Origin of the sequence: Streptomyces sp. NPDC048370, assembly GCF_043200825.1 — a bacterium.
Classification (GTDB): domain Bacteria; phylum Actinomycetota; class Actinomycetes; order Streptomycetales; family Streptomycetaceae; genus Streptomyces.
The window spans coordinates 121,460-232,621 of sequence record NZ_JBICYI010000004.1 but is presented as its reverse complement, the minus strand read 5'-3'; the positions used below and the strand labels follow the sequence as shown (position 1 = coordinate 232,621).

The following is a 111,162-nucleotide window of genomic DNA, read 5'->3' as shown; positions in this document are numbered from 1 at the left end:
CTGACCGGGCTTTCGGCGCACACCCTGCGCTGGTACGAGCGGATCGGGCTGACGCCGCACGTCGACCGCTCGCACACCGGGCAGCGCCGCTTCGCGCAGCGCGACCTGGACTGGCTGGCGTTCGTCGGCAAGCTCCGGCTGACGGGGATGCCGGTCGCCGTGATGGTGCGGTACGCGGAGCTGGTGCGCGAGGGCGACCACACCCGGGAGGAACGGCGCGAGCTCCTGGAGACCACCCGCCGGGACGTCCTCTCCCGGATCACCGAGCTCCAGGACGCGCTGGCCGTACTCGATTTCAAGATCGGTCACTACGTGACCAAGACCGGAGGCACCACCTCATGACCAGGATCGACACCGTACGGCTCGGCGGCCAGGACGGACCCGAGATCGGCGTCCAGGGCTTCGGCGCCATGGGCATCAGCGAGTTCTACGGCGACACGGACGCGGCCGCCGCCCGCGACACCCTCGACGCCGCCCTGGAGGCCGGCGTCACCCTGATCGACACCGCCGACATCTACGGCAGCGGCGCCAACGAGGAGTTCCTCGCGCCGTTCCTCGCCCGGCACCGCGACGAGGTCGTCCTCGCCACCAAGTTCGCCATCGAGCGGCGCGCCGACGACCCGCACTACCGGGCCGTCCGCAACGATCGCGCGTACATCCGGCAGGCCGTGGAGGCGAGCCTGCGCCGCCTCGGCATCGAGACGATCGACCTGTACTACATGCACCGGCGCGACCCGGAGATCCCCTTCGAGGAGTCGGTCGGGGCGATGGCGGAGCTCGTACGGGAGGGCAAGGTCAGGCAGCTGGGGCTGAGCGAGGTGACCGGCGCCGAGCTCCGCGAGGCGTACGCGGTGCACCCGATCGCGGCCCTGCAGTCGGAGTGGTCGCTCTTCTCGCGCGACGTCGAACGCAGCGCGGTCGGCGCGGCGGCGGAGCTGGGCGTGACGTTCGTGCCGTACTCGCCGCTGGGCCGGGGCTTCCTGACCGGCGCCTTCGCGGACGCCTCGAAGGACCTGTCGGGCGGCGACTTCCGTGCGCACCAGCCCCGGTTCACCGGCGAGAACGCGGCGCGGAACAGCGCCCTGCTCGCGCCGGTCCACAAGATCGCGGCGGACCACGGCGCGACGGCCGCGCAGGTCGCCCTCGCCTGGGTCCAGCAGCGCGCCGCCGTCCACGGCCTGACCGTCGTCCCGATCCCGGGCACCCGCAAGCGCAGCCGGCTCGCGGAGAACGCGGCGGCGACCCGTCTGACGCTGACCGCATCGGACCTCGCCGCACTGGAGCCGATCGCCGCGCAGGTCGCGGGTGACCGCTACCCGGACATGAGCTCCACCTCGGCGGCGCGCGAGTAGCCACCGCCCCGCGCTCCCGCGCGGACTCACGCGAGACCCAGCGCGAACATCGCGAAGCCCGCCGCGAGGAGTCCCGCCACCGTGCGGCGGGCGGGGCCGGTCCGGGTCCACGGGGACTCGAAGCCGCGCGCGTACCGCCCGATCAGGACGAGCACCCCCGCGAAGAGCGGCATCCACGCCAGCCGGGCGAGGATCCAGCCGACCGAGTCGGGCGCGCCCACCAGGCCCGTGACCTCACCGACGTACGAGGCGGGGATCGCGGCGGCGAGCATCGCCGTCTGGTGCCAGCACAGGATCGTCATCGCGGACAGGTTGACGACCACGACCGGCGCCCACAGCGCGGGCCGCTTCAGGAGCTTCCCGAGCCGGTCGCGGAGCAGGATCGCGGCGCCGCTCTGCGCGGCGGCCAGGGCGAGGACGAGCAGCGACGGCGGGTGGGAGTTGGTGCGGACCTCGCCCGGCACACCGACCATCGACGCCGGGTAGCCGAAGGCGAGCAGCAGCGCGGCGAAAAGCGCGGCGCCGCCGAGCAGCAGCCCCCAGGCGTGGCGCCGGGTGAGCCGCCCCTCGCCCCAGGAGACACCGAGCTGGTAGGCGAAGAGCCAGCCGGGAAGGATGTTCACCAGGCTCAGCCAGGACGGCATGACCTCCGCGTACGGCCCGTAGCGCAGGAGGTCGACGACGGCGACCGTGCCGAGCAGCGGCGCGGCGGCCCACACGCCTGCCCGGCGGGCGGCGCGCACGCACAGCGGGGTCAGGGCCGTGACGACCGTGTACACGCCGACGAACCAGAGCGGTTGGATCACCAGCGTGGACGCCGTCCGCAGCGTGTCGCCCGGCACGCCGAACCCGTAGTGCAGCAGTGGCAGAAGCGCGGCCCACACGGCCGTGACCCCGAGGACCGGCCGGCCGAGGCGGGCCAGACGGCCCTTGAGCCACTCACCGGTGGACCCCTCGTGCCGCCGGTACGACAGGACGGAGGCGTACCCGCCGACCAGGAAGAAGATCCCCAGCATCTGCAGGATCCAGCTGACCGGCGCGAGACCGCCGAAGGCGGCGAGCGGGCTGGCGTTGTGGATCGCGCCGTCGGCGGAGAGCGTGAACCCGCCGAGCAGCCAGTGCCCGGTCGGCACGGCGAGCAGGGCGAGGGCGCGCAGGCCGTCGATCGCGCGGTCGCGATGGGCGGGGGTACGGGACTCGATGCGTTCGACCAGCGTCTTCATCGGACGTCCCCCTCGGCGATGGCGGCGAAGGTACGGAGCGACTGCGTGCCGGGCGCGAAGTAGCCGTTGTGGCCGTGGGCGTCGTCGGCGGGGACACGGCGGGCGCCGAACGCGGGGTCGGTGGGGTCCGCGCCGTGCCCGAGCCCCGCGAACTCGACGTTCGGGATCCGGTCGATCCAGTCGGACGGGTCCTTGGCGGCCCAGACGCGGGCGGAGGTGTTCAGCTCGCCGACGTTCGCGGCCCGCATGCCGGGGGAGCCGAAGACGACGAGGTCCTTGGCCTTGAGCCGGTCCGCGGCGAGACCGCAGACGACGGAGCCGTAGCTGTGGCAGAACACGGACGGCGCGGGCGCCCCGACGGCGGCGAGCCCGTCGGTCAGCCGGGTCAGCCGCTCGGCCCCGACCTCGGCCAGGTCCCCGGTGGCGGCGTCGACACCGACACCGAGGGGCGTGGTGTAGCCGGCCCAGGCGATGACGGCCGTACGGCCGTGGGTGGCGCGGCGCAGTGCCTCGGCCATGTCGGTGAGGGGCCGGACGTTCCCGGCGTCGATGTCGGACCCCGGTACGACGACGGCCACGTGCTCGGCGGTGGCGAGATCGCCGTGGACGAGGGCGACCTGACCGCGACCGCGCGGGTCGGAGGCGAGGACCTGCTGACCGGCGTACTGCCCGCCGAGGGTGCGGGCGTTCGCCTCGTACCGCAGCCGCGGCGGAACGCCGTCGAGGTTGCCGACGACGGAGGGGTGCGCGCGCACCAGCTCCTGCTGCCGTGCGGGGCTCAGGCCGTCGAAGAACGCGGCGACCTCGGCGGGACTCGTCCGCTCGGGATCGGGCAGTCCGTCGGCCCGCCAGGCCTCCGCCCCGACGGGCGCCCCGGTCACGGCCTGCTGCGCACTCCCGGACGCCCATCCCGCGGTCCCGGCCACCACGGTCGTGGCGAGCGCGGCGGCGACCAGGGTCCTCGTGTAGCGACGCATGGGGCGTCCTCCCTCTTCGTGTCTCTCGTCGTTGGCGAGAGGAAGGTAGGAAGACGACGCATGACGGCACGTCACACCGGGGGGCCAAGTCGCACCTGATACCGGAGTAGGGGCGGGACGAGGCGCGAACCCCCACGAGGGGGTGGGGTTTTCCTCGGGGGGTTAACCCCCCTAGGGCCCCGTACGGCGCGCTCTACCGGCCCGCGTCCCCCGGTGTGACCAGGCCCGATTCGTACGCGAAGATAACCGCCTGCGCGCGGTCGCGCAGGTCCAGCTTGGCGAGCACACGGCCGATGTGGGTCTTCACCGTCTGCTCCGCGAGCACCAGCCGGTCCGCGATCTCCTGGTTCGACAGGCCCCGCGCGATCAGCTCGAGCACCTCGGTCTCACGCGGCGTCAGCCCGTTCAACCGCAGCGCCGCGCGGTCCGCCCGAGGCGCGGGACGGGACGCCGCGAAGTCGGCGATCAGCCGCCGCGTCACCGACGGCGCGAGCAACGCCTCGCCGGCCGCCACCACCCGTACCGCCGCGATCAGATCCGCCGGCGGCGCGTCCTTCAGGAGGAACCCCGACGCGCCCGCGCGCAGCGCCTCGTACACGTAGTCGTCCACGTCGAAGGTGGTCAGCATCAGCACCTTCGGACGGTGCACGACCCCCACCGGCGGTTCCAGGATCTCCCGCGCCGCCGCGAGCCCGTCCATCTCCGGCATCCGTACGTCCATCAGGACCACGTCCGGGTGCGCCGACCTGGCGACCTCCACGCCCTGCCGCCCGTCCGGCGCCTCGCCGACGACGTCGATGTCGGCCTGCGCCGACAACAGCGCGGCGAACCCGGCCCGCACCATGGCCTGGTCGTCGACGATGATCACCCGGATGGTCACGAGCCGTCCTCCGTACGCAGCGGTAGCCGGGCCGCGACCCGGAAGCCGCCGTCCGGCAGCGGCCCGGTGTCCAGCGTGCCGCCGGTCAACCGTACGCGTTCCCGCATGCCGACGAGCCCGTGACCCGTCCCGTCCCCGCCCTCCAGCGGCGAAGTGGGCACGGGCGCCGGCCCGTTGACGACCACGACGAGCAGCGCGCCGTCCTCGGACCGTACCGACACCCGGGTCCTCGCGCCCGGCGCGTGCCGGACGATGTTCGCGAGCGCCTCCTGCACGATCCGGTACGCCGACAGATCCACCGCCTGCGGTACGTCGCCGAGTTCGGCCGCGATCGACAGCTCCGCGGGCACCCCCGCCCGCACCGACGCCTCGATCAGCTGCTGCACCCGGTCAAGGCCCGGCTGCGGGGCCCGTTCGCCCTCCGTACCCTCGCTGCGCAGCACCACGAGCAGCCGCCGCATCTCCGCGAGCGACTCCCGCGCGCTCGCCGCGATCGAGGTGAACTCCTCGCGCGCCGCCTCCGGAAGATCCGGGATCCGGTACGGCGCCGAGTCCGCCTGCACGGTGATCACGGACATGTGGTGGGCGACGACGTCGTGCAGCTCGCGTGCGATCCGGGCCCGTTCCTCCAGGAGCGTGGTGCGGGCCCGTTCCTCCTGCGTGCGGCGCTCGGCGTCTCCGCGTTCGCGCAGCGTCGCCGTCAGGAGCAGGACGACCCCGCTCAGGACGAACAGGAGGATGTGGATCCCGTCGTCGTGCTTCGGCGCCACCGCCACGAGCACGAACCCGGCGACGCCGGTGGTCAGCCACACCCCGAGCAGCGCCTTGCGGGACTCGCGGAGCGCGAGGGCGAGCATCAGGGCGAGGTAGCCGACGACGACCATCGGCGTCCACGGCCAGGACCGCTCGTCGAGACCGTCCGCGCCGAGCAGCACGACCGCGCCGAGGACGTCGGCGACGCCGATGATCCACCAGGCCTGCAGGGGGCGGGTGACGGCGAGCAGCAGGGGCGCGGTCTGGGCGGTGGCGAGCGCTCCGGCGAGGGCGCCGTTCACGCCGTAGTCCTGGACGAGGACGGAGACGGTGACGGGGAGGAGCGAGCAGACGAAGGCGAGGGCGACGACGTACGGGAGCAGCCTCAGCCACCGGTTGCGCACATCGGCGAAGAGGGGGGCGCCGGGCCGGGTGGGGGTCGCGAGCGCGACCCCCATCGCGCGCACGGCCGCCCGCGCGGGCGCGATCCGCGTCGCGAGGCCGGGGGAGAGGGGATTCTTGTTCATGGCCCGCCCAGGTTAGGCAGCCCGCACCGCGCCGTACGTCATACCGAGGGTCCGACCCCGGGGTGATACCGGGGTATGAGGCGGGAACTCCCACGGGCGCCGGGCACAGACACCGGCAGCGGCCCCAGGCACCCCTTAAGGCCTCAGGGCCTCGCGGGTGCCCGCCCCCGTGCCTCAGAGCTCCGCGAGCAGCTCCGCCTTCTTCGCCGCGAACTCGTCGTCCGTCACCAGACCCGCCCGGTGCAGTTCCCCCAGGTGCCGGATCCGTTCCGCGATCCCCGCCGGGTCGCGCGCCTCCGGCAGGGCGTCCATCGGGGGCGGCGGCATCCGCCCCGCGCCCCGGATCGCCGCCAGGACCGCCGCGGCGAACGGCAGCGACTTGTGGACCGGGCCGTAGCCGAGGCCGAAGACCACCGCCGCCGGGTCTCGGTCCGCCTGCGCGGCCCGGGGTTCTCCCGAGCGGGGCAGCAGCCGCAGGTACCCGTCGAAGACGTCCGGCGACCGCCACTCGACCCCGCTGAGCTCCCGTACCGTGAACGTCTGGTCGCCGGCCTTCCACTTCTCCGAGGACGCGCCCGTCCAGAACCAGCGGAACGAAACCTCCGACGCGCCGTCGAAGCTCGCCGTCCCGTCGTACGCCTTGAAGGACTGCGGCCCCTGCTGCGCCGCGACCAGGAAACCGCCCACGGGCTCGTCACCCGGGCCGCCGACCAGCCGCTCGCGCAGCTCGTCCCGGTAGTACTCGGCCAGCGTCTCCCGCTCCGCGGGCAGCACCAGACGGTACGGGTCGCTCCCCTCGTGCAGCTGACCCGCGGCCGCCTCCATCAGCGGGTCGGCGCCCCGTCGCGGCTCGGCGTGCAGCACGACCGTGCCCCGCTTGCCCGGGGTGAGCGTCACCGACGCCAACGCCTCGTGCGGGACACGCCGTTCGCCCAGCGCCTGGAAGAGTTTCGGTGTGCGGATCCCCCGTTCGAACCGGATGACGACGGCGTCGCTCTCGAACTCCCAGGTGGCATGAATTCCGGCCAGCACATCACCCATGCGCCTCATCGTATGCGGCGTGCGCCCGCGCGTCGCCCCTGTGCCGGGGTCCGAAATCAGCCGCTCTACGCGCGTCAGGACCCGTCCGCGCCGGAAATCCCGTTGCGGCAGGCGCTGTCGGCGCTCGCGCAGGTCAGGTTCCGGTACGAACCGACCCCTATGGCCGCGAAGTTGTCGAGGCTCTTGGTGCCCGGCTCGAAATAGCCGGTGTGGCCCTTCGCGCCCGCCGCCGAGAGCAGCCTTGCGCCGAACTCCGGCTCCACCGGATCCGCCCCGTGCCCGACCCCGCCGACGGCCAAGTGCGGCACGTCCGCGATCCAGTCGTCCGCGTCCCGCATCGCCCACACCCGGGCCTTGGTGGACAGCTCGGCCGCGCGCTCCACCCGCATCCCGGGGCTCCCGGCCACGACGACGTCCGTCACCCGGGAGGGCAGGCCGGAGGCCGCGACCCCGCACAGCACGGAGCCGTAGCTGTGGCAGAACAGGCTCACGCGCGCGTCGCCGGGCAGTGCGTCCGTCATGGCGCGGAGCCGTACCGCGCCGACCGAGGCGAGCCGCCCCATCGCGGCGTCGATGCCGACCCCGACGGGCGAGGTGTAGTCGGCCCAGGCGATGACGGCCGTACGGGTCCCGGGCGCGGCCCTGCGCTCGGCGGCGTACAGCGACTGCGCCATCCCGACGGGGGCCGAGTAACGGCGGGCCGTCTTCTGGAAGGTGAGGAGATTGGTGTCGACGCCCGGCACGATCACCGAGACCCGCCGCGCCCGCTCCAGATCGCCCATCACCTCGGCCATGCGGCCGCCGCCGGTCGGGTCGAAGGAGAGGATCTGCCGGCCGGGCTCCATGAGCGAGGCGAACCGGTGCGCCCGTCGCACGGCCTCGCGCCGCCCGTCGGCGGTCAGCCGGGCGTTGTCGACCCTGTCCCGCTCGGAGTCCAGGGCCCGCGCGAGGGACACCCGGTTGGCGCGGTAGCGGAGTGTGACCGGAGCGCCGTCGAGGTTGCCGACGACGAGCGGGTGCGCGTCGGCGAGGAAGGCGCCCTGCGTCGGCCCGATCGAGGCGAAGAAGTCGGCGATCGTACGGGAGGGGGCGGCCGGGTCGGGCAGCGCCCGGTGACCGATCCTGCCGTGCGCCCAGGAGGCGAGTGCGGCCTGGCGGGACTCCCCTGGCCCGCGCTGATGGCTGATCGTGGTCCAGCCGGTGGTCGCCAGCATGACGAACACGACGGCGAGCGCGAGCAGCAGGCGCCAGAGGGAGAGCGTGGGGGAGGAGTCGAAGGAAGTCACTGCGCCCCACCCTAGGAGACGGGCACGACGGGCCGGGCTACCGAGTGAGGCGGATCACGCGGGGAGGTGGTTTGTGGTAACGCTCCGTACGCGCGGGCATACGGGCTGGCTCGTATACGGCGTAGGGGACGGCTCGTATGTGACGTACGGGACGGCTCGGCTACGACGTACGGACGGCTTGTGCGCACCGTACGGGCGGCTTCGAGCGGCTCGTACACGACCCAACCGGGCGTGCGGAGGCGTCAGTTCCGCCAGTCCCGCTCCAGCGCGGGTCCCAGGTGGTCCAGATAGTCCTCGGTCAGGGCGCGGATGCCCTCCAGGCTCAGGTCCGTACCCCGGCCCCAGAGCTGGCCCGTCACCCGCATGATGCCGCTGAACGCCGCGACCACGATCCGCGGGCGGGGGTCCTCGTCGATGTCGACGCCCTCGCGCGCGGCGACGAGGCGGGCGACGGCCTCCTCCATCTCCATGGAGCGGCGCAGGTGCGCGGCGAGCAGCGCCGGTGTCGACTCGATCATCTGGAAGGTCCGCAGATACAGCTCGACGGGCACGACCTCCATGATCGCCTCGCCGATGCTGTCCCAGGCGCTGAGCACCGCGTTGCGCAGCGCGTCGAGGGGGCCCTCCTCGGGGGGCCGCTCCGCCAGTGCCTGGACGAAGCGCTCCTCGACCGTCTGCTGGACGGCGAAGGCGACTTCCTCCTTGGAGGTGAAGTAGCGGAAGAAGGTGCGCTGGGAGACCTCGACCGCGTCGGCGATCTCGTCCACGGTGGTCTGCTCGTACCCCTGCGTGGTGAACAGTTCGAGGGCTTCTCGGAGCAGCGCGTTCCGTGTGCGCTGCTTCTTCCGCTCCCGCAGGCCGGAAGTCGTCACCGGCTGGCCCCCTTTCCGTCACTTTCCGTCGCTTCGTGCTGATCAGCGTACCTGTGAGCTAAGTGACAGTTACTGTCGCATGAATTGCTTTGTCAATTGTCAGTCGCTGACACTAGCCTCTTTCGCATGACTAGTCAGACCACCGTGGAAAAGGCCCCGCAGGGTCAGGGGGGTGACCGGAGTCCTTCGCCGGCTCCGGCGAAGGGCCTGCGTGGCCACCCCTGGCTGACCCTGTTCGCCGTCGCCGCCGGCGTGATGATGGTGGCGCTCGACGGCACGATCGTCGCGATCGCCAACCCGGCCATCCAGGCCGACCTCGGAGCCACGCTCGACCAGCTCCAGTGGATCACCAACGGATACCTCCTCGCGCTCGCCGTCGCCCTGATCACGGCCGGCAAGCTCGGTGACCGATTCGGCCACCGTCAGACCTTCCTCATAGGCATCGCCGGCTTCGCCGCGGCCTCCGGGGCGATCGGCCTCTCGGACTCGATCGGGCTCGTGATCGCCTTCCGTGTCCTCCAGGGCCTCTTCGGCGCCCTGCTGATGCCGGCCGCGCTCGGCCTGCTGCGCGCCACCTTCCCCGCCGAGAAGCTGAACATGGCCATCGGCATCTGGGGCATGGTCATCGGCGCCTCGACGGCCGGCGGCCCGATCCTCGGCGGCTTCCTCGTCGAGCACGTCAGCTGGCAGTCGGTCTTCTTCATCAACGTGCCGGTCGGTGTACTCGCGCTCGTGCTCGGGCTGGTGATCCTCAAGGACCACCGCGCCGAGAACGCCCCGCGCTCCTTCGACATCCTCGGCATCGTGCTGCTCTCCGGCGCGATGGGCTCCCTGGTCTGGGGGCTCATCAACGCCGGTGCCGAGTGGGGCTGGACCGGCGGCAAGACCTGGGGCTGCCTGGGCGCCTCCGTCCTGCTCTTCTTCGTCTTCGCCCTCTGGCAGACGAAGGTCAAGGAGCCGCTCATCCCGCTGGCCATGTTCCGCTCCGTCCCGCTCACGGCGGGCGTGGTGCTGATGGTCCTGATGGCCTTCGCCTTCATGGGCGGCCTCTTCTTCGTGACCTTCTACCTCCAGGGCGTCAAGGGCCTGAGCCCGATCGACAGCGGTCTGCACCTGCTGCCGCTGACCGCGATGATGATCGTCTCCTCGCCGCTGGCCGGGGCGCTGATCACCCGGTTCGGCCCGCGCATCCCGCTGGTGGGCGGCATGGTCTGCACCGCCGTCGCGATGTTCGGCATGATGTCCCTCTCCTCGGCGACCGGCACGTTCACGATGTCGCTCTGGTTCGCGCTGCTCGGCCTGGGCCTCGCCCCGGTCATGGTCGGCGCCACCGAGGTCATCGTCGGCAACGCCCCGCTGGAGCTCTCCGGCGTCGCCGGCGGTCTCCAGCAGGCCGCGATGCAGGTCGGCGGCGCGCTCGGTACGGCGGTGCTCGGCGCGGTCATGTCCTCCAAGGTCTCCAGCGCGTTCGCCGACAACTGGACGGCCGCCGGGATCCCGGGCGCGCCCGCTCCGGGTCTCGAGGAGGCCGCCGAGTTCGGCATGGTCCCGCAGGAGCTGGCCAAGGCGCCCAACATGACCCCGGACATGTTCGACCGGATCGGTGGCGTCATCCACGAGACCTTCCTCGACGGCATGGGCCTCGCCTTCACCGTCGCCGGTGTCGTGGCCGTCGTCGCGGCCCTGGTCGCCACGCTGACCAAGCGCGGCGAGAACGCGGAGGCGGGTGCGGGCGCCGCCCACATCTGACCTGGCGTTTTCTGTACGCAGGTGAAAGCCCCGCCGGACCTGTCCGGCGGGGCTTTCACCTGTCCGGGTGAATCAACCCTTGGCCTCTTCCCAACAGGTGGTGACGTCCGTCAGAGTTCTGATTACAGAGAGTGACGAAGCGGGGGGTTCGCCGATATGGAAACGAAGCACGCACGACCGAAGCACGCACGACCGAGGTGCGTAGTCCTGGCGGTACTGGCCGTCACACTGCTGACGGCGGGCACAGGCCTACCCGCCGCTGCCGCTGCCCAAGGCGCTCCCGCACCCAGGCTCGGCGCCTGCGGACCCGGTCAGCTCTGCCTCTGGCCCAAGGAGGACTTCAGGGGCCCGGCCTGGACGCATGAGCTGGCCGACACCGACATCGAGAGCTGTGTCGCCCTGCCGGCGGGCGCGAGCGCCCGGGCCCTCGCCAACCGGACGGGGCGGCCGGTCACCACGTACCAGTCGGTGGAGTGCGCGGAGACGGGGGAGTTCGAGACCTACCCGGGGCGCGGGACGTGGGTGCCGCAGACGCCGTACCAGGTCAGAGCGTTCAAGATCTGGGAGCGCTAGGGGCTGCGGGGACCTCTCCCTGCGGGGGCACGGCGCTCGTTGCGGAAGCCGGGGCGGAGAGTCGGGACACCTCGGCGCGCAGCTGCCGGACCTCCAGGGTCAGCGCCTCCAGGAGCTCGGTCTGCCGGCGCTCGACGGCGTCGTCCCGCTCGAAGCGGGAGATGAACCAGGCGGCGATGTTGGCGGTCACCACACCGAGCAGGGCGATCCCCGACAGCATCAGACCCACCGCGAGGACGCGGCCGAGTCCCGTGGTCGGGGCGTGATCGCCGTAGCCCACGGTCGTCATCGTGGTGAAGGACCACCAGACCGCGTCGCCGAGGGTCTTGATGTTGCCGTCCGGGGCGGACCGCTCGACATGGAGCACGGCCAGCGAGCCGAACATCATCAGCCCGACCACCGCGCCCGCCACATAGGTGGTGAGCCTTATCTGCGGGGCCATCCGGGCCCGCCGGCCCACGAGGAGGAGCGTCGAGACCAAGCGCAGCAGCCGAAGCGGCTGCACCAGGGGCAGCAGCACGGCCAGCAGGTCCAGCGGGTGGTGGCGGACGAAGTGCCGTTTGCTCGGAGCCAACGCCAGTCGTACGGCGTAGTCGAGCGCGAACGCACCCCACACCACCCACTCCACGGCCAGACACAGCTCGTGGATCCACGGGGTGGCATCCGGCGCCACGATCGGTACGGCGTACGCAACGCCGAACGCCACTGCCAGGATCAGCAGTGGCGTCTGGGTGCGCTTCTCCCAGCAATCCTTCATGCCGGGAATCGTATGGGGGGTGCGGGGGCGTACTGCCCACCGCACCCGCACCACACGATGCGCCGTTACGCGTCGGGGCGCGCCGTCACGCGTCGCCGCCCGCGGCCCCCGGGTCGGCGGCCGCGACATCGAGCAGCTGGTAGCGGTCGATGGCCTGCTTCAGGGCCGACCGGTCGACCTTGCCCTCGCGGGCGAGTTCGGTGAGGACCGCGAGCACGATCGACTGGGCGTCGATGTGGAAGAAGCGGCGGGCCGCACCCCGGGTGTCGGCGAAGCCGAAGCCGTCCGCGCCGAGCGAGGTGTACGTGCCCGGCACCCAGCGGGAGATCTGGTCCGGGACCGAGCGCATCCAGTCGGAGACGGCGACGAACGGGCCCTGCGCGGAGGAGAGCTTCTGCGTCACGTACGGGACGCGCTGCTCCTCCTCCGGGTGGAGCAGGTTGTGCCGGTCGACGTCCACGGCCTCGCGGCGCAGCTCGTTCCAGGACGTGGCCGACCAGACGTCGGCGCGCACGTTCCACTCCTCGGCGAGGATCCGCTGCGCCTCCAGTGCCCACGGCACGGCGACACCGGAGGCCATGATCTGCGCGGGGATCGCGCCGGCCTCGCCCGCCTTGTAGCGGTAGATGCCCTTGAGGATGCCCTCGGCGTCCACGTTCTCGGGCTCCGCCGGGTGCTGGATCGGCTCGTTGTAGACGGTCAGGTAGTAGAAGACGTCCTCGGCGTCGGGGCCGTACATCCTCTTCAGGCCGTCCTGGACGATGTGCGCGATCTCGAAGCCGAACGCCGGGTCGTACGCGACACAGCCCGGGTTGGTCGAGGCGAGCAGGTGCGAGTGGCCGTCCGCGTGCTGGAGGCCCTCACCGGTCAGCGTCGTACGGCCGGCCGTGGCGCCGAGCACGAAGCCGCGCGCGAGCTGGTCGGCCATCTGCCAGAACTGGTCGCCGGTCCGCTGGAAACCGAACATCGAGTAGAAGACGTAGACCGGGATCAGCGGCTCGCCGTGCGTGGCGTACGCCGAACCGGCCGCGATCAGCGAGGCCGTGCAGCCGGCCTCGGAGATGCCGTCGTGCAGCATCTGACCGGTCGGGGACTCCTTGTAGGCGAGGAGCAGTTCGCGGTCCACGGCCTCGTACTGCTGGCCCAGCGGGTTGTAGATCTTGGCGCTCGGGAAGAACGAGTCCATGCCGAACGTGCGGTACTCGTCGGGGGCGATCAGCACGAAGCGCTTGCCGATCTCCTTGTCCCGCATGAGGTCCTTGAGCAGCCGGACGAAGGCCATCGTGGTGGCGATCGACTGCTGGCCGGAGCCCTTCTTCACCGCGGCGTAGGTCTTCTCCTCGGGCAGGACCAGCGGCTTCGCCCGCACGACACGGGTCGGGACGTACCCGCCGAGCGCCTTGCGGCGGTCGTGCATGTACTGGATCTCCTCGGAGTTCCGGCCCGGGTGGTAGTACGGCGGCAGGCCGCCCTCCAACTGCGCGTCCGTGACCGGGATGTGCAGCCGGTCGCGGAAGCGCTTGAGGTCGTCGACCGTCAGCTTCTTCATCTGGTGGGTCGCGTTGCGGCCCTCGAAGTTCGGGCCGAGCGTCCAGCCCTTGACGGTCTGCGCGAGGACGACGGTCGGCTGGCCCTTGTGCGCCTTGGCCGCCGCGAAGGCCGCGAAGATCTTCTTGTGGTCGTGACCACCGCGGCCCAGGTGCAGGATCTGGTGGTCCGACATGGACTCGACCATCGAGCGCAGCCGCTGGTCGTCGCCGAAGAAGTGGTCGCGGATGTACGCGCCGGTCTCCGTGGCGTACGTCTGGAACTGGCCGTCGGGCGTGGTGTTCAGCTTGTTGACCAGGATGCCGTCGCGGTCCTGGGCGAGCAGCGGGTCCCAGGAGCGGTCCCAGATGAGCTTGATCACGTTCCAGCCGGCGCCGCGGAACTGCGACTCCAACTCCTGGATGATCTTGCCGTTGCCGCGCACCGGGCCGTCGAGGCGCTGGAGGTTGCAGTTGACGACGAACGTCAGGTTGTCCAGGCCCTCACGGGCGGCGATCGAGAGCTGGCCGAGCGACTCCGGCTCGTCCATCTCGCCGTCGCCGAGGAACGCCCAGACGTGCGACTTGGAGGTGTCGGCGATGCCGCGCGCCTCCATGTAGCGGTTCATCCGCGCCTGGTAGATCGCGCCGAGCGGACCGAGGCCCATCGATACGGTCGGGAACTCCCAGAAGTCCGGCATCAGCCGCGGGTGCGGGTACGAGGACAGGCCGTTCGGGAACTTCGACTTCTCCTGGCGGAACGCGTCGAGCTGGGTCTCGCCGAGCCGGTCGAGCAGATAGGCGCGGGCGTAGATTCCGGGCGAGGCGTGGCCCTGGAAGAAGATCTGGTCGCCGCCGTCGCCCTCGTCCTTGCCCCGGAAGAAGTGGTTGAAGCCGACGTCGTACAGCGAGGCGGAGGAGGCGAACGTGGCGATGTGGCCGCCGACCCCGATGCCCGGACGCTGGGCGCGCGAGACCATCACGGCCGCGTTCCAGCGGGTCGCGTTGAGGACCTTGCGCTCGATCTCCTCGTTGCCAGGGAAGAACGGCTCGTCCTTGGTCGCGATGGTGTTGACGTAGTCCGTGCTGCGCATCTCGGGCACGGCGACGCGCTTCTCGCGGGCGCGCTCGATGAGGCGGAGCATCAGATAGCGGGCCCGTTCGCGGCCTCGCTCGTCCACGGCCGCGTCGAGGGAGTCGAGCCATTCCTGGGTCTCTTCGGGATCGAAATCCGGGACCTGGCTGGGAAGGCCGCCAATGATGATCGGGTTGCGATCGGATCCGGAAGCCACGCTGTTCCTTCGCTGTTCGGTGGAGCCCACGGAGGCCGGACACCGGCCGGGACGTCCATCGTGTACCCCGTCGGTGTCAAACGTCATCTCTACCGAGGGGTAACCCCCGTCGGGCGCCTGGTCGGGTCAAATCGCAACCTTACGCCCAACCCGCGCATGCGTTTCGTCAGGACGTTCGGCAGACTGAAGGCCGTGGAAGCTCGCAAAATAGGACGAAGCGTGTGCCATATGTCACGGAGCGGAGTGGAACCGGCCCGGGAGATGCGGCGAGACGGCCCCAAACGTCACCGTTTCGGCGGTCTCGGCGGCCGGGTACTTGCGCGATTCGCCCAGCCCGTGTGGACTACGGCCAGCGCCACGCGTACGCGCGTGGCCCAGGCATTTTCCGATACATGATCAGGAGGCAAGCCGTGAGCGCGACCGCGGACCACGCGGAGGAGCGGACCAACCCGGCAGCAAGGCTGGGGTTCGAGCCCGGACAGGTGGTCCAGGAGATCGGTTACGACGACGACGTCGACTTCGATCTCCGCGAAGGCATCGAGTCCATCATCGGGTCGGACCTCGTCGACGAGGACTACGACGACGTCGCAGACGCCGTCATCATCTGGTTCCGTGACGAAGACGGAGACCTGACGGACGCCCTGGTCGATGCCATCGGCCTGCTGGAGGACGGCGGGGTCGTATGGCTGCTGACGCCGAAGACGGGCCGTGACGGCTACGTCGAGCCGAGCGACATCAACGACGCGGCCCAGACCGCCGGCTTCTCCCAGACCAAGAGCATCAGCGTGGCAAAGGACTGGGCGGGCAGCCGTCTCGTCGCACCCAAGCGCTGATCAACCGAGCAGCAGGAGCCCCCGCCGGCGAGAGCCGGCGGGGGCTCTGTGCGTCCTGACCCCCGACGGGTCCTAAGCTGGGCCTTCACCCGTCCGGTCCGGTGAGAGGAGCGCAGGCCATGGCGATCGAGGTCGGCACCAAGGCCCCGGAGTTCGAGCTCAAGGACAACCACGGCCGCACCGTGCGCCTCGCCGACTTCCGCGGCGAGAAGAACGTGGTCCTGCTCTTCTACCCGTTCGCCTTCACCGGTGTCTGCACCGGCGAGCTGGGCGAGCTGCGCGACAACCAGCCGCGGTTCGTCAACGACGACACCCAGCTCCTCGCCGTCTCCACCGACTCGATCCACACCCTGCGCGTCTTCGCCGAGCAGGAGGACCTGGAGTACCCGCTGCTCTCCGACTTCTGGAAGCACGGAGAGGCCTCCCGCGCCTACGGCGTCTTCGACGAGGACAAGGGCTGCGCCGTGCGCGGCACCTTCATCATCGACAAGGAAGGCGTCGTCCGCTGGAGCGTCGTCAACGACCTTCCGGACGCCCGTGACCTCGACGACTACGTCAAGGCGCTCGACACTCTCTGAGGATCCGGGCGAATCGTCTGTCCAGGCCGGGAACCCGTCACTAGGATCCAGTCGTTGATCCGAATGCCAACGCACGACGGGGGCGCTGCCCCTGGAAACCACATGGAGGGACTCGTGGGAGTCAGCCTCAGCAAGGGCGGCAACGTCTCGCTGACCAAGGAGGCCCCTGGCCTGACCGCCGTCACTGTCGGTCTGGGCTGGGACATCCGCACCACCACCGGCACCGACTTCGACCTCGACGCCAGCGCCATTCTGGTCAGCGCGGAGGGCAAGGTCCGCAACGACCAGGACTTCGTGTTCTTCAACAACCTGAAGAGCGCCGACGGCTCGGTCGAGCACACCGGTGACAACCTCACCGGCGAGGGCGAGGGTGACGACGAGCAGGTCAAGGTCAGCCTGGCCACGGTGCCCGCCGATGTCGCCAAGATCGTCTTCCCGGTGTCGATCTACGACGCCGAGAACCGCCAGCAGTCCTTCGGTCAGGTCCGCAACGCGTTCATCCGCGTCGTGAACCAGACCGGCGGTGCCGAGATCGCCCGGTACGACCTCTCCGAGGACGCCTCGACCGAGACCGCCATGGTCTTCGGCGAGCTGTACCGCAACGGCGACGAGTGGAAGTTCCGCGCGGTCGGCCAGGGCTACGCCTCTGGCCTGCGCGGCATCGCCGCGGACTTCGGCGTCAACGTCTGAGTCACGCAGCACAGACAGACCGTCTGATCCGTCCGGCGTCGCACGCTCCGTGCGGCGCCGGACGTGCCTCATGGGCAGGATCGACGTGCTCCATCAGCAGAACGACGTGCTCCATCAGCAGGACCGACGTGCCTCATCAGCAGGGCCATCGGCGCGAACACCGCAGTTTCACCGGGGAGGACACACACATGGGCGTCACGCTCGCCAAGGGAGGCAATGTCTCCCTCTCAAAGGCCGCACCCAACCTCACCCAGGTGCTGGTGGGTCTCGGCTGGGACGCGCGCTCCACCACCGGAGCCCCCTTCGACCTCGACGCCAGCGCCCTGCTGTGCCAGTCGGGGCGGGTGCTCGGCGACGAGTTCTTCGTCTTCTACAACAACCTCACGAGCCCCGAGGGCTCCGTCGAACACACCGGCGACAACCTCACCGGCGAGGGTGACGGCGACGACGAGTCGCTGATCGTGGACCTGGTCAAGGTCCCGGCCCACTGCGACAAGATCGTCTTCCCGGTCTCGATCCACGAGGCCGACAACCGCGGCCAGACCTTCGGCCAGGTCAGCAATGCCTTCATCCGCGTCGTGAACCGCGCGGACGGCCAGGAACTCGCACGCTACGACCTCTCCGAGGACGCCTCCACCGAGACGGCGATGATCTTCGGCGAGCTGTACCGATACGGCGGGGAATGGAAGTTCCGCGCGGTGGGGCAGGGGTACGCGTCCGGTCTTCGAGGCATCGCTCTAGACTTCGGGGTCAACGTTTCGTAAAGCCGCGTACTTAAAACGATGGGGTAGACAGTGGTACTGAAAACCTTCGGCTGGTCGTTCGCCGTCACGGCGCTCGGACTGGTCGCAGCGGTGCTCTACGGGGGGTGGGAAGCGTTCGGGATCGTCGCGATCCTGTGCATCCTCGAGATCTCGCTGTCCTTCGACAATGCGGTGGTCAACGCCGGAATCCTGAAGAAGATGAATGCCTTCTGGCAGAAGATCTTCCTCACGATCGGTGTGCTCATCGCCGTCTTCGGCATGCGGCTGGTCTTCCCCGTCGTGATCGTCGCGATCAGCGCCAAGATCGGCCCCATCGAGGCCGTCGATCTCGCCCTCAACGACGCCGAGCGCTACGAGCAGCTCGTGACCGACGCACACCCGTCGATCGCGGCCTTCGGCGGCATGTTCCTGCTGATGATCTTCCTCGACTTCATCTTCGAGGACCGTGACATCAAGTGGCTCGGCTGGCTGGAGCGCCCGCTGGCCAAGCTCGGCAAGGTCGACATGCTGTCGGTCTGCATCGCCCTGATCGTCCTGGCGATCAGCGCCATGACCTTCGCGACCCAGGCCCACCAGCACGGCGGCACGCACGTCGACAAGGCGGCGACCGTCCTGCTCTCGGGCGTCTTCGGCCTCATCACGTACCTCGTCGTCGGCGGTCTCTCCGGCTACTTCGAGAACAAGCTGGAGGAGGAAGAGGAGCGCGAGCACGAGGCCGAGGAGGAGGCCAAGCGCAGCGGCAAGAAGGTCGGTGTCGTCCAGCTGGCCGGCAAGGCCGCCTTCTTCATGTTCCTCTACCTCGAGGTCCTCGACGCGTCGTTCTCCTTCGACGGTGTCATCGGCGCCTTCGCCATCACCAACGACATCGTCCTGATGGCGCTCGGCCTCGGCGTCGGCGCCATGTACGTCCGTTCGCTGACGGTCTACCTGGTCCGCCAGGGCACCCTCGACGACTACGTCTACCTGGAGCACGGCGCCCACTACGCCATCGGCGCGCTCGCCGTGATCCTCATGATCTCCATCCGCTACCAGATCCCCGAGGTCGTCACCGGACTCATCGGTGTGGCCCTCATCGGCTGGTCGTTCTGGTCCTCCGTCCGCCGCAACAAGGCCATCGCGGCGGCCGAGGGAAAAGCTGACTCCTCGGGCAAGACCGAGGTGTCGTCCGGGGTGTGACACCCCCGGCATTGAGGAACGCTTCCTGCGGGGCGGCCGGTGCACCCGGCCGCCCCGCGGCGTACGGCCAGGTTTCGAGTGGGGGGTGGGGCGCATGGGCTTCTGGGACGGCCTGTTTCCGGGGAGGGCGTGGGCGCAGTTCGATTCGGGCAGCGCCGCGAGCAACTCCATCGATCTCACCAAACGACGCCCGACGGTCTCCCTCACCCAGCAGGGCGCCGCCACCGGCAATCTGCGCGTCAACCTCTCCTGGCGGATGCGCACCTCCGACATCGACGGCCGGTCCCGGCAGAGCGGCCAGCTGCTGCGCCACCCCTCGAAGCTCTTCAAGCCCGAGATGGTCCAGGCGCACACCCAGAGCATGGTCAACGTCGACCTGGACCTCGGCTGCCTGTACGAGCTGACCGACGGCAGCAAGGGCGTCGTCCAGCCGCTCGGCGGCTTCTTCGGCTCGCTGAACGCCCCGCCCTACGTGAACCTGAGCGGCGACGACCGGTTCGGCGGCTCGTCCGGCGAGACGATCTTCGTCAACCTCGACCACCGCGACGAGATCAAGCGCCTGCTCTTCTTCGTCTACATCTACGACCAGACCCCGGCCTTCGACCGCACCCACGCCAAGGTGACGCTCTACCCCAGCAACGGGCCGCGGATCGAGATCGAACTCGACGAGCGGGCCCCGCAGGCCCGCTCCTGCGCCGTCTTCAGCGTCGAGAAGGTCAAGGACGAGCTGGTCGTCCGCCGCGAGGTGAAGTTCGTGTACGGCTTCCAGGCGGAGCTGGACCGGCTCTACGGCTGGGGTCTGCAGTGGGGGCGCGGCTACAAGACCAAGGCCTGAGCCGGTGCGCTGCGGCCGCCTACGGGCGGACGAACTGCGGGCCCATCGGCGGCATCCGGAAGTTCGGGTCCGGGGCGGGCGCGGCGGCAGCGGCGGGCTGCGGATAGCCGTACCCGGGCCGGTCGCCCGAGACCGGCTGCGGATACCCGTAACCCGGAGCGGACGCCGGGGGAGTGGTCGGCTGCGGCGGCACGGACACCGGTACGGGGGGTACGGGACCAGGGCCTGCGCCGGGCGAGTGGACGACCGTCGCGTCGAGGTCGCGTGCCGTGGCCGGATCCTGCTCCCGCGCCGGGGAGGAGGCGGAGTCCTGCGGCGTACGGGCGTCCTCGGTGCCCTCGTCGACCGAGATCCCGAAATCGGTGGCGAGCCCGACGAGACCGGTCGGATAGCCCTGCCCGACCGCGCGGAACTTCCAGCCGTCCCCACGCCGGTACAGCTCGCCGCAGATGATCGCGGTCTCCTCGCCCGTCTCCGCCTTCACGTCGAACAGGGCCAGCGGCTCCCGGTCCGCCGCGTTCGCGTCGTACAGCAGAATCCGCAGGTCGGAGACGCGGCGGAAGGTGTCACCGTCCGAGGAGGCCCCGATCACCACCCGGTCGACCGACGGGTCGAGCCCGCCCAGATCGGCCTCCACCGTGTCGGTCAGCGCCTCGGCGACCCGCTTCTTGGGCAGCCGGCGCACCAGGCCGGAGGGGTGGCGCGGCTGGTTGTAGAAGACGAAGTCCTCGTCGGAGCGCACGCGCCCGTCGACGCCGAGCAGGAGCGCCGAGGCGTCCACGTCGGGGACCCCGGGGCCCGGGGTCCAGCGGAGCACGGCCCGTACGGCCGCGGTGTCGAGAGGGACGTTGGAGCCCTTCAGCATCGCGTGCGTCATGACCGTCATCCTGCCTTCCCGGCAGACCGCCGGACAACGCGGGGGCCATACCGATCCGCGCGTCGCGGCATTCGGCGACGTGCGCGGCATGCGCCGGATGCGGACGAGTTACCTGGATTTCATACTCGAAGGGAACTGAGTACACCCGTACCTACGTACTATTACCGGCCACATGTCGTCACGGCCACAGAGGCAGTCGGGGGAGTTACATTGCGTCATTTCGGGCACATCCCGTCCGCCACGCGGGCCGGGCTGTTCCACCAGGAGCCCGCCGAGTTCACGGCGGACTCCCCCGCGAGCACGCTCGCCGTGGCCCTGGGGGCCACCCTCTACAGCCCGGCCACCCGGCCCCGGCTCGCCGACGACGTGCGCAAACAGGCCGCACGAGGGGTCGTCTCCATGGTGCTCTGCCTGGAGGACTCCATCGCCGACGCCGACGTGGAGGCCGCCGAGAGCAACCTCGTCCACCAGTTCGCCGACCTCGCCAGGGGCGGCGCGGCGGGCGAGGCGGACCCGGACGTGCCCCTGCTCTTCATCCGTGTCCGCGAGCCCCACCAGATCACCGATCTGGTCACCCGCCTCGGAGACACCGTCCGCCTGCTGTCCGGATTCGTACTGCCCAAGTTCACCGAGACCCGCGGCCGGGCCTTCCTGGAGGCCCTCACCACCGCCGAGCGGTCGAGCGGCCGAAGACTCTTCGCCATGCCCGTCCTGGAGTCGCCCGAGCTGCTCCACCTGGAGACCCGCGCCGAGACCCTCGCCGGCATCGCCACGACCGTGGACAAGTACCGGCAGCGGGTCCTCGCCCTGCGCCTGGGCGTCACCGACTTCTGCTCCGCCTACGGACTCCGCCGCTCGCCCGACATGACGGCCTACGACGTCCGGCTCGTCGCGAACGTCATCGCCGACGTCGTCAACGTCCTCGGCCGCTCCGACGGCACCGGCTTCACCATCACCGGACCGGTCTGGGAGTACTTCCGGCTCGGCGAGCGCATGTTCAAGCCCCAGCTGCGCCGCAGCCCCTTCCTGGAGGGCCGCGCCGAGGACCTGCGCACCGCGCTCATCGAGCACGACCTCGACGGACTCCTGCGCGAGATCGAACTCGACCGGGCCAACGGCCTGCTCGGCAAGACCTGCATCCACCCCACCCATGTGGTGCCGGTGCACGCGCTCTCCGTCGTCAGCCACGAGGAGTTCAGCGACGCGCAGGACATCCTGCGGCCCGAGCGCGGCGGAGGCGGAGTGATGCGCTCCGCGTATACGAACAAGATGAACGAGGTGAAGCCGCATCGTGCGTGGGCCGAACGGACCCTCATGCGCGCCGAGGTCTTCGGCGTCGCCAAGGAGGACGTCGGCTTCGTCGATCTGCTCACCGCCGGCCTGGCCGGCTGACGGAAGGTGAATCGGAACGTGGTGTGGTCGGGAACGTGGGTCGCCGAGCGACTCGGCGTCGAACTGAACGGCGACGAGAAGCTTCCGGGCCTGTTGGGCCTCGCGCTGCGCCGTAACCCCAGACGGGCGCATCTGCTGGTCTCCAACGTGCTCGGCAAGCACGTGCCGCAGCGGCCGAGCGTCGTCTACGGCGCCGGCTTCTCGCTCGGCCTGCGGGTGCGCGAGCTGCTCGGCCCCGACGAGACCGCCCGGAGCGTCGTCGTCGGCTACGCGGAGACCGCCACCGGCCTCGGTCACTCGGTCGCCGACGGGCTCGGCTTCGCGCCCTACCTGCACTCCACCCGCAGGCCCGTCGAGGGCGTGCCCAGCGCCGGCGGCTTCGAGGAGTCCCACTCGCACGCCACCTCGCACCTCCTGCTCCCCGAGGACCCGAAGCTGCTCGCGGGCGACGGCCCGCTGGTCCTCGTCGACGACGAGTTCTCCACCGGCAACACCGTCCTCAACACCATCCGCGACCTGCACGAGCGCTTCCCGCGCGAGCGGTACGTGGTCGTGGCCCTGGTCGACATGCGCTCCGCCGCCGACCTCGGCCGTCTGGAGGGCTTCGCCGAGGAGATCGGCGCCCACGTCGACCTGGTGACCGGCGCGACCGGCACCGTGACACTGCCGGAGGGCGTACTGGAGAAGGGCCAGGCCCTGGTCGCCGCCCACGAGACGGCCACGGTCCCGGTAGCGCCGCTCCGGACGGCCCGTACGGCTCCTGTGCGGGTCGATCTCGGCTGGCCCTCCACCGTCCCCGACGGCGGCCGTCACGGCTTCCGCGCGCCGCACGCCGTCTTCCTGGACGAGGCGCTGCCGGCCATGAGCGAGCGCCTGGACACGGCCCTCGCCGACGCGGGGCGCGTGCTCGTCCTCGGCTTCGAGGAGCTGATGTACGCGCCGCTGCGGCTCGCCGTCGCCCTGGAGCGCGCCGGACGGGACGTCTCGTACTCCACGACCACCCGCTCGCCCGTCCTCGCGGTCGACGACCCGGGCTACGCGATACGCACCCGGCTGGTCTTCCCGGCCCACGACGCACCCGCCGACGGCCCCGGCGAGCGGTACGCGTACAACGTGGCCGGCGCCGGTTTCGACGCGGTCGTGGCCGTCGTCGACTCGGTCGCCGACACTCCGGAGCTGCACGCCCCGGACGGCCTGCTGGCGCAGCTGGCGGGACACATCCCGCGGGTGGTGCTCGCGGTGGTGCCGTCGTACGTGCCGGATGCGGATGCGGGGGCGAGGGCGAGTGCGGGGGCTCCGGCTCTCGCTTCCGTCACGGAAGTCACGCCAGTCACCGACGTTGTCGAAGCCACCGAAGCTCCCGAAAGGAGCTCCATGCTGCCCGAGCCCCTCCGCGGCCCCGCCTTCTCCTCGTACGCACCCGAGGAGGTCGGCTGGCTGCTCCAGGACCTCTCGGACGTCGAGCTCGAGGCCCCGACCGAGGAGCGCGAGGAGGCGATCCAGAGCGGAGGCGCCCACTACGCGGAGTCGCTGCCGGTCGAGTACCAGCCGAGCGCCCAGTACCAGGAGCTCTTCCACGCCGCCCTGGAGACCTCCGCCGCCCGGATCGCCCGCGCGGTCGGCACCGTCACCGAGACCGTCCTCGCGGAGAAGAAGGGCACGCCCGTGCTCGTCTCCCTCGCCCGGGCCGGCACCCCCGTCGGCGTCCTCATGCGCCGCTGGGCCCAGGCCCGGCACGGCATCGAGCTGCCGCACTACGCCGTCTCCATCGTCCGCGGCCGCGGCATCGACGCCAACGCTCTGCGCTGGCTCGCCGCCCACCACGACCCCGCCGACGTCGTCTTCGTCGACGGCTGGACCGGCAAGGGCGCCATCACCCGCGAACTCGCCGAGGCCCTCCGCGCGTTCCCCGGATTCGACCCGGAGATCGCGGTCCTCGCCGACCCCGGCTCCTGCGTCCGCACCTACGGCACCCGCGAGGACTTCCTCATCCCCTCCGCCTGCCTCAACTCGACCGTTTCCGGCCTGATATCGCGGACCGTCCTGCGCGCCGACCTCGTCGGCCCCGACGACTTCCACGGCGGCAAGTTCTACCGCGAACTGGCCGGCGCCGATGTCTCCAACGACTTCCTCGACGCCGTCGCCGCCCACTACGACGAGGTCGCGGAGGACGTCGACTCGGCGGTCAAGGAGCTCCTCGCCGCCGACCGCACGCCCACCTGGGAGGGCTGGGCCGCCGTCGAGCGGATCAGCGAGGAGTACGGCATCCACGACGTCAACCTGGTCAAGCCCGGCGTGGGCGAGACCACCCGGGTCCTGCTGCGCCGCGTCCCCTGGAAGATCCTCGCCAAGCGCGGCGCGGGCGCCGACCTCGCGCACGTACGCCTCCTCGCCGAGCAGCGCGGAGTCCCCGTCGAGGAGGTCGACGGACTGCCGTACACCTGCGTGGGGCTGATCCACCCCCAGTTCACGAGAGGCGCGACGGGCGCCGACGGAAAGACGGTGGTCTCCCAGTGACTTCGGTGACTTCGGTGAGCAGCACGGTGATGGTCGCGAGCGACCTCGACCGCACGCTGATCTACTCCTCGGCCGCGCTGGCCCTCGGCATGCCGGACGCGCAGGCGCCCCGGCTGCTGAGCGTCGAGGTACACGAGTCGAAGCCGCTCTCGTACCTGACCGAGGAGGCGGCCGGACTCCTCGAGCAGCTGGCCTCCGAGGCCGTCTTCGTCCCCACGACGACCCGCACCCGCAAGCAGTACCAGCGGATCCAACTCCCCGGCGCCGAGCCGACGTACGCGATCTGCGCCAACGGCGGGCACATCCTCGTCGACGGCGTCGCCGACCGCGACTGGCACGAGTCCGTGCTGCGCAGGCTCGCCGAGGAGTGCGCGCCGCTGTCCGAGATCCGCGCGTACTTCACCGCCACCACCGACCTGTCCTGGGTGCGCAAGCACCGGGTGGCCGAGGACCTCTTCGCGTACCTGGTGGTGGAGCGCGAGCGGATGCCGGAGGAGTGGCTGAGGCGGTTCGGGGAGTGGGCCGAGGAGCGCGGCTGGACGGTCTCGCTCCAGGGCCGCAAGGTGTACGCGGTGCCGAAGCCGCTCACCAAGAGCGCGGCGATGCGCGAGGTCGCCCGGCGCTGCGGCGCGGGCCTCGTCCTGGCCGCCGGCGACTCGCTGCTCGACGCGGACCTGCTGCTCGCCGCCGACCGCGCCTGGCGCCCGGGCCACGGCGAGCTGGCCGACACGTCCTGGACCGCCCCGCACCTCGACGTGCTCGCGGAGCGGGGCGTGGCGGCGGGGGAGGAGATCCTCCGCAGGTTCCGTACGGCGGTGTCGGAGCACCGGTCGCCCGGAGTCGGCGCCCTGCCGGGAGCCGCCGTACCCGTACAGCTCAACGGGTCCCCCGCCGCGCTCCCCGACCAGGCCTGAACAGCCGGACCCCGACGAAGGCCAGGACGGCGGCGGCCGCGACGAGGAGCACCGCCTTCGAGTAGACGGACACGTAGCCGGTGACCTCCTCCCAGTTGTCGCCGAGCGCGTAACCGGCAAGCACGAAGGCGGTGTTCCAGACCGCGCTGCCGAGGGTGGTGAAGACGAGGAAGGCGGGCAGCGGCATGCGCTCGACGCCCGCCGGCACGGAGATGAGGCTGCGGAAGATCGGCACCGTCCGACCGAAGAACACCGCCTTCGCCCCGTGCCGGACGAACCACGCCTCCGTCCGCTCGACAGGCTGTTGATCCATGTCTCCATGGCCGTCCACGCCAGGAAGCGGGGGCGGGGCGGCGGACTGATGGCGGCCGCACAAGGGGAGTGCGGTTATCCGCAGTGCGGAGGGTGCAGCGCTGCGGCTAGCGTGACGGATCATGACGAACGCACCTGGTCCCGCCGACGCGCTCGACGGGCCTGATGGCCTCGTCCCGGCGCAGGCGCAGGCGCAGGGCCACGGCCAGGTCCAGGGGCAGGGCCAGGGGCAGGGGCAGGAGCGGGCGCGGCTCGGGCCGTACCTGGTCCGCTGGATCCGGCGGGGGTTCGGGCTGGGTTTCGGGGCCGGGACCGCCGTCCTGGAGCTGCTCGGCTGCGTCCTCGGCGGTCTCGCGCTGCTGCCCGTACTCGCCTGGCCGCGCGGCAGACGGGCCGTCCTGCGCCCGGTGACCGCCGCCGTCCGCGCCCTCACCCGCCTCGAACGCGCCCGGCTCCACCGCTTCCTCGACGTCCGCCTCCCGCCGGTCCACGAGGACGGCGCCGCCACGCGCTACCTCGCCGCTCGCTGGCCGCTGGGCGTCCTCGGCGCGGTCGTGCTCGGCTGTGCCGCGTACGGCCTCGGTCTCGGCACGTTCGTCCTCTACGGCTGGCTGATCACCGAGATCAACCACCCCTGGCTCGTCGCGTTCAGCAGCGTCGGCGGCTTCTTCCTGCTCTTCCTCTCCGCACAGGGGGCGCTCGGCGTCGTCGCCCTGGAGGACGGTCTGGCCCGGCACTTCCTCGGGCCCAGCCACGCCGACGCGCTGGAGGCCCGGATCGCCCACCTCGCGACGAGCCGGGCGGAGGTCATGGACGTCGTGCACGACGAGCGCCGGCGGATCGAGCGCGACCTCCACGACGGCGTGCAGCAACGGCTCGTCGCCCTCGGCATGCTGCTCGGCCGGGCCCGCCGGATCCGGGCCCGGGACCCCGAGGGCGCCGATGCGCTGCTGCTCCAGGCCCACGAGGAGAGCCGGCGTGCTCTGGTCGAACTGCGCGAGGTGGCCTGGCGGGTCCACCCGGCCGTCCTCGACGAGGGGGGCCTGCGGGCGGCGCTGGAGACGGTCGCCGAGCGGAGCCCGCTGCCCGTGGGGCTCGGGTACGCCGTGGAGCGGCCGCTCCCGAGGGCGGTGGAGACGGTCGCGTACTTCCTCGTCTCGGAGGCGGTCACCAATGTGGTCAAGCACGCGGGCGCGACCCGTATCGACGTACAAGTATCCATGGAGGGCGAAGAGTTGAGCGTGCGGGTGAGGGACGACGGGGCAGGTGGCGCGGACGCGTCCGGCAGCGGCCTGAGCGGGCTCGCGAGCCGGACGGCGGCGCTGGACGGGCGGTTCGCGGTGGACAGCCCGGCGGGCGGGCCGACGGTCGTACGGGCGGTCCTTCCGTGCGCGTGATCCTGGCGGAGGACTCGACGCTGCTACGGGAGGGCCTTGTGCGACTCCTGGCGGAGGAGGGCCACGAGGTGACGGCGGCGGTCGGCACCGGGGTCGAACTGCTCGCGGCGGTACGGGCGGACCCGCCGGACGTGGTCGTCGCCGACGTCCGGATGCCCCCGACGCACACGGACGAGGGGCTGCGGGCGGCCCTGGAGATCCGGCGGGAGTGGCCGGGCGTCGGGGTCCTCGTACTGTCGCAGTACGTGGAGCGGCGGTACGCGACCGAGCTGCTGACGGGCGAGTCGGGCGCGGTCGGCTACCTGCTCAAGGACCGGGTGGCGCAGGTGGACGAGTTCCTGGACGCGCTGGAACGGGTGGGCGAGGGGCGGACGGCGTTCGACCCTGAGGTCGTCCGCAGACTGCTCGTCCGCACCACGCACACCGATCCGCTGGCGCGGCTGACGCCCCGGGAGGGCGAGGTGCTCGCGGCGATGGCGCAGGGGCACACGAACGCGGCGATCGCCGGTCGACTCCATGTGTCGCAGAGCGCGGTGGAGAAACACATCAACGCGATCTTCGACAAGCTGGAGCTGACGGGGCGGGGGGAGGGGTACAGCAGGCGGGTGCTGGCGGTGCTGCGCTACTTGGGCAGCTGAGGGGCGAGGGGAGGGCGGCCGGGGTCAGGGCGGGGTCAGGGAGGGGCGCGGCCGACGTGGCTCCTCAGCCGCAGCAGCCGCCACCGCAGCACCCACCGCCACCGCCACCGCCCTGGGAGGAACCACCTTGGGCTTGGGCTCGGCCCTGGGCGGTCCCACCGACGGCGACGGCGGAGAGCAGCTTGACGGTGTCGTCGTGCCCGGCGGGGCAGGAGGCGGGGGCGGACGACTCGGCCATGGGCCGGTTGAGTTCGAAGGTGTCTCCGCAGGAGCGGCAGCGGTACTCGTAACGAGGCATGGGACGAGGTTAACGGTGTCCGCCGCCCCGCTCCTCCCGGATCTGCTCGACGACGCGGGCGGCGGAGGCGCGGATGGCTTCCAGCTCGGTGAGGAAGTGCCAGTAGTCGGGGTGGCGGCCTTCCTCCAGGGACGCGACGGCCCGGTCGAGCCGGGCGACGGCGTCGTCCAGGGGCCGGGCGTGACGGGGGTCGGGGGTGTGGCGGCCGGCCATGGCGAGGCGCTGGGCGTCGCGGACGGCGAAGCGGGCGCGGTCGATCTCGGCCTGCGGGTCCTTGGCGACGGCGTCGAGGCGGCGGAGCCGGTCGCCGGCGGCGGAGACGGCCTCGTCGGTGGAGTTGAGGAGGGCGCGGGCGGTGGCGAGGAGGCTGGTGGCGTCGGGCCAGCGCTGCTCGTCGCGGGCCTTGGCGGCCTCGGTGAGCTTCTCCTCGGCCTGGCGGACGCCGTCGGCGGCCTGGGCGGGGACGTACTGCAGGTCCTGCCAGCAGTCGGCGGAGAAGCGGCGGCGGAGCTCGGAGAGGACGGGCTCGACGCCGCCGGCGCGGGTGGTGAGCGCCTCGGCGCGGGTACGGAGGGAGACGAGGCGTTTGCCGGTCTCGGCGGCCCGCTCCGGGAGGCGCTCGGCCTCGGTGCGGATGGCTTCGGCGTCGCGGAGGACGCGGTCGGCGCGCTGGAGGGTCTCGGCGACGCCGTGGCGGCCCGCGCCCTCGTTGAGCCGGGTGAGGTCCGGGCCGAGGCGGGCGAGGCGGGTGGCGAGGTCGTCGGCGCGGAGCCCGGCCTGGCGGGCGGTGTCGAGAGCGGTGCTCGCGTTCCGGAGCGCCTCTCGCGCCCGCTCGACGGCGGGGACGAGCCGGGCGAGCCGGGTCTCGGCGGTGTCGAGGAGCGGCCCGAGCCCTTGCTCGAACCGGTCGAGCTCGCCCTTGACCCGTACGAGCTCCTCCTTGGCGCGGGTCAGGTCGGCGCGGGCGCGGTTGGCGGTGGCCGCGTCGAGCTCGTCGCGGTCGAGGTCGTGGGCGTCGACGGCGGTGATGTAGGCGTGGCTGACCTCGTCGATCCGCCGGCCGAGGGCGGTGAACCCGTCGACGGCGCGCCGGGCGCCGGGGGAGTCGTCGACGGCGGTGATCGTCTCGATGGAGATCCGTAGATCGCGCTGGGCGGTGTCGAGCTCGTAGAAGGCGGCGGCCGCGTCGTCCTTGGCGGCCTGGGCCTCGGCCCGCTGACTCTCACCGCGCCCACCGAACCAGCGCCGGTTGCCGCCACTGGCGAAGGCGGCGGGAAGGAGGGCGAAGCCGAGCAGAGGCACGACGAGCGCAAGCCGCAGGAACGACGGGGGCGCCGCATCCGCACCCTTTCCGGGTCCCCCCACCCTCACCTCGGCCCCCGTGGTCACGGCGCTCGTGGAACTGCCCCTAGCGTGAGTCGCCGCCACGTCCCTCTCCCGTGCTGTGTCCGCCCTGCCCCGGTCCGGTTCATTCTCCCACCAGGTAAGGACGAACACACGGGCCCGTCAGTTCGCGGTACGGACGACGACTTCCCCGTTGTCGCTGCGCGCGGTCACGACATGGGCGCTGCCCTTACGGGTCGGCACGTCGACCCGGACGCTCCCGTTGTCGCTGCGACCGTCGACGTCGTACGAGGCGTCGGGCAGGGCGATGTCGATCTCCCCGTTGTCGCTGACGGCCTCCACGCGGGTGGGGACGGCGCTCAGGGCGATCCGTACGGCCCCGTTGTCGGAGCGCGCGACGACCTGCCCGGAGGTGGTGCCGCCCTCGACGACGACCTCGCCGTTGTTGCTGGTCAGGTCGAGGGCCCCGGAGGAGTTCCGGACGATGACGGCGCCGTTGTCGGACCGTACCTTCAGGTCGGTGTCGAACCCCTCGGCGGTCACCTTCCCGTTGTCGTCCTCGACGGTGACGGCGACGCCGCGTGGCACCTGGATCCGGTGGACGGAGTCGCAGTCGGAGGCGACGGCGTCGCACTCGACCCGCAGGGTGAGCCGCCCGTCCTTGAGCCCCCAGGAGGCGTCGGGCCCGTCACCCATGAAGACCCACCCGTCGACCTGCCGACTGACGCGCACGTCCTTGATGTCGGCGGGCACGATCTCCACCTCGGAGTCGTCGGAATCGACGACGAGCGTGTCCCCGGAGAAGGCGAAGCTCTTCTTCTCGACGGGCGCACCGTCCACCTCGGCACTCCCGCACCCGCCGACCCCGAGAACCCCGACGAGAACCCCACCGGAAACAAGCAGCGCACGAACGCGACGACGACCGACCATGACAAGAACCCCCAGCTGACGCGGACAGACCGCCCACGCTACGTAAGTCCCCCCACCCACCACGATCCGGCGACCCACCCTCCGATGGTGGGGCTATCCCCCGTGAAGAACCGGTTTGCGGGACACACCCATGGGCCATGTACGCTGTTGCCTCACTCCACGGGTGCGTAGCTCAGGGGTAGAGCGCTGCTCTTACAAAGCAGATGTCGGCGGTTCGAAACCGTCCGCGCCCACCAGTGCAAAGGCCCCCGCAGCTCATGCTGTGGGGGCCTTTGACGGTAGTGATTGACGGCAGTCTCACTCGGGACGGCGCCGGCGGAGCAGCCGGTCCATGTGCCCCATCGCCTCCTTCCGGTGCTCGTCGGAGACGTGGGTGTAGATGTTCATCGTGACGGCGATCTGCGAGTGCCCCAGGATCTCCATCACGACCCGCGCCGGCACCCCGGCGGCGAAGAGGAGCGTGGCGCACCCGTGCCGGGCGTCGTGCAGCCGGATCCGGGGGAGTCCGGCCGCATCCGTGATGCGCTGGAACGAACGGCTGAGGTTCATTGGCTCGACCGTGCGGCCGGTACGGGTCGTAAAGACGTAGTCACTGTCCTGCCAGTCCTGCGCCGCGGCGAGCCGCTGTGCCCCCTGCCGGAGACGCTGCCAGCGCAGCGGCGGCACGCACATGAGGGGGAGAGGGGCCACGCGGGTACGGCGGTTCTTCGTGGAGTCCGCGTACAGCTCCTTCTGCACCCGCTGGATCTGGTTCCGCACTGAGCGGCTCGCACCTCAGGAACAACGTGGTCCGAGCGGCGCTCCTGACCGACGGCGCCGCCCGGCTTGTGACCACGTTCGCCTTGGGCGGCTGGGAGGAGTGCCTTGACCTGCTTCAGAGGGAAGGGCCCGCGCACATGATTGCGCAGGTACGTGAGGCGGAGTTGGCGGACGACACCCTGAGCCGCTGGCCACGCAGCAAACCCCACGACGATGCCTCTGCGATCTACATTCGCCCCTAATAGGGGTGCCCAATCGCGAGAAATTCCTCTGAATATCAGGGGGTATCGCTGGGCGGCGTATCAGAGTCGTCTACTGTGAGTAGAAATGGCCAAGTCAGCCCGGGCTCTCGACGGCGAGGACGACGAAAGCTACGCGTCCATCGACTGAATGCCAGAATCAGCGCCGGAAGCGCTACTGCGGCCAGAAATAGCAGGTATCCGATCCATGCTCCTCGCTCTCCTCGACGAGCAAGGTCTTGGAAAGGACCTAGTGGGAGCGCCAGCAGTCCGCTAGCCTTCACTTTCTCAGCTATTTCGAGTGTGTCATTTACGGCCGGAAGCCCCAAGAAGATAGCCACCACAAGGGCGACCGCAGCAAGCAGGTTGGCCCTTCTGCCACCCCTGATCGACTCGGCAGCAACTGCCAGTTGCTGCAACTGGTCGAGGCTCTCCAGTACATGCCCATATCGCTTGTCTACTCGCCAGCCGCTCAGAAGTCGCTCCGTCAACTCCAAAGCCGTACCATAAGTGATGCCCGAGTCGCGATACTCCCGAAGACCAAAAATTACCTCCAGCTGCAAGTCGCGAACCGCCTTAAGTTTCCCCGAAGTTACCGAGATTCGACTGTCCAAGAGTCGGATTTGCCAATACTGTAGTAGGGCGCTTTCCAGGATAAGGAGAGTCCACAAGTGGTGTTCGAACTCCACTCGTCCCGTACCAGACCAGCGGATCTCAAGCGCGGATGAAGGGTCGCAGTAGAGAGACTTCCCAAGGGTCAATGACCCTTCCTCAGGAATTACCTTCGAGCGGGACTCCGGCCTCACCGTCTCAATGTCAATGGAGCGGGCGATCGCATTGTCCAGCGCAAGCGAGTGGTTCCGCTTGAAGTCTTCCTCCGTCGCACAACATGTGACCTGGTCGACGAAGGTTGCTGGATAGCAGAACCATGATCCATATGATGAGTGCCCCAAGGTTCGAGAGATTGCTACGGCGTACAGCTCAAATAGGTCCGCCACGCTCGCGGGAGATGCGTGCTCCACCATTCGCCAACGCGTCCCGCTACTCACATCATCTTCCCAGTGCCCCGCCAGCTCCTTTTCCCACCCCCTACGTCCCGAGGCCGCCTTTAGCAGAGGTTCCGGGATCGAGGAGACGGAGACAATATTAGAGCCGCCGAAAGAAAACTCGCGATACTGGTCTAGGGTAATTTCGTCCGGCAACCTTAGCGCGATGGTAAGTTGCATCGCTCCTGACCGGTGAATCAGCAGCAAGGCATTTGTGATCACGCCTTCATCCAGGTTCCCTGGAGTACGCAAGGTTCCGCCGCCAAGGCGGGTTAGCCATTGTCTGGCACCTCTAAGATGCAGGCGCAGGTAGGGCTCACTTTGAAGGTAGGACGGATTGAGTAGTTCGTTCTCCATGTAATTCTGAATAGCATTTACGGACTGCTGACGCGCAACCGATTCATAAATGAAGTTCAGGTTCTCTGAGAGGAGTTCAGACGCCGGGGTACCCTCTCGGTCCGCACCCTCCCCACCCCTTGAACCGGTCAAAGCCCGACCGAACAGCCTGGCGGCCCAGATAGGGTGTCGAATCATCCACCCAAATAGGCCACCCTCCTCGGTCACCCTGCCCAAGTCTTGTAGCGTGGCGGTATGACTCACCAGGTCCACTAGGTCTTGATACCTCTGAGCGACGCGAACCTCGCCGTTACGCGGAGAAACAACAGTCTCCGCGATGCCCGCGCGCAAGAGTCGATCTGCTGACTTTCGGATGTCGATGGGCCCGCCAGCATCGAAGGAAAATATGTAGTAATTAACCCCACTGTTGAATACGGCCTCATGTTCCTGCTGCGTTTCCATCCCGCCACCCCCACAACTGTCCGATGCCAAGCCCATGATGGCGTACGCGTGCCCGCCCGCCGCAGGCCTTGGAGCTTCCGGCCGCGGCGGGCGACCCTTGACTTTCCGCCGCCGCGGGGCCTCCTCCGTTCGCGACGCCCGTGGTGGAGTCGACTACGCAAGCTCCTTGCGGCACGAGTAGTGCTCGGGCAGCCCTTCAGGCCCTTTAAGGCTTGCGGGCTGGCCACAGCCGAAGCGGCAGAGCGGGATCGCATGGCCCAGCGCGTCAACCGGAACCTCGGCGGCTTCACTTTCCCGGTTGCGCGACTCCAGGACGATCGTGCGGCTGCCATGTCGCTGCTTCGGTTCAGTCCGCGCCTCCGAAGCAGGACGGTCCTCGGTGCACCTGTCGCGTCGGTCCCCCTGTCGTACGGATGGCTGGTGATCTTTTTCGCCTACGGCGGGCCCGTTCGCGTCGAGGTACTGCTGCCACTGCTGTGCTGGCAGCCAACCATGGTGGCCATCCCGTTGAAACGGGATCCGCTCACCGGCCGCGGCTTCCACGATGAACTGTGTGAGGGTCAGGCCGCTCTCCCCTGTGAAGGCGCTTGACTGGTGGACAGGCACGAGGACGCGGTGCCAGCCCCCGCAGTACCCGGCGTCGGTAGGGTTCTCCGGGTCGAAGGGCTTAAGCGGGCACCGGGTGAGCTTGCCGTCTTGCTTGCACCGGTCTTCCTCCAGGACGAAGTTCCCGTCCCGCACCGGGATGGGGTTCTTCTGCACGCGGATGACGGAGGCCGGAAGGTTCGGCGTGCGGACGTACGGGACAGTGCCGATGCCTGCGTGATCGGGGTCGGCGAAGTCCCACACCGACCGAATACCGCCGCGGCGCCGGAACCCCTCCCGTGCACGCATGCCGCGGGCCGTCTGGGGACTCAGTTGGGGCTCGTAGCCCAGGACAATGCCGTTGGCGCCGTGGATCCGCACATCTAGGCGCGCGTGCCCGTCGCTAGCCAGCGACTCGATGTCGGCGCGGAAGCCATGATCGTCTGAGTCCTTCGCGACACGGTCCTTGCGGGCGAGGTGCTCGTCCGACTCGTGGCTGATGGGCCTCTCCCCGGGTTTGCGGTAGTGGGAGGCGAGCCACACGCCATCCCGCTGGACGAGGTACATGGGAACGCGCCGGCTGCGGATGTCCCGGCAGTCGGGGCAGATGAGTCCGCGCTTCTCGACGGGGACACGTCCTCGCATCCCCAGGAGCACGTTCAGGAGATCTTGACCTTGCGGGACGCCGAGGTCGGGGCGGTCCAGGTCGAGGTTGCGGCCAGCCGGTTCGTAGTAGACGGGGTTACGGAAGAGGTCTTCGTCGCTGTCGATCTGGAGGTCGTTGTCCATTGATGCTCCCGCAGCGCCACGAGTAGGACCCACAACGCTACGGGGAGGGTCTGACAATCCGGGTGTTCCGGTCATGATCTCTACCTCAGCCAGCAGGCGCATGCTGCCGTCCCCCAGAGGCAGAAGACTCCCGTGATCGCACGCCGTGCTCGGAACCCTCGGGCGACGGCCCTTCCGTCGTCGGCCGCGAGGGCTGGGCGGTGTCCTACCTCCGCGTGGGGGGCCGTCCCATCGCGGACAGCTCCACATCGGCGACTGCGCCCTCGCCGGACCCCAAGAAAGCGGCCCCCCGGCCGGACCAGGCTCGCGAAGCGCTGACCGTCGGAGGAATCAGGGCCTGCGAGGTCTGCCGCCCGGACTCCCTCGGCATCCTGGACTGAGATCGCAGTCCGAGCAGGCGTGAGTCGCGCTCCGAGACGCACTGAGTCGCAAGGGGCGCCTCACCTGCACCCCTTCTGACCTGTGCTGAGACACCTTGAGTCGCTTGAGTCGCGATAAATCGGAAACTAGATGGATCATGCTCTGAAGACTGCCGGAATGACAGCCTCCGGTGAATACGCGAGAAGGGTTCAGCGGCGGCGCTCCGAAGCGTGGCGAAGCAGCAGGTCAGCGGCCAGAGGCAGCCGGTGCGGCCAAGTTTCTTCTAAACGCCGAGGTTCTGCGCTGGCTTGACGGCAGTCTGTGACGGCAACGTCGGTGCACTTGAGTGGTCGTGTGCACCGTTCGACGTCTTGGCAGCGCACGCTTTTAAGTGTCGTTGCCAGGCTGGCGACGTGGCTGGGCGAACTTACAAAGCAGATGTCGGCGGTTCGAAACCGTCCGCGCCCACCAGTGAAAAGGCCCCTCGCCGATCATGGCGAGGGGCCTTTGACATCTACTTCTGACATAAATGGGGGCGGCCGATCACGACCGGGGCCGCCTTCTGAGCAGCCGATCCATGTGGTTGACGGCCTTGCGCTGGGTGTCCTGGACGACGTGGGTGTAGACGTTCATCGCGACGCGGGTGAACGAGCGGTAGAGGTTGCGCGGCTCGATGGGCTTGCCGGTGCGGATCGTGAAGACGTCTGCGGTGTGTTCCCGAATTTCTCCTGAACGATCACGGTCAGCGGCCTGCCGCATGACCGCCCCTACTGGTACAGAAAGGGCGCCCGGCCTGAACTTCAGGCCGGGCGCCCTTTCGGCGGGGCGTGTGCGTCAGGGCGTGGAGGAGGTGTTCGTCGCGGGTGTGCCGGCCAGGATCGTTTCCTCCACCGCTTCGTACCGCATGCGCTGGTCGGCCGGGTCGCGTTCATTGAGCACCGTGCCGAGCCAGCCCGCGAGGAAGCCCAGCGGGGCCGAGAGGATGCCCGACGTGGTGAACGGGAACCAGTTGAAGTCCTGGTCCGGGAAGATCGCCTGGGGCGAGCCGGACACCAGGTTGCTGCCGGTCATGAGGATGAACGCGGAGGCGCTGCCCACGATGAGGGTGCAGAGCAGTCCCGTACGGGAGTAGCGGCGCCAGAAGAGGCTGTAGATGAGGGCCGGTGCGACCGCGGACGCGCCGATGCAGAACGACAGGGTGAGCAGTGCCTGAAGGTTCAGATGCCGTGCACCGGCGGCGATCGCGATCGCCACGAGCCCGACGCCCGCCGCGGCGGTCCGGGCGATGGCCATCTCCGCGGAGGCCTTAAGTCGCGCCTTGCGGCGCAGCCCGTGCGTGATGAGGTCGTGCGCCAGGGTGTTGGCGCAGGCGAGGGTGATCCCGGCGACCGAGGCCAGCAGGGTGAGGAAGATGGCTGTCGCCACGGCCGTGAACAGCAGTGTCTCGACGGTCGTCTGGTCCGTGCCCATGACGGCCTGGCTGACCATGAGGAACGCTGTCTTGCCCTGCGGGTCGCCGGCGACGATCCCCTTGTGGCCGACGATCGCCGCCGCGCCGAAGCCGATGACGGCGATCAGCAGACAGGTCACGACGACGGTCGACACGGCCCAGGACATCGAGCGCCGCACGGCTGCCGCGCTGCGCGCGGTGAACATGCGCATGGTGATCTGCGGCAGCACCGCGGCGCCGAGCACGACCGTCAACTGAGTGCTGATCATGTCGAGTTCGTTGCCGCCGAACTGCAGTCCGGAGGCGAGATAGGCGTCTCCCGCCCCGCTGCCGCGCTTGGCGGCGTCCAGCAGGGAGGGCAGGCTGAAGTCGAAGCGGTTGAGGATGAGCGCGGCGATCGCGAGGGACGCGCCGAGCAGGACGACGGTCTTGACGATCTGGATGAAGGCGGTGCCCTTCATGCCGCCGATCGCCGCGTACGCGATCATCAGCAGGCCCAGGAACACGATCGCGCCGGTCTTGAACGCGTCGGCGTCGAAGCCGAGGACGACGGAGAGGAGATCGCCGGCTCCCGCGAGCTGGAAGATCACCAGCGGCAGCAGTGCGGTCAGGGTGACGGCGGCCGTGGTGATCCGCACGGCGGGGCCGGGGAGGCGCCGGGTGAAGACGTCGCCGATCGTGAACCGGCCGGCGTTACGCAGCGGTTCGGCGAGCAGGAACATCATCAGGACCAGCGAGAGCACGGTGCTGAGGGCGAGCGTGATGCCGTCGTAGCCGACGAGCGCGATGATGCCGATGGTGCCGAGCACGGTGCCGGCGGAGATGTAGTCGCCGGCGATCGCGAGGCCGCTCTGCACGGGGGAGAGCGAGCGGTAGCCGGTGTAGAACTCGCCCAGGTCGTCACGGTCGGGGCCGGTCATCACGCACAGCAGCAGCGTGACGGTGATGACCGCGATGAACGCCATCAGCGACATGGTCTGGGCCCCGGAGCTGAAGCTGGTCATGCGCGCGCACCTCCGGTGGGCTGCTGCCACACGGGACGTCCGGAGCGGCTCTGGCGTTCTGGCCGGGGTGCGGCTGCCGCGGCCGCCTGCTCGGCGCGTTCGCGGATCGCCGCGGCGAGCGGGTCGACGCGCTTGCGTGCGATCCGCTCGTACAGGGCGATCGCGGCCAGTGCCACGGGCAGCTGGAGGAGCCCCAGGACCAGACCGGTGGTGAGACCACCGGTGATGTTGCTGGTCATCATCGAGGGGGCGTAGCCGGACAGGAAAAGGAAGATGACGAAGTAGCCGAGCGCGGTGAAGGTGGCGACGCGGCGGAGCCTGCGGTAGGCCGATCCGAGCCGGTGCAGATCGTCACGATCGTCGGTGGCGGCGGGCGGTTGCGGCTGCGGGGACGCGGCCCAGGGCTGTTGCGCGGAGTCCCAGCCCTGCGGCGAGGAGTCCCACGCTCGGGGGGACGAGTCCCAGGCTCGCGGGGACGAGTCCCAGGCTGCCTGTGGATCGGCGTCCCAGGACGGCGATCCACCCTCCCAGGACTGCGACGCCGCCTCCTGGCGGTGCCGCCCGGCATTCCGGTGCTGCGGTACGGGCGGTGGGCCGGGGAAAGGCTGGTGGTACGACATCGATCTTGCTCCTTGCCGCCCCGGGGACGGGTGGGTGGCGCTGATGGTCCGCGTACGTTACTCATGGGTATAGGTTCTGCGTAAGGGGTTTCCGACCGCTCGGTATGTCGGTTCGGTGACGATCCTGTGCGCGTGGCGACGGAACCCGCGGTAACCCCCGTCGTGGATCTTTCCGCAGGTCACGGGTGAGTCTCGGGCCACCCCGCGCACTGCGCCGACCCCCTGACGGCGGCGCCGTTCCGGCAGCGGTGGGTCGGCTCCAGTGGGGGGGCTTGGTGGGCTGTGCCCGGTGGGGTGTGCCCGGTGGGGTGTGGTGCGCCCCGGACGCTCGGTCGGCGAGGCGGGGGCGGGCCAGGGGGCCGGCGACTGGCTCTGTGTGGGGCCCGACTGTTGACGTCGGACTTTTCTTGCTGACTTCGCAGGAGTGTTTCTGCTGGTCGGACCGGCTTGGAGCGCTTGCTTCCTCTTAGTGGAAGACCCTCTTCCTGGTGGGTGGGTCGCTCGTCAGGAAGGCTGATCGCAAGCGATGGGCCGGGCGGTTGCTGCCGCCCGGCCCGTTCGACGGCGAGTTGCTGCTCGCTGCCGTGGTTCCCCTACTCGCCGGAATGGAGGCTCCTCGATGAGCGTAACCGAGGACCGCAGGACCTTCCCTGCCGCTTTGCGCGACTGCCGACGTACTTCGGCGCCACGTACCCGATGTGACGCGATCAGGTGCTAGTGGTGGTCGAGTTGGCCGCCACCCGGCCGGGTGGCGGGCTTCGTCCTTCCCGGATGCCCCTGGTCGGTGGCGTTGTTGACTGTGTGGGGGTGGTGGGGATGTACTCGCGGGATGGTTGACGTGGGGGATGCGCCCGAGGCTGAGGTGGGCGGCGTGATGACGGCAGAGCGGTATGTCGACAGTCGGTTGACGCAGTATCAGGAGTGGTACGACCTCAAGGCCACCAAGATGAAGGCCATGCATCTGCGCATGCGCACGCTGTCCGTCGTCGGTGGTGCGCTCGTGCCCGTGCTCGTCAATCTGGATCTCGGGTTTGCCAAGATCACCGCCACCGTGCTCAGCCTCGTCGTCGTCGCCTCCGTGTCGTTGGAGAGCGTCTATCGGTATCGCGAGCAGTGGAAGAACTACCGGTCCACCGAGCAGCTCCTCGGGCACGAGCGGGTGTACTTCGCCGCCCGTGTGGGGCCTTATCACGGGCTCTCCGAGCGGGACTGTTTCACCCTTCTTGTCGCCCGTGTCGAGAAGGCCATCGCCAGTGAGAACTCCGCGACCCTGAACGTCATGACCCTTGGTGGGCAGGTCAATGCCGATGTCCAGCAGGGTGGTGTGCCTGCCGCTCGGTCGGGCGGGCAGGGCTAGGGAGTGTCCGGAAAGTATGGTCGTCCGCCCGAAGGGCGGGGCTCGCGGCGTCCGGTGCCAGGGCCCGCGAGCCCGGCGTGATCCAAACGAGAGGCCCTAGGCGTCGAAGTCGTACTCCAGTACGTACGACGCCGAGTCCAGCGTCATCTCGTTGAGCTCCACCGCGACCCCCTTGTCCGTGAACGCCGTACGGCCGATCAGGATCACCGGCGTCCCGAACTCCAGGCCCAACCGCTCCGATTCGTCCGACGTCGGCATGCGGCAGCGGATCTCCTCGCGGAAGTGGACCGGCTGGTGGCCGAGTTCGGCCAGTCGGGCGTAGGTGCCGCCCGGGCCCGTGTCCGGGGTCGCGATCGGAGTGTCCTGGGCCAGGGTCGCCGGGAGGTACGAGACCGAGAGCAGCACCGGCTTGTCGTCCAGGACGAAGCGGCGGCTGCGGACGCAGACCGGGGCTCCGGCCGGCAGCCCGAGCGCCCCCGCCACCCGCGCGTCCGCCGTCGCCCCGCCGACCTCGATCTGGTCCACCACCAGGGCCCGGTCCTCGATGTCCGCCGACCAGACCGAGCGGCCCGTGCCCCAGTGGTCCTGCGCGAGTCGGGGGATGCCCCGCCGGCGCAGCGGGCGGAACGTACGGACGAAGACGCCCGCGCCCTTGCGGGCCTCCGCCAGGCCCTCGTTGCGCAGGACCGAGAGCGCCTGGCGGGCCGTCATCCTCGCCACCTCGTATGTGGTCATCAGATCGTTCTCACCGGGGAGCCGGTCGCCGGGGGCGAAGACGCCTGACTGGATGGCGGTTCTCAACTCGTCGGCGATGCGCTGGTACTTGGGCCGACGGCCGCTGTCCTGGTCAGTCATGGGTGGACCACTCCCTTCGTCTGCGGGACACCCTACGGCGCACTCCGGCGAGGTGGTGCACGCGTCTGCGCCGACGTGTGCGAGTGATCCATCCATCGGGGGACATCTCTAGAGATACGTTGACAGTGAGGGGTCAGCGGGCTTCTCTGGGTGTATCTCTAGAGATCTGGAGCTCCGGGACGGAGGGGAATCGTGCAGCCACTGCCCGAGGTCGGCGACCTCGTACGCGACACGGCCACCGGGCTTGTCGGCTTCTACGTCGACAGCGTCGCCGGCCGCTATCTGATCCGGCCCGTCAGCGGCGGCCGCGAGTGGGAGGCCGACCCCCGGGACGTCCAGCTCGCCACGCCCATGCGCGAGCTCCGGGCCCGCGCCGCCGAGATCAACGCGCGGAGTCGGCGCGGTCTTACTTCGTAGCCGGCGGTCTGCTGGTGCGCCGGCGCCTTGTGCCCCGCATGCCCGCGCCCTGCTTCCTCGCGTCTCGCGCCCCGCGTCCTCGTGCCCGTCGTCCTCGCGCCTCGCATTGTCAGTGGTGCGCGCGACACTGGAGGCATGTGCCGCAGCATCAAGACCCTCCGGCCCCCGGTCCTCCCCGAAGAGGCGACCGAGGACGACATCCACGCCGCCGCCCTGCAGTACGTCCGCAAGGTGTCCGGCTTCCACAGACCCGCCGCGCACAACCGCGAGGTGTTCGACCAGGCCGTCGACGAGATCGCCGCCGCGACCGCCCGGCTCCTCGACGGGCTCGAAGTGCGCGGGCTCAAGAAGCAGGAGCCGGTGCGGGAGCCGCAGCCGGACGCCGTATGACGTAGGCCGCGAGCGCCCCCGCCAGGAACAGGGCGAGGACGGACACGCCCGCGCTCACCCAGGTCGCCCCGAGCCACAGCCCGCCGAACCAGCCCAGCGCCACGCTGTAGCTCGCCCAGGCCACCCCCGCCAGGGCCGACCAGGGCAGGAAGTCCACGATCCGGCGCTTCGCCGCGCCCGCGCCCAGGGAGACCACCGAGCGGCCCGCCGGGGCGAAGCGCGCGATCACCACCAGCAGGCCGCCGCCACGCGCGAGGGCCGTGCCGAGACGTTCCTGCGCGCGCGTCAGCCTGCGGGAGCGGGCGATCGCCCGGTCAAGACGGGCCCCGCCGCGCCACGCCAGCCGGTACGCGACGAAGTCGCCGAGCACCGAGGCCGTGGCCGCGACGAGGAGGAGCGGTACGACGGACGGTACGTCCGGGGAGGCCGCGGTGGCGGTCGCCGCCGCTGTCGCGGCCGTGATCACCAGGATTCCGCTCGGCAGCACCGGCAGGAAGACGTCGAGCAGTACCGACGTGGCCACCGCCGCGTAGATCCAAGGGCCCGCGGTGAGCGACCGCAGTGACCCGATGCTGTCGAGCACGTTCACAGCGCTAGAGCGTACGCGGCGGTGGGGGGCGGAAACCGGCAGGGGCCGGAATCCGCCCACGTATGTACGGATGGCGCCCGGCCTCGCCGTTGTGACGGACGATCGCCCGCCGTTGTGACGGACGTTCGCCCGCCGTCTTGACGGATGTTCGTCCGTCGTCGTGACGGCGGGCGTCCGCCGTCGTGGTTACGCCGTGACCGGCTCGCGCCGCTCCTCGCGGGTGCCGCCGAAGACGCGGTCGAGCGCGAGGGCGCCGGGGCCGGTGAAGACGATCAGCAGGAACGCCCAGCAGAAGAGCGCCGAGGCCTCGCCGTTGTTCTCGAGCGGGAAGAGGCCCTCGGACTGGTGGACCGAGAAGTACGCGTACGCCATCGAGCCGGAGGCGAGGAAGGCGGCGCTACGGGTGCCCAGGCCGAGGAGCACCAGTGCGCCGGCGCCCAGCTGGATCACCGCCGCGTACCAGCCCGGCCAGGTGCCGGCCGTGGCGGTGGGCCCGTCACCGAGCACGCCGAAGAGCGAGGCGGCGCCGTGGCAGGCGAAGAGCAGGCCTATGACGATGCGGAACAGGCCGAGCGCGTACGGCTGGGCCTGCTGCAGTCGGTTGGCAAGGGGATTCATGGGGGGTGGGACTCCTTCGGTCGAGTCGGTCCCGGGGAGCCGGGACGCGGGGGGACGGAACCGATGAGGTCGACAGGTTAGGCATCCCTCACATGTACTTGCAACTTCAAACATTCGATGTATCGGTCATCTGTGGCCAGGGTCACGCCCTCGCGCTCTGATCCCGCTCCACTCCCGCTCCACTCCCGCTCCGATCCCGCTCAATTCCCGCTGAGGCTGCGCTCGTCGACCGTCACCAACCGCCCCTTCCCGCGGGCCTGGGTGAGGGTCAGGTGGGCCGAACGGCCGTGCAGGGTGAGCGTCATGAGCTGGTTGCCGAACCACGGGCCGCCCGTCCGGCGCCAGTCGATCAGGGGGCGGCCCGCACGGCCGTGACGGGCCAGCGCGTGGCCCAGGCGGCGGCCCGCGCGGCTCCACCCGAAGCGGAAGCCCAGGCGTACCGAGCGCGGGATCGCGTTGTGCAGCGGCGAGCAGGTCAGCTGCACCACCCGCGCCTCGGGCGCCCCGACCGGACTGGCCGCGCCCTCGGCGCCCTCGGCTCTCGGTTCGCCATCGGGCCGCCACTCGGGCTCCGCCACGTACGCGTGGTGGACGTCCCCGGACAGAACGCACACCGTCGCCGGTGCCTCCGGGCCGCTGCCCGCCTCCGCGAGCAGCCGGGTCAGGGCCTCGAACGACGACGGGAACGCCGCCCAGTGCTCCAGGTCCGCCCGCTGCCGCAGATCCTCCGCGAACCGCGCCCACCGGCCCCCGGGACCCCCGCGCTCGCCGCGGCACAGCGCCGCGTTCCAGGCCTCCGCGTCGTGGATCAGCGGCGGCAGCAGCCACGGCAGCGAGGTGCCGACGAGGAGATGGTCGTACGAGCCCCGGTCGGCGAGCGCCTGTTCGCGTACCCAGGTCGCCTCGGCCGGGTCCAGCATCGCCCGCGCGTTCTCCGTCAGGAGGCGGGCCGCCCGGGTGTCGATCATCAGCAGCCGGGTCCGGCCGAGGTCTTTGCGGTAACTCCAGCGCACGCGGGCCGGATCGGCGTCCGCCTCCGCGGCGAACCGCCGCAGCCGGTCCGTGCCGTCGGGTACGGAGCGGATCTCCGCGTACAGCGGGTCGGCGGCCAGCTCGGCGGGGGAGAGGTTGCCCAGGTGCTGGTACACCCAGTACGACATCAGTCCGCTCAGCACCCGCTCGCCCCACCAGTGGGTGGCCCGCATCCGCGCGAGCCAGGCGGCGCTGGTGTTCCAGTCGTCGATGACGTCGTGGTCGTCGAAGATCATGCAGCTGGGGACGGTGGAGAGCAGCCAGCGGACCTCGGGGTCGCCCCAGGACTCGTCGTAGAGCCGGGTGTACTCCTCGTACTCCCCGACCTCCGACCCCGGCGGGTCGCGCGGGTCCCGCCGGGCGGCGAGCCAGCGGCGGGTGGCGGCCGAGGTCTCGTCCGCGTACACCTGGTCGCCCAACAGGACCAGCAGGTCCGGTCGTTCGGCCGCCTCCGGGTCGGCGGCGAGGTGCGTCGCGAGCGTGTCGAGCGCGTCAGGGCCGACCGGGTCCCTGCCCTCGGCCGGCTTGGCCGCCCAGCGGCACGAGCCGAACGCCACCTTGACGTCGCCGTCGGACCTGGAGGGGGAGGGGGTGCGGATGGTGCTCGGGGGGAAGCGGGAGTCGGGCAGCGGCCAGACCGTGCGGCCGTCGAGCCGTACCTCGTACTCCGTCGTCGTACCGGGAGTCAGACCCGTCACCGTTATCAGGGCGTAGTGGTGGCCCGCTATCTGGAAGGTGCGGGTGGAGCCGCCGACGCCCGAGGTACCGGAGGTGCCGGAGGTGCCGCGTACCTCCGCCGTGCACGGGCGGTCGGTCTCGACCCAGATCGTCGCGGAGTCGCCCGTGACCCCGTCGACGTAGCGCAGCAGTGGTCCCAGCCTCAGTCCGGCCGCCATCGTTCTCCCCGTCCCCCTCTGTCGGTCCAGCCCGTACCGTACGGAACGACAGAGGGGTGGCGGAAGCGATCTCGGCAGCCGACTCGGCAGCCGACTCGGCAGCCGACTCGGCGGCCGTCTCAGGAGCTGGCTCAGCAGCCGTTCAGGATCGACTGCAGGGCGCTCTTCTCGGCGGAGTCGACGCTCAGGCCCCAGTAGTACTTCACGTGCACCCACGCGCGGGCGTACGTGCAGCGGTACGAGGTGCGCGACGGCAGCCACTCGGCCGGGTCCTGGTCGCCCTTGGCCTGGTTGACGTTGTCCGTCACGGCGATGAGCTGCGGGCGGGTCAGGTCGTTCGCGAACTGCTGGCGCTTGGCGGTGGTCCACGAGTTCGCGCCCGAGCGCCAGGCCTCGGCCAGCGCCACCATGTGGTCGATGTCGAGGTCGGAGGCGGCCGTCCAGGTCGCGCCGTCGTACTCGGAGTACCAACTGCCGCTGACGGCCGCGCAGCTGGAGTCCTGGACGACACCCGAGCCGTCGCGCTTGAGGACGACCTCGCGGGTGTTGCAGGCGCCGGACTGGGTGATCCAGTGCGGGAAGAGGTCCCGGCTGTAGCCGGTGGAGGAACCTTCCGCCTTGACCGTGAGCGAGGCGAGGTACGTACGGGCGGTGGCCGCGCTGACGGGCGTGGGCATGGCCGCCTGGGCGGTCGGCGCGGTGGCGAGGAGGCCGGTGACGGAGAGGGCGGCGGTGGCGGCGAGAACGGTCAGGCGGCGGGCTATTCGACGCGTTCGACGCGCGTAGACGTTGGTCATGGGGGTGTTCGGTGCGCTGGCGGCGAGCATGCGGACTCCCTGGGGGGTGGGGGTGGGGCTTGGTCGTGTTTGGCCGTGTGTGGGGGGTGGCTGGGGTGGTGCTTGGGGCGGTGTCTGGCGGGCCCGGCGCCCGTCATCGTGGCGGCGCCAGGTTTCGGTGGGGGGTGCGCCAGGTAACAGAGTGGCGACATGGGCACGTCACATCAAGGGGTGTGACGGAACGACAGTTCCGTTTCCCGGCCCTAGGGTTGGTGTGTGCTTCTGGAAGTGAACGTCACCTTTGGGGTGGTTCTCGCCGTTCTGCTGCTCGTGGCCGCGGGCGTCGTCGCGTACGCCCGGCTCGGCCGCGCCCGCGACTCACTGGTCGCGGGCGGGCGCGCGGCGGTCCAACTGGTCGCGGTCTCGCTCGTGATCGGCTGGGTGATGCGGTATCTGCCGCTGCTGCTGGGGTTCCTGCTGGTGATGTACGGGGTGGCAGTCTGGACCGCCGGACGGCGCGTGGTCCCCGGCGCGGGGCGCGCCTGGTGGTGGGCCGCCGTACCGATCGCCGCGGGCGTCGGGCCGGTCGTCGCGGTGCTGCTGCTCACCGGGCTCGTACCGGTACGGGGCGTGGCGCTGATCCCCGTCACCGGCATCCTCATCGGCGGCGCGCTGACCGCGACGGTCCTGGGCGGGCGGCGGGCGCTGGACGAGCTGGAGACGCGGTGGGGTGAGGTGGAGGCGGGGCTCGCGCTCGGTCTTCCGGAGCGGGAGGCGCGGCTGGAGGTGGCGCGGAAGGCGGCGTCGGACGCGCTGCTGCCGGGGCTCGACCAGACGCGGACGGTGGGTCTCGTGACCCTTCCGGGCGCGTTCGTGGGGATGCTGCTGGGCGGGGCCTCGCCGTGGGAGGCGGGCGCGGTGCAGCTGTTCGTGCTGGTGGCGCTGATGGTGGTGCAGGCCGTGGCGGTGGCGGCGGTGCTGGAGTTGGTGGCCCGGGGCGCGTTCGTGCGGGAGGGCGGCCGGGTGGTGGGTGGCCGGTGAGCTTTGAGGCCGGGGGCTGGGCTGGGCTGGGGGCGGGGGTCCCTGAGGGACGCTTCGGGCCGGCCCGGCCCTACGCCCAGCCGCTCACTCCGCGAACGTCAGGCGGATGCCGTCCTCGGTGGCTTCCACGGTGATCTCCGTGAGGTCCATGACGTGGACGTCCGGGGCGAAGGCCGCAGCCCTCGGGCCCACGCCCACCACGCGCATACCCGCAGCGCGGCCCGCCTGGATGCCGGCCTCGGAGTCCTCGAAGACCATGCAGTCGGCCGGGTCGAAGCCCAGCTCCGCCGCGCCCTTGAGGAAGCCCTCCGGGTCCGGCTTGCTCGCGCCGACGCGCTCGGCCGTCACCCGGGTCTCCGGCATCCGCAGCTCCGCCGCGCCCATCCGGGCCTGCGCGAGAGCCTCGTCCGCCGAGGTCACGAGGGCGTGCGGGAGGGAGGCGATCGCGGCCATGAAGGCGGGGGCGCCGGGGACGGGTATCACGCCGTCGAGGTCCGCGGTCTCCTCCGCGAGCATCACCCGGTTGTCCGCGTAGTTCTGCTCCATGGGCCGGTCCGGCAGGAGGACGGCCATCGTCGCGTACCCCTGGCGGCCGTGGACCACCTTGAGCGCCTCCTCCGGGTCGAGCCCGTGGCGCTCCGCCCAGCGCCGCCAGCAGCGCTCGACGACGGCGTCCGAGTTGACGAGGGTGCCGTCCATGTCGAGGAGGAGGGCGTTGGTCGTGAGCGCGGGCATCAAGGGTCTCCAGAGGGGTGGGAGGAGAACAGAGCGGTCCCGCCCGCCGGTCAGGGGTTGCGGGCGGGGCCACTTTGTTCCTCGACGATACAAAACGAAGGGGCCTCTCCGCCAGTCCGTCCCGTATCGCGGACCTCGGCCGTGGATGACCTCGGCCCGCGGGCGCACGAAGGCGGGGGCGCGAAACGCGGCCCCCTCGGGCCGCGTCCCGCCAGCCTCAGCCGGTGGTCTCCGCCTCCAGTGCGCGACGCGTCTCCGGCCCGTACACGCCCTCCTCGTCGTCCTCGATGTACTGGTACGACTGGTACCACTCCACCGCGCGCCGCACCTGCCGGGAGTACCGGCCGTCGATGTTGCCCTGGTAGGCGTACACCTGTGTGAGCCGCCGCTGGAGTTCCTCGACCTCGGGCCCCGAGTCGCCGTAGCGCAGGGTCGGGCCCGGTGCGGCCTCGGTGGGCGTCCGGGTGGGCGTGGGTGCGGTCGTCGTACGGGTCGCCGAGGGTTGCCGCGGTCCCGTCGGCGTGGTGCTGGGGGTGGCCTGCGCGGGCCGGGTGGAGGCGGACGGCGAGGCCGAGGGTGACGCCGAGCGCGAGGCGGAGGCCGTGGGGGAGGTAGGGGGCGACGACGAGGGGGAGGACGGGGCCTCCGACACCACGACGTTCTCCGAAGCGCTCGCCGTGGGCGTGGGTACGGCCGCCCGGTCGTCCGTCCCGCCGTCGTCGAGCAGGCCCGTCGCGATCGCCGCCGTGGCGACCACGGCGACCGCGACCGCCGCCGCCAGCGCCACCAGGGCGCCGCGACGCCGCGTGGCGGGCCGCTCGGGTTCGTACCACTCCTGCCCGTACGACTCCTGCCCGTACGGCTCCGCTCCGTGCGGCTCCTCGCCGTACGGCTCTTCCTCGTACGGGGCCCCGTGCGGCGATCCGTACGACACCTCCCCCTGAGGCGTCTCCGTGTCCGGGTCGGCGTCCCCGCCCGGCGTCGCGATCCCGGGCAGGAACAGTGGCGCCGTCTCGGCCGGGTCCTGACCCGCCACCGGCGCCGGCGCGGGCGGCAGCGGCGCGCCCGCCTCGGGGCCCGCCCCAGCACCCGCCTCAGCACCCGCCTCAGCGCCCGCCCCAGCGCTCGCGCCAGGGCCCGCCCCAGCACCCGCCTCAGCGCCCGCCCCCGCATCCGCCCCAGCGCCCACGTCAGCGCCCGGCTCGACACCCGGCTCGACACCCAGCTCGAGTCCCGGCCCTCCGACCCCCGCCTCCCCCGAGGCGTCCAGCACCACGTACGGACGGATCCGCAGCGGGTCGAAGTCCTCCGCCGCCGCGACCTCGGCCTGGTAGCAGGCGCAGCCCGGTCTGTGTCCACCGCATTCAGGACATGCGTGTCCGGTCATGGTGGGTTCCCTCCCCAGTTCAACTGGCAGCGATTATGCAGGCCGCCCGCCGGAGCCAGGAGAACAGCTGTGCCCTTCCGCAGGCCGTAACCGGACATTCCGCTCAGGATGGAGGGAATGGCGGGACGGAAGCGAGGAGACGCCCATGGCCCAGGACGAACGCACGGCGGACCTCGGCGGTGGCGGCCCGATGCCAGGGGAGGGCGGGAGTCACCGCTCGGTGATGGTGGCGATCGGTGCCCTGCTCCTCGGCATGCTGCTCGCCGCGCTCGACCAGACCATCGTCTCCACGGCCCTCCCGACGATCGTCAGCGAACTCGGCGGCATGGAGCACCTCTCCTGGGTGGTCACGGCCTACATGCTCGCGTCGACCGCCGCGACCCCGCTCTGGGGCAAGCTCGGTGACCAGTACGGCCGTAAGAAGCTCTTCCAGGCGGCCATCGTCATCTTCCTCGTCGGCTCCGCCCTCTGCGGCATCGCGCAGAACATGCCGCAGCTCATCGCCTTCCGCGCCGTCCAGGGCCTGGGCGGCGGCGGGCTCATGGTCCTGTCCATGGCGATCGTCGGCGACCTCGTGTCGCCCCGGGAACGCGGCAAGTACCAGGGGCTGTTCGGCGCCGTCTTCGGCGCCACGAGCGTCCTCGGTCCGCTGCTCGGCGGGCTGTTCACCGAACACCTCTCCTGGCGCTGGGTCTTCTACATCAACCTGCCCATCGGCGTCGTCGCCCTCTTCGTCATCGCCGCCGTCCTGCACATCCCCGTGCACCGCACCCGGCACCGGATCGACTACCTCGGTACGTTCCTCATCGCCTCGGTCGCCACCTGCCTGGTGCTCGTCGCCTCCCTCGGCGGCACCACCTGGGCGTGGGGCTCGCCGCAGATCATCGGGCTCGCGGTACTCGGAGCCGTACTCCTGGTGTGGTTCGTGTACGTCGAGGGGCGCGCGGCCGAGCCCGTGCTGCCGCTGAAGCTCTTCCGGATCCGGACGTTCACCCTCGTCTCGGTCATCAGCTTCGTCGTGGGCTTCGCGATGTTCGGCGCGATGACCTATCTGCCGACCTTCCTCCAGGTCGTCCAGGGCGTCACCCCGACCATGTCCGGCGTGCACATGCTGCCGATGGTCCTCGGTCTGCTCATCACCTCCACCGCATCCGGCCAGATCGTCTCGCGCACCGGGCGCTGGAAGGTCTTCCCGATCGCCGGCACCGGCATCACGGCCCTCGGCCTCCTGCTGCTCAACGAGCTGACGGAGACCAGCTCCACCTGGGAGATGAGCGTCTACTTCTTCGTCTTCGGCGCCGGACTCGGCCTCGTCATGCAGGTCCTCGTCCTCGTCGTGCAGAACGCCGTCTCGTACCAGGACCTCGGCGTCGCCACCTCCGGCGCGACCTTCTTCCGGTCCATCGGAGCCTCCTTCGGCGTCGCCGTCTTCGGCACGATCTTCACCAACCGGCTCCGCACCAAACTCGACGACGCCCTCGCCGGACAGACGCTCCCGCCGGGGACCGGACCCGAGCAGATCGCCGCCGACCCGCGCGCCATCGCCGAACTACCGGCCGACCTCCAGCCGTCGGTCGTGCACGCCTACTCGACCTCCATCACCGACGTCTTCCTCTACGCGGCGCCGGTCGTCCTCGTCGCCTTCGTCGTCGCCTGGTTCCTCAAGGAGGACAAGCTGCGCGGCTCCGTCACCGCCCCCGACACCAGCCAGACCCTGGCCTCCAACCCCGTGGAGCGTTCCTCGTACGAGGAGTGCGCGCGGGCCCTGTCCGTGCTCGGATCGCGCGAGGGCCGCAAGGAGATCTACGAGAAGATCACCGCGAAGGCGGGGCTCGACCTGCTGCCCGCCGCGAGCTGGCTGGTGCTGCGGATCCGCCGCCACGGCACCGTGGAACCGGCTCGGCTCGCCGAGACCACCCCCGTACCGCTGCGCGCCATCACGGAGGCGTCCCGGCAGGTGGAGGAGCGCCATCTGGCGCGTCGGGAGGGGCTGCAGCTGATCCTCACCGAGGAGGGGCTCGCGACCGCGACCCGCCTGGCGAAGGCGCGCGAGGAGTCGCTCGCCGAGCTGCTCGGCGACTGGTGGGGGCCGGACCGGCCCACGGACCTCGTGCAGTTGGTGGAGGAGCTGACGGCGGAGCTGAGCGGCTCGGACGCGGAGCGTCCGCACGCACCGGAACCGCCCCGCGACCACCACGCGTGACCTGTCAGGCCTGCGGCGCCTGGAGATCCTTCCCGTACCAGATGTCCATGTACGGACCCTCGCAGTACGCCGGGATCTCCCCGTACCCGTGGCGGGTGTACAGGGCGCGGGCCTCGACGAGGTCGAGGCGCGTGTTGAGGACCATCCGCCGCGCGCCCAGCTCACGGGCCGCGTCCTCCAGCCGGCCGAGCAGGGCCCCGGCGCCACCCGCGCCCCGGAACGCGTGGCGCAGGAACACGCGGGTCAGCTCGGCGCGTTCCGCGTCGAGGAGCAGCACACCACCGCAGGCGGCCGCCTTGCCTTCGTACCGGCCCACGAGGAACTGGCCCGTCGGCGGGGTCAGCAACTCCACCCCGTCGTTCGCGAGCCCGTCGTCGACCTCCGCGACGGTGGCGGGCCGCTTCCAGTAGCGGCTCGCGACGTCGTCGTAGTAGTCACGCCGCAGCGCGGTCGCCTCGGGGGTGTGGACGTGCTCGGGCACGAAGGACCAGGTCATGTGCGCCATTGTGTGCTGACGACGGCCCGCGGGCCGCCCCAATTCATCTCCGGCCCGCGACGCGTGGTGTCCGTGCGCGGTGACGCATCCGCACCCCCTAGGTCACTCGCCCTTGGGCGCCGCCTGCTGCACGACCTCGAAGGACCACACCGACGAACCGGTCGCGGCGGGCTTCGGACGCTCGCCGCCACCCTGGTGGGCGGCCTTCATCGGGCCCTCCATCCACGCCTGGAACGAAGCCTCGTCGCGCCACCGGGTGTACACGAGGTACTGGTCGGTGCCCTCCACGGGCCGCAGCAGCTCGAACCACTCGAATCCGTCGGCCCCCTCCACGGCCCCCGCGCGCGAGGCGAATCGCTGCTCCAGGACCTCACGCTGCTCGGCCGGGACGGTCAGGACGTTGATCTTTACGACGCTGGGCACAGGACACCTCTCAGGAAACACAGGCCGGGCGCTGCGCCGAGCCTTGATCACGTACCTGCAGTCTCTTACAACGGCCGGTCAAGGCGGCGTGAGGAGGACTCGAAGGCTTCGCCCGTGGCGCGGCGCGCGGGTCACGTGCGTCACGTGTGTCCCACGTGGTGGCGCCGCTACGCCCGCGACCCGGTACGCCCGCGACCCGGTACGCCTCACGCCTCTACGCCACCACGCGGGCCACGAGCAGTCCGTCGTAGCCCTTCACGCCGACCGTCTGGAACGCGGTCGCGTCCAGGCGGGGCTCGCGTGAGACCAGTTCGAACATGGCGCGGGTGCCGGTGATCGCCGGTTCCGTCGACGCCGCGTCGACGACCGCGCCGCCGCGTACGACGTTGTCGACGACGATGATCGTGCCGGGGCGGGAGAGGCGCAGCGCCCACTCGACGTAGTGCGGGTTGTTCACCTTGTCGGCGTCGATGAAGAAGAAGTCGAACGGGCCGGCACCCTCCGCCTCCAGCTCGGGCAGGATGTCGAGGGCCGCGCCCGTCCGGACCTCGACGGTCTTGTCGAGGCCGGCCCGGGCGATGTTGGCGCGGGCCACGTCCGCGTGGGTCGGGTTGTGCTCCAGGGAGATCATCCGGCCGTCGGCGGGCAGCGCCCTGGCCATCCAGATCGAGCTGTAGCCGCCGAGCGTGCCGATCTCCAGGACCGAGCGCGCGCCCGCCATGGCGACGAGCAGGTTGAGGAGCTTGCCCTGGTTGGGCGCGACGGCGATCTCAGGGAGCCCGGCCGCGTGCGAGTCGGCGAGAGCGGCGGCGAGCGCCTCGTCGGCCGGGGCGAGCAGATCGGTGAAGTAACGGTCGACGGTGGACCATTGATCCTGATTCATGCCGCCGAACGTACCGCAGCCCGCTCCCGCGCACGGCGGATCGCCACGGTGGCGACGGCAGCCCCCGCAGCCGCGAGCAGGACCCCGGAGACCGTCAGGAACCAGACCGGGATCCCGTCGCCGACGGTGAGCAGCCGGTCCCTGTAGATCACTTCCCTGTACGGGGTGTCGGCGACCGCCCGCAGTTCGTGGTCGCCGTCGATCCGCGACGGCTCGGGGAACTCCTGGTCGACGGCGGTCAGGAAGGCCGGGCGGCCGCCGGTGAGCGCGGCGAGCGCGTCGTCCTCCGTCCCCTCGATCCCGCCCGCGAACCTCACCTCGGGGCGCGAGCCGCCGATGTCGTCGCGCGGTTCCATACGGTGGTCGGCGAGGACGTACAGGCCGAGGGACTGCGGGGTCTTCGCCAGTCGGGAGAGCCGCATGGGGTAGACGAGTTCGGTGCTGGCGAAGGTGATCCGGAGCGGGGTGAGTTCGCCGCCGAGGGTGGGGGCGGTGCTCATGCCGGTGGAACCGGTGGAACCGGTGGTGCCAGTGGAACCGGTGGTGCCGGTGGAGCCAGTGGTGTCGGTGGTGTCAGGGGCGAGGCGTACCGCGACGTACTCCCACTTCCGCTCGACGTACGGCGTGAGTTCGGCCGCCAGCCGGTCGGAGAGCTCGAAGCCGTTCTTCTTCAGCCAGCCGCTCAGCGCCGTCGGGTCGGTCGCGGTCAGCCGTGCCACGTCGAAAGGGCCGAGCCGCTCGCGCCCGACGACACCGACGTCCGGCGCGCCCGGCATGGGTGCCCCGGCCGACAGTCCGTCCGAGTCGCTGAGGTCGAAGGGCCAGTCCTTGCTACGCGGCCAGAAGTAGTGCCGCTTCCTGTACTCGGGCCGGGTCAGGTCGTCCAGCGTGTCGAAGAGCTCCGGGTCACCGAGCGTCACGTCCGCGCGGCCTGGTACGGGCATGATCCAGGCGGCCCGTCGGGCGTCGCCGCGCACGGTGAAGCGCATGACGATCTGTTCCGTACGGCCGTCCCAGCGCACCACCGAGGTCTCCCGGTCGACGCCGATCCGCTGGTTCCGGTCCGGGATCATCGCCCCGCAGCCGCAGGCGTACGCCGGCGCGATCAGCGAGCCGAGCTGGAGCGCGAGCAGCGCGACGATCATGGCCAGAATTCGGTGTGTGCTTCGTGGGCTTCGTGTGCCCCGTGTCATCCGTGTCCCCCGCATGCCGGGTCAGACGTGGTGGGGGAGGTTCCGGTTCCGGCGAGCAGATACGGCGGGCGGCGACGGCGGGCGTCAGGTGGCGACAGCAGGCGGCGGGGGCCCCGGCGTAGGGGGGAAGGCCCCCGCCTCCCGGTCTGTCAGGAGCCGGCCCGGACCCGCAACTCCTTGATCCCGTTGAGCCAGGCCGCGCGCAGCCGCCGCGGTTCGCTCACGAGCGTCAGATCGGGCAGCTCGTCCGCGAGCGCGTTGAAGATCAGTTCGATCTCGTTGATGGCGAGCGACTTGCCGAGGCAGAAGTGCGGGCCACCGCCGCCGAATCCGAGGTGCGGGTTCGGGTCGCGCGTGATGTCGAAGGTCTCCGGGTTCTCGAAGACCTCGGGGTCGTTGTTGGCGGAGGAGTAGAAGAGTCCGACCCGGTCCCCCTGGCGGATCTTCTGGCCGCCGATCTCGGTGTCCTGCGTGGCCGTCCGCTGGAAGGACACCACCGGGGTCGCCCAGCGCACGATCTCCTCGGCGGCGGTCGCCGGCCGCTCCCGCTTGAAGAGGTCCCACTGGTCGGGGTGGGTGAGGAAGGCGTGCATGCCGTGGCTGATGGCGTTGCGCGTGGTCTCGTTCCCGGCCACGGCGAGCAGCAGCACGAAGAAGCCGAACTCGTCGGAGGAGAGGTTGCCCTGGCCCTCGGCGGCGACGAGCTGGGTCACGATGTCCTTGGCGGGGCACTCCTTGCGCGCGGCGGCGAGGTTCATCGAGTAGCCGATGAGTTCCATGGCGGCCTCGGCGCCGATCTCCTCCGTGATGGCGTACTCGGGGTCGTCGTACGCGATCATCTTGTTGGACCACTCGAAGATCCGGGAGCGGTCCTCCTGCGGTACGCCGATGAGTTCGGCGATCGCCTGCAGCGGCAGCTCGACGGCGACCTGGGTGACGAAGTCGAAGGTGCCGTCGGTGGCGGCGTTGCGCCGCGCCTCCTCCACGATCGTCCGTGCGCGGTCGCGCAGGGCCGTTTCCAGGGTCCGGATCGCGCGGGGCGTGAAGCCGCGCTGGACGATCTGGCGGACCCGGGTGTGCTCGGGCGGGTCCATGTTGAGCATGATCAGCCTCTGGACCTCGATCTGGTCCCGGGTGATGTGCTCGTTGAAGCGGATGACGGCCGTGTTCTCGGTGGAGGAGAACAACTCGGGGTGCGTGGAGACGTACTTGACGTCCGCGTGGCGGGTGACGGCCCAGTAACCCTCGTCGTCGAAGCCGGTGATGCCGCGCGGCTGGGGACACCACCAGACGGGGGCGGTCTGCCGCAGCTGGGCGAACTCCGGGAAGGGTATGCGGCTCTGGAGCAGATCGGGGTCGGTGGCGTCGAACCCTTCGGGGAGGTGAGGGCAGGGCATCGGCAACACACTCCTGACGGTCCATCAGATGGTGACCGCAAGGTAGTAACGGGTTCTACAAGTCGCAAGGGATGCGGCCGGAACTGTTGCCGGAACCGTTGCGCGTGCTCCGGACGCGCGCGGGTGCGTGCACAACCCTTGCGTACCGGCGGTAGCAGTCATAAGACTTCACTCAGAACTAGAACGCGTACTAGTTCCCCGTACCGCCCCCGTCGCGGAGTGCCGGGACACCCCGCCCGGGCGAGGAGAGGACGAGCTCATGGCCGCGGAACCCGTCATCGTCGAAGCAGTACGCACCCCCATCGGCAAGCGCGGAGGCGCGCTCGCCAACCTCCACCCCGCCTACCTCCTGGGCGAGACCTACCGTGAACTCCTCGGTCGTACCGGCATCAAGGCCGACTGCGTCGAGCAGATCGTCGGCGGTACCGTCACCCACGCCGGCGAGCAGTCCATGAACCCCGCGCGCAACGCCTGGCTCACCATGGGGCTTCCCTACGAGACCGCCGCCACGACCGTCGACTGCCAGTGCGGCTCCTCGCAGCAGGCCAGCCACATGGTCGCCAACATGATCGCCTCGGGCGTCATCGACATCGGCATCAGCTGCGGCGTCGAGGCGATGTCCCGCGTCCCGCTCGGCTCCGGCTCCAAGCACGGGCCAGGAAAGCCCTGGCCGGACGAGTGGAACGTCGACCTGCCCAACCAGTTCGAGGCCGCCGAGCGCATCGCCCGGCGCCGTGGTCTGACCCGCGAACGGGTCGACTCCCTCGGTCTGCTCTCCCAGGAACGGGCCGCGATCGCCTGGTCCGAGGAGCGGTTCAAGCGCGAGACCTTCGCCGTCCAGGTCCCGACCACCGAGGAGGAGCAGGCCGCCGGGCAGGGCATGTGGCGGCTCGTCGACCGGGACGAGGGGCTGCGCGACACCAGCATGGAGGCGCTCGGCCGGCTCAAGCCGGTCATGCCGACCGCCGTCCACACCGCCGGGAACTCCTCGCAGATCTCCGACGGGGCGTGCGCGCTGATGTGGGCGTCCAGGCGGACGGCCCGCGCCCTCGGCCTCAAGCCCCGCGCGCGGATCGTCGCCCAGGCCCTCGTCGGTTCCGACCCGCACTTCCACCTCGACGGCCCTATCGACGCGACCCGCGCCGTGCTCGGCAAGGCCGGGATGTCGCTCAAGGACATCGACGTCGTCGAGATCAACGAGGCGTTCGCCTCGGTGGTGCTGAGCTGGGCGCAGGAGTTCGAGGGGGACCTGGACGGGCTCGCGAAGGTCAATGTCAACGGCGGTGCGATCGCCCTCGGCCACCCGGTGGGGGCCACCGGGGCCCGCCTGATCACGACCGCGCTGCACGAGCTGGAGCGGGCGGACAAGGAGTTCGCGCTGATCACGATGTGCGCGGGCGGGGCGCTGGCCACGGGCACGATCATCCAGAGGCTCTGAGGCTGAGGGCACCTGAAGGTGCTGAGGGCGCCTGAAGGTTTCGGAAACGCCGCAGGCCCCGCTCCTCCGGAAGGAGGACGGGGCCGTGCGGGTGCGCGGGGTGCGGCGGCTGGGAGTCGGTGAGCCGGGGAGCGGGTGAGTCGGAGAGCCTGTGGGCTCTGGTTACTCAGGTGGCTCGGGTGGCTCGGGGTGACTCTTAGTACCAGCCGTTGGCCTGCCAGAAGGCCCAGGCGCCGTTCGGGCTGCCGTAGCGCTCGTTCATGTAGTTGAGGCCCCACTTGATCTGGGTGGCCGGGTTGGTCTTCCAGTCCGAGCCGGCCGAAGACATCTTCGAGGCCGGGAGGGCCTGGACCAGACCGTAGGCGCCGCTGGACGAGTTGGTGGCGGCGGGGTTCCAGCCGGACTCGTGAGAGACGATCTTGCTGAACGACGCGTACTGCGAAGCCGGAACGATCTGCTTGGCAATCTCCTGGGGAGTCGCGGCCGAGGCCGTGGACGTCGTGCCGAGCACCGCACCCGAGGCGCCGAGCAGCACGGCTGCGGTGGCGGCGAGGGACTTCTTGCGGGACGAGACACGGGGGGAGAGCGAGCGGAACACGAAGCGACCTAACGTCGGGGACATGGGGTGCGCCGGGCGATTTCGGCAAGGCGGAACCAGAGCCCGGGGAACCCGGATCCTGTGGGGAATCCGCCTGACCGAGGAGCTGCGCTGGGGCGCTGCTGCCTGGCGACGTCCACCAGAGAAGCAGGGCTGAACGGGCGACGCAACGACCCCCGGTACGAAGCGGAGTCGGACCCGCGCCGAAGGTCCCGGGGGTGGGCGAGGGGGCGTTTTCGCAGGTCGTGAGGGTGTATGGGGGGATTTAGGAGGGTCTTATCCCTCTCCTATTCCACGTCGTACGTGACCTAGGTCCTGTGGGCCGCCTCACCCCGGAGGGCCTCTTTCGAGCCCTCGAATGTGACCTGGGCCTCGAAGTTCGCGCGCCTCGTGGCACGCCGGAGCGCCTTCAGGAGCGTGCCGCCGACGGTGAGGGTGAGGACGACGGTGAGGGAGGCCCGGCCGAGGTCCCAGCCGAGGGAGGTGGCGAGGACGTACGCGAGGAAGCGCACCAGGTTCTCGTGCACCGGGTCCCCCGGCTGGAAGGAGACCCCCGTGCCGAGGCCGCCGACCGTGACCCAGCCGTACAGATTGGTGACGGTGCCGTACGCGAACGCCGCCACGAACCCGTACGCCGACAGCATCAGCAGCTCGCCCCGACCCCGGATCCCCGTTCCGGCCGCGCCCGGCAGCAGACCCGCGCCCATGGTGAACCAGCCCATGGCCAGCATCTGGACCGGCATCCAGGGGCCCACACCGCCCGTGAGCAGGGCGGACGCGAACATCGTGACGGCCCCGAGGACGAAGCCGAAGCCTGGTCCGAGGACCCGGCCGCTCAGCACCATGAGGAAGAACATCGGCTCCAGACCGGCCGTACCCGCCCCGAGCGGGCGCAGCGCCGCGCCGACGGCCGCGAGTACACCCAGCATGGCGACGGCCTTCGCGTCCATGCCGGAGTCGGCGATCGTCGCGACGACGACCGCGATCAGGAGGGGCAGGAGGGCGGCGAAGAACCAGGGGGCGTCGGCGGCGTGCGTGGTGACGGCGGAGTCACTGTCCGCGAGGAGGGGCCAGCCGACGGCGATCAGTCCGACGAGGGAGACGAGGGAGAGGGCGGCGATGGAGCGGACGCCGAGGCGGATGGGGCGGGTGGGGTTGATGGGGCCGGGGTTGGTGGGGTCGGCCGGGGGCTTCACAGGGCCTCCCTGACCTGCTCGACGGTGAGCCAGGGCTGTGGGGCGAGGATCTTGGCGACCTGCGGGGAGAAGGCGGGGGAGGAGACGACGACCTCGGCCGTCGGGCCGTCCGCGACGACCTCGCCGCCTGCCAGGATCACCACCCGGTGCGCAAGCTCGGCGGCCAGCTCCACGTCGTGCGTGGCAAGCACGATCGCGTGGCCGGTGGCGGCGAGATCGCGCAGATGGGCGACGAGCCGGGCCTTGGCGGCGTAGTCGAGACCACGGGTCGGCTCGTCGAGGAGGAGGAGCGGGGGGCGGCCTGTGAGGACGACGGCGAGCGCGAGGGCGAGCCGCTGGCCCTCGGAGAGGTCGCGGGGGTGCGTGTCGTCGGCCACGCCCGGCAGCAGCTCGGACACCAGCGCCCGGCAGGTCCCGGGGATGGCGCCGGCGTCGGTGTCGGCGGCGGAACACTCGGCGCCGACCGTGTCCGCGTACAGCAGGTCGCGGGGCTCCTGCGGCACGAGACCGACGTGGCGGATCAGCTCGCGGGGGTCGGTGCGGTGCGGGGTGCGGCCGGCGACGAGGGCGGTGCCGGAGGTGGGCTCGACGATGCCGACGAGCGCGCTGAGCAGCGTGGACTTGCCGGCTCCGTTACGCCCCATGAGCGCGACGGTCTCGCCGGGGCCGACCTGGAGCTCGACGCGCCGCAGCGCCTCGACGCGGCCGCGGCGGACACCGAGGGCGCGGACGTCGACGAGGGGGTGGGTGGGGGGCGGGGTCGCGTCGCCGCCGGCGCGGGTGGGCCGCCGCCGGAAGAGGGAGATTCCCCCACCCCACCCCTTCCCGAAACCCTGCCGGGGGCTGGTGGCGGGCTGCTCACCGGGGGCCGGCGCCCCCGGGCCCTGCTGCGCGGCGGCTTCGCGCCGTCCGGTCGCCTCCGCTTCGGCTCGCGGGGTGGAGGTGTCCTGACCCTGCCGGGGGCTGGTGGCCCCGTGGTCACCGGGGGCCATCGCCTCCAGCCCCGCCTGCTCCGCGGCGGCTTCGCGCCGCCCGTGCGCCTCCCGCCCTGCCTCCTCCGCGGCGGCTTCGCCGCGCGTGGGGGAGGTGTGCGAATTCAGCCCGTCCGGCGTTTGAGGACCGGGGGGCCGGGGGCGGAGCCCCCGGTTTCGGGAAGGGGCGGGGTGGGGGAGAGGCCCCGCAGGGGCGGCCTGCGCGGTGGGACGAGGGAGAGGCCCCGCAGGGGGGGCCTGCGCGGTGGGGTGGGGGAGAGGCCTCGCAGGGGTGGCCTCCGGGGCGGCCCGCGGGGTACGGCCCGCGGGGGTCTTCGGCAGCCGGTCCTTCAGGCGGTCCCGAAGGGGGCCCGCCGCGCGGCGGGCGTCTCGGACCGTCAAGGGGAGCGGGGTCCAGCCCGCCAGGCGGCCCAGGGAGACCACCGGGGGGTGGATCGGCGAGAGCGTCATGATCTCGGCGGGCGGGCCCATGACACCGTCCGGCAGCAGCAGGACCTGGTCCGCGTACTGGACCACCCGCTCCAGGCGGTGCTCCGCCATCAGGACCGTCGTGCCGAGGTCGTGGACCAGGCGCTGCAGCACCGCGAGGACGTCCTCCGCCGCCGCCGGGTCCAGCGCCGACGTCGGCTCGTCCAGGACGAGGACCTCGGGGTGCGGGGTCAGTACCGAGCCGATCGCCACCCGCTGCTGCTGCCCGCCGGAGAGCGTGGCGATCGGGCGGTCCCGCAGCTCCGCGAGCCCGAGCAGGTCGAGGGTCTCCTCGACCCGCCGCCGCATCACCGCGGGAGCCAGGCCCAGGGACTCCATCCCGTACGCCAGTTCGTCCTCGACCGTGTCCGTCACGAAGTGCGCGAGCGGGTCCTGGCCGACCGTGCCGACCACGTCCGCGAGCTCGCGCGGCTTGTGCGTCCGGGTGTCCCGGCCCGCGACCGTGACCCGGCCGGTCAGCGTGCCGCCCGTGAAGTGCGGGACGAGCCCCGACACCGCCCCCAGCAGTGTCGACTTGCCGACTCCGGACGGGCCGACGAGCAGGACCAGTTCGCCCTCCGGGATCGTCAGGTCGATGCCCTGGAGCGTCGGCGCTGCCTCGTCCCCGTACCGCACCGAGACGTTCTCGAACCGGATCACTTCGACTCCCTCGATACGGATACGGATACGGATGCGGCAGGCGGTATCGGCGCCACCCACGCCGGCACCAGGCCCACCAGCAACGACACCGCCGGCCACAGCGGAAGCTCCGGCGCCTCGAGCGGTACGACGCCGGGGTGCAGCTCCTCGTACGCGTAGCCGTTCGCCCAGATCATCAGCGCCGCCACCGCCACGCCCGACCCGGCCACCAGCCAGGCCCGTGCGCCCCACCGGTCCGGGCGGTACCGGGTCCGTGCCGCCCGTCGGCCGCCGAGGCGGAGGCCCGCCATGGCCGCGACGAGCCCGGCGACGACCAGTGGAAGCCCGTACCCCGCGCCCTCCGCCGCCAGCAGGCCGTACGAACCGGCGCACACGCCGAGCAGCCCGCCCAGCGTGAGCAGGTTCGTCGTCCGCCGTACGGCGGGCGGCACCTGAGCCGTGCGGCCGTAGCCGCGCGCGTCCATCGAGGCCGCCACCGCGATCGAACGCTCCAGCGCGCCCTCCAGGACCGGCAGCCCGATCTGGAGTACCGCCCGCACCCCGCCCGTCGGGCGACCGCGCAGCCGCCGGGCGGTCCGCAGCCGCACCACGTCGGCCACCATGTTCGGCGCGAAGGTCATCGCCACGACGACGGCGACCCCCGCCTCGTACAGCGCGCCCGGCAGCGACTTGAGCAGCCGCGCCGGGTTCGCGAGCGCGTTCGCCGCGCCCACGCAGATCAGCAGGGTCGCCAGCTTGGCCCCGTCGTAGACCGCGAAGACCACCTGCTCCGCTGTCACCCGGCCGCCGATCCGCACGCCCTGCGCCCACTCCGGCATCGGCACCTCGGGGAGCGTGAACAGCTCCACGGTCCCCGGGATCGCCGAGCCGAGCACCACGGAGAACACCACCCGCAGGGCCACCACGAACAGGCCCAGCTTCACGAACGCCCCGTACGAACGCGCCCACGGGGCGTCCGTACGGCGGGCCGCGACGACATAGCCCGCGACCGCGACGATCAGGCCGAGGAGCAGCGGGTTGGTGGTACGGGAGGCGGCGACGGCCAGGCCGAGCGCCCAGATCCACCAGGCGCCCGCGTGCAGCGCGTTGGAACGGCTCGCCTCGGGGGCACGGATCATGCGCGGCGGCGTGCCTTCCAGAGCGCGGCGCCCCCGAGCACGAGCACGGCGGCCCCGCCCACCAGGATCCCGACGGACGGCCCGCCGTCGTCCTCTCCGGTCCCGTCCCCGGCCGCGTCCCCGGTCCCGGTCCCGTCCCCCGTCCCGTCGGCCTTCCCCTGTGGGGAGGGCGACGCCGTGGGCCGGCTCTCGCTCTTCGGCGGGTTCGTCTCCGCGACCTGCTCGCCGCAGCCCTTCGCCGGGTACCCGGCGATCCCGCACAGCAGCGCCGCGCTGTCGTACCGCAGCGGCTTCGCCACCGCGGCCAGCGCCTCCGCGCCCGTCGCGTCCTCCCGGACCTGCGCGCAGCCGGTCCTGACCGCAGGCGTGGGCGGCTTCTCTCCCCGCGGGGCGTCCTGCGGGGTGCCGAAGTCCACGACGACCGCCACCCGCTTGGTGCCGGCCTTCGCTTCCGTACCGCCGCAGATCCCCGTGAAGTCGGGCGCGGTGGAGGGGCGCGCGGCGTCGTTCGCGTCCTCGCTGACCGCGAAGCGGAAGCCGATCGCGTCGCCGTCGGAGGGTCGGGCGGTCGCCGGGCCCTGCGTCGCGTACGCCCACTTCGCGCCGCCGTCGCCCTCCCAGTACGACCAGTACCGGTAGCCGGCGGCCTGGGCGGGTGCGGCGACGGCGAGCGTCAGCGCCACGGAGGCGGCCGCCCCGAAGAGCCGGGAGGACCTCACTTCCGGCGCCCGCTCAGCAGGAAGCCGATCCCGATGCCGACGACCGCGCCGATGCCGATGATCCACCACAGGTCGGTGGTGTCGGAGGAGTCGGAGGCGGCGGCCTTGTCGCCCGCCTTCGCCGTGGGGGACGACGAGGCCTTCGGCGCGGGTCCTGTGGCGGCCAGCTCCTTGAGGAGGTCGGTCGAACCGAAGGCGGTCGGGTCGACGCGCATGGCGTTCGCGGCCAGGATCAGCTGCGCGTACGCGGCGGGGCCGCTCTCCTTCGCCCAGGCGGCGGAGTTCTGCTGGAGCCAGGTCAGCGCGCCGGAGGCCTCCTTCAGGGCACCGGCGGTGGCGAGCGCGACGACGGCGTCGGCGGTGTTGCCGTGGTCGGGCAGCTCCGTCGGGTCGGTGGCGCCCGGCATCGGCGGGGTGTTCAGGTGGCCGGTCTTCGCGAGCGCGGCGGCGAGGTAGGAGGCGCCGTTGAGCGCGGCCCGGTTGATCGTGGGCTTCGCCTCGGCCGTGCAGGCCGGGGTCTGCTGGGGCTCCACACCGCGCGCGGTGATGCCCTTGCCGAGCCCCGCGAGGGTCGCGGCGGCGGTGGCGTCGGCGTTCGCGAGCAGCTTGCCGTCCTTGTCGGGCTGGTACGCGAAGGCGCCCGGGCCCTCCTTGGTGGAACAGGGCAGGGCGAGGGGGAGCAGGGCGTCGTACGGGGTCCTGCCCTCGGCGGACTTCACCTCGCCGGGCTTCTGGCCGAGTGCGATGAGCGCGCTGACGACGATCGAGGTCGAGTTGGCGTCGCTGGGGCTGCCGGGGTTGTAGCCCCAGCCGCCGTCCTTGTTCTGTACGCCCTTCAGCCAGCTCGCACCGGACTCGGCGGCCTTGCCCAGCGCCTCCGGGTCCGCGCCGGCGCGCTTGACCGCGGCGAGCGCCTGGACGGCGACGGCGGTGGCGTTGGTGTCCAGCATGGTGGCCGGGTCACAGGGCTTCGCCGGGTCCGGGCGGTAGGAGGCGAAGGCGCCGTTGTCGCACTGCTGCGTCGTCAGCCAGGCCACGGCCTCGTCGGCGGGCTGCACACCGCTGCTCGTCTGGGCGACGAACGCGAGCGACTGGCGCCACACGCCGTCGTACGTCGGGTCCTTCGTGCCGTACAGACCGGCGGGGATCGTGGGCGCGGGGGTCGCGGAGGGGGAGGGGGCGGCGAACGCGACGGGGGCCATGCCGGTGCAGAGCACCGCTGCGGCTGCGAGTGCGGCTGCGCCGCGGCGGACGATGGTCATGCGTGTGGTGGCCTCTCCTGCGGCCGGGCACCGGCACGTTGAGGCACCAGGCTCGGCTCCGTATTCCTCGACGGTGCCGGCGGTCACGTCCCGGGCGGGGCATTCCGACTGCCGTCCTTCGGAGGCTGGGCCTTCGGCCTTGAGGGCCTCGCGGGGCCTTGCGGGCCTTGGGGGCCTTGGGGCCTTCCGGCTCTTCGGCCTTCCAGTACCTTGCGGCGTTCCGAGGGACGGTCACGGTTGCGGGTCAGTGCCGGATTTGCACCGGCTTCCCCCCGTACGGGTGTGATGACGACTCGCACACTCTACCGGCCCGTACACGGCCCGACCGGGTGGGTGCGAGGGGTCTCACACGCTCGCTGCCGGGGTGCGGGCCCGCTGTGCCATGCTGACCGCTGTTCGCGAGGACGGCGTCTCACGGGGGTGCGGAATGCGGCCGTTGAACGAGACCGATCCGCGTCGGGTGGGCGCGTACCGGTTGCTCTACCGCCTGGGGGAGGGCGGCATGGGCTGCGTCTATCTCGGCCGCTCGCCGGGCGGGCGGACGGTCGCGCTCAAGGTGGTGCACGGCGCGCTGGCCGGTGACCCCGGTTTCCGCAGGCGCTTCGCCCGCGAGGTCAGGGCCGCCCAGTCGTTACGGGGCGCGGGGACCGTACCCGTCCTGGACGCGGATCCGGAGGCGGCGGTGCCCTGGCTCGCGACCGCGTACGTTCCCGGGCCCGCGCTCTCCGAGGCCGTGATCGCCCACGGGCCGCTGCCCCAGGACGCCCTGTGGCGGCTCCTGTCCGGCCTCGCGCACGCGCTGGACGGGGTGCACCGGGCGGGCCTGGTGCACCGGGACGTCAAGCCGTCCAACGTCCTGCTCGCGCAGTCGGGACCGCTGCTCATCGACTTCGGCATCGCGCGCTCGGCCGACGAGACGGCGCTGACCGGAACGGGTCTGGTGGTCGGGTCGCCCGGCTTCATGTCGCCCGAGCAGGCGGAGGGGAAGGAGATCTCCTCGGCCGCGGACGTCTTCTCGCTCGGCGCGGTCCTGGCCTTCGCGGCCACCGGACGCGGGCCGTTCGGCGGCGGTTCGGTCGCCGAGCTGCTCTACCGCCTGGTGCACCACGAGCCGGACCTCGACGGGGTCGACGGCCGCTTCGGGGAGCTGGCGCGGCACTGCCTGGCCAAGCGCCCCGAGGACCGCCCGACGGTCGCCGAACTGGCCGCCGTCGCCGACGAGGCCGGCGGATCCGCCGGATCCGCCGGATCCGCCGGATCCGCCGGGCAAGGGGCGTCCAGCGGCTCCTGGCTTCCGGGGCCGGTCATCGCCGCGATCGCGCAGAAGGCCGAGGAGCTGCTCAACGCGGAGGCGGAGGAAGAGACGGAGACGGAGGCGGGGGAGGGGACGGAGGCGGAGTCGGCCTCCGGGGCGGTGGCGGAACCGGCCGCTGCCACGGAGTCGGCGGAACGCGTCACCACCGTCCTGCCCCCGAGCGCCCCGCGCACCACTCCACCGCCCACAGCGGTCCTTCCGGACCGAGGCACGACCGGTCGCGGGGCCGGGGCCGGGACGGTGCCGCGCGCGCGGGCCGCGTCGGGGCCGTCGTCCGCTCGGGCGCGCGCCGTCAAGGCCCTGACGACCGGGCTCGGCAGGCCGCTGTACGGACTGTTCTTCCTGGTCCCGATGGCGGTCTTCCTCTTCGGCGGGGTCGACCTCATGGACCGGGCCGTCCGGTACCCCTCCGTCTCGGACCAGCAGCAGGGCCCCTTCCGGTGGGCGATGAACGACTGGTGGCGCGTCCCCGGCACCCTGCTCCTGGTCGCCGCCATGGTGGGGCTCCACTCCTACCGGCGGCGCCTGCTGACCGTCCGGCCCGGCACGGTGCGGCTGTGGTCGGCGGGTGTCGGTCTCTTCTGGATCGCGCTGTGCGTGATGAGCGTCCTGCACGTGCTGTGGTTCATGTTCGTCCACAACGGCACGGAGTACATGGACGCCGGCGGCCAGCACTACCTGTGGTGGGTGGCCCTCCCCATGATGGTCCTCGGCGGCGGTACGGCTCCGCTGATCATCGGGGCGTCAGCTCTCCGTATCGCCAGAGCCTGAGGGGGGACCCGGCACCCGGCACCCGGCACCCGGCACCCGGGGCCGCGCCCACCCCCGGCCTCACACCGCCACGTACGTCACCGGCTCCGTACCCGTCACGGCCTCCGCACGGCCCAGCTTCACGAGCCGGCGCACATGCGCCTCGGCCTCGCTGACCGCGATGTGCCGGGAGCCGTACGGGATCTGGTCCCAGGGGCGGTTCCACTCCATGCGCTCGGCGAGCTGCCAGGGGGTGAGCGGGGTCGCGAGGAGGTCGAGGAGCCCGGTCAGCCGCTCCTCGTGGTGGTCGAGCAGCTCCCGTACCCGCCCGGCCGCGTCGGCGAAGGCGTACTGGTGGGCGGGGAGCACCTCGGCGACGCCGAGCCGGCCGATCCGCTCCAGCGAGTCCAGGTAGTCGCCGAGGGGGTCGGTGTCGGAGGCATCGTCCGGGTCCTCGTAGAGGCCGATGTGTGGGGAGATCCCGGGCAGCAGATGGTCGCCGGAGAAGAGCCGGCCGTGCCCGGGAAGTCGGGCGGGGTGTTCCTCCTCCAGGTGCAGGCAGACGTGGCCGGGGGTGTGGCCGGGGGTCCAGATCGCGCGCAGGCGGCGGCCGGCGAGGTCGAGGAGTTCGCCGGGGACGATCTCGCGGTCGGGCAGGGCGGAGCGCAGCCCGGGCAGGGTGCTCGCGCGGCGGCCGGAGGCCCGGGCGGCGAGGAGCGGCGCGGTGTGTTCCTCGGGCGCGCCGACGGCGGCCAGCTTGCGGGCGAGGTAGTCGAGCCACGTACCGGGCTCGGACTCACGGGTGCGGCGGACGACGGCGGTGTCGGCGGCGTGCATCGCGATCCACGCCCCGGACGCCTCGCGGACCTGCCCCGACAGGCCGTGGTGGTCGGGGTGGTGGTGGGTGATGACGACTCCGTGCACGTCCCGTACGGAGGTCCCCAACGCGACGAGACCGTCGGCCAGTTCGGTCCAGGACGCCGGATCGTCCCAGCCGGTGTCGATCAGTACGGGCCCCCGGTCGGTGTCGAGGACGTGGACCAGGGTGTGCCCGAGGGGGTTGTCCGGGATGGGGACCCGGATCGACCAGACGCCTCCGCCGTGTTCGGTCACCTGGCTCATGGGCCCTCATCTCTCCGCGACGGCAAGGCGCTTGCTCGACCATGGCTACTATAACGAGAACTGACGATCAGTCAGAATGGGCGGGAGGGCCGGAGTCGGGTGTCAAGGGTCACTCGCGAGAGCCGTCCTCCTCGTCGATGAGCGCGGCAACGGCGGCGGGGGTCCAGTGCCCCAGCGCGCCGGGGCGCGTGGCGAGGTACTCCGCGATCGCCTCGACGCTCCACGCCGCCGACGCGCGCAGGCCGTCCGCGAGGTGGCGCAGGTAGTCGGCGGACGGCTGACGCAGGGTGACGTCCGCCATCCGCCACGGCGCGGTGAACGTGAGGACCGGTACGCCGTCGAGGACGCCCGCGCGCACGAGCGTCTCGTATCTCCCCGGCCCCCACTCGAACCGCCCGTCGGCGAGAACCGCCGTCAGATCGAGGTCCGCGCCCACGCCGGGATCCCGGTACATCTCCTGCGCCACGATGTCGGAGAACTGCTCGGCCGTGACGAGGTGCGCGACGCCCCACGCGACGCCGTCCGCGCCGGCGTCGTAGAACGCCCGGCCGCCCGTCCAGACCGCGGACTCGGTCGCGAAGTAGACCTGTCCGGGGAGGGTGAGGGCGACCGACCTCGAAGGAGGCGTCCTGTCGCGGCACCCCGGGTACGTGCGCCCCGCGCCGGGCGGGCGGCCGCCGGCGATGTAGTGGTTCAGCCGGGTCAGGTGCATGTTGGAGCCGTACGAGGCGTACCAGATCCGCTGCGGCTGCTCGCCCATCGCACGGCCCTCCGTGGCGCGTCTGCCCTCACCAGCGGCAAAGCGGCTGGTGGGGGCCCATCTCGTCCTGAGCATTGCCCACTATAACTAGAACTGGTATCAGTTCTGATACACAGTCAGAAACATCGCGGGTTCCGGGAGGCAGTCGGTCATGACCGAGCTTGTGGAGCACGGAAAGCTGTACATCGGCGGGGAGTTGACCGACCCGGCGGGCGGTGACGTCATCGAGGTGATCTCGCCGCACACCGAGGAGGTCATCGGCCGGGTGCCGCACGCCTCCCGGGCCGACGTCGACCGGGCCGTCGCCGCCGCCCGCGAGGCGTTCGACAACGGGCCCTGGCCCCGGATGACGGTCGAGGAGCGGATCGAGGTCGTCGGGCGGATCAAGGACGCCATCGCCGTACGGCACGAGGAGATCGCCCGGTCCATCAGCTCCCAGAACGGCTCCCCGTACTCCTGGAGCGTCCTCGCCCAGGCGCTCGGCGCCATGATGGTCTGGGACGCGGCGATCACCATCGCCCGCGAGTTCCCGTACGAGAGCAGGCGCGCCGGGGTCCTCGGGCCGATCATGGTGCGGCGGGAGCCGGTCGGCGTCGTCGCGGCGGTCGTGCCGTGGAACGTCCCGCAGTTCACCGCCGCCGCCAAGCTCGGGCCCGCGCTGCTCGCCGGCTGCACGGTGATCCTCAAGCCCTCGCCCGAGTCGCCCCTCGACTCGTACATCCTCGCCGAGATCGCGACCGAGGCCGGGCTCCCCGAAGGCGTGCTGTCGATCCTGCCCGCCGACCGCGAGGTCAGCGAGTACCTGGTCGGCCACCCGGGCGTCGACAAGGTCTCCTTCACCGGTTCGGTCGCGGCCGGCAAGCGCGTGATGGAGGTCGCCTCCCGCAACCTCACCCGCGTCACCCTCGAACTCGGCGGCAAGTCCGCCGCCGTCATCCTCCCCGACGCCGACCTGGCCGCCACGGTCGCCGGGATCGTGCCGGCCGCCTGGATGAACAACGGCCAGGCCTGCGTCGCCCAGACCCGTATCCTCGCCCCGCGCAGCCGGTACGACGAGATCGCCGAGGCGTTCGCCGCCGCCGCGGGTGCCCTGGTGGTCGGCGACCCGCTCGACCCGGCCACCCAGGTCGGCCCGCTCGTCGCCCAGCGGCAGCGGCAGCGCTCCCTCGACTACATCAAGCTCGGCCAGGACGAGGGCGCCAAGGTCCTGACCGGCGGCGGCCGCCCGGCCGGCCTCGACCGCGGCTGGTACGTCGAGCCGACCCTCTTCGGCGGGGTCGAGAACTCGATGCGGATCGCCCGCGAGGAGATCTTCGGGCCGGTCGTCTGCCTCCTCCCGTACGGGGACGAGAGCGAGGCCCTGCGCATCGCCAACGACTCCGACTTCGGGCTCAGCGGCAGCGTCTGGACCGGGGACGTGGAGCACGGCATCGACTTCGCCCGGCAGGTCCGCACGGGCACCTTCAACATCAACACCTTCAGCCTGGACATGCTCGGCCCGTTCGGCGGCTACAAGAACTCCGGCCTGGGGCGCGAGTTCGGCCCCGAGGGCTTCGGCGAGTACCTGGAGCACAAGATGATCCACCTGCCGGCCGGGTACGAGGGTCCGGGTGGTGCCTGATGGGCGACCGCTGGCACGTGGAGGTCGACCGGAGCGTCTGCATCGGCTCCGGCATGTGCGTCAACCACGCCCCGGACGGCTTCCGGCTCGACTCGGCTCGCCAGTCCCACCCGCGCGAACCGGAGTCCGACGCGAACGAGCGGGTGCTCGCGGCGGCCGAGGGCTGCCCGGTGGAGGCCATCCTGATCACCCTGCTCGACGGCGGGGAACCGGTCTTCCCGCCCGAGGAGTGAGGCCCCCGGGCTCCGAGCCCGAGGCGTGTGTGACACTCCTGCGGCACACGTTCGACAGGGGTGGGGGACATGCGAAGGACCTGGTGGACTTCTCCGGCGGTGGTCGCGGCGGTCGCGGCAGTGCTCGTGACCGGTTGCGACTCCGCGGGGCAGGCGGCCCCCCAGCAGAAACCGGCCACGCCGGCCACGCCGGAAACGTCAGCCGGGCCCGCAGCGTTCGGGCGGGCCGCGGCGCAGGCCGACATCGACGGGGCCACGGCCGCGGCCGGTCTGCCGGCGTCCGGGCGGCCCGAGCCGGTGCCGTCCACCACGCCGACCGGTTCGTCCACGGAGAGGGACAGGCTCAAGGCGCGGGCCGCGGCGTGTTCGGCGCACTGGATGAGCGCCGACGTGGAGCTCCGCGAAATCGACGATCCCCGGGGGAAGTTCGACGCGACCACCGCCGAACTGCTGAAGCGGGGCTGGCGGGTGACGACGGACCGGCGCGAGGACAAGGCCGACGCGAAGGCCGACGACAAGGCCGACGCGAAGAGCAGCACCGTCAGCATCACGCTCAAGAAGAGCGGCTGGACGCTGATGGGTCGGCACCACGACCTGGGATCCGTGGACATGGTGTCCTTCCAGGCCTCCGAGGACGCCTGCATGAACCGGTTCACCAAGCGGGAGTGGGAGTTGATCCTGAACCAGGAGGGGCTGTAGGGCGGGCGGCCGGGCGTGGCGGCCCGGACCGTTCTCACGTGCAAAAATCTTCCCCTGATCACGGGGGCAACAGGCCCGCGTGCACCCAGGATTGGGAGAACGGTGCGCAAGGCGAAGATGGTGGCCGCGGCCGCCGGTGTGGTGCTGCTGGTCGCGGGTTGCGGCAGCGGCGAGGGCGGCTCGGGCAAGAACAAGGGCGGCTCGTCCGCCTCCTCCTCGGGCTCCACGACCGGCGGCGCGGAGGCGGGCGGCGGCGACAGCCCCACCGCGGCCGAGGTGGAGAAGGAGATCGAGACCGCGGCCACGGCGGCGGGCTTCGTCCGGGACTCCTCGGGCGAGGACGTCCCGGCCGGGCTCAAGGAGTGCATGGTCTCCTGGACGCCCGACGCGGAGAAGGCGGCGGACCCGAAGAAGTCCTACGACGCCACGGTGACGGCGCTGACCGGTGGGGGCTGGAAGGAAGGCCAGAGCACCGAGCAGTCCGGCTCCTCCGTCAAGACCCTGAACAAGGGCGGTTGGTCGCTCAAGGCAAGCAACCACGGCGCCGCCGGGTTCGCCATCGTGATGTTCATCGGCACGGACAACTCCTCGAAGTGCGAGGCGCTGTTCAAGGCCGACCTGGAGAAGAACAAGAAGCCGTAGCAGGAACAGTAGCGACAGCCGCTGCCGCAGTATCGGTCCGCCTCCGGCGTCCCGTGGCCCCTCTACGGGGTCACGGGCCCGGCGGTCGACCCCGAACCCTCGGGCATCGTCAGGTCGATCAGTCGGCAGACCGTCTCGATGTCGATCTTCACCTGTGCGATCGAGGCCCGTCCCGACAGCCAGGTGATCAGCGCCGAGTGCCAGGTGTGCTCGATCACCCGCACCGCCGACAGCTGCTGCGGCGTGGGGTGTTCGAGCCCCATCGAGTCCAGGATGATCGCCGTCGTCAGCCGCGAGACGGTGTCCACCTCCGGGCTCACGCTCCGGTCCGCGAACGTCAGCGCCCGCACCATCGCGTCCGCGAGCTGCGGCTCGCGCTGGAGCGCCCGGAACGCCCGCATCAGCGTCTCCGCGACCCGCTCGGCCGAGGTGTCGCCCGCCGGCGGCCTCTTCCGCAGCGTGGTGTGCATGTGCTGGAGCTGGTCCTGCATCGTCGCGACCAGCAGATGGATCTTGGAAGGGAAGTAGCGGTACAGCGTGCCCAGCGCCACCCCGGCGGCCTCGGCCACCTCCCGCATCTGTACGGCGTCGAATCCGCCCCGCCCGGCGAGCTGCGCGCTGGCGTGCAGGATGCGACGGCGGCGTGCCTCCTGGCGCTCCGTCAGGGGTGGCGATGCGGGTCTGTCTTCCGCGGTCATGAAGTCCCGTTCCGTGCGGTGGGCGAGCGGCGGTACGGCCGGAGTATGGCGGGGCTTCCGCCGTGGCGCGAATCACCTGATCCGGCTCTCGCGGCGGGGCTACCTGCCGGTAGATTCTGTGCTCCTTGAACGATCAAGAACGATCAAGTCTGAAACTTGTTCTAGATTAGCGCGAGCGGATACGCTCCCGCGAAACGCAAGCTCGAAGGGGGCCGCGAGTGACCGCTGAGGCCATAGAGGCAGGCCCCCGCCAGGGCGTCACCGGCGCCGGTGACATCCCCCAAGGTCTCGACTGCGCTCGACCAGGGGGGACCCGCATGTTGCGCATCGCTCTCCTCACGTACAAGGGAAATCCTTTCTGTGGTGGTCAGGGCGTCTATGTCCGCCACCTCTCCCGCGAGCTCGCCCGCCTCGGCCACCACGTCGAGGTCATCGGCTCCCAGCCGTACCCCATCCTCGACGAGGGCGTCCCGCTCACCGAGATCGCCAGCCTCGACCTCTACCGCTCGCCGGACCCCTTCCGCACGCCCAAGCGCGACGAGTACCGCGACTGGATCGACGCCCTTGAGATCGCGACCATGTGGACCGGCGGATTCCCCGAGCCGCTCACCTTCTCCCTGCGGGCCCGGCGCATGCTCGCCGCCCGCCGCGGCGACTTCGACGTCGTCCACGACAACCAGACGCTCGGCTACGGACTCCTCGGCGGCCCCCGGGTGCTCGGCGCCCCGCTCGTCACCACGATCCACCACCCCATCACCGTCGACCGGCAGCTGGACCTCGACGCCGCCGACGACTGGAAGCGCCGCGCCTCCGTCCGCCGCTGGTACGGCTTCACCCGGATGCAGAAGCGGGTCGCCCGTCGTCTGCCCTCCGTCCTGACCGTCTCTGGCTCCTCCCAGCAGGAGATCGTCGACCACCTCGGCGTACGCCCGGACCGCGTCCGGGTCGTCCACATCGGCGCCGACACCGACCTCTGGTCCCCCGACCCGTCCGTCGCCGAGGTCCCCGGGCGGATCGTCACCACCTCCAGCGCCGACGTCCCGCTCAAGGGCCTCGTCCACCTCGTCGAGGCCCTGGCGAAGCTCCGTACCGAGAACCCGGCCGCGCACCTCGTCGTCGTCGGCAAGCGCGCCGAGGACGGACCGGTCGCGCAGGCCATCGAGCGGTACGGACTCGAAGGCGCCGTCGAGTTCGTCAAGGGGATCTCCGACGCGGAGCTGGTCGACCTCGTCCGCTCCGCCCAGGTCTCCTGCGTGCCGTCCCTGTACGAGGGCTTCTCGCTGCCGGCCGCCGAGGCCATGGCCACCGGGACCCCGCTCGTCGCCACCACCGGCGGCGCGATCCCCGAGGTCACCGGAGCCGACGGCGAGACCTGCCTGGCCGTGCCGCCCGGCGACGCGGGCGCGCTCGCCACCGCCCTCGCCCGGCTGCTCGGCGACGCCGAGCTGCGCGCCCGGCTCGGGGCGGCAGGCCGCGCCAGGGTCCTCGACCGCTTCACCTGGGCCCGCGCCGCGCAGGGCACGGCCGAGCTGTACCGCGAGGCGATCGCCGCGCGTCAGGGAGCTGGTCAGGGAGCCCGCCGGTGATCCCGCAGGTGACCGCCGTCTCCGTGTTCCACCCCCGCACCACCATCGCTCCGGAAGGGCAGACCTCGTGCTGACCGTCGACTTCACCCGCTTCCCGCTCGCCCCCGGCGACCGCGTGCTCGATCTGGGCTGCGGTGCGGGCCGGCACGCCTTCGAGTGCTACCGGCGCGGCGCCCAGGTCGTGGCCCTCGACCAGAACGGCGAGGAGATCCGAGAGGTCGACAAGTGGTTCGCCGCGATGAAGGAGGCCGGCGAGGCCCCCGCGGGCGCGACCGCCACCGCGATGGAAGGGGACGCGCTCAACCTGCCGTTCCCCGACGAGTCCTTCGACGTCGTGATCATCTCCGAGGTCATGGAGCACATCCCGGACGACAAGGGCGTCCTCGCCGAGATGGTCCGGGTGCTCAAGCCCGGCGGCCGGATCGCCGTCACCGTCCCGCGCTACGGCCCCGAGAAGGTCTGCTGGGCGCTCTCCGACGCGTACCACGAGGTCGAGGGCGGCCACATCCGCATCTACAAGGCGGACGAGCTGCTCGCCAAGATCCGCCAGGCGGGCCTCAAGCCGTACGGCACCCACCACGCGCACGCGCTGCACTCCCCGTACTGGTGGCTGAAGTGCGCGTTCGGCGTGGACAACGACAAGGCGCTGCCGGTGCGGGCGTACCACAAGCTCCTGGTCTGGGACATCATGAAGAAGCCCGCCCTGACCCGGGTCGCCGAGCAGCTGCTCAACCCGGTGGTCGGCAAGAGCTTCGTGGCGTACGCGACCAAGCCCCACCTGCCGAAGGCCGAGGCGGACGCCGTGGACGCCACGCGCGCGGCGGACGCCAAGTGACCTCTCCCGAGCAGATCGCGGAGCACCTGCTCCTCCCCGGGGTCCTCACCGCCGAACAGGCAGCCGAGACCGTCGCCGGGATCCTCGCCGTACAGCGCGAGGACGGCGCGATCCCGTGGTTCCGAGGCCACCACCTCGACCCCTGGGACCACACCGAGGCCGCCATGGCCCTGGACACGGCCGGCGAACACGCGGCGGCGGCCCGGGCGTACGAGTGGCTGGCCCGGCACCAGAACGCCGACGGCTCCTGGTACGCGGCCTACCGCGACGGCGACCCGGACGACGTCACCGACCGCGGCCGGGAGTCCAACTTCGTCGCGTACGTCGCCGTCGGCGTCTGGCACCACTACCTCGCGACCGGCGACGACGCCTTCCTCGACCGGATGTGGCCGGTCGTCTTCGCCGCCGTCGAGTTCGTCCTCGCGCTCCAGCGGCCCGGCGGGCAGATCGGCTGGAAGCGGGAGGCCGACGGCACGGCGGTCGACGACGCGCTGCTCACCGGGAGTTCCTCCATCCACCAGGCGCTGCGCTGCGCGCTCGCGATCGCAGAGGCGCGCGAGGAGCCCCAGCCCGACTGGGAACTGGCGACGGGCGCGCTCGGCCACGCGATCCGCAGCCACCCCGAGCGCTTCCTCGACAAGTCCCGCTACTCGATGGACTGGTACTACCCGGTCCTCGGCGGCGCCGTGACGGGCGCGGCGGCCACGGCCCGTATCGACGCGCGCTGGGACGACTTCGTCGTACCCGGGCTCGGCGTACGGTGCGTCCTGCCCAACCCGTGGGTGACCGGCGGCGAGAGCTGCGAACTTGCCCTCGCGCTGTGGGCGACCGGCGAGTCCGACCGGGCCCTGGAGATCCTCCAGTCCATCCAGCACCTGCGCGCCGAGGGCGGCATGTACTGGACGGGGTACGTCTTCGAGGGCGAGGCGGCCGTGTGGCCCGAGGAGCTCACGACCTGGACGGCGGGATCGCTGCTGCTCGCGGTCGCGGCGCTCGGCGGCGACGAGGCGACGGTGGCGGTCTTCGGCGGGGAGCGGCTGCCGGGCGGCCTGGAGCCGGACTGCTGCGGGGCGTGAGGGGCGGCGGCGAGGCCTCCGCGGAACGTCAGCGGCTGCGGAGCCTGCCCGCCACCGTGTGCCCGACGGCGAGGTAGACGACGGCGGCGAGACCGTAGCCCGCGACGACCCGTGCCCAGGCGTCGTCGAAGGTGAACAGGTCGTGGGACCAGGCGGCCAGCCAGCGGGCGGCGTCCTGGACGAAACTCACCAGTGCGTTGGCCCGGTTGGCCTCCAGCAGGTACATGAGGATCCACAGGCCTATCAGGCCGGCGGCGATGTCGGCGGCGACGGCGATGACCCTGGCCGCTTGCGTCGTACCTCTGTGTGAAGTCATGGGTTTTGTCTTGCCGCTTCCCGCCCGTCGAAACCCGTTCGGAGTCGCCCGGGTGGCGGAGTGGTGGGGGCGGGACGAGGCTGTGGCCAAAGCCCTCTGGGAGGTCGAGCCGTGCCCCGTACCGTTGTCCCTTCCGGTCCGATACGCCGCGGAGTCGTGGCGTTGCTGCTGTCCTGCACCCTGCTCGTGACGACGGCCGCCTGCGGCGGTGACGACGCGCAGAGCGCGAGCGGCAGCGCCACCGCGAGCACGACGGCCGAGCAGCAGAAGCTCGCCAAGACCCGGTTCGTCGCCAACGCGGGCCTGGCGGCCGGCGCCACGTACCAGTGGATCGTCAAGCCGTACCGCGCGGGCAAGTTCAAGAAGGGCGCGGACGGTCAGAAGTTCGCGCTGGTCAAGGCGGGTCTTGCCGGAGCGTTCGCGTACAACAGGCTCAAGGCGGCGGTGAACAACGCCAAGGGCGACGAGCACCTCTCGAAGGCGGTCGCGCCGCTCACGGCGGGCATCGACAAGCTCAAGGACCTCGGCACCAAGCTCCGTAAGGGCGAGGCGAGCGAGGCGGACGTCGGCACGTTCGAGGACGTCATCACCAACGTGAAGGACGCGGGCGCGAGCGCGGGCGCCGTCGTGACGGACAAGGTGCCGAGCACGTCCCAACTGGGCGGCTAGCGGCTACTGATTCAGCTACGCGTTCAGCTCCGCGAGCAGTCGCAGGGTGGCCGGGTCCGGTGCCGTGACGAGCAGGTCCGTCACCGGGCCCTTCCGCCATTCCTCCAGGCGTTCGGCGATCCGCTCTTTCGGGCCGACGAGCGAGATCTCGTCCGCGAAGGCGTCGGGCACGGCGAGCACCGCCTCCTCGCGGCGGCCGGCCGCGAACAGCTCCTGGATGTGCCGGGCCTCGTTCTCGTACCCCATGCGCCCCATCAGATCGGCGTGGAAGTTGCGGCCCGCGTGCCCCATGCCGCCGATGTAGAAGCCGAGCATCGCCTTGACGGGCAGCAGCCCCTCGGCGGGATCGTCGCAGAGCTGCGCCCGGACCATGGGCGCGACGCGGAAGCCGTCGGGCAGCCGGTCGGGGAGGGAGTAGACCTCGGCGTACCGCGCGGGCGACCAGTAGAGCGGCAGCCAGCCGTCGGCGATCCGCAGGGTCTGCGCGATGTTCTTGGGGCCCTCGGCGCCGAGGAGGAGGGGGAGGTCCGCGCGGAGGGGGTGGGTGATCGGCTTGAGCGCCTTGCCGAGCCCGGTGCCGTCCTCGCCGGCGTACGGATGGGAGTGGAACCGCCCGTCGAGCCGGACGGGCGCCTCGCGCCGCAGGACCTGGCGGATCACGTCCACGTACTCGCGGGTCGCGGTCAGCGGGGAGCGGGGAAAGGGGCGGCCGTACCAGCCCTCGACGACCTGCGGTCCGGAGAGTCCGAGCCCGAGCGTCACGCGCCCGCCGGAGAGGTGGTCGAGCGTGAGCGCGTGCATCGCGGTGGCGGTCGGCGTGCGGGCGGCCATCTGCGCGACGGCGGTCCCGAGCCCGATACGGGAGGTGTGCGCGGCGATCCAGGTCAGCGCGGTGAACGCGTCGGAACCCCACGCCTCCGCCGTCCACACCGAGTCGTACCCGAGCCGCTCGGCCTCGCGGGCGAGTTCCAGATGGGTGGGGGAGGGGCCGCGGCCCCAGTAGCCGAGGGCGAGTCCGAGGCGCATGGGCCGGAACCTTTCTGACGGTCCGTCAGTTCATCCGTTCCGGGACTGTACGGCAACGGCCCCTCGCCCGGAAGGGATTCCGGGCGAGGGGCCGTTGCCGTGGCGCTGCGGGCGTCCCGCGACTCAGCCGCGCTGGATGCCGGTGGTGTCCTGGAGGACACCGCGACGGCCGTCCTGCGTCTGGGCGATCAGGCCGGGACCGCGCTGCTCGACCGCCAGGTACCAGGTACCGGGGGCCAGTTCGGCGATCGGGGTCGGCGAGCCGTCCTCCGCGTACAGCGGGCGGGCGACCGGGACCGCGAACCAGAACGGGGCGAAGTCACCGGCGGGCTGCTGGCCCTGCGCCTGCGCCGGGGCCGGCTGCGGGGCAGGGGCCTGGGCGGCCTGGGCCTGCGGGTCGGGCTGCGGCTGACCGCCGTACGGCTGCGGCTGGGCGCCGTAGGGCTGCTGGGCGCCCGGGTAGCCGTAGCCACCGGGGACACCCTGCTGGCCGGGCTGACCCGGCTGCATGCCGTACGGCTGCGAGGCCTGCGGCTTCGGGGCGCTCAGAAGCGGGCCCTTGAGGGCGGGGACCAGCGGGGCGGCGACGGCCGCACCGGCCAGGACCAGGGAGCCGATCATGCCGAGGATGAGGCCGGCACCGGCGTTGTTCGACTCGAACATCCACATCAGCACGTTCCAGGCCGAGGCCACCGTGAACGCGACGCCGACCTGGCCGAGCTCCAGACCCACGATCTTGCGGGGCTGCGGAAGCGTGCGGGAGTAGACGACGAGCGCGGCGCCCGCGATGCCGAGGAAGAAGGCGCCCCAGCCGAGGGGCGAGGCCTCCCAGGAGTTCGTGCTCGGGACCTGGTTGCAGATCTCGGGGCTGGCGTCACAGCCGCTGATGTCGAGGAACGAGGCGATGAACAGCACCACCGCTGCACCGATCAGAACGCCATCGCCTCGAGTGAGGGAGCGGATATTCACGTAAGAATCCTTCGTCGGGTCGTCTCGTCGGGGTGGCGCGAAGCACGGGGGCGGCCCCCTATCGTACGGAGGGAATCTATCGCCCGTCGGTACTACCCCTTGAGGTAGGTCCCGATGCCGTCCGCGATCCCCCGCGCCGCTTTCTGGCGCCATGCCGCATTCGAGAGGAGTGCGGCGTCCTTCGGATCACGCATATTGCCGCATTCGACGAAGACCTTGGGCACGGTCGAGAGATTGAGACCACCGAGATCGTCACGGACGTCCAACCCGGTTCCGCCGCCCAGGTAGTTGGCCGGGGCGGTGCCGGTCGCGCGGGCGAAGTGCCGGGCGATGTCCTCGCCGAGCTCGCGGGAGGGGCCGACGATCTTCGCGGTGTCGGCCGCGCCGGAGTTGACCCGCGCGGGCACGATCACGTGGAAACCGCGGTTGCCGGTGGCGGAACCGTCGGCGTGCACGGAGACCACGGCGTCGGCACGGGCGGCGTTGCCGGTCCTGGCGCGCTCGTCGATGCAGGGGCCGAAGGGGCGGTCGGCGTCGTGGGTGAGGAGGACCTTCGCGCCCTGGGCCTTGAGGAGATCGCGCAGGCGGTGTGAAACATCGAGGGTGAATGCGGCTTCGGTGTAATCGGCGTCCGTGGAGGTGCCGGTGGTGTCGCATTCCTTACGGCCTGTGCCGATATCAACCTTCTGGTTGATTTCCCGGGAGTGACGGAAATTGCCGGGATTGTGACCCGGGTCGATCACGATGGTCCGACCGGCGAGCGGGAGGCCGGGGGTGCCGACGGGCGTGCGGGCGGGGGTGCGCGCGGGGGTGCTCGTCGCGCTCGGCGTCGCCTTGGCGTCGTTCGCGTTCGGGGCGGCGGGCTTCGAGCCGCCGCTGCTGCCGCCGCCGCAGCCTGCGAGCGCGGTGGCGGCGGCGCAGGCGGTGAGGGTTCCGGCGAGGGCGCGGATGGTTCGGTGGTCGTACGGCACCTTGCGACTCTAGTGGGAGCTTCCGGTGCGTGTTCGGCCGACGCGGCGGGACTGTGAAGGCCTCGTGGGGGGTATGGAGAGACCACGCGCACGGACCACGGGGGGAACTGTGACAGCGGATGAGCCGAACGACGCACGTCAGCAGGGAGAACCGGACCCGCGGGAAGTCTCGGAGACACCTTGGGCCTACGGGGCTCCGGGGGCGGCTGGGGCGACGGGGGCGCGTGGGGCGGCTGGGGTTCCTGAGGCTGCTGGGGGATCGGGGGCGCCTGGGGCGCCGGGGGCGGCTTACGGGGCCGGGTCGGTGATTCCGCCGCCGCCCGCGCAGCCACCCGCCGTGCCCACGCCACAGCCGTCGAACCCGGCGCAGGCCGTCCTCGTCGGCCTGTTGAACCTGTCCTGTCTGGGACTCGGATATGCCCTGCTCAAGCAGTGGATCCCGGCCGCCGTCTGCTGGCTCGCGACGGCCGTGCTGCTGCTCGTCGCGCTCCCCGCCGACGTGGACGGAGTGCCGACCGGCGTCCTCGTCGGGTACGGGGTGTTCCTGCTGGCCGCGGCCGTCGACGGCGCCCGGCGCGGTCTGCGCGCCCCGCTCGCCCTGGGCGGCGGCACGGCGACCACGTCGGGGGCCACGGCCGGGGCCGTACCCGCTGCCGGTCCTGGTCCTGGTCCCGGTCCCGGACCCGGGGCGCGGCGGCTCGCGCTCCCGCTCGCTCTCGGGCTGGTCCTGCTCGCGGTGCCGGTCGGCGGCTCCGTCGCCTACGGCGCGGCGCGCGACGAGGCCGTCGAGCAGTCGCTGCTCGCCCGTCTCGCCGGGGCGGACGAGCAGGTGAAGTCGGTGGAGGGGCAGAGCTTCGGCGGGGCTGAGCACACGTACCGCAAGGCGCTCGCCGTCTACCAGGAGCTCGGCACCGAGCACGCGGGCTCGCGGGCGGGCCGCCTCGTCCCCGACCGGCTCGCGGACTACTACGCGTCCGTCTCCGCCCCGTACGAGCAGAAGAAGTACTGCGAGGCCGTCCCCGGGCTCCAGCACCTGCGGGCCCTGCCCAAGACGGTGGACCGCGACCTCCTCGACGGTCTCGTGGGGAAGGCGGACGACCCGCTGGCCCAGTCCTGGTACGAGTGCGGGATCACCGGACTCGCCGGCGCGGGCACGGAGGCGACCGCGGGGGAGCATCTGAACGCGCTGCTGTCGACGTTCCCCGAGTCCAGCCACGCGAAGAAGGTCGAGCCCACGGTCCGCGAGGCCCTGCGGACCCGGTCCGCCGCGATAGCCGCCGGCAGCACGGACCCCTGCGCGGCCGTCCTCGAACTGCAGCGCTTCCGCACCACCGTCGACCTGCTGCCGAAGGCCACCTTCGCCGCCGTCTCCACGGACACGGGCACGGAGATCCAGAAGGGCGACTTCGCCTGCGGGGTCGAGCAGTTCAAGGACAAGGAGTTCGGCGAGGCCGTCTCGACGATGACGGAGTACGTCGAGGAATACCCCGGCAGCCCGCAGGTCGCCCACGCGCGGTCCATCGCGATCGCCGCGGAGATAGCCGACGAGACGCCGGCCGCCGGCAACCGGCTGCCGCCCGCCACGTCACCCGGCGGCTCGCGGATGGTGATGGTCGTGTCCAACGACGGCCCCGGCGAGGTCGAGCTGCTCTACACCGGGCCGGTCACCGGCCGGGTCACGCTGAAGGCGTGCGCGGGCTGCACGGCGTACGGGGACCTGCTCCCGCGGGGCGCGGCCAAGCCCAAGGTGTGCTCGGGACCGTCGTCCAAGTACCCGAAGGCGACGCTGATGCTGCCCGCCGGCGACTACCACTTCCTGCAGAAGCGGTCGGGGACGACGGGTGCGCTGTCGGCGGCGGACAAGTCGAGCACTGCGAAGATCGAGCCGGGGTACTCGTACACGAACTGTCTGTACGTGACGTCCCGATTCGGCGGCCTCTAGCCCGGTCCGGCGGGCCGGACCCCGTGAGGTCCGGTCCCGGCCGCTCCGGTCAGCGGCGGCGCAGTACGCGGAGGGAGTCGGTGACCGAGATCTCCTCGAAGTCGCCGGACTCCAGGGCCCGGAGGTAGATGCGGTACGGGGCCTGGCCGCCGTCCTCCGGATTCGGGAAGACGTCGTGGATGACGAGCAGTCCGCCGACGGCGACCTTGGGCGCCCAGCCCTCGTAGTCGTTGGTCGCGTGCTCGTCGGTGTGCCCGCCGTCGACGAAGACGAGGCCGAGCTCGCCCGCCCAGACCTTGGCGACCTGCGGGGAGCGGCCGACGACGGCGATCACGTGCTCCTCGAGGCCCGCCGTGCGCAGCGTCCGGCGGAAGGTGGGCAGGGTGTCCATCAGGCCGACCTCGGGGTCCACGACGGTCGGGTCGTGGTACTCCCAGCCGGGCTGCTGCTCCTCGCTGCCCCGGTGGTGGTCCACGGTGACCGCGACCGTCCCGGCCTCCCTGGCCGCGTCCGCGAGCAGGATCGTGGAGCGCCCGCAGTACGTCCCGACCTCCAGGAACGGCAGCCCCAGCTTGCCGGCCTCCGTGGCGGCGGCGTGCAGCGCGAGCCCTTCGTCGAGGGGCATGAAGCCCTTGGCGGCCTCGAAGGCGGCGAGGATCTCGGGCGCGGGCATGGGGTCCTCCTACTGGCGGGTACGGCAGGTGCGAGCGCCCATCGTGCCCTACGCACCGCACACGAACCACACCACCGTCCGCCCCTGGGCCGCCCCGACGTCGCCCCGAGGTCGCCCCGCAAAGCGGTGTGATTGGCTTCGAAGCATGGATTCTGACGCGAACGTTCCGACCGGGGCGGTACCGCCCTTCGACCCCGAACTGGCCGTCGTCCTCGCGGCCTTGGGCGACGAGTGGCGGACGCCCGTCACCCCGGAGAACCTCATGGCGGCGCGCGAGCGGGACGCCTCCTCCCGGCCCCGGCCGACGGTCGAGGAGCTGCGCGCCGACGGCCGCTACGAGGTGACGGAGCTGAGCGTGCCGGGGCCGCCGGGCGGACCGGAGGTGACCCTCGTGAGCACGCGGCCCGCCGGACTCGCGGGGCGCCCGCTGCCGCTGCTCTACTACATGCACGGCGGGGCCATGATCATGGGAAACGCCTGGTCCGTCCTTCCGCGCATCCAGAGCGAGTGGGTCCACCCGCTGGGCATGGCCGTCCTCTCGGTCGAGTACCGGCTCGCGCCGGAGACGCCGTACCCGGGAGCGCTGGAGGACTGCTACGCCGGCCTCGTCTGGGCCGCCGAGCACGCGACCGAGCTGGGCATCGACCCGGACAGGATCGTCATCGGCGGCAAGAGCGCGGGCGGCGGGCTCGCCGCGGGACTCGCCCTCCTCGCCCGCGACCGGGGCGGTCCGGCCGCGCTCGGGCAGCTGCTGCTCTGCCCGATGCTCGACGACCGCATGGACACCTTCTCCAACCGTCAGATGTCGGGCATCGACACGGGGGACCTCACCTCCCACGCGACCGCCTGGCAGGCGTATCTCGGTGACCTCTACGGTTCCGCCGACGTCCCGCCCCACGCGGCACCCACCCGCGCCACGGACCTCTCCGGACTCCCCCCTGCCTTCATCGACGTCGGCTCGGCCGAGATGTTCCGCGACGAGAACATCGCCTACGCCGACGCGATCTGGCGGGCGGGCGGCCGGGCCGAACTCCACGTCTGGCCCGGCGCGTACCACGGCTTCGACGGAATGGCCCCCCACGCCGCCCTCAGCGAGGCCGCCCGCGCCACCCGCACCCGTTGGCTCCGCCGTCTCCTCGACCGGCCCGACTCCACGAAGACCGTCATCTGACCTTCCGTCAGATTGGAACGTGTTCTAGTCTGCGGCCATGGGCATCGGAATCACGCAAGAGCAGCGGGAGTTGGCCCGGTCCGTGCGCGGGTGGTTCGCCCGGGCCGTACCGCCCGAGGACGTGCGGAAGCTCCTCGACGCGCCCGCCGAGAGCGGGACCGGGCGGCCCGCCCACTGGGACGGGCTCGCCGGGCAGGGGCTCCTCGGGATCCACCTTCCCGAGGAGTACGGGGGTGGGGGCGGCGATCTCGTCGACCTGGCCGTCGTGCTCGAAGAGGCCGCGCGGGCGCTGGTGCCGGGGCCGTACCTGCCCTCCGTACTCGCCGGGGAGATCCTGCGCCGTGCCGGCTCGGGCGGCCTCGACCCGGCCCTCGTCGCGGAGCTCGCGAGCGGGGCGCGGGTCGGGGCCGTCGCCCTCGGGGCCGGGGGGATGGCCGGGGTCGAGGTCGAGGGCGGGGTGGTGTTCGACGGGAGCGCGCCGCCCGTCCTCGGCGGCGCCCAGGCCGACCTGCTGATCCTGGCCGCGAGCACCGCGCGGGGCGTCGTCTGGGCCGCCGTGGACGCCGACACCCTCACCGTCCGCCCGCACGAGAGCGCCGACCCGACCCGGCCGACCGCCGAGGTCACCGCCGACGCCACCCACGTCCCCGCCGACCGGATCCTGGACCTCGACCCCACCCTCATACCCGACCTCGCCGCCGTGCTGTACGCCGCCGACGCCTGCGGGACCGCCGCCCGCGCCCTGGAGACGGCCGCCGAGTACGCCAGGACGCGCGAGCAGTTCGGGCGGCCCATCGGGCAGTTCCAGGGGGTCAAGCACCTCTGCGCCGACATGCTGGTACGCGTCGAGCAGGCCCGCGCCCTCACCTGGGACGCCGCCAGGTCCACCGACGACGACGCCCGCCCACTCGTCGCGGCCCTCGCCGCCGCCACCGCCCTCGACGCCGCCTACAGCTGCGCCAAGGACTCCATCCAGATCCTCGGCGGCATCGGCTTCACCTGGGAGCACGACGCCCATCTCGCACTGCGCCGCGCCCTCGTCGCCCGCCAGCTCCTCGGCGCCGGCGACACCCACCGGGCACACGCCGCCAGGCTCGCCGCCGACGGAGTCCGACGCGAGCTGCGGCTCGAACTGCCGCCGGAGGCCGACGCGTTCCGCGCCGCCGCGCGCGAGGCGATCGCGCCCGCCGTCGGCCTCGACCCGGGCGCCGCCCGCCGCGCGCTCGCCGCCGACGGATACGCGGCCCCGCACCTGCCCGAGCCGTACGGCCTCGGCGCGGGGCCGCTCCAGCAGCTCGCCGTACAGCGGGAGCTCGACGCGGCCGGGGTCCGGATCGCCGGCCTCGGGATCGCCACCTGGGTCGTCCCGTCCCTCCTCGCGTACGGGACGGCCGCGCAGCAGGAGCGCTACCTCGGTCCCACCCTCCGGGGCGACCTGCTCTGGTGCCAGCTCTTCTCCGAGCCGGGCGCCGGGTCCGACCTCGCCTCGCTCCGTACGAAGGCCGAACGCACCGAGGACGGCGGCTGGCGGATCACCGGACAGAAGGTGTGGACGAGCGCCGCCCAATGGGCCGACCACGGCATCCTGCTCGCCCGCACCGACCCCGACGCCCCCAAGCACAAGGGGCTCACGTACTTCCTCGTCGACATGAAGAACACACCGGGGATCGACATCCGGCCGCTGAAGGAGATCACCGGCGACTCGCTCTTCAACGAGGTGTTCTTCGACGACGCGCTGCTCCCGGCCGACGCCGTCGTCGGCGAGGTGAACGACGGCTGGCGCGTCGCCCGCAACACCCTCGGCAACGAGCGTGTCCACATGGCCGACCAGGTCGCCTTCGACTCCGGACTCGAAGCGCTGATCGAGCGGGCGGCCGGTGCCGACAGTGCCGTACGCGTACGGATCGGCTCCCTGGCCGCCGAGGCCCACGCGCTCGCCTGCATCGGGCTGCGGACCACCACGCTCCAGGTCTCCGGCCTCGAACCGGGCGCGGGGGCGAGCGTCCGCAAGCTCGTCCAGACCGTCCACCAGCAGAAGCTCGCCGAGCTCACGCTCGAACTGCTCGGCCCCGAGGGCGCCGTGCGGGAGGGCGCGGGGGAGCGGGCGGTCCACGGGCTGCTGATGTCCCGCTGCCTCACCATCGCGGGCGGCACCACGCAGGTCCAGCTCAATGTCGTCGCCGAGCGCCTGCTCGGCCTGCCCAGGGACTAGAGAGAGACTGAGGGGAACCCGAGATGGGGAAGGCGTACATCGTCGGCGTCGGGATGACGAAGTTCGAGAAGCCCGAGACGCGCGACTGGCAGTACTGGGACATGGCCCGCGAGGCGGGGACGGCGGCGCTCGCCGACGCCGGGATCTCGTACGAACAGGTCCAGCAGGTCCCCGTCGGCTACTGCTTCCAGGCCTCCACGGCCGGGCAGCGGGCCGCCTACGAACTCGGCCTGACCGGCGTGCCCGTCTACAACGTCAACAACAACTGCGCGACGGCGTCGACGGCGCTGATGATGGCCCGGCAGTTCGTGGAGGGCGGGATCAGCGACTGCGTCCTCGCGCTCGGCTTCGAGAAGATGGCGCGCGGGGCTCTGGGCGGGGGCTCCGACGGGGGTGCCCGCGGCGGAGCCGCTGATGTCGGGGGCAAGACGTCGCCGGTCGCCCGGCACTACGGGATCATGGCCGCCGGCCACGGCTTCGAGATGTCCCCGCCGACCGCGCAGATCTTCGGCAACGCGGCCCGCGAGCACATGGAGCGGTACGGGACGACGGAGGTCCAGCTCGCCGCAGTCGGCGCCAAGAACCACCAGCACTCGGCGAACAACCCCAACGCCCAGTTCCAGGACGTGTACTCGGTCGACGAGATCCTCGCCGCCAAGACCATCCACCGGCCGCTGACGAAGCTGCAGTGCTCGCCCACCTCCGACGGATCGGCGGCGGCGGTCGTGGTCTCCGAGCGGTTCGTGGTCGAGCACGGGCTGCACGACAAGGCCGTCGAGATCGCGGCGCAGGCGATGACCACGGACACCGAGGACTCCTTCGCGTCCGGTTCCTGCATCGACGCCGTCGGCCGGCCGATGTCCCGCGCCGCGGCCCGGCAGGTCTACGAGAGGTCGGGCCTCGGCATCGAGGACGTGGACGTCGTCGAACTCCACGACTGCTTCTCCATCAACGAGCTGCTGACCTACGAGGCCCTCGGCATGTGCGAGGAGGGCGCGTCCGGGAAGCTCGTCGAGTCGGGTGCGACGACGTACGGGGGCCGGTGGGTCGTGAACCCGTCGGGCGGACTGATCTCCAAGGGGCATCCTCTGGGGGCCACCGGGCTCGCCCAGGCCGCCGAACTGGTCTGGCAGCTGCGGGGCGAGGCGGGGCCGCGCCAGGTCCCGGGGGCGCGCGTCGGCCTCGCGCACAACATCGGGCTCGGCGGGGCGGCGGTCGTGACGATGCTCCGGCGGTCGTGACGGTGCTCCGGCGGCGCTCGGGGGTCGTGACCATGCTCAGGCGGTCGTGACGATGGTCCGGAGGTCCTAGGACCTTTCCCAGGACTGTTCCTAGGACCGATTTCCGATGTACGGGGCAAGGAGTCTCTGCGACCATCACACGCATGGTCAACGCCGAGTCCGCCGAGTCCGCCCACGCGCAGTCCACCGCGATACCCCCGACCCCCGGCCCGCGCACCTGGCTCGTGGTGCTCGCCGCGTGCGCGGGGCAGTTCCTGGTGGTCCTCGACGTCTCGGTGGTGAACGTCGCCCTGCCGTCGATGCGGGCCGACCTCGGCCTCTCGACGCTCGGACTGCAGTGGGTCCTCAACGCGTACTCCATCGCCTTCGCCGGGTTCATGCTGCTCGGCGGGCGGGCGGCCGATCTCTTCGGCCGCAAGCGGATGTTCCTCCTCGGCCTCGGTCTCTTCACGGCGGCCTCGGTCGCGGGCGGGCTCGCGCAGGAGGGTTGGCAACTGGTCGCCGCCCGGGCCGTGCAGGGCCTCGGCGCCGCGGTGCTCGCGCCCGCGACGCTCACCATCGTGACCGCCGCCGTACCCGCCGGGCCCGCGCGGACCCGGGCCATCGGCACGTGGACGGCCGTCGGAGCCGCCGGCGGCGCGGCGGGCGGCTTCGTCGGCGGTGTCCTCGTCGACCTGCTCAACTGGCGCTGGGTGCTCCTGATCAACGTTCCCGTCGGCGTCCTGGTCCTGGTCGGCGCCGCGCTGTGGCTGAGCGAGAGCCGCACCGGCGCCGGCCGACGGCTCGACCTCCCGGGCGCCGTCCTCGTCACCGGCGGCCTCGCCTCCGTCGCGTACGGCATCGTGCAGACGGAGGAGGGCGGCTGGGGCGCCCCGGCGACCCTGGTTCCGCTCCTCGGCGGCCTGGCCCTCCTCGGGGTCTTCGTCGCCGTCGAGGCGCGGACGGCGGCCCCGCTGATGCCGCTGAAGCTCTTCCGTTCGCGGGCCGTCTCGGCCGCCAACGTGTCGATCCTGCTCGCCGGTTCGACCTCCTTCGGCATGTGGTTCTTCATGACCGTGTACGCCCAGAACGTCCTCGGCTACACCCCTCTGCAGGCGGGCCTCGCCCTGGTCCCCAGCTCGGTCAGCGTCATCGTGGGCTCCAAGCTGGCTCCGCGTCTGATGCCGACCACCGGCGCCCGCAACCTCGCGGTCATCGGCGCCCTCGTCGCCGCGACCGGCTTCGGCTGGCAGTCCACGATGACCGCCGACGGCACCTTCCTGACCACCATCCTGGGCCCCGGGATCCTGATGATGGCCGGCATCGGCCTGCTCACGACCCCGCTCGCCACCCTCGCCACGTCGAGCGCCGCGCCCGCCGACGCCGGTCTCGTCTCGGGCCTCGTCAACACCTCCCGCACGATGGGCGGCGCGCTCGGCCTCGCCGTCCTCTCCACCGTGGCCGCCGCCCGCACGGCCGGCGGCACGAGCCCCGAGGCCCTGACGGAGGGCTACGCCGTGGCCTTCCGCACGGCGACGGGCGTCCTCCTCACGGCGGCGCTCCTGATGCTGCTGTGGCTCCCGAGCGACGGGAAGACGCGCTCCGGCAAGGCGTGATCCGGTCCCTCCGACCTCGCGTGCCGGCGGTCGGGGGACGAGGGTGAGGGGCGCCCCGCCGGCGCCCCCTGACGCGCCGCCGTCAGGGGGTTCGGGGGTCCTCGCGGAGTGCGGCCGCGGCGAGGGCCGGGTCGACGACCGTCTCGCCCCGGAGGGCCTGGCGGACGGCGGAGGCCAGCTCCTCCACCGGGCCGTCCTTCACCAGGAACCCGGCCGCCCCGGCCTCCATGGCCCGCCGGAGGTACCCCGGCCGGCCGTAGGTCGTCAGGATCAGGACCCGGCAGTCGGGGACCTCGTCGCGGAGGTCCGCGGCGGCGTCGATGCCGGAGCGGCCGGGCAGGTCGACGTCCAGGAGCGCCACCTCCGGCCGGCTGTCCAGCGCCGCGGCCACCACCTCGTCGCCCCGCCCCACCTGCGCGACGACCTCGATGTCCGGCTCCATCCCGAGCAGCAGCGCGAGCGCGCCCCGCGCCGTGCCCCCGTCCTCGGCGAGGAGGACTCTCACGGACTTGCCCGGGCGGTGGTCCTGAGGCATCTCGTTCACGAGAACAGCGTAGGGCGGAAGGCGCGCCCGCGCCGTCCCGCGACGCGCTCGCGCAGGAGCCCGCCCCACACGGGCGCCACGGGCGCCCGGCGAACTGACGCACCGTCAGTCATCGCCGCCGGAGGGCTTCTCAACTCATCCCCGCTCGGCTATACATGAGGATCACCGACCTAGAACGCGTTCTAGAACGGAGAACGGGCGCGTACGGGACGGTCCCGCACGGCCTCGGTGCGGCCGACGGTGCGGACGGTCGCATCGAGGTCTTCCACACGTCCACGATCCTCACGGATCTCCAAGGAGCAGCATCCCCATGCCCATTGATGCCGCCAAGGCCGTCGCCGCCGAGCCCCGCAGCGCCGAGATCACCTGGGACCACAAGGACGTCCAGCTCTACCACCTGGGACTGGGCGCCGGTACCCCGGCGACCGACCCCGGAGAGCTCCGCTACACCCTCGAATCCAGGCTCCACGTCCTGCCCAGCTTCGCCACCGTCGCCGGCGCCGGCATGGGGGTCGTCGGCGGGCTCTCCGCGCCCGGCGTCGACATCGACCTCGCCGCCGTCCTGCACGGCGGCCAGACGATCACCCTCCACCGGCCGGTCCCCGTCAGGGGCGGCGCCGTCACCACCTCCCGCGTCGCCGCCGTGTACGACAAGGGCAAGGCGGCCGTCCTCGTACTGCGTTCCGAGGTCGCCGACGACGAGGGACCGCTGTGGACCAGCGACGCCCAGATCTTCGTACGCGGAGAGGGCGGCTGGGGCGGCGACCGCGGACCCTCCGAGCGGCTCGAACTCCCGGACCGGGAGCCCGACAAGACCGTCGAGCGTCCCGTACGCGAGGACCAGGCGCTGCTGTACCGGCTCTCCGGCGACTGGAACCCCCTCCACGCCGACCCCGAGTTCGCCGCGCTGGCCGGCTTCGAGCGGCCGATCCTGCACGGACTCTGCACCTACGGCATGACCCTCAAGGCGGTGGTGGACACGGTGCTCGGCGGCGACGTCGCCCGCGTCCGCTCGTACCGCACCCGCTTCACCGGGATCGTCTTCCCCGGCGAGACCCTGCGCATCCGGATGTGGACCGGGGACGGCCGCGTCCAGGTGTCGGTCACGGCCGTGGAGCGCGACGACGCTCCCGTGCTCGCCGACACCCTCGTCGAGTATTCCTGATCGGGCGATTGGAGCCGCACCATGCGCGCAGCCGTACTGCACGAGATCGGCCAGGACAAACTGGAGGTCCTCGACGACGTCGAGGCCGTGGGATTCGGCCCCGGCAAGGTCAAGATCAGGGTCAGGGCGACCGGACTGTGCCACTCCGACGTCTCCGCCATGAGCGGCGTGCTCCCGCAGCCCGCGCCGTTCATCCCCGGCCACGAGGGCGCGGGCGAGATCATCGACGTCGGCGACGGGGTCACCGGGCTGACCGAGGGGCAGCGGGTGCTGCTGTGCTGGCTGCCCGCGTGCGGTGTCTGTCCGGCCTGCAAGCGCGGTCAGACCCAGCTCTGCCTGGCCGGATTCATGAACGCCGGCACCCCCAACTTCCGTAGGCCCGGAGGGGAGGTATTCGGCTTCGCAGGTACGGGCACGTTCACCGAGGAGGTCGTCGTCGACGCCGGCTGCGCCGTCCCGATCCCCGACGACGTGCCCTACGACATCGCCGCGCTCATAGGCTGCGGCGTGACGACCGGGCTCGGTGCGGCCATCAACACGGCGAAGGTGGAGGCCGGTTCCTCGGTCGCGGTCATCGGCTGCGGCGGCGTCGGCATCTCCGCGATCCAGGGCGCCAAGCTCCAGGGGGCCGCCCAGATCGTCGCCGTCGACCCGGTCGAGTCCCGGCGCGAGGCCGCCCTCCGCTTCGGCGCGACCGAGGCAGTCGCCCCCGACGCGCTCGCCGACGCCAAGCAGCGCGTCACCGCCGGCGAGGGCTTCGACTACGTCTTCGAGGTCGTCGGCAAGTCCGCCACCGCCCGTACCGCGTACGAGACGACCCGGCGCGGCGGCACCCTCTGCGTCGTCGGCGCGGGCGCGCTCGACGACTTCCTGCAGCTCAACATGTTCGAGCTGTTCTTCGACGAGAAGAAGATCCTGCCGTCGATGTACGGGGGCGGTGACGTGCTGCGCTCTTACGAGCGGGCCATCGCGCTCTGGCGGGCCGGCCGGATCGACCTGGAGTCCCTGATCACCCACCGGGTGCCGCTCTCCGGGATCAACGAGGCGCTGGAGCAGATGCGTACGGGTGTCGCGCTGCGCACCTGCATCGAGATCTGAGAGGACGCGAATCGATGTCACTCCCTCTTGAGGGGCTGTCCGCGATCGTCACCGGCGCAGGCCGGGGCCTGGGCAGGGCCGAGGCGCTCGAACTCGCCCGGCTCGGCGCGGCCGTGGTCGTCAACGACTACGGGCAGCCGGGGCGCGACGGCTCGGGCGAGGCGTCGGCGGCCCCCGCCGAGGAGGTCGCCGAGGAGATCCGCGCGACGGGCGGCCGGGCGGTCGCGCACCTGGGCGACGTCGCCGACTTCGCGACCGCGCGGAGCCTGGTGGAGCTGGCGGTGGAGGAGTTCGGGAAGCTGGACATCCTGGTCAACAACGCGGGCATCCTGCGGGACCGGATGGTCTTCTCGATGAGCGAGGAGGAGTGGGACTCGGTGATCCGGGTCCACCTCAAGGGCCACTTCAACACCACGCACTTCGCGGCGGTGCACTGGCGGGGGCGGGCGAAGGCGGGTGAGTCCGGCGTGTACGGCCGGATCGTGAACACCTCGTCGGAGGCGTTCCTCGCGGGCTCGGCGGGTCAGCCGAACTACGCGGCGGCCAAGGGCGGCATCGTCGGGCTGACGACGTCGACGGCGCTGGCGCTCGCGAAGTACGGCGTCACGGCGAACGCGATCTGCCCGCGGGCGCGGACCCGGATGACGGAGGACGTCTTCGCGGGCTTCGCGGAGCCGGGGGAGGGGGAGCTGGACGCGCTGGCGCCGGAGCACGTGGCGCCGGTCGTGGGCTATCTCGCGTCCCCCGCGGCGGCGGCCGTCAACGGCCAACTGCTCGTCGTGCACGGCGGGATGGTCGCGATCGTGGAGCGCCCGAAGGTGTCGGCGAAGTTCGACACGGCGAAGGACGCGTTCACGTACGAGGAGCTGGACGGGCTGCTGTCCCCGCACTACGCGGGACGCCCAGCGGGCGAGACGTTCGCGGCGGCGGAGGTCCTGGGGCTCAAGCGGGGGTGAGGACGGGGGGCTCCCCCGGAGACGAGAGCGGCCCCGGAGGGGATGCCCCGGGGCCGTTCTCGTTGGTTGCGGCTGGTCCTGCTCGTCCTTCTCGGTCCTACTGGTCCGCGTCGCGGCGGTGGCGGCCGTGGGGGGAGGACGTGGAGTCCTCCGACGGCGCCGCCTCGCCGCGATGCCTTCCGGAGCCCTCCGGCTCCGAGCCGTCCGTACGCGCTTCCGACATGGTGGAACTCACCCCGTAAAGATCGCTGTTGCCGTGCGGCCGAGATTCTAACGAGCGGCTTTGCGGTCGGCGAGGGGAGCCTGCTGAAGCGGTACGGGGCGGCAGACGCGCGGCTCGACCGTGACCGCGACCGGCTCCGGGTCCGGCGGGACCGTCAGGCCGGCGAGCCCGCAGGGCGTGTCCCGCGTCGCGTACGGAAGCCGCAGCTCGCCCTCCGGCGTCCAGACGCCCGAACCGGCCATCCACCCGGCGGGCACGGCCAGTTGGTGCATCCGGCGGCCGTTCGGCCGCCACATCCCGACCCAGCTCCCGGCCGCCGCGTCGATCCGCAGCGCCACCGAGCAGCTCTCCGGAAGCAGCACCTGCCCGGGCTGTACGGCGAAGGGGGTCACCGCCGCGTCGTCGAGCCGCAGGCACTCGGGGAACCGGATCGGCAGCAGACTGCCGAGGACGCCCCAGCCGAGCCGCTCGTGTCCCGGTGACGGGGCGTCGGAGCGGATGAGCAGCAACCCACTGTCGGGGTCGGCCAGCAGTAGCCGGTCGTCGCTCTCCTCGGTGATCTGGAGCAGCGGCGTCACCTCGCCCCCGCGCTCCAGGTCGACCGCGACCGCCTTCACGGGGGCGCCGTCGAGGCACCGGTCGAGGGCCAGCATCCGTCCCGTGCGGTCCAGCCAGACGCCGCCCGTGCAGCGGCCCTTGACCTCCGCGACCTGCTCGGGGCCGAACGCGCCGCCCGCCACCAGCCAGATCGTGGTGGTGTCCGCCCCGACGCACATCGCGTAGCCGCAGATCCCGTCGGGGGAGGGCGGCAGGAGGACGAGCTCCTCGGCCTCGACTGCGCCCAGGGGCAGTTGGCCGGTCCCGGGCCCCGTCGGGTAGAGCAGCGAGAACGTGTGCCGCCGGCCGTCCACGCGCCGACCGATCAGCACCCGGCCGTCCGCGAGCGGCAGCAGCTGGGTGTGGGCCTCCTCGGGCTGGTCGAGCGGGAGCGGCACGGCGTACGGCTCCGGCCCGTCCAGCGTCCACCGCTCCGCGTACAGGGCGTCCCCCGTGCCGGCGAGCCGCGCCGCGTACGCGCCGTTCGCCGTGATCGTGAATCGCGCCGGCCGCACCGCGCCGCCGTCGTCCGTCGTTGTCTCGATGGCACAGGCTGTCATCGACTCGTCACCTCCGGCCACCGAAGCTAGTTTTCGCACTTCCTGCCGAACAACACGAGCCCGGTCACTTCACACATAAGGGTGGCCGTGAATCGATTCTGCTGAGGGGAGGGGGCCGGGTGTGCTGGAGAGTTGAGTGGTGCGTAAGGTAAGGCGATCCTAAGTGGAGCCTGTGACTCCGGGTGTGGGCCTGTGCCGCGACCGGGCCGCGCACCGGCTTCCGAGCCGCCCTCATCGCATCCGTACAGGAGTCGTCCCATGTCCCTCCGCCGCCGCGGCACCGCCGCAGCCGTCGCCCTCGCCGCCGCGCTCTCCCTCGCGGCCTGCGGAGGTGGCGCCGACGCACCGGCCGCCACCTCGGAAAAGAAGGACGGCGCCGCCAAGAAGGACGTCGCCACGGGCGGCAAGGACTTCGGCGACGCGGCGGCCAAGACCGCGGCCATGGGGACGGACGCCAAGCCCGGCCAGTTCCCGCGCACCCTCACCCACGCGCTCGGCAGGACGGAGATCACCGCCGCCCCCAAGCGGGTCGTCGTCCTCGACGTCGGCGAGCTCGACAACGTCGTCTCGCTCGGGATCAAGCCCGTCGGCTACGCCCCCGCCGAGGGGGACGATGGCATCCCCACGTACCTGCAGAAGGACGCGGGCGCCCCCAAGTCCGTCGGCACGATCAACAACCTCAACCTCGAGGCGATCGCCAACCTCGAGCCCGACCTGATCCTCGGCAGCCAGCTGCGCGCCGCGGACAAGTACGACGAGCTCTCGAAGATCGCCCCCACCGTCTTCTCCATCCGCCCCGGCTTCACCTGGAAGGAGAACTACCTCCTCAACGCCGCGGCCCTGGACAAGACCGCCGACGCGAAGTCGAAGCTCGCCGACTACGAGACCAAGGCGAAGCAGCTCGGTACGGACCTCGGCCCGAACAAGCCGACCATCTCCATGGTCCGCTACCTCCCGGGCAAGATCCGCCTCTACGCCAAGGCGTCCTTCATCGGCACGATCCTCGAGGACACCGGCCTGCCCCGGCCCAAGAACCAGCAGGTCGACGAGCTCGCCGCCGAGATCAGCCCCGAGAAGATCGACCAGGCCGACGCCGACTGGATCTTCACCGGCGTCTACGGCGACCCGAAGGCCACCAAGCGCGACACCGCCCAGGCCAACCCGCTGTGGAAGAACCTGAAGGCGGTCAAGGCCGGGCAGGCCAAGGACGTCCCGGACGAGACCTGGTACCTGGGCCTCGGCGTGACCTCGGCGAACAGCGTCCTCGACGACCTGCGCGCCCAGCTCGTGAAGAAGTAGAGGTCGAAGCCCGGGCAGCGTCCTCGACGGTTGTCCACAGGCAGGACGGCGGGGCGCGGGGGCCAGGTAGCCTTTCCCTCGTGCCCCGTCTGTCTGAAGTCATCGCCGCGCTCGACGCCCTCTGGCCGCCCGAGCGGGCCGAGGAGTGGGACGCCGTCGGCACGGTCTGCGGTGATCCCGACGCCGAGATCACCCGCGTCCTCCTCGCGGTCGACCCCGTCCAGGAGATCGCGGACGAGGCGATCGCGCTCGGCGCCGACCTGATCGTCACCCATCACCCGCTCTATCTGCGCGGTACGACGACGGTCGCCGCCTCCCACTTCAAGGGCCGCGTCGTGCACACGCTGATCAAGCACGACATCGCCCTGCACGTGGCGCACACCAACGCCGACACCGCCGACCCCGGCGTCTCCGACGCCCTCGCCGGCGCCCTCGACCTGCGCGTCGTCGGCCCCCTGGTCCCCGAGAACAACCTCGGGCGGATCTGCGAGCTCGACCACCCCGAGACGCTGGGCGAGTTCGCGGCCCGCGCCGCGAAGCGGCTGCCCGCCACCGCGCAGGGCATCCGCGTCGCCGGAGACCCGGGGATGACGGTCCGCCGGGTCGCGGTCAGCGGCGGTTCGGGCGACAGCCTCTTCGACGCCGTACGGGCCGCGGGTGTGGACGCCTTCCTCACCGCCGACCTGCGCCACCACCCGGTGTCCGAGGCCACCCAGCACGCACCGATCGGACTGGTCGACGCCGCCCACTGGGCCACCGAGTGGCCCTGGTGCGAGCAGGCGGCCGCCCAGCTCGACGAGATTTCCGACCGCCACGGCTGGGACCTGCGCGTCCACGTCTCGAAGACGGTCACCGACCCTTGGTCCTCCCATCACACCTCCCCTGGAGCCCCCAACTGAACGCCGCGCCCGCCGACCAGATCCGACTCCTCGACGTCCAGGCCCTTGACGTCCGTCTCCAGCAGCTCGCCCACAAGCGCAAGTCCCTGCCCGAGCACGCCGAGATCGAGTCGCTGACCAAGGACCTCACCCAGCTGCGCGACCTGCTCGTCGCCGCGCAGACCGAGGAGAGCGACTGCGCCCGCGAGCAGACCAAGGCCGAGCAGGACGTCGACCAGGTGCGCCAGCGCGCCGCACGGGACCAGCAGCGGCTCGACTCCGGTGCCGTCTCCTCCCCGAAGGACCTGGAGAACCTCCAGCGCGAGATCACCTCGCTCGCCAAGCGCCAGGGCGACCTCGAGGACATCGTCCTGGAGGTCATGGAGCGCCGTGAGTCCGCCGCCGAGCGGGTCGCCGAGCTGACCGAGCGCTCCTCCTCCGTCCAGACCAAGGCCGACGACGCGACCGCCCGCCGCGACACGGCGCAGGCCCAGCTCGACGGCGAGGCCGCGTCGATCGGCAAGGAGCGTGAGCTCGTGGCCGGTTCCGTCCCGGCCGACCTGCTCAAGCTCTACGAGAAGCTGCGCGAGCAGCAGGGCGGCGTCGGCGCTGCCCGGCTGTACCAGCGCAAGTGCGAGGGCTGCCACATCGAGCTGAACATCACCGAGCTGAACGAGGTCCGCGCGGCCGCGGCCGACACGGTGGTGCGGTGCGAGAACTGCCGCCGGATCCTGGTCCGCACGTCGGAGTCCGGCCTGTAATGACGGCCAGGAGCGGAGCGGCCCGCGAGGTCGTCGTCGAGGCCGACGGAGGCTCCCGGGGCAACCCGGGGCCCGCCGGTTACGGTGCGGTGGTCCTGGACCCGGTCACCGGGGAGACCCTCGCCGAGCGCGCCGAGTACATCGGCGTCGCGACCAACAACGTGGCCGAGTACAAGGGCCTGGTGGCCGGTCTCAAGGCGGCGCGCGAGCTCTTCCCGGACGCCAAGGTGCACGTCCGGATGGACTCCAAGCTGGTCGTCGAGCAGATGTCGGGGCGCTGGAAGATCAAGCACCCGGACATGAAGCCGCTGGCGGCGGAGGCGGCCCGGATCCTCCCGGCGAGCCAGGTCAGCTACGAATGGATCCCGCGCGAGAAGAACAAGCACGCGGACCGGCTCGCGAACGAGGCGATGGACGCGGGCAAGCGCGGCAAGCAGTGGGAGCCGTCGGCGTCCACGGCCGCCCTGGACACCTCGGCGGCCCGCAACGCTTCCGCGGCGCCGTCCGTCGCCCCCTCGGGCCCGCCCGGCGACGCGACGGCGGGCGCGGCCCGCGCACGGGCGGCCCTGGCGGGCTCCGGTACGAGTGCGGGTACGGGCTCCGGTTCCGTGACGCGTACGGGCTCGGGTGCGGTCCGGTCCGACGACGGGCTCTTCCCCGCCGACGAGACCGTCGCGGCGCAGGCCCGTGCCGCCCTGGCGGCGGCCGGCGCGGCCGAGCGCGAGTCCGCGGCGAGCGGCGACTTCGAGGCAGAGGCGTCGGCGGCATCGGCTCAGCTGTCCGCGCAGGCATCGGCGCAGGCGTCCGCGCCCGGCGCCGCCGCTTCCTCCGCCGCCCCGGGCTGGGGGTCCGCCGACATGGGGGCTCCGGCCACGTTCGTCCTGCTGCGGCACGGCGAGACCGCGCTCACGCCCGAGAAGCGGTTCTCCGGCAGCGGAGGCACCGACCCCGAGCTGTCCACCGCCGGGCTGCGCCAGGCCGACGCCGTCGCCGCCGCACTCGCCGCGCGCGGCACCATCCAGGAGATCGTCAGCTCGCCGCTGAAGCGGTGCCGCCAGACCGCGGAGGCGGTCGCCGCCCGCCTCGGACTCGACGTACGGATCGAGGACGGGCTGCGCGAGACCGACTTCGGCGCCTGGGAGGGCCTGACCTTCGCCGAGGTGCGCCAGCGGTACGCCGAGGACCTCGACGCCTGGCTCGCCTCGCCCAAGGCCGCCCCGACCGGCGGCGGCGAGAGCTTCGCGACCGTCGCCCGCCGCGTCTCGACGACCCGGGACCGGCTGACCGCCGCGTACGCGGGCCGCACGGTCCTCCTCGTCACGCACGTCACGCCCATCAAGACCCTGGTCCGGCTGGCCCTCGGCGCCCCGCCGGAGTCGCTGTTCCGGATGGAGCTGTCGGCGGCCTCGCTGTCGGCGGTGGCGTACTACGCGGACGGCAACGCCTCCGTACGGCTCCTGAACGACACCTCGCACCTGAGGTGACTCCGACCCGGACGTGAGCCGGACGACGTGAGGAGGGGGTGGGGGCACGGAATCACGTGGCCCCACCCCCTCCGTCCGTAGCACCATCGTCGGCATGACGTGGCACTTCACCGAGGACGCCGCCGCCTTCCGCGCCGCCGCCGACGACCACTTCGCCGCCGACCCCGCGCGCAACACCATGCTGCTGACCCTCGGCGAGGGCGCGCGTCGACGGCCCGTCGAGTCCGCCCGGTACGGCTGGTGGACCGATCCGGACGGCCGGGTCACCGGCGCCTTCCTGCTCACGCTGCCCCACCAACCGATTCTCGGACCGATGCCCGTCGTGGCCGCCCGCGCCCTCGCCCTTGTCCTGCCGGACGCGGCGGAGGTGACGACCGTACGGGGCGAGGTGGAGACGGCCGAGGCGTTCGCCCGGGAGCTGTGCCGGGGGTCCGGCAGGGCCTGGAGACCAGCAACGCGCTCTACCGGCGGCTGGGGTACCGCCCCGTGACCGACCACGTCGGCCTGGTGATCAGCTGACGACCGAGCCCCGAACCCCGCGGTCGGCGCGGCAATCCGGTCAGCGGGACCGCAGGCTCGCCGCCTCGCGCGCCAGGGATTCCACCCGGCCCCAGTCGCGGGCCGCGAGGGCGTCGGCGGGCAGCATCCACGTACCGCCGACGCAGCCCACGTTGGGCAGCGACAGGTACGACGGGGCCGAGCTCAGGGAGACGCCGCCGGTCGGGCAGAACCGGGCCTGGGGGAGCGGGCCGGCGAGCGACTTCAGGTACGGGACGCCGCCCGCCGCCTCGGCAGGGAAGAACTTCATCTCGCTCACCCCGCGTTCGAGGAGCGCGACGACCTCCGACGTGGTCGAGACGCCCGGCAGGAACGGCACGCCGGAGGCGTTCATCGCGGCCAGCAGGCTCTCGGTCCAGCCGGGGCTGACCAGGAAGCGGGCGCCGGCGCCGACCGCGTCCACGACGCCGGCCGGCGAGATGACGGTGCCCGCGCCGACGACGGCGTCCGGGACCTCGGCGGCGATCGCCCGGATCGCGTCGAGCGCGGCAGGCGTCCGCAGGGTCACCTCGATCGCGGGCAGACCGCCCGCGACCAGGGCACGGGCCAGCGGTACGGCGTCGGCGGCGTCCTCGATCACCACGACCGGGACGACGGGAGCGAGGTCGAGAACGGAGGGCAGCGCGGAGGTCATGGCCTCATCCTGCCCGCACGCGACAACCTGCGCAACGAGCGTTGCGCAGAGTGCAACGCCCTCCGTCTCCCGCCCTCCGTTCCGACGTCCTAGTGGATCTCGTCCACCAGCACGTCCAGGGCTCCCGCCTTCCCCTCCTCCACCACGTACTTCAGGTCCCGCAGCGCCTCCACCAGCTGCGCCGGGTCCTTCGGGGCCGCGCCCGCCTCCAGCAGGCTGCGGACGATCCGGCCCTTCGTCGCCTTGTTGAAGTGGCTGACCACCTTCCGCGTCGGCGCGTGCAGCACCCGCACCGTCGCCGTCCGCGCCGCCACCTCACCCTTCGGCTTCCACGCCGACGCGTACGCCGAGGACCGCAGGTCCAGGACGAGCCCGTCCCCGGCGGCCTCCGGCATGACCGTCGCCATCGCGTGCCGCCAGTGCGCGACCAGCGCGCCGAGCCCCGGCAGCTTCACGCCCATCGAGCAGCGGTACGAGGGGATCCGGTCGTCCACCCGTACCGCACCCCACAGCCCCGAGAACACCAGGAGCGAGTTCCGCGCCCGCTTCCGGGCCGCCGGGTCGAGCGTCGCCAGGCCGAGCGCGTCGTACAGGACGCCCGTGTAGATCTCACCGGCCGGCCGGGCGCCGGCCGTCCGCAGCTCCGTGTTCTTGGCGACCTCGCCGCGCAGCCCCTCGCTCAGCCCGAGCACCTCGCGGGCCTTCTCCTCGTCGGCGACGCACAGCTCGACCAGCTCCTCCAGGACCGCCGCCCGCGCCTCGGCAAGCCCCGGCAGCGACAGCGACTCCGGCTTGAGCGGCGCCCCGCGCCCCGACGCGGCCTTACCCTCCGACGGCGGCAACAGCACAAGCACGGTGGTTCTCCTCTGTACGACCAGGTGCTGGGGGTGCGGCCCCAGAGCCTTCAGCCTACAAAGTGCCGGGCCCCGCCCTCCGCCATACGCTCGGTCCATGCCCCGCCGCCACCTTCACGTGACCGGCGCAGCCGAGGCTCCGCTGCGGGCCGCCCTGCGCGCACTCCGTACCGAGCTCGCGATCCCCGACACCTTCCCGCCGGCCGTCCTCGCCGAGGCGCAGGCCGCGGCCAAGGCGCCCCGCCTGCCCGGCCTCGACGCCACCGACATCCCCTTCTTCACGATCGACCCGCCGACCTCCACGGACCTGGACCAGGCCATGCACCTGGCGCGCCGCGCCGACGGCGGCTACCGCGTCCACTACGCCATCGCCGACGTCGCCGCCTTCGTCGCGCCCGGCTCCGCGCTCGACGCCGAGGCCCACCGCCGGGTCCTCACCCTCTACTTCCCCGACGGCAAGGTGCCCCTCCACCCCGCCGTCCTCTCCGAGGGCGCCGCGAGCCTCCTGCCCGGAGAACCCCACCCGGCCCTGCTGTGGCGGATCGACCTCGACCCCGAAGGCCGCCGCGTCGCCACCGACGTGCGCCGCGCGCTCGTCCGCAGCCGCGCCAAGCTCGACTACGCGGGCGTACAGCGGCAGATCGACTCCGGTACGGCGGAGGAACCGCTCGCCCTCCTGCGGGACATCGGGCGGCTCCGCGAGGCCCTCGAAGTGGAACGCGGCGGGATCTCCCTCAACGTGCCCGAGCAGGAGATCGCCGAGCAGGACCATACGTACGCGCTCCACTACCGCGCCCCGCTGCCCGCCGACGGCTGGAACGCCCAGATCTCACTGCTGACCGGAATGGCCGCCGCCGACCTCATGACCGCCGCCGGCACCGGGATCCTGCGGACGCTGCCCACCGCGCCCGTCGGCGAGGTCGCCCGGCTGCGGCGCTCCGCGCACGCCCTCGGGGTCGACTGGCCGCACCACGTCTCGTACGCCGACGTCGTCCGCTCCGCCGACCCCACCGACCCGCGCCAGGCCGCCTTCCTCCAGGAGTGCACGACGCTGCTGCGCGGCGCCGGCTACTCCGTCTTCACCGACGGCCATGTGCCCACGCCCGCCGTCCACGCGGCCGTCGCCGACGAGTACACGCACTGCACCGCGCCGCTGCGCCGGCTCGTCGACCGGTACGCGGGCGAGCTCTGCGTCTCCGCGGTGGCGGGGGAGGAGCCGCCGGAGTGGGTACGGGCGGCGCTCCCCGCCCTCCCCGACGAGATGGCCGGGGGCTCGCGGCGCGCCAACACCATCGAGCGCGAGTCCGTCGACATCGTCGAGGCGGCGCTGCTCGCCGGGCGGATCGGCGAGGTCTTCGACGCGTACGTGATCGATGTGAAGGAGCGCGAACCGGCCGTCGGGACCGTCCATCTGGACGATCCCGCGGTGGTCGCCCGGATCGAGGGTGGCACGGCGCCGCTGCCGCTCGGGGAGTGGCTGCGGGTCCGGCTCACGCAGGCGGAACCGGGGTCGGCGAAGGTCGAGTTCGCGCCGGCGTGAGCTTCGGCGTGAGCTTCGGCGTGAGCGCCTGCGCCTGCGGCGGGGTGGGTGCGTCGGCGGGCGCCGGGGCCGGTGTCCGAGTCAGCGCGCGGTACAGAGCCCGGGCGTCGTCGGCGTGGCAGCGCACGATCCGCACCGGGCGGGGCGCGCCGAGGAAGCGGGGTGCGTTCACCGGCTCGGTCAGCTCGATCGTGAGGGAGGTCTGCGAGCCGACGGCGAGGTTCAGCTCCCCTTCGGTCTTCTCGTGGGTGAAGACCAGCTCGTGCCGGATGGAGGCGATCCGGTCGAGCGGGACGAGGACGTCGACGTGGGCGCCCTGCCGCAGCCGGAGCGCGTCGGCGGTGAGGAGGTGCGGGCGGACGACGGAGGCGGCGTGCAGCCCGAGGACGAACAGCACCGTGTACACGTCCAGGACGAGCACGATCGCGTGGACGACGGGCCAGTCGCCGAGCAGGTACGACATGCCGACGGTCTCGACGAGACAGACGAACGCGAAGCCGTACATCAGGGCGGCCTGGTCGCGGGCGTGCGGGAAGACCTGGTCGTCGGGGCGTACGCCGACGCGCCGCCTGCCGAACCACAGGACGAGGCTCGCCATCAGCCGCAGCTCGTGCCCGACGAGCCGGAGCACGGGCTCGGGCACCAGCTCCCCGAGGGCCCGCCGGGCGGAGCGCTCGCGCCGCCAGAGCCGGACGAAGACGACGGTGCCGGTGAGGAACAGGGCCATGCCGGTGAGCTCGGCGGCGGCGAGCGCGGCCGGCGGTATCCGTACCCCGGCGACGAGCAGGACCAGGAGGACGATCTCGGCGGGGAGGAAGGCGTAGGCGAAGCCGCGCATCACGCGGATGACGGCGGTCATCGGGTCCGCTCCCGCAGCACGCGGAAGGCGTGGTGGAGGGCGGCGGCCTGGGCGGGGGAGAAGTCGCCGAAGAAGGCCTCGGTGAGCCGCCCCTGCGGCAGGCCCTGCTCGCCGATGTCCGCGACGAGCGAGTCCGGCAGGATGTCGGCGAGCGCCTGTCCGGCCTCCGCCACACGCGGGTCGTCGATGTCGGTGTCCTCGTCGGCGAGGGCGTCGAGCCGCGTGTAGACGTCGTGGGCGCGGGCGACGGCCTTCGGGTCCTCGGTCATGGAGCGCATCGCGCCGATGAGCCGGGAGCGGTCCTCGTCCGGCGTCACGGTGTCGAGCAGGGCGAGGATCTCCCGGTCCTTGGCGGCCATCGGGGAGTCGGGCACCTCGCCGAGGCCCGCGAACAGTCCGGCCAGCTCGGGCGAGACGGGCCCCTCGGCGGTCAGCCGCCCGGCCCGCGCCTCCCCGAGCAGCTCGGCGAGGCGCGCCCGCCGCTCGCGGATCTCGGTCTCCTGCCGCCCGAGATCGGCGTCCAGCTCCTCCAGGACCTCGACCAGCTCCCGCCCCTCGTCGTCGGCGAGCACGTCCCGGACCTCGTCGAGGCCGAGCCCGAGCTCGGCGAGGCGCCGGATCCGGGCGAGCAGGACGGCGTCGCGGATGCCGTACTCGCGGTAGCCGTTGGCCCGCCGTACGGGCTCGGGCAGCAGCCCGAGGTGGTGGTAGTGCCGCACGGCCCGCGGGGTGATCCCGACGAGCGCGGCGATCTCGCCGATTCGCATGAGCCCAGTACAAACCCTGACGCTGCGACAAGGTCAAGCGGGCGCGGCCGGCCGGGTAGCATGGTCGGCACGGCAGACGAGCCGGGCGGGCGGCCGCGTGGGGATCCTCGGATCCTCCCGAGGAACGTCCGGGCTCCACAGGGCAGGGTGGTGGCTAACGGCCACCCGGGGTGACCCGCGGGACAGTGCCACAGAAAACAGACCGCCGGGGACCTCGGTCCTCGGTAAGGGTGAAACGGTGGTGTAAGAGACCACCAGCGCCTGAGGTGACTCAGGCGGCTAGGTAAACCCCACCCGGAGCAAGGTCAAGAGGGGACACCTCGGTGTCCCTGCGCGAACGTTCGAGGGCGGCCCGCCCGAGTTCGCGGGTAGACCGCACGAGGCCGGCGGCAACGTCGGCCCTAGATGGATGGCCGTCACCCCGACGACCGCGAGGTCCCGGGGTACAGAACCCGGCGTACAGCCCGACTCGTCTGCCCCTCAGTACCGCGGCCGCCCTCGACGCGGCGGGCCGCTAATCGGCCAGCGCCTTCCTGAATTCCTGCATCCTCTTGACCTCGTTGATCTTTTCCGCCCCGGCGAATTGAGCCATGTGGGCCAGGAGCTCGCTCTGGTTCTCCATCCTGAGCAGGAACTCGGCCATTTCCTCCTTCCTGACCGCTTCGCGGAACTCGCCCTCGGTCAGCATCGTCAGGCCGTCATCCTTCGTCGTATCGCTCCGCTCGATCGCGACGATCTCGTAGGGCGCGGCCTGCTTCGCCATCCATCCCTTCTCGGACTGAGACCCCTTCTCCAGATACTTCCGCTTGATCCGGATGGTGAACACGTACGCGAACCGGGATTCCGAAGCGAAGATGGTGGCGACCTTGGGATCCGAGGTGAACTCGATCAGCTGGGCCGTTTCCTCGTTCCTGGTCTGATGCAGATATCCGTCGACGTGCTCGCGATCGGGCTTCGTGGCGTTCTCGTCGGGTTCCTTGAGGATTTTCTGGAAGCTGACGAAGGAGCCTCGGATCATCTCCTTCACGAGCCACTTCTTCTGTGTGGGCGTCACGCCCCGCTTCAGATAGACCTCCTCCTCGCTGTCTCCGGACAGTCCGGCGACGTGGTCCTCACCGCTGGAACCAGGAACCTCGTCCTGCAGATCGAACTTTCGACCGCCCTCGGCCTGCCCGTCCTCAGGAGCCGCGGGCATCCGCTGTACGGCCGAGGAGCCGGAGTGGCTGTGGCCGTGGGCGTGTGCCCCGTGGGCGTGGGCTCCGACGGCGTGCGCGTCGGCCTGCTCGGTCGCGTGCCTCTGCACCGGAGCCGACATGACCTTGGTCGCGGTCGCCTCGGCCTCGCGCTCGAAGCGGTCCGACGGATCCGAGACGCGCAGGCCGTCACCGTGGTCGGTGCCCGACACCGGGCCCGAGCTCTGCTGGATGACGTGGGTGAGCTCGTGCGCGAGGGTGTGGTCGTCGGATCCGCCGTCGCCGACGACGATGTGGTTGGCGCTGGTGTAGGCGCGGGCGCCGACCTCGGCCGCGGAGGCGCGGGCGGCGGAGTCGTCGTGGATGCGGACATGACTGAAGTCGGTGCCGAAGCGTGTCTCCATGTCGGCGCGGGTGGAGTCGTCCAGCGGTTTGCCCGGCTTCCGCAGGACGTCGTGGACGGTCGACCGCTGCACATCGGTTTCCTCGGCCGGAAGTTGGCCGGAGTCGCGCAGCATCTGCACCACGGCCGCATTGCCCAACGTGGTCTGGAGGCCGAGCAGACCGTGGGGATGGTCGTGGGCTTCGGCGGAGGGCGAGGAGGCGCCGTGCTTCTTTTGGCGGGCGTTGTCCTCTTCGTGGGCGCGCATGGTGAGTCTCCCCGGACGGCATGATGTGTGACGCCGAGTTGACGACAAGTCTCGGCGGCGCGCCAGGTACGCGGGGGCAGCGTCGGGGGCAGCGTCGGTACCCCTCCTGTGCGGACGCCTGATCGCCGAGGGACGTGGTCCCGCCGCCAGGGGATCAGAAGAGCGGCAGCGTCTCTTCCGGTGCCATGCCCGTCGGGTCGCCGGAGCCGGACTGCAGCTCCAGCTGCCAGGCGGTCGCGTGGGCGAGCGGCAGGTGGGTCTCCGAACCGGCGCACAGCACCAGGGACTTCCGCTCGCGCTTGTGGTCGACGACCACGCCGTGGCCCAGTCTCTTCGTGGGCATGAGGGCGACGGCGCGTCCGCAGACGGGGCAGGCAGCTCGGGGTAGGGGCATGGCACCAGGATGACGTACGGGACTGACAGCGGGCCGGTCAGGCGGTGCGTCAGGCGGGAGTCACGCGGTGCGTCCGTCGGTGCGTCAGGCGGTGACTCAGGCTTCCAGGGAGCGTTCCGCCACCCGCCGGACGTGGCCCGCGAAGACCTCCGGCGCGTCCGGGGTCAGCGTCCGCAGCGCCACCATCGCCGTGATGATGACGTCGCACAGCTCCGACTCGACGTCCTGCCAGGTGTGGGTCGTGCCCTTGCGCGGGTTCTGGCCCGTCGCGCCGATGACGGCCTCCGCCACCTCGCCGACCTCCTCCGAGAGCTTCAGGACGCGCATCAGGACGTCCTGTTCCGGCGGGAGGGTGTGATGGGCGGAGATCCAGGAGGCGAGGCGGTCGATGGTGTTCCACGGGTCGGTCATGGGGCAGAAGCCTGCCAGCTCGTCCAGGTGGCCGAGTGCCGCCACCGGAGCGCGCCACACCTCCGGCCCGGGTACCCGGCGATCGGGGCGCGGCGGTGTACGGGTAGGGCCATGACGATCCCCGTGGACCGACTCAGCGACCCCGCCGTGCGTGACTTCGTCACGGCCCTCAACGCCAACGACCAGCAGGCCTTCCTCGCGGCCCTCACCCCCGACGCCACCATGTCCGACGACGGCTCGGACCGGGACATCGCCGAGTGGACCGAGAAGGAGATCTTCTCCTCGCGCGGCCACATGGAGATCGAGTCCGAGAAGGACGGCGGGCGCGCCCTCGTCGCCCGCTACCGCAACGACACCTGGGGCGAGATGCGGACCGGCTGGCGCTTCGAGGTGAAGGACGGAAAGATCGCCCGCTTCGAGACCGGGCAGGCGTAGCCCCCGTCAGGGCGGAGCCCCCGGCTCCGCCCCACCTCCGGGCCTGGGGCCTGTCCGGCGGATCAGGGTCGGACAGGCCCTAGCCCCGCCCGATGTACGGCATCGTCGTCGCCATCACCGTCGCGAACTGCACGTTCGCCTCCAGCGGCAGGCCCGCCATGTGGACCACCGTGGCCGCCACGTCCGCCGCGTCCATCACCGGCTCCGCCGCCAGCCGGCCGTCGGCCTGCAGGATGCCCGTCTGCATCCGTGCCGTCATCTCCGTCGCCGCGTTCCCGATGTCGATCTGGCCGCAGGCGATCCGGTACGGTCGCCCGTCCAGCGACAGCGACTTCGTCAGGCCCGTCATCGCGTGCTTCGTCGCCGTGTACGCGATCGAGTGCGGGCGCGGCACGTGCGCCGAGATCGAGCCGTTGTTGATGATCCGGCCGCCCTGCGGCGACTGCTCCTTCATCGCCCGGAAGGCCGCCTGGGCGCAGAGGAAGGAGCCCGTCAGGTTGACGTCCACGACCGAGCGCCAGGTCTCGTAGGACAGCTCCTCGACCGGGGTACCGCCGCCCGCGAACGTACCCGCGTTGTTGAAGAGCAGGTCGACCCGGCCGAACCGGTCCCGTACCGACTCGAAGAGTGCCGTCACCGCCTCCGGCGACGTCACGTCCGTCGGGACGCACAGGACGTCGGACGGTGACGCGGACGCCGCCGCCGTCTCCTCCAGGGGCTCGCTCCGGCGGCCGGCGAGCGCCACCGACCAGCCCGCCCCCGCCAGGGCCAGGGCCACACCCCGGCCGATGCCCGACCCCGCTCCCGTCACCACTGCGATGCGCGACTCAGTGCTCATGGGCGCGCAGCGTACGGGAGATCGGTGCACAGGGAACTCATCCGTCCGACACGCGGATGTTCTGTACCCGACAACCCAGGGTCGTTCCGCCCCACTCCAATGCCTCACGGACAACATCCGTCAGGGGAGGGGCATATGACGCACGCGCAGATACCCACAGGTTCCGTACCGGCCCATACCGACGAACTCCGCGCCGCCGCCCGCCACTTCGGCCGCCGCCGCTTCCTCACCGCCACCGGCGCCGCCGCCGCGCTCGCCTTCGCCGTCCAGCTGCCCGCCGCGGGCGCCGCGAGCGCCGCCGAGCTGAACCCCCGCCGGATCACCGAGAACCCGTTCACCCTGGGGGTGGCATCCGGCGACCCGCTGCCCGGCTCCGTCCTCCTGTGGACCCGGCTCGCGCCCCGCCCCTTCGAGCCCGACGCCGGACTGCCCCGCACCCGGGTCGCCGTCCGCTGGGAGCTCGCCCACGACGAGCGCTTCACCCGGGTCGTACGGCGCGGCAGCGCCACCGCGCACCCCGAGTTCCACCACAGCGTCCACGTCCCCGTCGACCACCTCGACACGGACCGCGTGTACTACTACCGGTTCCTCGTCGGCGACTGGACCAGCCCCGTCGGCCGCACCCGTACCGCCCCCGCCGCCGGGGCCCGGCTCTCCGAGCTCAGGATCGCCGCCGTCTCCTGCCAGGCGTACCACGACGGTTACTTCACCGCGTACCGGCACCTCGCCCAGGAGGACGTCGACGTCGTCTTCCACCTCGGCGACTACCTCTACGAGTACGCCGTCAACGCCACCGGCGGCGCCCGCGCCTACACCGACCGCAGGCTCCCCGCCGTCTTCAACCGGGAGACGATCACCCTGGAGGACTACCGGCTGCGGTACGCCCTCTACAAGTCGGACCCCGACCTCATGGCCGCCCACGCCGCGCACCCCTTCGCCGTCACCTGGGACGACCACGAGACCGAGAACAACTACGCGGGCGGCACCCCCGAGAACGACGTGCCGCCCGAGGAGTTCCTGCTCCGCCGGGCCGCCGCCTACCGCGCCTACTGGGAGAACCAGCCTCTCCGCAGGCCCCAGCAGCCCGAGGGGCCCGACATGCGGCTCTACCGTCGGCTCCGCTTCGGGCGGCTCGCCCAGTTCGACATCCTCGACACCCGTCAGTACCGCTCCGACCAGGCGTACGGCGACGGCTGGCGCGTCCCGGGCCCCGAGTCCGAGGACCCCTCGCGCACGATGACCGGCGCCACGCAGGAGCGGTGGCTGCTCGACGGCTGGAGCGCCTCCCGCGCGCTGTGGAACGTCGTCCCGCAGCAGGTCGTCTTCGCCGAGCGGCGCGACGTGCCGACGGCCGCCTTCAAGCTCTCCATGGACTCCTGGGACGGCTACCCGGCCTCCCGGCAGCGGATCCTGGACGGCGCGGCGGCGGCCGGCGTCGAGAACCTGATGGTGCTCACCGGCGACGTCCACGTCGGCTACGGCCTCGACATCAAGGCCGACCACCGCGACCCCGCCTCCCGCACCCTCGGCACCGAGATCGTCGCCACCTCGATCGCCAGCGGCAAGGACGGCGCCGACCGGCCCGCCAACTACGACAATCTCACCGCCGCCAACCCGCACCTGAAGTTCTACAACGGGCGGCGCGGCTACGTGACGGTCGCGCTCGGCCAGGACAGCGCCCGCGCCGACTTCCGTACGGTCGCGGCCGTGACGACCCCGGGCGCTCCGGTCACCACGGCCGGCTCCTACGTCACGGAGGCGGGGAACCCCGGGCTCAAGCCCGCATAGCGAGTTCCTGGGGGTAGCGGACGCCGATGCGGTGCCGTACCGCGTCGAGCGTCCGCATCACCGCCAGCGAACCGTCCAGCGGTACGAGCGGGGACTCGGTCAGGCCCTCGCGCAGGCAGCGCATGACCTCCTCCGCCTCCGGGCGGAGGGACTGCCGGTCGCGCTCGGGGGCGTCGCCCTCCAGCACGAACTCCTCCGGCTCCTCGCCGTGGCGCCGCAGCGTGAACCGGTCGGGGAAGAAGAAGCCGTGCGGGAGGTCGATCCTGCCCTCCGACCCCGTCACGGACGCGGTCATCGGGGTGTCCGCCACGACCGAGCAGGACAGCAGGGCGGAGGCGCCAGACGACCAGCCGAGGAGGATCCCCGTGTTCAGGTCCACGCCCTCGGGCGAGAGCAGCGCGTGCGCCTGGACGGTGTCGGGCTCGCCGAGCAGCAGCTGCGCGAAGGAGACCGGATAGACGCCGAGGTCCAGGAGCGCCCCGCCGCCGACCGCCGGGTCGCGCAGCCGGTGGTCCGGGGCGAACGGGCCGGCCAGCCCGAAGTCCGCCTGGACGGTCCTGACCTCACCGATCGCCCCGTCCGCGACCAGCTCCGCGAGGCGCCGGACCAGCGGGTTGCAGTACATCCACATGGCCTCCATCAGGAAGAGACCACGGTCCCGGGCGAGCGCGACCAACTCCTCTGCCTCGCGCGCGTTCAGGGTGAGAGCCTTCTCGCAGAGGACCGCCTTGCCCGCCTCAAGGGCCAGCCCGGCGGCCTCCCGGTGCGCGTGGTGCGGGGTCGCCACGTACACCACGTCGACGTCCGGGTCCGCGACGAGCGCGGACCACTCCCCGTACGCCTTCGGTATCCCGAACCGGTCGGCGAAGGCCCGCGCCGACGCCTCCGTACGGGAGGCCACGGCCACCACCTCGGCGCCGTCCGTCGCACGCAGCTCGTCGGCGAACTTCGCCGCGATCCCGCCGGTCGCCAGCACGCCCCACCGCACGGTCTTTCCCATGCCCGACCCCATGCCCGATCCCGTGCCCGACCCCATGTCCCACCCCAGAAAGGTCTCGACCTGTCCCGTCGAGCTGAGAGCATAGGGAAAGTTTCAACGAAATGGAGCAGTCGATGCCGGAGAGCGGCCAGCCCACGAAGCAGGGATCACCAGGACACATATCCGCCGGCCCCGCCGCCTCCGCACGGCGGGCGGGCCTGCTCGTCACGCTCGTCCTCGGCGGTCTCACGGCGCTCCCGCCGCTCTCCATGGACATGTACCTGCCGGCCCTCCCGGAGGTCACCGAGGTACTCCGCGCGCCCGCCGCGACCGTCCAGCTGACCCTGACCGCCTGCCTCGCCGGCATGGCGCTCGGCCAGCTCGTCGTCGGCCCCATGAGCGACAAGTGGGGGCGCCGCCGCCCGCTCCTCATCGGCATGCTCGTCTACGTCGCCGCCACCGCGGTCTGCGCCTTCGCGCCCACCGTCGAACTGCTCATCACCTTCCGGCTGCTCCAGGGCCTGGCGGGCGCGGCCGGCATCGTGATCGCCCGGGCCGTCGTCCGCGACCTGTACGACGGCGTCGAGATGGCCCGGTTCTTCTCCACCCTGATGCTGATCTCCGGCGTCGCCCCGATCATCGCCCCGCTCATCGGCGGCCAGATCCTGCGGATCACCGACTGGCGGGGCGTCTTCCACGTCCTCGCCGTCATCGGCGTCCTGCTGACCCTGGTGGTCTGGAAGTGGCTGGGCGAGACGCTGCCGCCCGAGCGGCGGCACGAGGGCGGGGTCGGCCAGGCGCTGCGCACCATGCGCGGGCTCCTCGCGGACCGGGTCTTCACCGGCTACGTCCTGGCCGGCGGCCTCGGCTTCGCCGCGCTCTTCGCGTACATCTCGGCCTCCCCCTTCGTCGTCCAGGAGATCTACGGCGCCTCGCCGCAGACCTTCAGCCTCCTCTTCGGCCTCAACTCCATCGGCCTCGTCGCCGTCGGCCAGATCAACGGCAAGCTGCTCGTCGGCCGGGTCAGCCTGGACAAGGCGCTGGGCTGGGGCCTCGCCGTGATCGTGCTCGCAGCGGTGGCGCTGCTGCTCATGACGAGCGGGGTCTTCGGGAAGCCCTCGCTCGCGGCCGTCGCCGCCGGACTCTTCGTCCTGATGTCGGCGATGGGTCTCGTCCTGCCCAACACCAACGCGCAGGCGCTGATGCGCACCCCGCACGCGGCCGGTTCGGCCTCCGCGCTCCTCGGCACCTCGTCGTTCCTCATCGGCGCGGTCGCCTCGCCGCTCGTCGGCATCGCGGGGGAGGCCACGGCCGTGCCGATGGCCGTCGTCCAGCTGGTGTGCGCGGCAGGTGCCCTCGCCTGCTTCCTGGGGCTCTGCCGGCCTTGGCGGTCCGCCTAAAATGTGGAGGTGAACGCCTCCACCCCCCTTGCCTCCGGTGACGCGCTGCGCGCCGCGCTCGCCGGACTCCTCGACGGGCTGCCGCCGCGCCAGGCGGCCCAGGCCGTCGACCGGCTGATCGCCAACTACCGGGGGACCACCCCGACGGACACCCCGGTGCTGCGCGACCGTTCCGACGTCGCCGCGTACGCCGCGTACCGGATGCCGGCGACGTTCGAGGCGGTACGGGCTTCGCTCGACGCCCTGCGGGACGCGGCGCCCGCCTGGGAGCCGGCCACGCACACCGACGTCGGCGGCGGCACCGGCGCCGCGAGCTGGGCGGTCGCGGAGGCCTGGGACGGCGCCCCGCGCACGAGCGTGCTCGACTGGGCGGAACCGGCCCTCGCCCTCGGGAAGGAGCTCGCCGAAGGGGCCTTCGCCGCGGAGTGGCGACGGGCCCGGATCGGCGGGGCCCTGCGGCTCGACGCGACGGACCTGGTGACCGTCTCGTACGTACTGAAGGAGCTGACCGAGGCCGACCGGACGGCGCTCGTGACCGAGGCGGCGCGGGTCGCGCAGGCGGTCGTGATCGTCGAGCCGGGCACGCCCGACGGCTACGAGCGGATCATCGCCGCGCGCTCCCTCCTCGTCGAGGCGGGCTTCACCGTGGCCGCGCCGTGCCCGCACAGCGGGACCTGCCCGATCGAGCCGGGCAAGGACTGGTGCCACTTCGCGGCCCGGGTGAGCAGGTCGTCGCTGCACCGGAAGGTGAAGGGCGGTTCGCTGCCGTACGAGGACGAGAAGTTCAGTTACGTGGCGGCCACCCGGTTCCCCGTCGCCCCGGCGGCCTCGCGGGTGGTCCGGAAGCCCCAGACCCGCAAGGGCCTGGTCCTGCTCGACCTCTGCGGCCCCGAGGAGACCGGGCTGACCCGCGAGACGGTCACGAAGCGCCACGGGGCCCTGTACAAGGCGGCCAGGGACACCGAGTGGGGGGGGGGGGGGGGGGGGGGGGGGGGGGGGGGGGGGGGGGGGGCCGGGGGCCGCGCGCGGGCCCCCCCCCGCCCCCCCGCGCACCGCCCCCACACCCCCCCCCCCCACACACCA

Annotated in this window: 104 protein-coding genes, 1 tRNA gene, 1 other RNA gene, 3 pseudogenes and 1 riboswitch (1 of these 110 running past the window's edge); of the genes and pseudogenes, 52 read left to right on the top strand and 57 right to left on the bottom strand. The window is 71.8% G+C overall.

Going from position 1 to position 111,162, the window contains the following annotated elements:
* Together ACGFYP_RS11900 and ACGFYP_RS11895 are read left to right on the top strand one after the other, a co-directional pair.
* A protein-coding gene (locus ACGFYP_RS11900) for a MerR family transcriptional regulator (protein WP_393490121.1) crosses the window boundary here: on the top strand, positions 1-342 show its 3' portion. Its footprint begins 54 nt before the window's first position; 342 of the gene's 396 nt are visible here — the last part of the coding sequence; its start codon lies beyond the left edge, outside the window; its stop codon occupies positions 340-342.
* Positions 339-1,352 carry an aldo/keto reductase gene (locus tag ACGFYP_RS11895; protein ID WP_393490118.1) on the top strand — a complete coding sequence of 338 codons (1,014 nt, stop codon included), beginning with the start codon at positions 339-341 and terminating at the stop codon, positions 1,350-1,352. The genes ACGFYP_RS11900 and ACGFYP_RS11895 overlap by 4 nt, the downstream gene beginning before the upstream one ends.
* A gap of 26 nt (positions 1,353-1,378) precedes the next feature.
* On the opposite strand, the gene ACGFYP_RS11890 is transcribed toward ACGFYP_RS11895, so the two are convergent.
* The 7 genes from ACGFYP_RS11890 to ACGFYP_RS11860 all read right to left on the bottom strand — a co-directional run bounded on the left by ACGFYP_RS11890 (position 1,379) and on the right by ACGFYP_RS11860 (position 8,911).
* Positions 1,379-2,575 (bottom strand): acyltransferase, encoded by a 1,197-nt coding sequence (locus tag ACGFYP_RS11890; RefSeq protein WP_393490115.1) that lies wholly within the window; start codon positions 2,573-2,575, stop codon positions 1,379-1,381.
* Positions 2,572-3,552, bottom strand: coding sequence for an alpha/beta hydrolase (locus tag ACGFYP_RS11885; RefSeq protein ID WP_393490112.1), 981 nt, complete (start codon positions 3,550-3,552; stop codon positions 2,572-2,574). The genes ACGFYP_RS11890 and ACGFYP_RS11885 overlap by 4 nt, the downstream gene beginning before the upstream one ends.
* Before the next feature lie 193 nt (positions 3,553-3,745).
* Entirely contained in the window at positions 3,746-4,432 is a 687-nt protein-coding gene (locus ACGFYP_RS11880; protein ID WP_393490108.1) for a response regulator, read from the bottom strand.
* Complete coding sequence (locus ACGFYP_RS11875; protein ID WP_393490104.1) at positions 4,429-5,712, bottom strand: sensor histidine kinase; 1,284 nt, start codon at positions 5,710-5,712, stop codon at positions 4,429-4,431. The genes ACGFYP_RS11880 and ACGFYP_RS11875 overlap by 4 nt, the downstream gene beginning before the upstream one ends.
* 174 nt (positions 5,713-5,886) lie before the next feature.
* The gene (locus ACGFYP_RS11870; protein WP_393490101.1) at positions 5,887-6,762 is read right to left on the bottom strand and encodes a DUF4429 domain-containing protein; all 876 of its coding nucleotides are present in this window, start codon (positions 6,760-6,762) and stop codon (positions 5,887-5,889) included.
* 65 nt (positions 6,763-6,827) lie between these two features.
* On the bottom strand, positions 6,828-8,039 hold the full coding sequence (locus tag ACGFYP_RS11865; RefSeq protein WP_393490097.1) for an alpha/beta hydrolase: 1,212 nt from the start codon (positions 8,037-8,039) through the stop codon (positions 6,828-6,830).
* 242 nt (positions 8,040-8,281) lie between these two features.
* Entirely contained in the window at positions 8,282-8,911 is a 630-nt protein-coding gene (locus ACGFYP_RS11860; RefSeq protein WP_393490094.1) for a TetR/AcrR family transcriptional regulator, read from the bottom strand.
* A 255-nt stretch (positions 8,912-9,166) separates the two neighbouring features.
* Here ACGFYP_RS11860 and ACGFYP_RS11855 point away from each other — a divergent pair, with 255 nt between their 5' ends.
* Positions 9,167-10,660 carry an MFS transporter gene (locus ACGFYP_RS11855; RefSeq protein ID WP_393490940.1) on the top strand — a complete coding sequence of 498 codons (1,494 nt, stop codon included), beginning with the start codon at positions 9,167-9,169 and terminating at the stop codon, positions 10,658-10,660.
* A gap of 156 nt (positions 10,661-10,816) precedes the next feature.
* The gene (locus ACGFYP_RS11850) at positions 10,817-11,233 is read left to right on the top strand and encodes a peptidase inhibitor family I36 protein (protein ID WP_393490091.1); all 417 of its coding nucleotides are present in this window, start codon (positions 10,817-10,819) and stop codon (positions 11,231-11,233) included.
* Here ACGFYP_RS11850 and ACGFYP_RS11845 read toward each other — a convergent pair.
* Positions 11,214-11,990, bottom strand: a complete 777-nt coding sequence (locus ACGFYP_RS11845) for a potassium channel family protein (RefSeq protein WP_393490088.1) — start codon at positions 11,988-11,990, stop codon at positions 11,214-11,216. The genes ACGFYP_RS11850 and ACGFYP_RS11845 overlap by 20 nt on opposite strands.
* Positions 11,991-12,075: 85 nt before the next feature.
* Positions 12,076-14,808 carry a pyruvate dehydrogenase (acetyl-transferring), homodimeric type gene (gene aceE / locus ACGFYP_RS11840; RefSeq protein WP_393490085.1) on the bottom strand — a complete coding sequence of 911 codons (2,733 nt, stop codon included), beginning with the start codon at positions 14,806-14,808 and terminating at the stop codon, positions 12,076-12,078.
* Between the two features lie 410 nt (positions 14,809-15,218).
* Here aceE and ACGFYP_RS11835 point away from each other — a divergent pair, with 410 nt between their 5' ends.
* The 6 genes from ACGFYP_RS11835 (at position 15,219) to ACGFYP_RS11810 (ending at position 19,684) form a co-directional block, all read left to right on the top strand.
* Positions 15,219-15,641 (top strand): DUF3052 domain-containing protein, encoded by a 423-nt coding sequence (locus ACGFYP_RS11835; RefSeq protein ID WP_260226460.1) that lies wholly within the window; start codon positions 15,219-15,221, stop codon positions 15,639-15,641.
* A 119-nt stretch (positions 15,642-15,760) separates the two neighbouring features.
* On the top strand, positions 15,761-16,219 hold the full coding sequence (locus ACGFYP_RS11830; protein ID WP_361966447.1) for a peroxiredoxin: 459 nt from the start codon (positions 15,761-15,763) through the stop codon (positions 16,217-16,219).
* A gap of 114 nt (positions 16,220-16,333) precedes the next feature.
* Positions 16,334-16,909 (top strand): TerD family protein, encoded by a 576-nt coding sequence (locus tag ACGFYP_RS11825; protein ID WP_393490937.1) that lies wholly within the window; start codon positions 16,334-16,336, stop codon positions 16,907-16,909.
* 188 nt (positions 16,910-17,097) lie between these two features.
* Positions 17,098-17,673, top strand: a complete 576-nt coding sequence (locus tag ACGFYP_RS11820; protein WP_361966445.1) for a TerD family protein — start codon at positions 17,098-17,100, stop codon at positions 17,671-17,673.
* A 30-nt stretch (positions 17,674-17,703) separates the two neighbouring features.
* Complete coding sequence (locus ACGFYP_RS11815; protein WP_393490079.1) at positions 17,704-18,849, top strand: DUF475 domain-containing protein; 1,146 nt, start codon at positions 17,704-17,706, stop codon at positions 18,847-18,849.
* Between the two features lie 94 nt (positions 18,850-18,943).
* Positions 18,944-19,684, top strand: coding sequence for a Tellurium resistance (locus tag ACGFYP_RS11810; RefSeq protein WP_361966441.1), 741 nt, complete (start codon positions 18,944-18,946; stop codon positions 19,682-19,684).
* Between the two features lie 19 nt (positions 19,685-19,703).
* Here the strand turns inward: ACGFYP_RS11810 and ACGFYP_RS11805 are convergent, their stop codons facing one another.
* A complete protein-coding gene (locus ACGFYP_RS11805; protein ID WP_393490075.1) occupies positions 19,704-20,570 on the bottom strand; it encodes a TerD family protein in 867 nt (288 codons plus the stop codon).
* Between ACGFYP_RS11805 and ACGFYP_RS11800 the strand changes: the two genes are divergently transcribed.
* The 4 genes from ACGFYP_RS11800 to ACGFYP_RS11785 all read left to right on the top strand — a co-directional run bounded on the left by ACGFYP_RS11800 (position 20,560) and on the right by ACGFYP_RS11785 (position 25,384).
* Positions 20,560-20,700: a hypothetical protein gene (locus ACGFYP_RS11800; RefSeq protein ID WP_393490072.1), complete on the top strand. Its 141-nt coding sequence runs from the start codon at positions 20,560-20,562 to the stop codon at positions 20,698-20,700. The genes ACGFYP_RS11805 and ACGFYP_RS11800 overlap by 11 nt on opposite strands.
* Positions 20,701-20,771: 71 nt before the next feature.
* Entirely contained in the window at positions 20,772-21,953 is a 1,182-nt protein-coding gene (locus ACGFYP_RS11795; protein WP_393490069.1) for an HpcH/HpaI aldolase/citrate lyase family protein, read from the top strand.
* 18 nt (positions 21,954-21,971) lie between these two features.
* A complete protein-coding gene (locus ACGFYP_RS11790; protein WP_393490066.1) occupies positions 21,972-24,470 on the top strand; it encodes a phosphoribosyltransferase in 2,499 nt (832 codons plus the stop codon).
* Positions 24,471-24,499: 29 nt separating this feature from the next.
* Positions 24,500-25,384: an HAD family hydrolase gene (locus tag ACGFYP_RS11785; protein WP_393490934.1), complete on the top strand. Its 885-nt coding sequence runs from the start codon at positions 24,500-24,502 to the stop codon at positions 25,382-25,384.
* Here the strand turns inward: ACGFYP_RS11785 and ACGFYP_RS11780 are convergent.
* Positions 25,347-25,697: a DedA family protein gene (locus ACGFYP_RS11780; RefSeq protein ID WP_393490064.1), complete on the bottom strand. Its 351-nt coding sequence runs from the start codon at positions 25,695-25,697 to the stop codon at positions 25,347-25,349. The two genes, ACGFYP_RS11785 and ACGFYP_RS11780, sit on opposite strands and share 38 nt — an antisense overlap.
* 121 nt (positions 25,698-25,818) lie before the next feature.
* Between ACGFYP_RS11780 and ACGFYP_RS11775 the strand changes: the two genes are divergently transcribed.
* Complete coding sequence (locus tag ACGFYP_RS11775) at positions 25,819-27,093, top strand: sensor histidine kinase (RefSeq protein ID WP_393490061.1); 1,275 nt, start codon at positions 25,819-25,821, stop codon at positions 27,091-27,093.
* Positions 27,084-27,731, top strand: a complete 648-nt coding sequence (locus ACGFYP_RS11770; protein ID WP_361966430.1) for a response regulator transcription factor — start codon at positions 27,084-27,086, stop codon at positions 27,729-27,731. Before ACGFYP_RS11775 ends, ACGFYP_RS11770 begins: the two co-directional genes overlap by 10 nt.
* Before the next feature lie 64 nt (positions 27,732-27,795).
* Here ACGFYP_RS11770 and ACGFYP_RS11765 read toward each other — a convergent pair whose 3' ends face one another.
* The 3 genes from ACGFYP_RS11765 to ACGFYP_RS11755 form a co-directional block, all read right to left on the bottom strand.
* On the bottom strand, positions 27,796-28,029 hold the full coding sequence (locus tag ACGFYP_RS11765) for a zinc ribbon domain-containing protein (RefSeq protein WP_393490056.1): 234 nt from the start codon (positions 28,027-28,029) through the stop codon (positions 27,796-27,798).
* A 9-nt stretch (positions 28,030-28,038) separates the two neighbouring features.
* A complete protein-coding gene (locus tag ACGFYP_RS11760; RefSeq protein ID WP_393490053.1) occupies positions 28,039-29,394 on the bottom strand; it encodes a hypothetical protein in 1,356 nt (451 codons plus the stop codon).
* A 141-nt stretch (positions 29,395-29,535) separates the two neighbouring features.
* Positions 29,536-30,303 (bottom strand): DUF4097 family beta strand repeat-containing protein, encoded by a 768-nt coding sequence (locus ACGFYP_RS11755; RefSeq protein WP_393490047.1) that lies wholly within the window; start codon positions 30,301-30,303, stop codon positions 29,536-29,538.
* 161 nt (positions 30,304-30,464) lie between these two features.
* On the opposite strand from ACGFYP_RS11755, the gene ACGFYP_RS11750 reads away from it, so the two are divergent.
* Positions 30,465-30,539 (top strand) — tRNA-Val (locus ACGFYP_RS11750).
* A gap of 61 nt (positions 30,540-30,600) precedes the next feature.
* Here ACGFYP_RS11750 and ACGFYP_RS11745 read toward each other — a convergent pair.
* From ACGFYP_RS11745 to ACGFYP_RS11735, 3 genes and pseudogenes are all read right to left on the bottom strand, one after another.
* Positions 30,601-31,062 (bottom strand): annotated as a pseudogene (locus tag ACGFYP_RS11745) (tyrosine-type recombinase/integrase); the annotation flags it as partial.
* 277 nt (positions 31,063-31,339) lie between these two features.
* On the bottom strand, positions 31,340-33,145 hold the full coding sequence (locus ACGFYP_RS11740; protein ID WP_393490043.1) for a hypothetical protein: 1,806 nt from the start codon (positions 33,143-33,145) through the stop codon (positions 31,340-31,342).
* Between the two features lie 153 nt (positions 33,146-33,298).
* Positions 33,299-34,519: a hypothetical protein gene (locus ACGFYP_RS11735; RefSeq protein WP_393490040.1), complete on the bottom strand. Its 1,221-nt coding sequence runs from the start codon at positions 34,517-34,519 to the stop codon at positions 33,299-33,301.
* A 200-nt stretch (positions 34,520-34,719) separates the two neighbouring features.
* On the opposite strand from ACGFYP_RS11735, the gene ACGFYP_RS11730 reads away from it, so the two are divergent.
* On the top strand, positions 34,720-34,899 hold the full coding sequence (locus tag ACGFYP_RS11730; protein ID WP_393490037.1) for a DUF6233 domain-containing protein: 180 nt from the start codon (positions 34,720-34,722) through the stop codon (positions 34,897-34,899).
* Positions 34,900-35,422: 523 nt separating this feature from the next.
* On the opposite strand, the pseudogene ACGFYP_RS11725 reads toward ACGFYP_RS11730, so the two are convergent.
* From ACGFYP_RS11725 to ACGFYP_RS11715, 3 genes and pseudogenes are all read right to left on the bottom strand, one after another.
* Positions 35,423-35,638: pseudogene (locus tag ACGFYP_RS11725) on the bottom strand (site-specific integrase); the annotation flags it as partial.
* Between the two features lie 75 nt (positions 35,639-35,713).
* Entirely contained in the window at positions 35,714-37,333 is a 1,620-nt protein-coding gene (locus ACGFYP_RS11720; protein WP_393490034.1) for a cation acetate symporter, read from the bottom strand.
* Complete coding sequence (locus tag ACGFYP_RS11715) at positions 37,330-37,953, bottom strand: DUF485 domain-containing protein (RefSeq protein WP_393490031.1); 624 nt, start codon at positions 37,951-37,953, stop codon at positions 37,330-37,332. Before ACGFYP_RS11715 ends, ACGFYP_RS11720 begins: the two co-directional genes overlap by 4 nt.
* A gap of 829 nt (positions 37,954-38,782) precedes the next feature.
* On the opposite strand from ACGFYP_RS11715, the gene ACGFYP_RS11710 reads away from it, so the two are divergent.
* Complete coding sequence (locus tag ACGFYP_RS11710) at positions 38,783-39,310, top strand: DUF4231 domain-containing protein (RefSeq protein ID WP_393490028.1); 528 nt, start codon at positions 38,783-38,785, stop codon at positions 39,308-39,310.
* Positions 39,311-39,406: 96 nt separating this feature from the next.
* Here the strand turns inward: ACGFYP_RS11710 and ACGFYP_RS11705 are convergent, their stop codons facing one another.
* Positions 39,407-40,165: a GntR family transcriptional regulator gene (locus tag ACGFYP_RS11705; RefSeq protein ID WP_393490022.1), complete on the bottom strand. Its 759-nt coding sequence runs from the start codon at positions 40,163-40,165 to the stop codon at positions 39,407-39,409.
* A gap of 192 nt (positions 40,166-40,357) precedes the next feature.
* Here ACGFYP_RS11705 and ACGFYP_RS11700 point away from each other — a divergent pair, with 192 nt between their 5' ends.
* Positions 40,358-40,582: a hypothetical protein gene (locus ACGFYP_RS11700; RefSeq protein ID WP_361966414.1), complete on the top strand. Its 225-nt coding sequence runs from the start codon at positions 40,358-40,360 to the stop codon at positions 40,580-40,582.
* A gap of 135 nt (positions 40,583-40,717) precedes the next feature.
* The gene (locus tag ACGFYP_RS11695) at positions 40,718-40,972 is read left to right on the top strand and encodes a DUF2277 domain-containing protein (protein WP_393490013.1); all 255 of its coding nucleotides are present in this window, start codon (positions 40,718-40,720) and stop codon (positions 40,970-40,972) included.
* Here ACGFYP_RS11695 and ACGFYP_RS11690 read toward each other — a convergent pair.
* From ACGFYP_RS11690 to ACGFYP_RS11675, 4 genes are all read right to left on the bottom strand, one after another.
* Positions 40,926-41,555 carry a VTT domain-containing protein gene (locus ACGFYP_RS11690; protein ID WP_361966547.1) on the bottom strand — a complete coding sequence of 210 codons (630 nt, stop codon included), beginning with the start codon at positions 41,553-41,555 and terminating at the stop codon, positions 40,926-40,928. The genes ACGFYP_RS11695 and ACGFYP_RS11690 overlap by 47 nt on opposite strands.
* 192 nt (positions 41,556-41,747) lie before the next feature.
* Entirely contained in the window at positions 41,748-42,179 is a 432-nt protein-coding gene (locus ACGFYP_RS11685) for a DoxX family protein (protein ID WP_393490009.1), read from the bottom strand.
* A gap of 200 nt (positions 42,180-42,379) precedes the next feature.
* Positions 42,380-44,107 carry an alkaline phosphatase D family protein gene (locus ACGFYP_RS11680; protein WP_393490003.1) on the bottom strand — a complete coding sequence of 576 codons (1,728 nt, stop codon included), beginning with the start codon at positions 44,105-44,107 and terminating at the stop codon, positions 42,380-42,382.
* Between the two features lie 131 nt (positions 44,108-44,238).
* Positions 44,239-44,904 (bottom strand): HNH endonuclease family protein, encoded by a 666-nt coding sequence (locus tag ACGFYP_RS11675; RefSeq protein ID WP_393490932.1) that lies wholly within the window; start codon positions 44,902-44,904, stop codon positions 44,239-44,241.
* A gap of 255 nt (positions 44,905-45,159) precedes the next feature.
* Between ACGFYP_RS11675 and ACGFYP_RS11670 the strand changes: the two genes are divergently transcribed.
* On the top strand, positions 45,160-45,924 hold the full coding sequence (locus ACGFYP_RS11670; protein ID WP_393489998.1) for an ABC transporter permease: 765 nt from the start codon (positions 45,160-45,162) through the stop codon (positions 45,922-45,924).
* A gap of 84 nt (positions 45,925-46,008) precedes the next feature.
* On the opposite strand, the gene ACGFYP_RS11665 is transcribed toward ACGFYP_RS11670, so the two are convergent.
* Together ACGFYP_RS11665 and ACGFYP_RS11660 are read right to left on the bottom strand one after the other, a co-directional pair.
* A complete protein-coding gene (locus tag ACGFYP_RS11665) occupies positions 46,009-46,659 on the bottom strand; it encodes an HAD-IA family hydrolase (RefSeq protein WP_393489993.1) in 651 nt (216 codons plus the stop codon).
* Positions 46,660-46,876: 217 nt separating this feature from the next.
* Complete coding sequence (locus ACGFYP_RS11660) at positions 46,877-48,046, bottom strand: peptidoglycan-binding protein (RefSeq protein ID WP_393489988.1); 1,170 nt, start codon at positions 48,044-48,046, stop codon at positions 46,877-46,879.
* Positions 48,047-48,191: 145 nt separating this feature from the next.
* On the opposite strand from ACGFYP_RS11660, the gene ACGFYP_RS11655 reads away from it, so the two are divergent.
* Positions 48,192-50,249, top strand: coding sequence for a DHA2 family efflux MFS transporter permease subunit (locus ACGFYP_RS11655; protein ID WP_393489984.1), 2,058 nt, complete (start codon positions 48,192-48,194; stop codon positions 50,247-50,249).
* 4 nt (positions 50,250-50,253) lie between these two features.
* Here the strand turns inward: ACGFYP_RS11655 and ACGFYP_RS11650 are convergent, their stop codons facing one another.
* The 5 genes from ACGFYP_RS11650 to ACGFYP_RS11630 form a co-directional block, all read right to left on the bottom strand.
* On the bottom strand, positions 50,254-50,754 hold the full coding sequence (locus ACGFYP_RS11650) for a GNAT family N-acetyltransferase (RefSeq protein WP_393489978.1): 501 nt from the start codon (positions 50,752-50,754) through the stop codon (positions 50,254-50,256).
* Positions 50,755-50,847: 93 nt separating this feature from the next.
* Positions 50,848-51,168: an antibiotic biosynthesis monooxygenase gene (locus ACGFYP_RS11645; RefSeq protein ID WP_361969166.1), complete on the bottom strand. Its 321-nt coding sequence runs from the start codon at positions 51,166-51,168 to the stop codon at positions 50,848-50,850.
* Positions 51,169-51,382: 214 nt separating this feature from the next.
* Entirely contained in the window at positions 51,383-52,051 is a 669-nt protein-coding gene (locus ACGFYP_RS11640) for an O-methyltransferase (protein WP_393489968.1), read from the bottom strand.
* Positions 52,048-53,196 (bottom strand): DUF2330 domain-containing protein, encoded by a 1,149-nt coding sequence (locus tag ACGFYP_RS11635; RefSeq protein ID WP_393489961.1) that lies wholly within the window; start codon positions 53,194-53,196, stop codon positions 52,048-52,050. Before ACGFYP_RS11635 ends, ACGFYP_RS11640 begins: the two co-directional genes overlap by 4 nt.
* Before the next feature lie 197 nt (positions 53,197-53,393).
* Positions 53,394-54,641: a cytochrome P450 gene (locus ACGFYP_RS11630; protein ID WP_393489954.1), complete on the bottom strand. Its 1,248-nt coding sequence runs from the start codon at positions 54,639-54,641 to the stop codon at positions 53,394-53,396.
* Between the two features lie 259 nt (positions 54,642-54,900).
* Between ACGFYP_RS11630 and ACGFYP_RS11625 the strand changes: the two genes are divergently transcribed.
* Complete coding sequence (locus ACGFYP_RS11625; protein ID WP_393489947.1) at positions 54,901-56,079, top strand: steroid 3-ketoacyl-CoA thiolase; 1,179 nt, start codon at positions 54,901-54,903, stop codon at positions 56,077-56,079.
* A gap of 196 nt (positions 56,080-56,275) precedes the next feature.
* Here ACGFYP_RS11625 and ACGFYP_RS11620 read toward each other — a convergent pair whose 3' ends face one another.
* From ACGFYP_RS11620 to ACGFYP_RS11595, 6 genes are all read right to left on the bottom strand, one after another.
* Entirely contained in the window at positions 56,276-56,677 is a 402-nt protein-coding gene (locus tag ACGFYP_RS11620) for a transglycosylase SLT domain-containing protein (protein ID WP_361969176.1), read from the bottom strand.
* A 308-nt stretch (positions 56,678-56,985) separates the two neighbouring features.
* Entirely contained in the window at positions 56,986-57,873 is an 888-nt protein-coding gene (locus ACGFYP_RS11615; protein ID WP_393489940.1) for an ECF transporter S component, read from the bottom strand.
* Positions 57,870-59,993 carry an ATP-binding cassette domain-containing protein gene (locus ACGFYP_RS11610; protein WP_393489936.1) on the bottom strand — a complete coding sequence of 708 codons (2,124 nt, stop codon included), beginning with the start codon at positions 59,991-59,993 and terminating at the stop codon, positions 57,870-57,872. The genes ACGFYP_RS11615 and ACGFYP_RS11610 overlap by 4 nt, the downstream gene beginning before the upstream one ends.
* Entirely contained in the window at positions 59,990-61,111 is a 1,122-nt protein-coding gene (locus ACGFYP_RS11605) for an energy-coupling factor transporter transmembrane component T (RefSeq protein ID WP_393489933.1), read from the bottom strand. Before ACGFYP_RS11605 ends, ACGFYP_RS11610 begins: the two co-directional genes overlap by 4 nt.
* Positions 61,108-61,830, bottom strand: a complete 723-nt coding sequence (locus tag ACGFYP_RS11600; protein ID WP_393489930.1) for an SCO2322 family protein — start codon at positions 61,828-61,830, stop codon at positions 61,108-61,110. Before ACGFYP_RS11600 ends, ACGFYP_RS11605 begins: the two co-directional genes overlap by 4 nt.
* Positions 61,827-63,092, bottom strand: coding sequence for a prenyltransferase/squalene oxidase repeat-containing protein (locus ACGFYP_RS11595; protein WP_393489927.1), 1,266 nt, complete (start codon positions 63,090-63,092; stop codon positions 61,827-61,829). Before ACGFYP_RS11595 ends, ACGFYP_RS11600 begins: the two co-directional genes overlap by 4 nt.
* A 179-nt stretch (positions 63,093-63,271) precedes the next feature.
* A riboswitch (cobalamin riboswitch) is annotated at positions 63,272-63,364 on the bottom strand.
* 164 nt (positions 63,365-63,528) lie between these two features.
* Here ACGFYP_RS11595 and ACGFYP_RS11590 point away from each other — a divergent pair.
* Positions 63,529-65,178: a serine/threonine-protein kinase gene (locus tag ACGFYP_RS11590; RefSeq protein ID WP_393489924.1), complete on the top strand. Its 1,650-nt coding sequence runs from the start codon at positions 63,529-63,531 to the stop codon at positions 65,176-65,178.
* 60 nt (positions 65,179-65,238) lie between these two features.
* Here the strand turns inward: ACGFYP_RS11590 and ACGFYP_RS11585 are convergent, their stop codons facing one another.
* Together ACGFYP_RS11585 and ACGFYP_RS11580 are read right to left on the bottom strand one after the other, a co-directional pair.
* Complete coding sequence (locus ACGFYP_RS11585) at positions 65,239-66,279, bottom strand: MBL fold metallo-hydrolase (protein ID WP_393489921.1); 1,041 nt, start codon at positions 66,277-66,279, stop codon at positions 65,239-65,241.
* Positions 66,280-66,388: 109 nt separating this feature from the next.
* Positions 66,389-67,039: a histone deacetylase gene (locus ACGFYP_RS11580; protein ID WP_393489918.1), complete on the bottom strand. Its 651-nt coding sequence runs from the start codon at positions 67,037-67,039 to the stop codon at positions 66,389-66,391.
* Positions 67,040-67,190: 151 nt separating this feature from the next.
* On the opposite strand from ACGFYP_RS11580, the gene ACGFYP_RS11575 reads away from it, so the two are divergent.
* From ACGFYP_RS11575 to ACGFYP_RS11560, 4 genes are all read left to right on the top strand, one after another.
* The gene (locus ACGFYP_RS11575; RefSeq protein ID WP_393489915.1) at positions 67,191-68,660 is read left to right on the top strand and encodes an aldehyde dehydrogenase; all 1,470 of its coding nucleotides are present in this window, start codon (positions 67,191-67,193) and stop codon (positions 68,658-68,660) included.
* A complete protein-coding gene (locus tag ACGFYP_RS11570) occupies positions 68,660-68,893 on the top strand; it encodes a ferredoxin (RefSeq protein ID WP_393489912.1) in 234 nt (77 codons plus the stop codon). Before ACGFYP_RS11575 ends, ACGFYP_RS11570 begins: the two co-directional genes overlap by 1 nt.
* Positions 68,894-68,962: 69 nt before the next feature.
* Positions 68,963-69,592 carry a hypothetical protein gene (locus tag ACGFYP_RS11565; RefSeq protein ID WP_393489909.1) on the top strand — a complete coding sequence of 210 codons (630 nt, stop codon included), beginning with the start codon at positions 68,963-68,965 and terminating at the stop codon, positions 69,590-69,592.
* Between the two features lie 102 nt (positions 69,593-69,694).
* Positions 69,695-70,234 carry a hypothetical protein gene (locus ACGFYP_RS11560; RefSeq protein ID WP_361969134.1) on the top strand — a complete coding sequence of 180 codons (540 nt, stop codon included), beginning with the start codon at positions 69,695-69,697 and terminating at the stop codon, positions 70,232-70,234.
* Positions 70,235-70,296: 62 nt separating this feature from the next.
* Here ACGFYP_RS11560 and ACGFYP_RS11555 read toward each other — a convergent pair whose 3' ends face one another.
* Positions 70,297-70,932: a TetR family transcriptional regulator gene (locus tag ACGFYP_RS11555; protein WP_393489902.1), complete on the bottom strand. Its 636-nt coding sequence runs from the start codon at positions 70,930-70,932 to the stop codon at positions 70,297-70,299.
* Between the two features lie 218 nt (positions 70,933-71,150).
* On the opposite strand from ACGFYP_RS11555, the gene ACGFYP_RS11550 reads away from it, so the two are divergent.
* The 3 genes from ACGFYP_RS11550 (at position 71,151) to ACGFYP_RS11540 (ending at position 74,429) form a co-directional block, all read left to right on the top strand.
* Positions 71,151-72,518 (top strand): glycosyltransferase family 4 protein, encoded by a 1,368-nt coding sequence (locus tag ACGFYP_RS11550; protein WP_393489894.1) that lies wholly within the window; start codon positions 71,151-71,153, stop codon positions 72,516-72,518.
* A 67-nt stretch (positions 72,519-72,585) separates the two neighbouring features.
* A complete protein-coding gene (locus ACGFYP_RS11545; protein WP_393489887.1) occupies positions 72,586-73,353 on the top strand; it encodes a class I SAM-dependent methyltransferase in 768 nt (255 codons plus the stop codon).
* Positions 73,350-74,429: a prenyltransferase gene (locus tag ACGFYP_RS11540; RefSeq protein WP_361969126.1), complete on the top strand. Its 1,080-nt coding sequence runs from the start codon at positions 73,350-73,352 to the stop codon at positions 74,427-74,429. Before ACGFYP_RS11545 ends, ACGFYP_RS11540 begins: the two co-directional genes overlap by 4 nt.
* Positions 74,430-74,457: 28 nt before the next feature.
* On the opposite strand, the gene ACGFYP_RS11535 is transcribed toward ACGFYP_RS11540, so the two are convergent.
* Complete coding sequence (locus ACGFYP_RS11535; RefSeq protein ID WP_393489879.1) at positions 74,458-74,745, bottom strand: hypothetical protein; 288 nt, start codon at positions 74,743-74,745, stop codon at positions 74,458-74,460.
* A gap of 111 nt (positions 74,746-74,856) precedes the next feature.
* Here ACGFYP_RS11535 and ACGFYP_RS11530 point away from each other — a divergent pair, with 111 nt between their 5' ends.
* Complete coding sequence (locus tag ACGFYP_RS11530) at positions 74,857-75,414, top strand: hypothetical protein (protein ID WP_393489872.1); 558 nt, start codon at positions 74,857-74,859, stop codon at positions 75,412-75,414.
* A gap of 15 nt (positions 75,415-75,429) precedes the next feature.
* Here ACGFYP_RS11530 and ACGFYP_RS11525 read toward each other — a convergent pair whose 3' ends face one another.
* The 3 genes from ACGFYP_RS11525 to ACGFYP_RS11515 form a co-directional block, all read right to left on the bottom strand.
* Positions 75,430-76,440: an LLM class F420-dependent oxidoreductase gene (locus ACGFYP_RS11525; protein WP_393489866.1), complete on the bottom strand. Its 1,011-nt coding sequence runs from the start codon at positions 76,438-76,440 to the stop codon at positions 75,430-75,432.
* A gap of 123 nt (positions 76,441-76,563) precedes the next feature.
* A complete protein-coding gene (locus ACGFYP_RS11520) occupies positions 76,564-77,409 on the bottom strand; it encodes a DUF5336 domain-containing protein (RefSeq protein WP_393489859.1) in 846 nt (281 codons plus the stop codon).
* 92 nt (positions 77,410-77,501) lie between these two features.
* The gene (locus ACGFYP_RS11515; protein ID WP_393489852.1) at positions 77,502-78,380 is read right to left on the bottom strand and encodes an N-acetylmuramoyl-L-alanine amidase; all 879 of its coding nucleotides are present in this window, start codon (positions 78,378-78,380) and stop codon (positions 77,502-77,504) included.
* Between the two features lie 337 nt (positions 78,381-78,717).
* On the opposite strand from ACGFYP_RS11515, the gene ACGFYP_RS11510 reads away from it, so the two are divergent.
* Entirely contained in the window at positions 78,718-80,322 is a 1,605-nt protein-coding gene (locus tag ACGFYP_RS11510; protein WP_393489845.1) for a hypothetical protein, read from the top strand.
* A gap of 49 nt (positions 80,323-80,371) precedes the next feature.
* Here the strand turns inward: ACGFYP_RS11510 and ACGFYP_RS11505 are convergent, their stop codons facing one another.
* The gene (locus tag ACGFYP_RS11505; protein ID WP_393489839.1) at positions 80,372-80,995 is read right to left on the bottom strand and encodes a class I SAM-dependent methyltransferase; all 624 of its coding nucleotides are present in this window, start codon (positions 80,993-80,995) and stop codon (positions 80,372-80,374) included.
* A gap of 145 nt (positions 80,996-81,140) precedes the next feature.
* On the opposite strand from ACGFYP_RS11505, the gene ACGFYP_RS11500 reads away from it, so the two are divergent.
* The 4 genes from ACGFYP_RS11500 to ACGFYP_RS11485 all read left to right on the top strand — a co-directional run bounded on the left by ACGFYP_RS11500 (position 81,141) and on the right by ACGFYP_RS11485 (position 87,214).
* Complete coding sequence (locus ACGFYP_RS11500; protein ID WP_393489832.1) at positions 81,141-82,166, top strand: alpha/beta hydrolase; 1,026 nt, start codon at positions 81,141-81,143, stop codon at positions 82,164-82,166.
* 37 nt (positions 82,167-82,203) lie between these two features.
* Entirely contained in the window at positions 82,204-84,378 is a 2,175-nt protein-coding gene (locus ACGFYP_RS11495) for an acyl-CoA dehydrogenase (RefSeq protein WP_393489827.1), read from the top strand.
* 23 nt (positions 84,379-84,401) lie between these two features.
* The gene (locus ACGFYP_RS11490; RefSeq protein WP_393489820.1) at positions 84,402-85,619 is read left to right on the top strand and encodes a lipid-transfer protein; all 1,218 of its coding nucleotides are present in this window, start codon (positions 84,402-84,404) and stop codon (positions 85,617-85,619) included.
* Between the two features lie 143 nt (positions 85,620-85,762).
* The gene (locus ACGFYP_RS11485) at positions 85,763-87,214 is read left to right on the top strand and encodes an MFS transporter (protein ID WP_393489814.1); all 1,452 of its coding nucleotides are present in this window, start codon (positions 85,763-85,765) and stop codon (positions 87,212-87,214) included.
* Between the two features lie 94 nt (positions 87,215-87,308).
* Here ACGFYP_RS11485 and ACGFYP_RS11480 read toward each other — a convergent pair.
* Positions 87,309-87,749 (bottom strand): annotated as a pseudogene (locus ACGFYP_RS11480) (response regulator); the annotation flags it as partial.
* Between the two features lie 319 nt (positions 87,750-88,068).
* Between ACGFYP_RS11480 and ACGFYP_RS11475 the strand changes: the two are divergent.
* The 3 genes from ACGFYP_RS11475 to ACGFYP_RS11465 are packed head-to-tail and all read left to right on the top strand — an operon-like array spanning position 88,069 to position 90,977.
* Positions 88,069-88,923 carry a MaoC/PaaZ C-terminal domain-containing protein gene (locus tag ACGFYP_RS11475; RefSeq protein ID WP_393489809.1) on the top strand — a complete coding sequence of 285 codons (855 nt, stop codon included), beginning with the start codon at positions 88,069-88,071 and terminating at the stop codon, positions 88,921-88,923.
* Positions 88,924-88,944: 21 nt separating this feature from the next.
* Positions 88,945-90,021 (top strand): Zn-dependent alcohol dehydrogenase, encoded by a 1,077-nt coding sequence (locus ACGFYP_RS11470; RefSeq protein WP_361968397.1) that lies wholly within the window; start codon positions 88,945-88,947, stop codon positions 90,019-90,021.
* Positions 90,022-90,035: 14 nt separating this feature from the next.
* Positions 90,036-90,977: a 3-oxoacyl-ACP reductase gene (locus ACGFYP_RS11465; protein ID WP_361968399.1), complete on the top strand. Its 942-nt coding sequence runs from the start codon at positions 90,036-90,038 to the stop codon at positions 90,975-90,977.
* 270 nt (positions 90,978-91,247) lie between these two features.
* On the opposite strand, the gene ACGFYP_RS11460 is transcribed toward ACGFYP_RS11465, so the two are convergent.
* Complete coding sequence (locus ACGFYP_RS11460) at positions 91,248-92,357, bottom strand: hypothetical protein (protein WP_393489798.1); 1,110 nt, start codon at positions 92,355-92,357, stop codon at positions 91,248-91,250.
* 258 nt (positions 92,358-92,615) lie between these two features.
* On the opposite strand from ACGFYP_RS11460, the gene ACGFYP_RS11455 reads away from it, so the two are divergent.
* The 5 genes from ACGFYP_RS11455 to ACGFYP_RS11435 all read left to right on the top strand — a co-directional run bounded on the left by ACGFYP_RS11455 (position 92,616) and on the right by ACGFYP_RS11435 (position 97,269).
* Complete coding sequence (locus ACGFYP_RS11455; RefSeq protein ID WP_393489794.1) at positions 92,616-93,656, top strand: ABC transporter substrate-binding protein; 1,041 nt, start codon at positions 92,616-92,618, stop codon at positions 93,654-93,656.
* An 80-nt stretch (positions 93,657-93,736) separates the two neighbouring features.
* The gene (locus ACGFYP_RS11450; protein WP_393489787.1) at positions 93,737-94,555 is read left to right on the top strand and encodes a Nif3-like dinuclear metal center hexameric protein; all 819 of its coding nucleotides are present in this window, start codon (positions 93,737-93,739) and stop codon (positions 94,553-94,555) included.
* Positions 94,552-95,295: a zinc ribbon domain-containing protein gene (locus ACGFYP_RS11445; protein ID WP_393490927.1), complete on the top strand. Its 744-nt coding sequence runs from the start codon at positions 94,552-94,554 to the stop codon at positions 95,293-95,295. The genes ACGFYP_RS11450 and ACGFYP_RS11445 overlap by 4 nt, the downstream gene beginning before the upstream one ends.
* Positions 95,295-96,779: a bifunctional RNase H/acid phosphatase gene (locus ACGFYP_RS11440; protein WP_393489766.1), complete on the top strand. Its 1,485-nt coding sequence runs from the start codon at positions 95,295-95,297 to the stop codon at positions 96,777-96,779. The genes ACGFYP_RS11445 and ACGFYP_RS11440 overlap by 1 nt, the downstream gene beginning before the upstream one ends.
* Positions 96,780-96,873: 94 nt before the next feature.
* Positions 96,874-97,269 carry a hypothetical protein gene (locus ACGFYP_RS11435; protein ID WP_393489761.1) on the top strand — a complete coding sequence of 132 codons (396 nt, stop codon included), beginning with the start codon at positions 96,874-96,876 and terminating at the stop codon, positions 97,267-97,269.
* A 69-nt stretch (positions 97,270-97,338) separates the two neighbouring features.
* On the opposite strand, the gene ACGFYP_RS11430 is transcribed toward ACGFYP_RS11435, so the two are convergent.
* The gene (locus ACGFYP_RS11430) at positions 97,339-97,971 is read right to left on the bottom strand and encodes a bifunctional 4-hydroxy-2-oxoglutarate aldolase/2-dehydro-3-deoxy-phosphogluconate aldolase (RefSeq protein ID WP_393489756.1); all 633 of its coding nucleotides are present in this window, start codon (positions 97,969-97,971) and stop codon (positions 97,339-97,341) included.
* A gap of 89 nt (positions 97,972-98,060) precedes the next feature.
* Positions 98,061-98,825, bottom strand: a complete 765-nt coding sequence (gene yaaA, locus ACGFYP_RS11425; RefSeq protein ID WP_393489752.1) for a peroxide stress protein YaaA — start codon at positions 98,823-98,825, stop codon at positions 98,061-98,063.
* Between the two features lie 97 nt (positions 98,826-98,922).
* On the opposite strand from yaaA, the gene ACGFYP_RS11420 reads away from it, so the two are divergent.
* Complete coding sequence (locus ACGFYP_RS11420) at positions 98,923-100,365, top strand: RNB domain-containing ribonuclease (RefSeq protein ID WP_393489747.1); 1,443 nt, start codon at positions 98,923-98,925, stop codon at positions 100,363-100,365.
* Here ACGFYP_RS11420 and ACGFYP_RS11415 read toward each other — a convergent pair.
* Together ACGFYP_RS11415 and ACGFYP_RS11410 are read right to left on the bottom strand one after the other, a co-directional pair.
* A complete protein-coding gene (locus tag ACGFYP_RS11415) occupies positions 100,316-101,224 on the bottom strand; it encodes a hypothetical protein (protein ID WP_393489740.1) in 909 nt (302 codons plus the stop codon). The two genes, ACGFYP_RS11420 and ACGFYP_RS11415, sit on opposite strands and share 50 nt — an antisense overlap.
* Complete coding sequence (locus tag ACGFYP_RS11410; RefSeq protein ID WP_393489733.1) at positions 101,221-101,991, bottom strand: MerR family transcriptional regulator; 771 nt, start codon at positions 101,989-101,991, stop codon at positions 101,221-101,223. Before ACGFYP_RS11410 ends, ACGFYP_RS11415 begins: the two co-directional genes overlap by 4 nt.
* A gap of 77 nt (positions 101,992-102,068) precedes the next feature.
* Between ACGFYP_RS11410 and rnpB the strand changes: the two genes are divergently transcribed.
* Positions 102,069-102,467: RNase P RNA component class A (rnpB, locus tag ACGFYP_RS11405), an RNA gene on the top strand.
* Between the two features lie 38 nt (positions 102,468-102,505).
* On the opposite strand, the gene ACGFYP_RS11400 is transcribed toward rnpB, so the two are convergent.
* The 3 genes from ACGFYP_RS11400 to ACGFYP_RS11390 all read right to left on the bottom strand — a co-directional run bounded on the left by ACGFYP_RS11400 (position 102,506) and on the right by ACGFYP_RS11390 (position 104,639).
* On the bottom strand, positions 102,506-103,834 hold the full coding sequence (locus ACGFYP_RS11400) for a DUF4765 family protein (protein WP_393489727.1): 1,329 nt from the start codon (positions 103,832-103,834) through the stop codon (positions 102,506-102,508).
* Positions 103,835-103,988: 154 nt separating this feature from the next.
* On the bottom strand, positions 103,989-104,177 hold the full coding sequence (locus ACGFYP_RS11395) for a hypothetical protein (RefSeq protein ID WP_361968425.1): 189 nt from the start codon (positions 104,175-104,177) through the stop codon (positions 103,989-103,991).
* 147 nt (positions 104,178-104,324) lie between these two features.
* A complete protein-coding gene (locus tag ACGFYP_RS11390) occupies positions 104,325-104,639 on the bottom strand; it encodes a MazG-like family protein (protein WP_393490920.1) in 315 nt (104 codons plus the stop codon).
* A gap of 111 nt (positions 104,640-104,750) precedes the next feature.
* On the opposite strand from ACGFYP_RS11390, the gene ACGFYP_RS11385 reads away from it, so the two are divergent.
* Positions 104,751-105,074, top strand: coding sequence for a nuclear transport factor 2 family protein (locus ACGFYP_RS11385; RefSeq protein WP_361968427.1), 324 nt, complete (start codon positions 104,751-104,753; stop codon positions 105,072-105,074).
* 79 nt (positions 105,075-105,153) lie between these two features.
* Here the strand turns inward: ACGFYP_RS11385 and ACGFYP_RS11380 are convergent, their stop codons facing one another.
* Positions 105,154-105,912: an SDR family oxidoreductase gene (locus ACGFYP_RS11380; protein ID WP_393489713.1), complete on the bottom strand. Its 759-nt coding sequence runs from the start codon at positions 105,910-105,912 to the stop codon at positions 105,154-105,156.
* A 135-nt stretch (positions 105,913-106,047) separates the two neighbouring features.
* On the opposite strand from ACGFYP_RS11380, the gene ACGFYP_RS11375 reads away from it, so the two are divergent.
* Positions 106,048-107,700 carry an alkaline phosphatase D family protein gene (locus tag ACGFYP_RS11375; RefSeq protein WP_393489708.1) on the top strand — a complete coding sequence of 551 codons (1,653 nt, stop codon included), beginning with the start codon at positions 106,048-106,050 and terminating at the stop codon, positions 107,698-107,700.
* Here ACGFYP_RS11375 and ACGFYP_RS11370 read toward each other — a convergent pair.
* Entirely contained in the window at positions 107,687-108,700 is a 1,014-nt protein-coding gene (locus ACGFYP_RS11370; protein ID WP_393489701.1) for a Gfo/Idh/MocA family protein, read from the bottom strand. The genes ACGFYP_RS11375 and ACGFYP_RS11370 overlap by 14 nt on opposite strands.
* A gap of 113 nt (positions 108,701-108,813) precedes the next feature.
* Between ACGFYP_RS11370 and ACGFYP_RS11365 the strand changes: the two genes are divergently transcribed.
* Entirely contained in the window at positions 108,814-110,079 is a 1,266-nt protein-coding gene (locus tag ACGFYP_RS11365) for a Bcr/CflA family multidrug efflux MFS transporter (protein WP_361968435.1), read from the top strand.
* Between the two features lie 9 nt (positions 110,080-110,088).
* Positions 110,089-111,162: small ribosomal subunit Rsm22 family protein (locus ACGFYP_RS11360; RefSeq protein WP_393489693.1), on the top strand; the 1,074-nt coding region annotated here is incomplete at its 3' end.

What these genes read in the sequence shown, in the direction of transcription:
- ACGFYP_RS11765 (WP_393490056.1), bottom strand. Translation starts at nt 28,029, where the DNA reads ATGCCTCGTTACGAGTACCGCTGCCGCTCCTGCGGAGACACCTTCGAA.
- ACGFYP_RS11470 (WP_361968397.1), top strand. Translation starts at nt 88,945, where the DNA reads ATGCGCGCAGCCGTACTGCACGAGATCGGCCAGGACAAACTGGAGGTC.
- ACGFYP_RS11575 (WP_393489915.1), top strand. Translation starts at nt 67,191, where the DNA reads ATGACCGAGCTTGTGGAGCACGGAAAGCTGTACATCGGCGGGGAGTTG.
- ACGFYP_RS11465 (WP_361968399.1), top strand. Translation starts at nt 90,036, where the DNA reads ATGTCACTCCCTCTTGAGGGGCTGTCCGCGATCGTCACCGGCGCAGGC.
- ACGFYP_RS11430 (WP_393489756.1), bottom strand. Translation starts at nt 97,971, where the DNA reads ATGACCTCCGCGCTGCCCTCCGTTCTCGACCTCGCTCCCGTCGTCCCG.
- ACGFYP_RS11490 (WP_393489820.1), top strand. Translation starts at nt 84,402, where the DNA reads ATGGGGAAGGCGTACATCGTCGGCGTCGGGATGACGAAGTTCGAGAAG.
- ACGFYP_RS11460 (WP_393489798.1), bottom strand. Translation starts at nt 92,357, where the DNA reads ATGACAGCCTGTGCCATCGAGACAACGACGGACGACGGCGGCGCGGTG.
- ACGFYP_RS11555 (WP_393489902.1), bottom strand. Translation starts at nt 70,932, where the DNA reads ATGACCGCGGAAGACAGACCCGCATCGCCACCCCTGACGGAGCGCCAG.
- ACGFYP_RS11475 (WP_393489809.1), top strand. Translation starts at nt 88,069, where the DNA reads ATGCCCATTGATGCCGCCAAGGCCGTCGCCGCCGAGCCCCGCAGCGCC.
- ACGFYP_RS11595 (WP_393489927.1), bottom strand. Translation starts at nt 63,092, where the DNA reads ATGACCATCGTCCGCCGCGGCGCAGCCGCACTCGCAGCCGCAGCGGTG.
- ACGFYP_RS11740 (WP_393490043.1), bottom strand. Translation starts at nt 33,145, where the DNA reads ATGGAAACGCAGCAGGAACATGAGGCCGTATTCAACAGTGGGGTTAAT.
- ACGFYP_RS11680 (WP_393490003.1), bottom strand. Translation starts at nt 44,107, where the DNA reads ATGGCGGCCGGACTGAGGCTGGGACCACTGCTGCGCTACGTCGACGGG.
- ACGFYP_RS11805 (WP_393490075.1), bottom strand. Translation starts at nt 20,570, where the DNA reads ATGACGGTCATGACGCACGCGATGCTGAAGGGCTCCAACGTCCCTCTC.
- ACGFYP_RS11525 (WP_393489866.1), bottom strand. Translation starts at nt 76,440, where the DNA reads ATGCGCCTCGGACTCGCCCTCGGCTACTGGGGCCGCGGCCCCTCCCCC.
- ACGFYP_RS11810 (WP_361966441.1), top strand. Translation starts at nt 18,944, where the DNA reads ATGGGCTTCTGGGACGGCCTGTTTCCGGGGAGGGCGTGGGCGCAGTTC.
- ACGFYP_RS11845 (WP_393490088.1), bottom strand. Translation starts at nt 11,990, where the DNA reads ATGAAGGATTGCTGGGAGAAGCGCACCCAGACGCCACTGCTGATCCTG.
- ACGFYP_RS11890 (WP_393490115.1), bottom strand. Translation starts at nt 2,575, where the DNA reads ATGAAGACGCTGGTCGAACGCATCGAGTCCCGTACCCCCGCCCATCGC.
- ACGFYP_RS11710 (WP_393490028.1), top strand. Translation starts at nt 38,783, where the DNA reads ATGGTTGACGTGGGGGATGCGCCCGAGGCTGAGGTGGGCGGCGTGATG.
- ACGFYP_RS11485 (WP_393489814.1), top strand. Translation starts at nt 85,763, where the DNA reads ATGGTCAACGCCGAGTCCGCCGAGTCCGCCCACGCGCAGTCCACCGCG.
- ACGFYP_RS11695 (WP_393490013.1), top strand. Translation starts at nt 40,718, where the DNA reads ATGTGCCGCAGCATCAAGACCCTCCGGCCCCCGGTCCTCCCCGAAGAG.
- ACGFYP_RS11800 (WP_393490072.1), top strand. Translation starts at nt 20,560, where the DNA reads ATGACCGTCATCCTGCCTTCCCGGCAGACCGCCGGACAACGCGGGGGC.
- ACGFYP_RS11655 (WP_393489984.1), top strand. Translation starts at nt 48,192, where the DNA reads ATGGCCCAGGACGAACGCACGGCGGACCTCGGCGGTGGCGGCCCGATG.
- ACGFYP_RS11665 (WP_393489993.1), bottom strand. Translation starts at nt 46,659, where the DNA reads ATGCCCGCGCTCACGACCAACGCCCTCCTCCTCGACATGGACGGCACC.
- ACGFYP_RS11720 (WP_393490034.1), bottom strand. Translation starts at nt 37,333, where the DNA reads ATGACCAGCTTCAGCTCCGGGGCCCAGACCATGTCGCTGATGGCGTTC.
- ACGFYP_RS11755 (WP_393490047.1), bottom strand. Translation starts at nt 30,303, where the DNA reads ATGGTCGGTCGTCGTCGCGTTCGTGCGCTGCTTGTTTCCGGTGGGGTT.
- ACGFYP_RS11870 (WP_393490101.1), bottom strand. Translation starts at nt 6,762, where the DNA reads ATGAGGCGCATGGGTGATGTGCTGGCCGGAATTCATGCCACCTGGGAG.
- ACGFYP_RS11775 (WP_393490061.1), top strand. Translation starts at nt 25,819, where the DNA reads ATGACGAACGCACCTGGTCCCGCCGACGCGCTCGACGGGCCTGATGGC.
- ACGFYP_RS11895 (WP_393490118.1), top strand. Translation starts at nt 339, where the DNA reads ATGACCAGGATCGACACCGTACGGCTCGGCGGCCAGGACGGACCCGAG.
- ACGFYP_RS11640 (WP_393489968.1), bottom strand. Translation starts at nt 52,051, where the DNA reads ATGAATCAGGATCAATGGTCCACCGTCGACCGTTACTTCACCGATCTG.
- ACGFYP_RS11370 (WP_393489701.1), bottom strand. Translation starts at nt 108,700, where the DNA reads ATGGGAAAGACCGTGCGGTGGGGCGTGCTGGCGACCGGCGGGATCGCG.
- ACGFYP_RS11565 (WP_393489909.1), top strand. Translation starts at nt 68,963, where the DNA reads ATGCGAAGGACCTGGTGGACTTCTCCGGCGGTGGTCGCGGCGGTCGCG.
- ACGFYP_RS11585 (WP_393489921.1), bottom strand. Translation starts at nt 66,279, where the DNA reads ATGAGCCAGGTGACCGAACACGGCGGAGGCGTCTGGTCGATCCGGGTC.
- ACGFYP_RS11650 (WP_393489978.1), bottom strand. Translation starts at nt 50,754, where the DNA reads ATGGCGCACATGACCTGGTCCTTCGTGCCCGAGCACGTCCACACCCCC.
- ACGFYP_RS11830 (WP_361966447.1), top strand. Translation starts at nt 15,761, where the DNA reads ATGGCGATCGAGGTCGGCACCAAGGCCCCGGAGTTCGAGCTCAAGGAC.
- ACGFYP_RS11780 (WP_393490064.1), bottom strand. Translation starts at nt 25,697, where the DNA reads ATGGATCAACAGCCTGTCGAGCGGACGGAGGCGTGGTTCGTCCGGCAC.
- ACGFYP_RS11675 (WP_393490932.1), bottom strand. Translation starts at nt 44,904, where the DNA reads ATGACCAACGTCTACGCGCGTCGAACGCGTCGAATAGCCCGCCGCCTG.
- ACGFYP_RS11535 (WP_393489879.1), bottom strand. Translation starts at nt 74,745, where the DNA reads ATGACTTCACACAGAGGTACGACGCAAGCGGCCAGGGTCATCGCCGTC.
- ACGFYP_RS11505 (WP_393489839.1), bottom strand. Translation starts at nt 80,995, where the DNA reads ATGCCCGCGCCCGAGATCCTCGCCGCCTTCGAGGCCGCCAAGGGCTTC.
- ACGFYP_RS11885 (WP_393490112.1), bottom strand. Translation starts at nt 3,552, where the DNA reads ATGCGTCGCTACACGAGGACCCTGGTCGCCGCCGCGCTCGCCACGACC.
- ACGFYP_RS11415 (WP_393489740.1), bottom strand. Translation starts at nt 101,224, where the DNA reads ATGACCGCCGTCATCCGCGTGATGCGCGGCTTCGCCTACGCCTTCCTC.
- ACGFYP_RS11715 (WP_393490031.1), bottom strand. Translation starts at nt 37,953, where the DNA reads ATGTCGTACCACCAGCCTTTCCCCGGCCCACCGCCCGTACCGCAGCAC.
- ACGFYP_RS11855 (WP_393490940.1), top strand. Translation starts at nt 9,167, where the DNA reads ATGATGGTGGCGCTCGACGGCACGATCGTCGCGATCGCCAACCCGGCC.
- ACGFYP_RS11660 (WP_393489988.1), bottom strand. Translation starts at nt 48,046, where the DNA reads ATGACCGGACACGCATGTCCTGAATGCGGTGGACACAGACCGGGCTGC.
- ACGFYP_RS11875 (WP_393490104.1), bottom strand. Translation starts at nt 5,712, where the DNA reads ATGAACAAGAATCCCCTCTCCCCCGGCCTCGCGACGCGGATCGCGCCC.
- ACGFYP_RS11635 (WP_393489961.1), bottom strand. Translation starts at nt 53,196, where the DNA reads ATGATCGTCGCGCTGCTCGCGCTCCAGCTCGGCTCGCTGATCGCGCCG.
- ACGFYP_RS11570 (WP_393489912.1), top strand. Translation starts at nt 68,660, where the DNA reads ATGGGCGACCGCTGGCACGTGGAGGTCGACCGGAGCGTCTGCATCGGC.
- ACGFYP_RS11410 (WP_393489733.1), bottom strand. Translation starts at nt 101,991, where the DNA reads ATGCGAATCGGCGAGATCGCCGCGCTCGTCGGGATCACCCCGCGGGCC.
- ACGFYP_RS11580 (WP_393489918.1), bottom strand. Translation starts at nt 67,039, where the DNA reads ATGGGCGAGCAGCCGCAGCGGATCTGGTACGCCTCGTACGGCTCCAAC.
- ACGFYP_RS11820 (WP_361966445.1), top strand. Translation starts at nt 17,098, where the DNA reads ATGGGCGTCACGCTCGCCAAGGGAGGCAATGTCTCCCTCTCAAAGGCC.
- ACGFYP_RS11625 (WP_393489947.1), top strand. Translation starts at nt 54,901, where the DNA reads ATGGCCGCGGAACCCGTCATCGTCGAAGCAGTACGCACCCCCATCGGC.
- ACGFYP_RS11385 (WP_361968427.1), top strand. Translation starts at nt 104,751, where the DNA reads ATGACGATCCCCGTGGACCGACTCAGCGACCCCGCCGTGCGTGACTTC.
- ACGFYP_RS11390 (WP_393490920.1), bottom strand. Translation starts at nt 104,639, where the DNA reads ATGACCGACCCGTGGAACACCATCGACCGCCTCGCCTCCTGGATCTCC.
- ACGFYP_RS11435 (WP_393489761.1), top strand. Translation starts at nt 96,874, where the DNA reads ATGACGTGGCACTTCACCGAGGACGCCGCCGCCTTCCGCGCCGCCGCC.
- ACGFYP_RS11420 (WP_393489747.1), top strand. Translation starts at nt 98,923, where the DNA reads ATGCCCCGCCGCCACCTTCACGTGACCGGCGCAGCCGAGGCTCCGCTG.
- ACGFYP_RS11365 (WP_361968435.1), top strand. Translation starts at nt 108,814, where the DNA reads ATGCCGGAGAGCGGCCAGCCCACGAAGCAGGGATCACCAGGACACATA.
- ACGFYP_RS11400 (WP_393489727.1), bottom strand. Translation starts at nt 103,834, where the DNA reads ATGCGCGCCCACGAAGAGGACAACGCCCGCCAAAAGAAGCACGGCGCC.
- ACGFYP_RS11850 (WP_393490091.1), top strand. Translation starts at nt 10,817, where the DNA reads ATGGAAACGAAGCACGCACGACCGAAGCACGCACGACCGAGGTGCGTA.
- ACGFYP_RS11735 (WP_393490040.1), bottom strand. Translation starts at nt 34,519, where the DNA reads ATGGACAACGACCTCCAGATCGACAGCGACGAAGACCTCTTCCGTAAC.
- ACGFYP_RS11685 (WP_393490009.1), bottom strand. Translation starts at nt 42,179, where the DNA reads ATGAATCCCCTTGCCAACCGACTGCAGCAGGCCCAGCCGTACGCGCTC.
- ACGFYP_RS11455 (WP_393489794.1), top strand. Translation starts at nt 92,616, where the DNA reads ATGTCCCTCCGCCGCCGCGGCACCGCCGCAGCCGTCGCCCTCGCCGCC.
- ACGFYP_RS11500 (WP_393489832.1), top strand. Translation starts at nt 81,141, where the DNA reads ATGGATTCTGACGCGAACGTTCCGACCGGGGCGGTACCGCCCTTCGAC.
- ACGFYP_RS11785 (WP_393490934.1), top strand. Translation starts at nt 24,500, where the DNA reads ATGGTCGCGAGCGACCTCGACCGCACGCTGATCTACTCCTCGGCCGCG.
- ACGFYP_RS11705 (WP_393490022.1), bottom strand. Translation starts at nt 40,165, where the DNA reads ATGACTGACCAGGACAGCGGCCGTCGGCCCAAGTACCAGCGCATCGCC.
- ACGFYP_RS11380 (WP_393489713.1), bottom strand. Translation starts at nt 105,912, where the DNA reads ATGAGCACTGAGTCGCGCATCGCAGTGGTGACGGGAGCGGGGTCGGGC.
- ACGFYP_RS11375 (WP_393489708.1), top strand. Translation starts at nt 106,048, where the DNA reads ATGACGCACGCGCAGATACCCACAGGTTCCGTACCGGCCCATACCGAC.
- ACGFYP_RS11395 (WP_361968425.1), bottom strand. Translation starts at nt 104,177, where the DNA reads ATGCCCACGAAGAGACTGGGCCACGGCGTGGTCGTCGACCACAAGCGC.
- ACGFYP_RS11495 (WP_393489827.1), top strand. Translation starts at nt 82,204, where the DNA reads ATGGGCATCGGAATCACGCAAGAGCAGCGGGAGTTGGCCCGGTCCGTG.
- ACGFYP_RS11630 (WP_393489954.1), bottom strand. Translation starts at nt 54,641, where the DNA reads ATGCCCTGCCCTCACCTCCCCGAAGGGTTCGACGCCACCGACCCCGAT.
- ACGFYP_RS11605 (WP_393489933.1), bottom strand. Translation starts at nt 61,111, where the DNA reads ATGATCCGTGCCCCCGAGGCGAGCCGTTCCAACGCGCTGCACGCGGGC.
- ACGFYP_RS11440 (WP_393489766.1), top strand. Translation starts at nt 95,295, where the DNA reads ATGACGGCCAGGAGCGGAGCGGCCCGCGAGGTCGTCGTCGAGGCCGAC.